Source organism: Nakamurella sp. GG22, assembly GCF_052976845.2.
In genome coordinates this window covers 1-114,262 of sequence record NZ_JBRIIO020000008.1, presented here as the reverse complement: position 1 = coordinate 114,262, position 114,262 = coordinate 1, and the positions used below count along the sequence as shown (strand labels likewise).

At 69.0% G+C, this 114,262-nt stretch carries 106 protein-coding genes and 1 pseudogene (1 of these 107 cut by a window edge); 51 read left to right on the top strand and 56 right to left on the bottom strand.

Translation table 11 applies throughout. The features are described 5' to 3' along the window. The 6 genes and pseudogenes from ACVBEQ_RS11095 to ACVBEQ_RS11070 form a co-directional block, all read left to right on the top strand. A pseudogene (locus ACVBEQ_RS11095) lies at positions 1-379 on the top strand (aldo/keto reductase); it begins 590 nt to the left of the window's first position. 97 nt (positions 380-476) lie between these two features. Continuing rightward, the gene (locus ACVBEQ_RS11090) at positions 477-1,415 is read left to right on the top strand and encodes a DNA-3-methyladenine glycosylase family protein (protein WP_447153186.1); all 939 of its coding nucleotides are present in this window, start codon (positions 477-479) and stop codon (positions 1,413-1,415) included. A gap of 111 nt (positions 1,416-1,526) precedes the next feature. Beyond that, a complete protein-coding gene (locus tag ACVBEQ_RS11085) occupies positions 1,527-2,603 on the top strand; it encodes a GNAT family N-acetyltransferase (protein WP_447153185.1) in 1,077 nt (358 codons plus the stop codon). 80 nt (positions 2,604-2,683) lie between these two features. After that, positions 2,684-3,943 (top strand): bifunctional glycosyltransferase family 2/GtrA family protein, encoded by a 1,260-nt coding sequence (locus ACVBEQ_RS11080; protein ID WP_447153184.1) that lies wholly within the window; start codon positions 2,684-2,686, stop codon positions 3,941-3,943. Between the two features lie 53 nt (positions 3,944-3,996). Next, entirely contained in the window at positions 3,997-6,192 is a 2,196-nt protein-coding gene (locus ACVBEQ_RS11075) for an ArnT family glycosyltransferase (protein WP_447153183.1), read from the top strand. A 73-nt stretch (positions 6,193-6,265) separates the two neighbouring features. Then, on the top strand, positions 6,266-7,033 hold the full coding sequence (locus ACVBEQ_RS11070; RefSeq protein WP_447153182.1) for a MerR family transcriptional regulator: 768 nt from the start codon (positions 6,266-6,268) through the stop codon (positions 7,031-7,033). 92 nt (positions 7,034-7,125) lie between these two features. On the opposite strand, the gene ACVBEQ_RS11065 is transcribed toward ACVBEQ_RS11070, so the two are convergent. The 3 genes from ACVBEQ_RS11065 to ACVBEQ_RS11055 form a co-directional block, all read right to left on the bottom strand. Then, a complete protein-coding gene (locus ACVBEQ_RS11065; protein ID WP_447153181.1) occupies positions 7,126-8,352 on the bottom strand; it encodes a polysaccharide deacetylase family protein in 1,227 nt (408 codons plus the stop codon). 210 nt (positions 8,353-8,562) lie between these two features. Continuing rightward, positions 8,563-9,447, bottom strand: coding sequence for a neutral zinc metallopeptidase (locus ACVBEQ_RS11060; RefSeq protein ID WP_447153180.1), 885 nt, complete (start codon positions 9,445-9,447; stop codon positions 8,563-8,565). 99 nt (positions 9,448-9,546) lie between these two features. Continuing rightward, positions 9,547-11,076: a long-chain-fatty-acid--CoA ligase gene (locus tag ACVBEQ_RS11055; RefSeq protein WP_447153179.1), complete on the bottom strand. Its 1,530-nt coding sequence runs from the start codon at positions 11,074-11,076 to the stop codon at positions 9,547-9,549. A gap of 228 nt (positions 11,077-11,304) precedes the next feature. Here ACVBEQ_RS11055 and ACVBEQ_RS11050 point away from each other — a divergent pair, with 228 nt between their 5' ends. Further along, positions 11,305-12,693, top strand: coding sequence for a citrate synthase (locus ACVBEQ_RS11050; protein WP_447153178.1), 1,389 nt, complete (start codon positions 11,305-11,307; stop codon positions 12,691-12,693). A gap of 33 nt (positions 12,694-12,726) precedes the next feature. Beyond that, positions 12,727-14,157 carry a cryptochrome/photolyase family protein gene (locus ACVBEQ_RS11045; RefSeq protein WP_447153177.1) on the top strand — a complete coding sequence of 477 codons (1,431 nt, stop codon included), beginning with the start codon at positions 12,727-12,729 and terminating at the stop codon, positions 14,155-14,157. 24 nt (positions 14,158-14,181) lie between these two features. Here the strand turns inward: ACVBEQ_RS11045 and ACVBEQ_RS11040 are convergent, their stop codons facing one another. From ACVBEQ_RS11040 to pdxH, 4 genes are all read right to left on the bottom strand, one after another. After that, complete coding sequence (locus tag ACVBEQ_RS11040; RefSeq protein ID WP_447153176.1) at positions 14,182-15,111, bottom strand: aldose 1-epimerase family protein; 930 nt, start codon at positions 15,109-15,111, stop codon at positions 14,182-14,184. Further along, positions 15,108-15,695 (bottom strand): hypothetical protein, encoded by a 588-nt coding sequence (locus ACVBEQ_RS11035; RefSeq protein ID WP_447153175.1) that lies wholly within the window; start codon positions 15,693-15,695, stop codon positions 15,108-15,110. Before ACVBEQ_RS11035 ends, ACVBEQ_RS11040 begins: the two co-directional genes overlap by 4 nt. A gap of 120 nt (positions 15,696-15,815) precedes the next feature. After that, the gene (locus ACVBEQ_RS11030; RefSeq protein WP_447153266.1) at positions 15,816-17,096 is read right to left on the bottom strand and encodes an MFS transporter; all 1,281 of its coding nucleotides are present in this window, start codon (positions 17,094-17,096) and stop codon (positions 15,816-15,818) included. A 58-nt stretch (positions 17,097-17,154) separates the two neighbouring features. Continuing rightward, on the bottom strand, positions 17,155-17,805 hold the full coding sequence (pdxH, locus tag ACVBEQ_RS11025) for a pyridoxamine 5'-phosphate oxidase (RefSeq protein ID WP_447153265.1): 651 nt from the start codon (positions 17,803-17,805) through the stop codon (positions 17,155-17,157). Between the two features lie 450 nt (positions 17,806-18,255). Between pdxH and ACVBEQ_RS11020 the strand changes: the two genes are divergently transcribed. The 7 genes from ACVBEQ_RS11020 (at position 18,256) to ACVBEQ_RS10990 (ending at position 26,969) form a co-directional block, all read left to right on the top strand. Next, positions 18,256-19,368, top strand: a complete 1,113-nt coding sequence (locus tag ACVBEQ_RS11020) for a citrate synthase 2 (protein WP_447153174.1) — start codon at positions 18,256-18,258, stop codon at positions 19,366-19,368. Between the two features lie 474 nt (positions 19,369-19,842). Beyond that, entirely contained in the window at positions 19,843-20,970 is a 1,128-nt protein-coding gene (gene serC / locus ACVBEQ_RS11015) for a phosphoserine transaminase (RefSeq protein WP_447153173.1), read from the top strand. Positions 20,971-21,099: 129 nt separating this feature from the next. Beyond that, positions 21,100-22,065 carry a septation protein SepH gene (gene sepH, locus ACVBEQ_RS11010; protein WP_447153172.1) on the top strand — a complete coding sequence of 322 codons (966 nt, stop codon included), beginning with the start codon at positions 21,100-21,102 and terminating at the stop codon, positions 22,063-22,065. 435 nt (positions 22,066-22,500) lie between these two features. After that, on the top strand, positions 22,501-23,619 hold the full coding sequence (gene galT / locus ACVBEQ_RS11005) for a galactose-1-phosphate uridylyltransferase (protein WP_447153171.1): 1,119 nt from the start codon (positions 22,501-22,503) through the stop codon (positions 23,617-23,619). Then, the gene (gene galE / locus ACVBEQ_RS11000; protein ID WP_447153170.1) at positions 23,616-24,602 is read left to right on the top strand and encodes a UDP-glucose 4-epimerase GalE; all 987 of its coding nucleotides are present in this window, start codon (positions 23,616-23,618) and stop codon (positions 24,600-24,602) included. Before galT ends, galE begins: the two co-directional genes overlap by 4 nt. Then, positions 24,599-25,747 carry a galactokinase gene (galK, locus tag ACVBEQ_RS10995; RefSeq protein ID WP_447153169.1) on the top strand — a complete coding sequence of 383 codons (1,149 nt, stop codon included), beginning with the start codon at positions 24,599-24,601 and terminating at the stop codon, positions 25,745-25,747. The genes galE and galK overlap by 4 nt, the downstream gene beginning before the upstream one ends. 61 nt (positions 25,748-25,808) lie before the next feature. Further along, complete coding sequence (locus ACVBEQ_RS10990) at positions 25,809-26,969, top strand: ROK family protein (protein WP_447153168.1); 1,161 nt, start codon at positions 25,809-25,811, stop codon at positions 26,967-26,969. Here the strand turns inward: ACVBEQ_RS10990 and ACVBEQ_RS10985 are convergent. Continuing rightward, a complete protein-coding gene (locus ACVBEQ_RS10985) occupies positions 26,920-28,221 on the bottom strand; it encodes a glycosyltransferase 87 family protein (protein WP_447153167.1) in 1,302 nt (433 codons plus the stop codon). The genes ACVBEQ_RS10990 and ACVBEQ_RS10985 overlap by 50 nt on opposite strands. A gap of 120 nt (positions 28,222-28,341) precedes the next feature. Beyond that, complete coding sequence (locus ACVBEQ_RS10980) at positions 28,342-28,926, bottom strand: CGNR zinc finger domain-containing protein (RefSeq protein WP_447153166.1); 585 nt, start codon at positions 28,924-28,926, stop codon at positions 28,342-28,344. Positions 28,927-29,407: 481 nt separating this feature from the next. Here ACVBEQ_RS10980 and ACVBEQ_RS10975 point away from each other — a divergent pair, with 481 nt between their 5' ends. Then, a complete protein-coding gene (locus ACVBEQ_RS10975) occupies positions 29,408-29,611 on the top strand; it encodes a hypothetical protein (RefSeq protein ID WP_447153164.1) in 204 nt (67 codons plus the stop codon). A gap of 60 nt (positions 29,612-29,671) precedes the next feature. Here ACVBEQ_RS10975 and ACVBEQ_RS10970 read toward each other — a convergent pair whose 3' ends face one another. Then, positions 29,672-30,460 carry a FadR/GntR family transcriptional regulator gene (locus ACVBEQ_RS10970; RefSeq protein ID WP_447153163.1) on the bottom strand — a complete coding sequence of 263 codons (789 nt, stop codon included), beginning with the start codon at positions 30,458-30,460 and terminating at the stop codon, positions 29,672-29,674. A gap of 154 nt (positions 30,461-30,614) precedes the next feature. Here ACVBEQ_RS10970 and ACVBEQ_RS10965 point away from each other — a divergent pair, with 154 nt between their 5' ends. Beyond that, positions 30,615-32,120, top strand: coding sequence for an amidase (locus ACVBEQ_RS10965; protein WP_447153162.1), 1,506 nt, complete (start codon positions 30,615-30,617; stop codon positions 32,118-32,120). Position 32,121: 1 nt separating this feature from the next. Further along, complete coding sequence (locus ACVBEQ_RS10960) at positions 32,122-32,883, top strand: LamB/YcsF family protein (protein ID WP_447153161.1); 762 nt, start codon at positions 32,122-32,124, stop codon at positions 32,881-32,883. 45 nt (positions 32,884-32,928) lie between these two features. On the opposite strand, the gene ACVBEQ_RS10955 is transcribed toward ACVBEQ_RS10960, so the two are convergent. Together ACVBEQ_RS10955 and ACVBEQ_RS10950 are read right to left on the bottom strand one after the other, a co-directional pair. Continuing rightward, positions 32,929-33,672: a DUF899 domain-containing protein gene (locus tag ACVBEQ_RS10955; protein ID WP_447153160.1), complete on the bottom strand. Its 744-nt coding sequence runs from the start codon at positions 33,670-33,672 to the stop codon at positions 32,929-32,931. An 84-nt stretch (positions 33,673-33,756) separates the two neighbouring features. Beyond that, positions 33,757-33,918: a VOC family protein gene (locus tag ACVBEQ_RS10950; protein WP_447153159.1), complete on the bottom strand. Its 162-nt coding sequence runs from the start codon at positions 33,916-33,918 to the stop codon at positions 33,757-33,759. A gap of 558 nt (positions 33,919-34,476) precedes the next feature. Here ACVBEQ_RS10950 and ACVBEQ_RS10945 point away from each other — a divergent pair. Continuing rightward, complete coding sequence (locus ACVBEQ_RS10945) at positions 34,477-35,157, top strand: hypothetical protein (protein ID WP_447153158.1); 681 nt, start codon at positions 34,477-34,479, stop codon at positions 35,155-35,157. A 43-nt stretch (positions 35,158-35,200) separates the two neighbouring features. Here the strand turns inward: ACVBEQ_RS10945 and ACVBEQ_RS10940 are convergent, their stop codons facing one another. From ACVBEQ_RS10940 to ACVBEQ_RS10930, 3 genes are all read right to left on the bottom strand, one after another. Continuing rightward, a complete protein-coding gene (locus ACVBEQ_RS10940) occupies positions 35,201-35,596 on the bottom strand; it encodes a VOC family protein (RefSeq protein ID WP_447153157.1) in 396 nt (131 codons plus the stop codon). A gap of 386 nt (positions 35,597-35,982) precedes the next feature. Further along, the gene (locus ACVBEQ_RS10935; protein WP_447153156.1) at positions 35,983-38,052 is read right to left on the bottom strand and encodes a beta-galactosidase; all 2,070 of its coding nucleotides are present in this window, start codon (positions 38,050-38,052) and stop codon (positions 35,983-35,985) included. Further along, positions 38,036-38,968: a phytanoyl-CoA dioxygenase family protein gene (locus ACVBEQ_RS10930; RefSeq protein WP_447153155.1), complete on the bottom strand. Its 933-nt coding sequence runs from the start codon at positions 38,966-38,968 to the stop codon at positions 38,036-38,038. Before ACVBEQ_RS10930 ends, ACVBEQ_RS10935 begins: the two co-directional genes overlap by 17 nt. 122 nt (positions 38,969-39,090) lie before the next feature. On the opposite strand from ACVBEQ_RS10930, the gene ACVBEQ_RS10925 reads away from it, so the two are divergent. Continuing rightward, on the top strand, positions 39,091-39,951 hold the full coding sequence (locus ACVBEQ_RS10925) for a helix-turn-helix domain-containing protein (RefSeq protein ID WP_447153154.1): 861 nt from the start codon (positions 39,091-39,093) through the stop codon (positions 39,949-39,951). Here the strand turns inward: ACVBEQ_RS10925 and ACVBEQ_RS10920 are convergent. The 5 genes from ACVBEQ_RS10920 to ACVBEQ_RS10900 all read right to left on the bottom strand — a co-directional run bounded on the left by ACVBEQ_RS10920 (position 39,944) and on the right by ACVBEQ_RS10900 (position 46,977). Next, positions 39,944-40,852: a carbohydrate ABC transporter permease gene (locus tag ACVBEQ_RS10920; protein WP_447153153.1), complete on the bottom strand. Its 909-nt coding sequence runs from the start codon at positions 40,850-40,852 to the stop codon at positions 39,944-39,946. The two genes, ACVBEQ_RS10925 and ACVBEQ_RS10920, sit on opposite strands and share 8 nt — an antisense overlap. Continuing rightward, a complete protein-coding gene (locus ACVBEQ_RS10915) occupies positions 40,849-41,775 on the bottom strand; it encodes a carbohydrate ABC transporter permease (RefSeq protein WP_447153152.1) in 927 nt (308 codons plus the stop codon). Before ACVBEQ_RS10915 ends, ACVBEQ_RS10920 begins: the two co-directional genes overlap by 4 nt. A gap of 144 nt (positions 41,776-41,919) precedes the next feature. Further along, on the bottom strand, positions 41,920-43,299 hold the full coding sequence (locus ACVBEQ_RS10910; protein WP_447153151.1) for an ABC transporter substrate-binding protein: 1,380 nt from the start codon (positions 43,297-43,299) through the stop codon (positions 41,920-41,922). 281 nt (positions 43,300-43,580) lie between these two features. Further along, entirely contained in the window at positions 43,581-45,728 is a 2,148-nt protein-coding gene (locus tag ACVBEQ_RS10905) for an alpha-galactosidase (protein WP_447153150.1), read from the bottom strand. Between the two features lie 301 nt (positions 45,729-46,029). Continuing rightward, positions 46,030-46,977 (bottom strand): phosphotransferase enzyme family protein, encoded by a 948-nt coding sequence (locus tag ACVBEQ_RS10900; RefSeq protein ID WP_447153149.1) that lies wholly within the window; start codon positions 46,975-46,977, stop codon positions 46,030-46,032. Positions 46,978-47,115: 138 nt separating this feature from the next. Here ACVBEQ_RS10900 and ACVBEQ_RS10895 point away from each other — a divergent pair, with 138 nt between their 5' ends. Together ACVBEQ_RS10895 and ACVBEQ_RS10890 are read left to right on the top strand one after the other, a co-directional pair. Next, the gene (locus ACVBEQ_RS10895; protein ID WP_447153148.1) at positions 47,116-49,023 is read left to right on the top strand and encodes an ABC transporter ATP-binding protein; all 1,908 of its coding nucleotides are present in this window, start codon (positions 47,116-47,118) and stop codon (positions 49,021-49,023) included. Further along, complete coding sequence (locus ACVBEQ_RS10890) at positions 49,020-50,885, top strand: ABC transporter ATP-binding protein (protein ID WP_447153147.1); 1,866 nt, start codon at positions 49,020-49,022, stop codon at positions 50,883-50,885. Before ACVBEQ_RS10895 ends, ACVBEQ_RS10890 begins: the two co-directional genes overlap by 4 nt. A gap of 65 nt (positions 50,886-50,950) precedes the next feature. Here the strand turns inward: ACVBEQ_RS10890 and ACVBEQ_RS10885 are convergent, their stop codons facing one another. After that, positions 50,951-51,844, bottom strand: a complete 894-nt coding sequence (locus ACVBEQ_RS10885) for a hypothetical protein (protein WP_447153146.1) — start codon at positions 51,842-51,844, stop codon at positions 50,951-50,953. Between the two features lie 61 nt (positions 51,845-51,905). Here ACVBEQ_RS10885 and ACVBEQ_RS10880 point away from each other — a divergent pair, with 61 nt between their 5' ends. Further along, positions 51,906-52,538: a class I SAM-dependent DNA methyltransferase gene (locus tag ACVBEQ_RS10880; RefSeq protein ID WP_447153145.1), complete on the top strand. Its 633-nt coding sequence runs from the start codon at positions 51,906-51,908 to the stop codon at positions 52,536-52,538. A 120-nt stretch (positions 52,539-52,658) separates the two neighbouring features. Here ACVBEQ_RS10880 and ACVBEQ_RS10875 read toward each other — a convergent pair whose 3' ends face one another. Continuing rightward, positions 52,659-53,234 (bottom strand): DUF2537 domain-containing protein, encoded by a 576-nt coding sequence (locus ACVBEQ_RS10875; RefSeq protein WP_447153144.1) that lies wholly within the window; start codon positions 53,232-53,234, stop codon positions 52,659-52,661. Positions 53,235-53,654: 420 nt separating this feature from the next. After that, positions 53,655-54,212 carry a hypothetical protein gene (locus ACVBEQ_RS10870; protein ID WP_447153143.1) on the bottom strand — a complete coding sequence of 186 codons (558 nt, stop codon included), beginning with the start codon at positions 54,210-54,212 and terminating at the stop codon, positions 53,655-53,657. 10 nt (positions 54,213-54,222) lie between these two features. Between ACVBEQ_RS10870 and ACVBEQ_RS10865 the strand changes: the two genes are divergently transcribed. Next, positions 54,223-54,855 carry an SH3 domain-containing protein gene (locus ACVBEQ_RS10865; RefSeq protein ID WP_447153264.1) on the top strand — a complete coding sequence of 211 codons (633 nt, stop codon included), beginning with the start codon at positions 54,223-54,225 and terminating at the stop codon, positions 54,853-54,855. On the opposite strand, the gene ACVBEQ_RS10860 is transcribed toward ACVBEQ_RS10865, so the two are convergent. Both ACVBEQ_RS10860 and ACVBEQ_RS10855 read right to left on the bottom strand, forming a co-directional pair. Continuing rightward, positions 54,852-55,664: a TrmH family RNA methyltransferase gene (locus ACVBEQ_RS10860; RefSeq protein ID WP_447153142.1), complete on the bottom strand. Its 813-nt coding sequence runs from the start codon at positions 55,662-55,664 to the stop codon at positions 54,852-54,854. The two genes, ACVBEQ_RS10865 and ACVBEQ_RS10860, sit on opposite strands and share 4 nt — an antisense overlap. A 46-nt stretch (positions 55,665-55,710) precedes the next feature. Further along, positions 55,711-56,178: a MarR family winged helix-turn-helix transcriptional regulator gene (locus ACVBEQ_RS10855; protein ID WP_447153141.1), complete on the bottom strand. Its 468-nt coding sequence runs from the start codon at positions 56,176-56,178 to the stop codon at positions 55,711-55,713. A gap of 682 nt (positions 56,179-56,860) precedes the next feature. On the opposite strand from ACVBEQ_RS10855, the gene ACVBEQ_RS10850 reads away from it, so the two are divergent. Continuing rightward, on the top strand, positions 56,861-57,277 hold the full coding sequence (locus ACVBEQ_RS10850) for a helix-turn-helix domain-containing protein (RefSeq protein WP_447153140.1): 417 nt from the start codon (positions 56,861-56,863) through the stop codon (positions 57,275-57,277). A gap of 10 nt (positions 57,278-57,287) precedes the next feature. Further along, positions 57,288-59,126, top strand: a complete 1,839-nt coding sequence (locus ACVBEQ_RS10845; protein WP_447153139.1) for a PHA/PHB synthase family protein — start codon at positions 57,288-57,290, stop codon at positions 59,124-59,126. Here the strand turns inward: ACVBEQ_RS10845 and ACVBEQ_RS10840 are convergent. After that, a complete protein-coding gene (locus ACVBEQ_RS10840) occupies positions 59,108-59,236 on the bottom strand; it encodes a hypothetical protein (protein ID WP_447153138.1) in 129 nt (42 codons plus the stop codon). The two genes, ACVBEQ_RS10845 and ACVBEQ_RS10840, sit on opposite strands and share 19 nt — an antisense overlap. A 44-nt stretch (positions 59,237-59,280) precedes the next feature. Between ACVBEQ_RS10840 and fabG the strand changes: the two genes are divergently transcribed. After that, entirely contained in the window at positions 59,281-60,027 is a 747-nt protein-coding gene (gene fabG / locus ACVBEQ_RS10835; RefSeq protein ID WP_447153137.1) for a 3-oxoacyl-ACP reductase FabG, read from the top strand. A gap of 102 nt (positions 60,028-60,129) precedes the next feature. Here fabG and ACVBEQ_RS10830 read toward each other — a convergent pair whose 3' ends face one another. Continuing rightward, positions 60,130-62,097: a 3-oxoacyl-[acyl-carrier-protein] synthase III C-terminal domain-containing protein gene (locus ACVBEQ_RS10830; RefSeq protein ID WP_447153136.1), complete on the bottom strand. Its 1,968-nt coding sequence runs from the start codon at positions 62,095-62,097 to the stop codon at positions 60,130-60,132. A gap of 269 nt (positions 62,098-62,366) precedes the next feature. Between ACVBEQ_RS10830 and ACVBEQ_RS10825 the strand changes: the two genes are divergently transcribed. Further along, positions 62,367-63,191, top strand: a complete 825-nt coding sequence (locus ACVBEQ_RS10825; RefSeq protein ID WP_447153135.1) for a beta-ketoacyl-ACP reductase — start codon at positions 62,367-62,369, stop codon at positions 63,189-63,191. A gap of 34 nt (positions 63,192-63,225) precedes the next feature. Here ACVBEQ_RS10825 and ACVBEQ_RS10820 read toward each other — a convergent pair whose 3' ends face one another. After that, the gene (locus tag ACVBEQ_RS10820; RefSeq protein WP_447153134.1) at positions 63,226-63,672 is read right to left on the bottom strand and encodes a MarR family winged helix-turn-helix transcriptional regulator; all 447 of its coding nucleotides are present in this window, start codon (positions 63,670-63,672) and stop codon (positions 63,226-63,228) included. 120 nt (positions 63,673-63,792) lie between these two features. Between ACVBEQ_RS10820 and ACVBEQ_RS10815 the strand changes: the two genes are divergently transcribed. Continuing rightward, on the top strand, positions 63,793-64,092 hold the full coding sequence (locus tag ACVBEQ_RS10815; protein ID WP_447153133.1) for a DUF2530 domain-containing protein: 300 nt from the start codon (positions 63,793-63,795) through the stop codon (positions 64,090-64,092). Between the two features lie 37 nt (positions 64,093-64,129). Here ACVBEQ_RS10815 and ACVBEQ_RS10810 read toward each other — a convergent pair whose 3' ends face one another. After that, positions 64,130-67,195 carry a sacsin N-terminal ATP-binding-like domain-containing protein gene (locus ACVBEQ_RS10810; protein ID WP_447153132.1) on the bottom strand — a complete coding sequence of 1,022 codons (3,066 nt, stop codon included), beginning with the start codon at positions 67,193-67,195 and terminating at the stop codon, positions 64,130-64,132. Positions 67,196-67,254: 59 nt separating this feature from the next. Continuing rightward, positions 67,255-68,253, bottom strand: coding sequence for a DUF3027 domain-containing protein (locus ACVBEQ_RS10805; RefSeq protein ID WP_447153131.1), 999 nt, complete (start codon positions 68,251-68,253; stop codon positions 67,255-67,257). A 93-nt stretch (positions 68,254-68,346) separates the two neighbouring features. Between ACVBEQ_RS10805 and ACVBEQ_RS10800 the strand changes: the two genes are divergently transcribed. Both ACVBEQ_RS10800 and ACVBEQ_RS10795 read left to right on the top strand, forming a co-directional pair. Beyond that, on the top strand, positions 68,347-70,488 hold the full coding sequence (locus tag ACVBEQ_RS10800; RefSeq protein ID WP_447153130.1) for an MFS transporter: 2,142 nt from the start codon (positions 68,347-68,349) through the stop codon (positions 70,486-70,488). Next, the gene (locus ACVBEQ_RS10795) at positions 70,485-71,024 is read left to right on the top strand and encodes a DUF2771 family protein (RefSeq protein ID WP_447153129.1); all 540 of its coding nucleotides are present in this window, start codon (positions 70,485-70,487) and stop codon (positions 71,022-71,024) included. Before ACVBEQ_RS10800 ends, ACVBEQ_RS10795 begins: the two co-directional genes overlap by 4 nt. 74 nt (positions 71,025-71,098) lie before the next feature. Here ACVBEQ_RS10795 and ACVBEQ_RS10790 read toward each other — a convergent pair whose 3' ends face one another. Further along, a complete protein-coding gene (locus ACVBEQ_RS10790) occupies positions 71,099-71,488 on the bottom strand; it encodes a cold-shock protein (RefSeq protein ID WP_447153128.1) in 390 nt (129 codons plus the stop codon). 233 nt (positions 71,489-71,721) lie between these two features. Here ACVBEQ_RS10790 and ACVBEQ_RS10785 point away from each other — a divergent pair, with 233 nt between their 5' ends. Further along, positions 71,722-72,123: a hypothetical protein gene (locus ACVBEQ_RS10785; RefSeq protein ID WP_447153127.1), complete on the top strand. Its 402-nt coding sequence runs from the start codon at positions 71,722-71,724 to the stop codon at positions 72,121-72,123. Next, complete coding sequence (locus ACVBEQ_RS10780) at positions 72,120-72,506, top strand: VOC family protein (RefSeq protein WP_447153126.1); 387 nt, start codon at positions 72,120-72,122, stop codon at positions 72,504-72,506. Before ACVBEQ_RS10785 ends, ACVBEQ_RS10780 begins: the two co-directional genes overlap by 4 nt. A 22-nt stretch (positions 72,507-72,528) precedes the next feature. On the opposite strand, the gene ACVBEQ_RS10775 is transcribed toward ACVBEQ_RS10780, so the two are convergent. Beyond that, positions 72,529-73,149, bottom strand: coding sequence for an HAD family hydrolase (locus tag ACVBEQ_RS10775; RefSeq protein WP_447153125.1), 621 nt, complete (start codon positions 73,147-73,149; stop codon positions 72,529-72,531). A 175-nt stretch (positions 73,150-73,324) separates the two neighbouring features. On the opposite strand from ACVBEQ_RS10775, the gene ACVBEQ_RS10770 reads away from it, so the two are divergent. Continuing rightward, on the top strand, positions 73,325-73,816 hold the full coding sequence (locus ACVBEQ_RS10770) for a VanZ family protein (RefSeq protein WP_447153124.1): 492 nt from the start codon (positions 73,325-73,327) through the stop codon (positions 73,814-73,816). Between the two features lie 30 nt (positions 73,817-73,846). Here ACVBEQ_RS10770 and ACVBEQ_RS10765 read toward each other — a convergent pair whose 3' ends face one another. Beyond that, positions 73,847-74,608, bottom strand: a complete 762-nt coding sequence (locus ACVBEQ_RS10765) for an HAD-IIA family hydrolase (protein WP_447153263.1) — start codon at positions 74,606-74,608, stop codon at positions 73,847-73,849. A 226-nt stretch (positions 74,609-74,834) separates the two neighbouring features. On the opposite strand from ACVBEQ_RS10765, the gene ACVBEQ_RS10760 reads away from it, so the two are divergent. Further along, positions 74,835-76,433 carry a GAF domain-containing sensor histidine kinase gene (locus tag ACVBEQ_RS10760; RefSeq protein ID WP_447153123.1) on the top strand — a complete coding sequence of 533 codons (1,599 nt, stop codon included), beginning with the start codon at positions 74,835-74,837 and terminating at the stop codon, positions 76,431-76,433. Positions 76,434-76,453: 20 nt separating this feature from the next. Here the strand turns inward: ACVBEQ_RS10760 and ACVBEQ_RS10755 are convergent, their stop codons facing one another. Together ACVBEQ_RS10755 and ACVBEQ_RS10750 are read right to left on the bottom strand one after the other, a co-directional pair. Further along, positions 76,454-77,110 (bottom strand): response regulator, encoded by a 657-nt coding sequence (locus tag ACVBEQ_RS10755; protein ID WP_447153262.1) that lies wholly within the window; start codon positions 77,108-77,110, stop codon positions 76,454-76,456. Between the two features lie 361 nt (positions 77,111-77,471). Continuing rightward, the gene (locus ACVBEQ_RS10750) at positions 77,472-78,044 is read right to left on the bottom strand and encodes a DoxX family membrane protein (RefSeq protein ID WP_447153122.1); all 573 of its coding nucleotides are present in this window, start codon (positions 78,042-78,044) and stop codon (positions 77,472-77,474) included. Between the two features lie 134 nt (positions 78,045-78,178). Here ACVBEQ_RS10750 and ACVBEQ_RS10745 point away from each other — a divergent pair, with 134 nt between their 5' ends. Then, positions 78,179-79,165: an LLM class F420-dependent oxidoreductase gene (locus ACVBEQ_RS10745; protein ID WP_447153261.1), complete on the top strand. Its 987-nt coding sequence runs from the start codon at positions 78,179-78,181 to the stop codon at positions 79,163-79,165. Positions 79,166-79,245: 80 nt separating this feature from the next. Here the strand turns inward: ACVBEQ_RS10745 and ACVBEQ_RS10740 are convergent, their stop codons facing one another. From ACVBEQ_RS10740 to ACVBEQ_RS10725, 4 genes are all read right to left on the bottom strand, one after another. Beyond that, complete coding sequence (locus ACVBEQ_RS10740) at positions 79,246-79,563, bottom strand: DUF202 domain-containing protein (RefSeq protein ID WP_447153121.1); 318 nt, start codon at positions 79,561-79,563, stop codon at positions 79,246-79,248. Beyond that, positions 79,560-79,970: a YidH family protein gene (locus ACVBEQ_RS10735; RefSeq protein ID WP_447153120.1), complete on the bottom strand. Its 411-nt coding sequence runs from the start codon at positions 79,968-79,970 to the stop codon at positions 79,560-79,562. The genes ACVBEQ_RS10740 and ACVBEQ_RS10735 overlap by 4 nt, the downstream gene beginning before the upstream one ends. A gap of 60 nt (positions 79,971-80,030) precedes the next feature. Then, the gene (locus ACVBEQ_RS10730) at positions 80,031-80,669 is read right to left on the bottom strand and encodes a response regulator transcription factor (protein WP_447153119.1); all 639 of its coding nucleotides are present in this window, start codon (positions 80,667-80,669) and stop codon (positions 80,031-80,033) included. Positions 80,670-80,871: 202 nt separating this feature from the next. Then, positions 80,872-81,531 carry a response regulator transcription factor gene (locus ACVBEQ_RS10725; protein ID WP_447153118.1) on the bottom strand — a complete coding sequence of 220 codons (660 nt, stop codon included), beginning with the start codon at positions 81,529-81,531 and terminating at the stop codon, positions 80,872-80,874. 430 nt (positions 81,532-81,961) lie between these two features. On the opposite strand from ACVBEQ_RS10725, the gene ACVBEQ_RS10720 reads away from it, so the two are divergent. Together ACVBEQ_RS10720 and ACVBEQ_RS10715 are read left to right on the top strand one after the other, a co-directional pair. Next, the gene (locus ACVBEQ_RS10720; RefSeq protein ID WP_447153117.1) at positions 81,962-82,468 is read left to right on the top strand and encodes a DUF1269 domain-containing protein; all 507 of its coding nucleotides are present in this window, start codon (positions 81,962-81,964) and stop codon (positions 82,466-82,468) included. Between the two features lie 8 nt (positions 82,469-82,476). Further along, positions 82,477-83,961, top strand: coding sequence for a DUF2252 domain-containing protein (locus ACVBEQ_RS10715; RefSeq protein ID WP_447153116.1), 1,485 nt, complete (start codon positions 82,477-82,479; stop codon positions 83,959-83,961). Positions 83,962-84,054: 93 nt separating this feature from the next. On the opposite strand, the gene ACVBEQ_RS10710 is transcribed toward ACVBEQ_RS10715, so the two are convergent. Next, positions 84,055-85,221 carry an XdhC family protein gene (locus ACVBEQ_RS10710; protein WP_447153115.1) on the bottom strand — a complete coding sequence of 389 codons (1,167 nt, stop codon included), beginning with the start codon at positions 85,219-85,221 and terminating at the stop codon, positions 84,055-84,057. A gap of 74 nt (positions 85,222-85,295) precedes the next feature. On the opposite strand from ACVBEQ_RS10710, the gene moaA reads away from it, so the two are divergent. From moaA to ACVBEQ_RS10690, 4 genes are all read left to right on the top strand, one after another. Then, positions 85,296-86,390, top strand: coding sequence for a GTP 3',8-cyclase MoaA (gene moaA, locus ACVBEQ_RS10705; protein WP_447153114.1), 1,095 nt, complete (start codon positions 85,296-85,298; stop codon positions 86,388-86,390). A gap of 61 nt (positions 86,391-86,451) precedes the next feature. Continuing rightward, a complete protein-coding gene (locus tag ACVBEQ_RS10700; RefSeq protein WP_447153113.1) occupies positions 86,452-86,754 on the top strand; it encodes a MoaD/ThiS family protein in 303 nt (100 codons plus the stop codon). Positions 86,755-86,939: 185 nt separating this feature from the next. Then, positions 86,940-87,905, top strand: coding sequence for a hypothetical protein (locus tag ACVBEQ_RS10695; protein ID WP_447153112.1), 966 nt, complete (start codon positions 86,940-86,942; stop codon positions 87,903-87,905). 226 nt (positions 87,906-88,131) lie between these two features. Then, on the top strand, positions 88,132-88,902 hold the full coding sequence (locus ACVBEQ_RS10690) for an HpcH/HpaI aldolase family protein (RefSeq protein ID WP_447153111.1): 771 nt from the start codon (positions 88,132-88,134) through the stop codon (positions 88,900-88,902). A 29-nt stretch (positions 88,903-88,931) separates the two neighbouring features. Here the strand turns inward: ACVBEQ_RS10690 and ACVBEQ_RS10685 are convergent, their stop codons facing one another. The 3 genes from ACVBEQ_RS10685 to ACVBEQ_RS10675 form a co-directional block, all read right to left on the bottom strand. Then, positions 88,932-89,513, bottom strand: a complete 582-nt coding sequence (locus tag ACVBEQ_RS10685; protein WP_447153110.1) for a dihydrofolate reductase family protein — start codon at positions 89,511-89,513, stop codon at positions 88,932-88,934. 63 nt (positions 89,514-89,576) lie between these two features. Beyond that, positions 89,577-91,478 carry an ABC transporter ATP-binding protein gene (locus ACVBEQ_RS10680; RefSeq protein WP_447153109.1) on the bottom strand — a complete coding sequence of 634 codons (1,902 nt, stop codon included), beginning with the start codon at positions 91,476-91,478 and terminating at the stop codon, positions 89,577-89,579. 279 nt (positions 91,479-91,757) lie between these two features. Further along, a complete protein-coding gene (locus ACVBEQ_RS10675) occupies positions 91,758-92,627 on the bottom strand; it encodes an alpha/beta fold hydrolase (protein WP_447153260.1) in 870 nt (289 codons plus the stop codon). Positions 92,628-92,881: 254 nt separating this feature from the next. Between ACVBEQ_RS10675 and ACVBEQ_RS10670 the strand changes: the two genes are divergently transcribed. Continuing rightward, entirely contained in the window at positions 92,882-93,559 is a 678-nt protein-coding gene (locus ACVBEQ_RS10670; RefSeq protein WP_447153108.1) for an ANTAR domain-containing response regulator, read from the top strand. Here ACVBEQ_RS10670 and ACVBEQ_RS10665 read toward each other — a convergent pair. The 9 genes from ACVBEQ_RS10665 to ACVBEQ_RS10625 all read right to left on the bottom strand — a co-directional run bounded on the left by ACVBEQ_RS10665 (position 93,552) and on the right by ACVBEQ_RS10625 (position 98,915). Beyond that, entirely contained in the window at positions 93,552-94,094 is a 543-nt protein-coding gene (locus tag ACVBEQ_RS10665; protein ID WP_447153107.1) for a hypothetical protein, read from the bottom strand. The genes ACVBEQ_RS10670 and ACVBEQ_RS10665 overlap by 8 nt on opposite strands. A 48-nt stretch (positions 94,095-94,142) precedes the next feature. Next, positions 94,143-94,697: a hypothetical protein gene (locus tag ACVBEQ_RS10660; protein WP_447153106.1), complete on the bottom strand. Its 555-nt coding sequence runs from the start codon at positions 94,695-94,697 to the stop codon at positions 94,143-94,145. A gap of 13 nt (positions 94,698-94,710) precedes the next feature. Continuing rightward, complete coding sequence (locus tag ACVBEQ_RS10655) at positions 94,711-95,043, bottom strand: GNAT family N-acetyltransferase (RefSeq protein WP_447153105.1); 333 nt, start codon at positions 95,041-95,043, stop codon at positions 94,711-94,713. A gap of 72 nt (positions 95,044-95,115) precedes the next feature. Then, a complete protein-coding gene (locus tag ACVBEQ_RS10650) occupies positions 95,116-95,541 on the bottom strand; it encodes a molybdenum cofactor biosynthesis protein MoaE (protein WP_447153104.1) in 426 nt (141 codons plus the stop codon). Further along, complete coding sequence (locus ACVBEQ_RS10645) at positions 95,542-96,066, bottom strand: MogA/MoaB family molybdenum cofactor biosynthesis protein (protein WP_447153259.1); 525 nt, start codon at positions 96,064-96,066, stop codon at positions 95,542-95,544. Positions 96,067-96,110: 44 nt separating this feature from the next. Further along, the gene (moaC, locus tag ACVBEQ_RS10640; protein WP_447153258.1) at positions 96,111-96,548 is read right to left on the bottom strand and encodes a cyclic pyranopterin monophosphate synthase MoaC; all 438 of its coding nucleotides are present in this window, start codon (positions 96,546-96,548) and stop codon (positions 96,111-96,113) included. A 62-nt stretch (positions 96,549-96,610) separates the two neighbouring features. Continuing rightward, positions 96,611-98,038 (bottom strand): NAD-dependent malic enzyme, encoded by a 1,428-nt coding sequence (locus ACVBEQ_RS10635; protein ID WP_447153103.1) that lies wholly within the window; start codon positions 98,036-98,038, stop codon positions 96,611-96,613. An 85-nt stretch (positions 98,039-98,123) separates the two neighbouring features. Beyond that, the gene (locus ACVBEQ_RS10630) at positions 98,124-98,678 is read right to left on the bottom strand and encodes a nucleotidyltransferase family protein (RefSeq protein ID WP_447153257.1); all 555 of its coding nucleotides are present in this window, start codon (positions 98,676-98,678) and stop codon (positions 98,124-98,126) included. 60 nt (positions 98,679-98,738) lie between these two features. Further along, on the bottom strand, positions 98,739-98,915 hold the full coding sequence (locus ACVBEQ_RS10625; protein WP_447153102.1) for a hypothetical protein: 177 nt from the start codon (positions 98,913-98,915) through the stop codon (positions 98,739-98,741). Positions 98,916-99,101: 186 nt separating this feature from the next. Between ACVBEQ_RS10625 and ACVBEQ_RS10620 the strand changes: the two genes are divergently transcribed. After that, entirely contained in the window at positions 99,102-101,393 is a 2,292-nt protein-coding gene (locus ACVBEQ_RS10620; RefSeq protein WP_447153101.1) for a helicase C-terminal domain-containing protein, read from the top strand. Continuing rightward, positions 101,390-101,740 carry an MmcQ/YjbR family DNA-binding protein gene (locus tag ACVBEQ_RS10615; RefSeq protein ID WP_447153100.1) on the top strand — a complete coding sequence of 117 codons (351 nt, stop codon included), beginning with the start codon at positions 101,390-101,392 and terminating at the stop codon, positions 101,738-101,740. The genes ACVBEQ_RS10620 and ACVBEQ_RS10615 overlap by 4 nt, the downstream gene beginning before the upstream one ends. Positions 101,741-101,777: 37 nt before the next feature. Here the strand turns inward: ACVBEQ_RS10615 and ACVBEQ_RS10610 are convergent, their stop codons facing one another. Continuing rightward, the gene (locus ACVBEQ_RS10610) at positions 101,778-102,485 is read right to left on the bottom strand and encodes an LppU/SCO3897 family protein (protein ID WP_447153099.1); all 708 of its coding nucleotides are present in this window, start codon (positions 102,483-102,485) and stop codon (positions 101,778-101,780) included. Positions 102,486-102,547: 62 nt separating this feature from the next. Here ACVBEQ_RS10610 and ACVBEQ_RS10605 point away from each other — a divergent pair, with 62 nt between their 5' ends. The 3 genes from ACVBEQ_RS10605 (at position 102,548) to ACVBEQ_RS10595 (ending at position 105,272) form a co-directional block, all read left to right on the top strand. Continuing rightward, positions 102,548-103,519 (top strand): aldo/keto reductase, encoded by a 972-nt coding sequence (locus ACVBEQ_RS10605; RefSeq protein WP_447153098.1) that lies wholly within the window; start codon positions 102,548-102,550, stop codon positions 103,517-103,519. A 144-nt stretch (positions 103,520-103,663) separates the two neighbouring features. Then, positions 103,664-104,320, top strand: coding sequence for a CPBP family intramembrane glutamic endopeptidase (locus ACVBEQ_RS10600; RefSeq protein ID WP_447153097.1), 657 nt, complete (start codon positions 103,664-103,666; stop codon positions 104,318-104,320). A 1-nt stretch (position 104,321) separates the two neighbouring features. Then, a complete protein-coding gene (locus ACVBEQ_RS10595) occupies positions 104,322-105,272 on the top strand; it encodes an alpha/beta hydrolase family protein (protein WP_447153096.1) in 951 nt (316 codons plus the stop codon). Between the two features lie 4 nt (positions 105,273-105,276). On the opposite strand, the gene ACVBEQ_RS10590 is transcribed toward ACVBEQ_RS10595, so the two are convergent. Then, entirely contained in the window at positions 105,277-107,856 is a 2,580-nt protein-coding gene (locus ACVBEQ_RS10590; RefSeq protein WP_447153095.1) for a DEAD/DEAH box helicase, read from the bottom strand. A 58-nt stretch (positions 107,857-107,914) separates the two neighbouring features. After that, positions 107,915-109,111 (bottom strand): L-2-hydroxyglutarate oxidase, encoded by a 1,197-nt coding sequence (lhgO, locus tag ACVBEQ_RS10585; protein ID WP_447153094.1) that lies wholly within the window; start codon positions 109,109-109,111, stop codon positions 107,915-107,917. Between the two features lie 138 nt (positions 109,112-109,249). Here lhgO and ACVBEQ_RS10580 point away from each other — a divergent pair, with 138 nt between their 5' ends. The 3 genes from ACVBEQ_RS10580 (at position 109,250) to ACVBEQ_RS10570 (ending at position 112,992) form a co-directional block, all read left to right on the top strand. Further along, positions 109,250-109,882, top strand: a complete 633-nt coding sequence (locus ACVBEQ_RS10580) for a Pr6Pr family membrane protein (protein ID WP_447153093.1) — start codon at positions 109,250-109,252, stop codon at positions 109,880-109,882. 4 nt (positions 109,883-109,886) lie between these two features. Beyond that, a complete protein-coding gene (locus ACVBEQ_RS10575) occupies positions 109,887-111,200 on the top strand; it encodes a CoA transferase (RefSeq protein WP_447153092.1) in 1,314 nt (437 codons plus the stop codon). A gap of 127 nt (positions 111,201-111,327) precedes the next feature. Next, positions 111,328-112,992 (top strand): DNA repair helicase XPB, encoded by a 1,665-nt coding sequence (locus tag ACVBEQ_RS10570; RefSeq protein WP_447153091.1) that lies wholly within the window; start codon positions 111,328-111,330, stop codon positions 112,990-112,992. A gap of 100 nt (positions 112,993-113,092) precedes the next feature. Here ACVBEQ_RS10570 and ACVBEQ_RS10565 read toward each other — a convergent pair whose 3' ends face one another. Next, the gene (locus tag ACVBEQ_RS10565) at positions 113,093-113,812 is read right to left on the bottom strand and encodes a PIG-L deacetylase family protein (RefSeq protein WP_447153090.1); all 720 of its coding nucleotides are present in this window, start codon (positions 113,810-113,812) and stop codon (positions 113,093-113,095) included. Between the last annotated feature and the right edge of the window lie 450 nt (positions 113,813-114,262).

The window sequence follows — 114,262 nt, the reverse complement described above, 5'->3', positions numbered from 1 at the left end:
CGACATGATCCCGCTGTGCCTCGACCAGGGGGTCGGGCTGACCCCGTACTCACCGCTGGCGAAGGGCCGGGCGGCCAGGCCGTGGGGTGAGCAAACCGCCCGGTCGTCGGCCGACGCGGTGGCCAAAGCCTTCGACCGGGACGTGGACCAGCCGGTCGTCGATGCGATCCAGAAGATCGCCGAAGCTCGAGGCGTCCCGATGGCGCAGATCGCGCTCGCGTGGGTGCTGTCAAAACCGGCGGTCTCCTGCCCGATCGTCGGCGCGACCAAACCGCATCATCTGCAGCACGCGGTGGCGGCCCTCGACGTGAACCTGAGCGAGGACGAGGTCGCCGCACTGGAACAGCCCTACGTCGCGCAGGACAACTACTGGTGGTGAAGGCGGATCGATCTGGCCGAAGCCTGACAGCCTTCAGTCGGCGCGAGCACTCGGCTGTCCGGAACGGTCACCGTCCTACCCCTGGCAAGCTGGATAGGTGACCGATGCGGAAACCCGGCCCGCGGCCGGGCCGGTCAGCACTGGGTGGAACCCGCCGTACCCGGTCGACCTGCGACGCACCCTTGCCCCGTTGCGCCGCGGCAGTGGTGATCCCACGATGCGGGTGGACGGCACCGGCGTCTGGCGGACCGGACTGACCCCGCTCGGGCCGATGACGATGCACCTCGCCGCACACGCGGGGATCCAGGCCACCGCCTGGGGCGACGGTGTGGAGTGGGCGATCTCCCAGCTCCCGTCGATGCTGGGCGACGGCGACGACTGGTCGGAACTCGATTGCAGCGGCCACCCCTTGCTGGACCGCACCCGGCGGATGGTCCCGGGACTGCACGTTCCGCGTACCGGCCTGGTGTTCGAGTCCCTCGTTCCCGCTGTCCTGGAGCAGCGGGTGGTCGGCGCGGACGCACGACAGTCGTTCCGCCAGTTGGTGTCCCGTTTCGGCTCGGTACCACCCGGGCCCGCGCCGGACGGCATGCGGGTCCCGCCGTCGGCGGCCGAATGGGGGCGGATTCCTTCCTGGGAATGGCATCTCGCGGGCGTTGACCCGGGTCGGGCGGCGACGGTCGGCGCGGCGGCCAGGGTGGCCGCCGGCCTCGAGCGGACGGTGCAGCGCGGCCGCGGCGGCCCGGCGGTGATCTCGGCGCTGCGGACGGTGCCCGGCATCGGGATCTGGACGGCCGCCGAGATCGTCCAACGCGCGCACGGCGATCCCGACACCGTCAGCGTCGGCGATTTCCACCTGTCCGCACTGGTCGGCTGGGCGTTGGCGGGCCGCCGGACGGACGACGACGGCATGCTCGAACTGCTCGAACCGTGGCGGGGTCACCGGTACCGCGTCGTTCGGTTGATCGAGGCCAGCGGCTTCCGCAAGCCGCGGTTCGGGCATCGCGCCGCCCGGGTGGATCACCGCCGTCACTGAGCCGGCACCGTGGTGCCGCACGCCGCAAATCCCGTTGCCCTACGGGTGTCACCTGCGCTGTGATCGTCGGATGCGGGCGACCGGCCCGTCCGAACTGCGGGGAGCAGCGCAATGCTGGCAACGACGTTCGACATCGAAGAGTTGACGGTGCCCGCCACCCTGGGCGAGCCGGCAGCAGCCGCTTTCATCGAGATGGTGCACGTCCGGAACGCCATCGAGACCTCGACCCTCGGCACCGATGCACTCGCCGTGACGCCCACCGAACTGCTCCCCGCCTACCGGACCGCCTTCGAGCCGAAGCGCATCTTCGTCGCGCGGGTGGACGGCCACATCGTGGGCAGGTCGGTCATCGACTGGTCGAGCGCGCCGGGCGCGGTATCTTCATGGATGGCCGCCGAGGTACTTCCCGGCTTCCGCCGGCGCGGTATCGGGTCGGCACTCTTCGAGCACGTCGAGTCGATCGCGGCGCGGTCGGGACGGCCGATCCTGCAGGTGGAGGCCCTGCACCAGCCCCTTCCCGGTGGCGACCGGGTCGCCGCCCCGACCGGCTTCGGTGACCTGTCGACCGAGGACAGCGGGGTGCGGTTCCTGCTCCGTCGCGGCTATCGGCTCGAACAGGTGGAACGGGTGAGCTTCCTTCCGCTGCCGGTCGACACGGCCCACCTGCGGCAGCTGTCCGCCGACATCACCGCGGCCGTCGGCGAGCAGTACGCGCTGCTCAGCTGGACAGGTCGGACGCCGGCCGAGCGGGTGGCCGACATGGTGACCCTGCACGCCAGGATGTCCACCGACGCACCCGCTGCCGGTCTCGTCATCGACGAGGAGAAGTGGACCCCGGAACGCCTCGAAGAACTCGAGTCCTCCGCTCGGGACAGCGGGCGCACGTTGCTGACCGTCGCCGTCGAGCATCGCGCGACGGGCCGGCTGGTCGGGTTCAGCGACCTGACGGTGCCCGAGGACCGGAGCCGACTCGCGCACCAGGGCGACACGCTGGTCCTCCATGGACACCGCGGCCACCGCCTCGGCATGCTGTTGAAGGCAGCGAACCTGTTGACGCTCAACGAGTTCGATCCACTGCCGCCGCAGATCTCGACGTTCAATGCCGAGGAGAACCGGCACATGCTGGACGTGAACGAGGCCGTCGGCTTCCGCGCGGTGGCCCACGCGGGGTGCTGGCGCAAGGGCTAGCGGCTGGTTCCCGCTGCCGCACAGGGCGGTCACAGCAACGGCCTGCGGCAGGCACAGTCCCGTGGCGCAGCGTGCTGATCATGAGCGCGCACACCCTGACCGATGGCACTTCCGGTGCATCGCCCGACGGACTCCTGCCCGGGAGCCGGCCGACAACGGTTGCCCTGGACGTAGCGATCCCCGTCCACAACGAGGAGAAGGACCTTCGCCCGGCGGTGCTGCGGCTGCACGAGTACCTGTCCGCGGAGTTGCCGTTCAGTTTCCGGATCACCATCGCCGACAACGCCTCCACCGACGGCACGGCCGCGATCGCCGATCAGCTCGCCGTCGAGATGCCCACGGTGCGCAGCATCCATCTGACCGAAAAGGGCCGGGGGCGGGCCCTCAAGCACGTCTGGACCGACTCCGACGCAGGGGTTCTCGCGTACATGGACGTCGACCTGTCCACCGATCTGGCCGCCCTGCTGCCGCTCGTCGCCCCGCTGATCAGCGGCCACTCGGATCTGGCCATCGGCACCCGACTGCATCGCGGATCCAGGGTGGTCCGCGGGCCTAAACGCGAGTTCATCTCGCGCTGCTACAACCTGATCCTGCGTGGCACACTGGCCGCCCGGTTCTCGGACGCCCAATGCGGATTCAAGGCAATCCGCGGACCTGTTGCCGCGCAACTGCTGCCGCTCGTCGAGGACACCGGGTGGTTCTTCGACACCGAACTGCTGATCCTGGCCGAACGCAGTGATCTGCGTATCCACGAGGTTCCGGTGGACTGGGTCGACGACCCTGATTCCAGGGTCGACATCGTCAGCACCGCACGGCAGGATCTGCTCGGCGTCGCGCGGGTGGCCAGGGCCCTCGCGACCGGTTCGCTGCCACTGACCCAGGTCCGGCGCCAGCTGGGCAGGGCACCCTTGGATGCCGAGACACCCGGGGTCCCAACGGGAATGACCCGGCAGGTGGTCAGATTCGCGGCCATCGGCGTGCTGAGCACGCTGGCGTACCTCGTGCTCTACCTGATGCTGCGCTCGTTCGCCGGCGCGCAGGTGGCCAACCTCCTCGCCCTGGCGTTGACGGCGATCGGCAACACCGCCGCCAACCGTCGCGTCACATTCGGCATCAGGGGCCGGGCCGGTGCCGTGCGACATCAGTTCCAGGGCTTCGGAATCTTCCTGTTGGGCCTGGCCATCACCAGCGGATCGCTTGCGCTGCTCCACCTTTCCGATCCGGACCCCGGCAGCCTGCTGGAGATCGGGGTCCTCGTCGCGGCCAACCTGGTCGCCACCACGGTGAGGTTCCTCCTGCTGCGGGGCTGGGTCTTCCGGCGCGCTGCGGTCGCCCGATGAACAGCACCCACTCCCCCGCCATGACGCCACCAGCTACCGAAGGAACGATCTCGATGAACGAAGTGCTGACCGATCCCGCCCTGCCGGCGACCGCCCCCGCCCCGGCGGCTTCCGCTGCCCCGCCGCCGATCCCGCCGGGCCCGCCGACTCCCCGGACTTCCGGCGGCGGGACGCCGACCAGCAGGTGGCGACGGATCGTGTTCGGTCCGCCGGACGAGCCCAGGTGGGCCCGACCCGCCCTGTGGGCACTGCTGGCGGGCACCGCCGTGCTCTACCTCTGGAACCTGTCGGCCTCCGGGTACGCCAACGAGTACTACGCCGCTGCCGTCAAGGCCGGTACCGAATCGTGGAAGGCCTGGCTTTTCGGCTCCCTGGACTCCGGGAATGCGATCACCGTCGACAAACCGCCCGGTTCGCTGTGGGTGATGGTGCTCTTCACCCGCGTCCTCGGCTTCTCTTCCTTCGCGATGCTGCTGCCGCAGGCCTTGATGGGCGTCGGCACGGTGGCCGTGCTGTACGCAACGGTCAAACGGTGGTCCGGGCCCGCCGCGGGACTCGTGGCCGGTGCGCTCCTGGCCCTGACACCCGTTGCAGCGCTGATGTTCCGGTTCAACAATCCGGATGCGCTGCTCGTCCTGCTGCTGACCGTGGCCGCCTACTGTGTCGTGCGGGCCATCGAGGCACCAGCCGGCCGCACAGCACTGCGCTGGCTGCTGCTGGCCGGTGCTGCCGTGGGTTTCGCCTTCCTGACAAAGATGATGCAAGGCCTGTTGGTGCTCCCGGCGTTCGGCGTCGCGTACCTGGTCGCCGGCCGTTCCGGCCTGTGGACCAGGATCTGGCATCTGCTCGCCGCGGCGGGGGCCGTGGTCGTGTCGGCCGGGTGGTACGTGGCGCTGGTCGCGATCTGGCCGGCCGACGCCCGCCCGTACATCGGGGGCAGTGAGACGAACTCGCTGTGGGAACTGGCGATCGGCTACAACGGCCTGGGCCGGATCTTCGGCAACTCGGGCGGTGGCCCTGCAGGCGGTGCTGCTCCCGGCGATGCCGTTCCCGCGGGTGCCGCAGGCGGCGCCGGAACCGTCGGCGCAATGGGCGGCAACAGCGGCTTCGGCGGGTCGACCGGCATCGGCCGGATGTTCGGCTCGGCGTTCGGCACGGAGATCTCGTGGTTGATCCCAGCGGCTCTGATCGGTCTTGTCGCCGGGCTCTGGTTCACCCGCCGGTTCCCGCGGACCGACCGCATCCGGGCGTCCCTCATCCTGTGGGGCGGGACGCTGCTGGTCACCGCCGGCGTGTTCTCGTTCATGGAGGGCACCATCCACCCCTACTACGCGGTCGCCCTGGCACCGGCGATCGCAGCAGTCGTGGCGAGCTCCGGACGGGAACTCTGGCGTGCCCGCGGCTCGGTGTTCGGCCGCGCGGTGCTGGCGGCGATGATCGCCGCCACCGGTATCTGGTCGTTCGTCCTGCTCGGTCGCGATCCGGAATGGCTGCCGTGGCTGCGCTGGCTCGTCCTGGTCGGATCCCTCATCGGTGCCGGACTGCTGGTGGCGTCGTTCGCCCGGCTTCGCCGGCTGGCCGTCATCGGACTCCTCGTCGGGTCGCTGACCGCGGTCAGCGGCACTGCCGCCTACACCGTCGGGACGGCGGCGACCCCGCACTCGGGTTCGATCCCCACATCCGGTCCGAGCGGCTCTGCGATGGGCGGCATGGGTGGCTTCGGCGGCGGCCGTGGAACCGGACAATTCCCGGGCGGCAGTGAGCTGCCCGAGGACCTCACACTGCCGAACGGTGGCCAGCTGCCGGACGGAACACAGCTGCCCTCCGGAACGCAGCTGCCCTCCGGAACCCAGTTGCCGGCCGGAACACAGTTGCCGGCCGGGATGCCGGGCGGCGGCGCGACCACCGTCAGCAGCGATCTGGTCGCCCTGCTCGAGGCCACGGACAGCCGGTGGGCGGCGGCCACCACCGGCGCGCAGTCGGCTGCCGGGCTCATCCTCGGTACCGATCGGGCGATCATGGCGATCGGCGGTTTCACCGGCAGCGACCCCTCACCCACGCTGCAGCAGTTCCAGCAGTACGTCGCCGACGGGGACATCGGCTATTTCATCAGCGGCGGATTCGGCGGCGGCCCGGGCGGACCGGGCTCGGGTTCCGGCTCGGATATCGCATCCTGGGTCGAGGCCAATTTCACCGCGACCACGGTCGGCGGGATGACGGTCTACGACCTCACTCCTGAAACGTCTTGACCCTGACGTAACGTCAGGCTGCATTCTCGTGATGTCCGGCCAACCGGTCCGGACATCCAACCAGGGAGCAGGCATGAGTTATTCGGTCGGGCAGGTCGCCGACCTGGCAGGTGTGACGGTCCGGACGTTGCACCATTACGGCCAGATCGGGCTGCTGGAGCCGGAGGATCGCAGCGGAGCCGGTTACCGGCGCTATTCCGACGGTGATCTGCAACGGCTGCAGCACATCCTGTTCTACCGCGAACTCGGCTTCTCCCTGGATGACATCGCGACCATTCTCAGCGATCCCGGCGCAGACGCGTCCGCGCATCTCGCGCGGCAGCGTGAGTTGCTCAACAACCGGATCAGCAGGCTGCAGTCGATGGTCTCGGCGGTCGAGAGAGAAATGGAGGCATTCACCATGGGTATCCAGCTGACGCCCGAAGAGAAATTCGAGATCTTCGGGCCCACCTACAGCGAGGACTACGAGAAGGAGGCGGAGCAGCGTTGGGGTGACACGGACGCCTGGGCCCAATCCCAGGCGCGGACCGCCACCTTCAGCAAGCAGCAGTGGATCGAGATCAAGCAGGCCGGTGACGACCTCAACCGCAGGTTGGCGGAGGCGATGACCTCCGGTGCAGCGGCCGACAGCGAGCAGGCCATGGCGCTGGCCGAGGAACACCGGGCATCGATCCAGAGGTTCTACGACTGCGGTTACCCGATGCACCGCGGACTGGGCGAGATGTACGTCGCCGACGAACGTTTCGCCAAGACCTACAACGACGTGGCGCCGGGGCTCGCCGGCTGGCTGCGGGATGCGATCAACGCGAACGCCGACCGGGCAGAAGCCGCACAGGGCTGACGCGATGACGCCGGGCACGGGTGATGTTCGATTCGAAGCATCACCCGTACCCGGCGGCGATCAACAACAGATACCGACCGTCAGGCGTCAGGTCAGGGCGCGACACCCGCGACCGCGGGCTGTGCCTGGAGTGCGGCCAGCACCTCGGGATCCTGCATCTCCATCCAGGCGATGACGTCCTGGTAGGTGGCGCAGTAGGTGTCCGGCTGGCCGCACTTCTCCTTCATGAAATCCATGGCCGGCGGGTTGAAGGAGTCGCCATTCCACTTGTTGAAGTGATTGGCGATCAGGACGGGCGCCCGGTTCCCGTTGTACGCCTGGTCGTACATGAAGTCGTAGGTGCTCTTGACGATGCCGCGCAATTCCGGTGCTGTCTCCGGCTCGTCCTGGCCCTGGTTGAACTTGAACCAGAAGTTGTAATCCATCGCCATCGTCGTGCTGTCGAAGCCAGGCGAGTAGACGGTGGGCATCCAGAATTCCCAGATGCCGTCGACCTTCTCCGGCCAGGCAATGCCGGAGTACGGCGCCGGCATCGACGAGTCGTAGGTCATGCCGAACTTCTTCCACGCGGGCGTCAGGACCTCCAGCGAACCGGTGAGGCACGGGGTGCGCCCGCCCTTGATCGACTCCACGGGCACCTTCAGGTCAGGCGCGTCGGTGTAGCCGTTTAGCGTCTTCCAGTCCTTCATGAACGTGAAGAACTGGTCGAGTTCGTCGGTCCAATCGGCGGTGCTCCACTGGTTGCCGCCCGGCAGGTTGTCATCGCAGAAATGGCCGTTGTAATGGGTGCCGATCTCGTGGCCCTTGGAGTACGCGAGGTTGAGATCGTTGACCTCGGTGACGATCTCTTCTTCCGGGCCGCCGTAACCGATCGAGGCCTTGCCCGGTGCGTGGCCCGGTCCGATGTAGACGCCGGCGTCCTTGGCCGGGTCACCGAGCAGGTAGATGCCGGACAGGAATCCGGTGAACCGTGAGTTGGTCGGCTCGGCGGCGGCCATGAACTCGTTCCACCGCTGGTGCGAGCCCGCACCGTCGAAGGAGAAGATGATGAACTGCGGTGCCTTGTCCCCGGGCGCCAGTTTCGTCATCGGGACATTGGTCGGCGGCCGGTCGCCGGCCGGGACATCCACCGGCGACTCCGTCGCAGCGGCGGTGTCACGGCCGAAGGTATCGGTGGGCGTGCCCGCTGCGGTCGAGGTCTGCGTCACGGTGAGTGGCGATGAGCTCGCGGCGTCGGTCTGATTGCCCTGATAGATCAGGACCCCGGTGACCACGGCCAGGACCACCACCAGTCCGGTGACCAGGTATCGGGCTCGCATGCGTTTCCTCGTTTCGTTCGTTTCGCGTCCTGCGTGCAGCCGTCAGGACGTACCGACGTCAGGACGTACCGACCGTCCCGCAGGTTGCCGACCGATGTCGGAAGTCGCCCGATCGCCAGGGTGCCAGAACCCGTACCGCAGGTCCGGCAGGTCAGCGCTGTGTCGCCGGGCGGAGATGCGTCCTCGGCGTCGGGTGGGTCTTGTCGGGTGTCAGGCCGGCTCGAAGCAGGCGGGCACGCCGCCGTTGCGGCCCTTGGTGAACCACTCGACCCGCTGGAAGGGGTCACCGTGATCGGACGCCATCGTCCAGGGCATCTGGTCGGCGAGCGTGGTCAGCGACCCGATCAGCTCCTGGTCGTCACCGGGCTCCAGTTTCAGCGTCTTGTCCGCCACGGCTCCGTACATCGCAGCGGCACCGAGGCAGTCGGCCTGCAACTCCTCGGCGGTCGCGACCAGGTTGTCCTCGAGGCGGGCCTGGATCGCGTGCCCCCACTCGTGCGCCACCACCAGGTACACCCACGAATCACCGATCAGGTCGGCGCCGTTCACCAGCAGGCTGGCGTCCCAGGCGACGTAGTCCTCCGACACGCAGTAGAACGCGTTGTACGACTCGAGCGGCTCGCCGTCACAGGTCGGCGCGTTCTCCTCGTCGGTGCCGTCGTACAGGCCCACCACCGTCGGTGGCTGGTACTCGCCGGTGTAGTAGTCGGTCCAGTGCTTGGCCCAGAAACCGTCGACGACCTGCTGTGCGGCATCCAGGTCATCTGCCAGTTCTTCGATGGTCACGCCGCTGGCGAGCGTTCCGTCGGTGCTCGCGGCGGTGTCGTCGGTCTCGGTGGCGTCGGTCTCGGTGGCCGAGGTGTCCGGAGCAGTGGAGTCCGGCCCAGTGGAGTCCGGGACCGAGACATCGGACGCGACCGGGGTATCAGTCGTGACCGGCGTGGACGTGGCCGTGCTGGACGGGGTGGTCCCGGCCGACGTAGAGGTGGCTGCGACCGCGGCGGTTCCTACCGCCGGGGTGCCGCTGACGCCTGACGCGCAGCCGCCGGCCAGCAGAAGGACAGCGGCAATGGCACACACGGTGGTTCTTCTCATGGCAAGGCCTCCCCAGACCGCTAACTGTGCGTGACCACCGCCGCGGCGTCAAGCACAAATCGGACACACTCGGCGGAGCGGCCGGTTGCGCCGGTCGGGTCAGAGTTCCTTGACCAACTGGCGCTTCAGCACCTTCCCGGACGGGCCGAGCGGCAACGCCTCGAAGAACTCGACGCGGCGGGGGTACTTGTGGCGTCCGAGCCGGTCCTTCGACCACTCGATCAGGGTCTCGGCATCCAGCTCACCACCCTCCGGTGAGCGCACCACGACCGCGCAGATCTCCTCGCCATGGTGGCTGTCCGGCACGGCGACGACCGCGACCTGAGCGACGCCGGGGTGGCCGGCCAGCACCTCCTCGACCTCGCGGGGATAGACGTTGAACCCGCCGCGGATGATGAGGTCCTTCTTGCGGTCGACGATGGACAGGAACCCGTCCTCGTCCATCACCCCGAGGTCACCCGATCGGAACCAGCCGTCCACCAGCACCGCCGCGGTCGCCTGCGGATTGTTCAGGTAGCCGGCGAAGATGTTGTGCCCGCGCAGCACCACCTCTCCCACCTCGCCCTGCGGGAGCAGCTCGATCCGGTCCTCGATCTCGGCCGCGGCGATCGCTGCGTCGGTACCCCAGACGGCCCGACCGACCGTGCCCGCCTTCCGCCCGAAGACCGGCTGGTTGAACGTCGCGACCGGTGAGGTCTCGCTCAACCCGTAACCCTCGTAGATGTCGGCGCCGAAGACCTCGGCCACCGTGTCGATGATCGCGACCGGCAGGCTGGCACCGCCGGACACGGCGATCCGCAGGACCGGCCTGCGGTCATCCTCGCGCGCCGCGGCGAGCAGGCCGATGTACATCGTGGGCACCCCCATGAACACGTTGACCTGCTCTGCCACGATCAGATCAAGGGCGGCCGCACCGTCGAACCGGGGCAGCAGCACGAGGGTGGACCCGGCGAAGAAGCCCGCGTTCATCGCACACGTCTGGCCGAAGGAATGGAAGAGCGGCAGGCAACCGAGGATGACGTCGTCCATCGTGAGCATCACCACCGAGGTGGCCGTCACGATGGCGTTCATCGTCATGTTGAGCTGGGTGAGCACCGCACCCTTGGGCGCCCCGGTGGTCCCCGATGTGTAGAGGATGACCGCTTCATCGTCCGGCTTGCGCTCGACGTAGGCGGCGATCGGCTCGACATCTGCGGCCAGCTGATCCAGCCGGGGGGCCTCCCGGCCCTCGGCGTCGTCGCCCATCACGGCCATCAGCGGCACGCCCGCCTGCTCGGCGGCCGGGATCGCCTGAGCCAGCAACGGTGCCGCGGCGATCAGCATCTTCGCCTGCGAATCGGTCAGCACGAAGCCGATCTCCCTGGCGACGAGCAGTGCGTGCACCGGGACGACGACGGCACCGAGCGACAGGATGGCGTAGTACGCGCGCGGAAAGTCCGGGACGTTCGGCATCAGCAGCGCGACCCTGTCACCTGGACCGATGCCCGCATCCCGCAGCACCCGGGCGTACCGCCGGGTCTGCTCCCAGAGCGTCGCGTACGTCGTGCGCTGCTGCCCGATCACGATGGCGTCCCGATCCGGGTGCCGTGTCGCCGATTCGGCCAGGATGGCGGCCAGGGTCAGGCTCATCGTCGATGCCTTCCGTCGGTGGTGTGCGCAGGTTACGTCGCGCCCCGGCACCTCGCAGGCTGTGCGATGGGCCACCGGCGACCCGGGCGCCGACCCTCCCGCGGCTCGAGCGGTTAGCTGGGGCCAGTAACCTCGGATGTCATCGGCGCCATTCCGCAGCCCCCGCCGGGATCTCTCCTGAGGGGCGTGCCGGCAGTCGCCGCGAGACACATGGAAGGCGAGCCCCTTATGCCCGAGGTCACCGACACCGCCGCGACGTCAGATGTTGAGACGAGCAAACCCGACGCGGTGTCCGACGGCGCTACGCCGGCCGTCACCGAACAATCGGACGAGACGCCGACCGCGTCGATGCGCTTCGGCGACCAGGAACTCGAACTCAAGGTCATCCCGGCCACCGAGGGCTCGCCGGGAATGGACATCTCCAAGCTGCTGACGACGTTCGGCGCGATCACGCTCGACCCCGGGTTCACCAACACCGGCTCGACCACGTCGGCGGTCACATACATCGACGGTGATGCAGGGATCCTGCGCTACCGCGGCTACCCGATCGAGCAGCTGGCGCAGAACTCGAACTTCCTGGAAACCAGTTATCTGCTCATCCACGGCGAACTGCCCAGCACCGACGAGCTCAGCGCCTTCGTGCAGCGGATCAGCCGGCACACCATGCTGCACGAGGACCTGAAGCGTTTCTTCGACGGCTTCCCCCGCGACGCCCACCCGATGCCGGTGCTGTCCAGTGCGGTCAGCGCGCTGTCGACCTTCTACCAGGACGCGCTCGACCCGTTCAATCCCGCTCAGGTCGAGCTCTCGACGATCCGCCTGCTCGCGAAGCTGCCGACGATCGCCGCCTACGCGTACAAGAAGTCCGTCGGCCAGCCGCTGCTGTACCCGGACAACTCGCTCGGACTGGTCGAGAATTTCCTGCGGATGTCGTTCGGGTTCCCGGCCGAGCCGTATGTGGTCAATCCCAAACTGGTCAAGGCGCTCGACCAGCTGCTCATCCTGCACGCCGATCACGAGCAGAACTGCTCGACGTCGACGGTGCGGCTGGTCGGTTCCTCGAACGCCAACCTGTTCGCCTCCGTGTCGGCCGGAATCAACGCACTCTTCGGGCCACTGCACGGCGGCGCCAACCAGGCCGTGCTGGAGATGCTGGAGAAGATGCGGAGCGAGGGCGGCGGTGTCGACTCGTTCGTCAAGCGGGTCAAGAACAAGGAACCGGGCGTCAAACTGATGGGCTTCGGCCACCGGGTCTACAAGAACTACGACCCGCGCGCCGCCCTGGTCAAGGCCACCGCCGACGAGGTACTGGCCGACCTCGGCGCCAACGACGAACTCCTCGACCTGGCCAAGCAACTCGAAGAGGTCGCCCTCTCCGACGACTACTTCATCTCCCGGAAGCTCTACCCGAACGTCGACTTCTACACCGGCCTGATCTACAAGGCGATGGGCTTCCCGACCCGGATGTTCACCGTGCTGTTCGCCCTCGGCCGGCTGCCCGGCTGGATCGCCCAGTGGCGCGAGATGATCAATGACCCGGCCACCAAGATCGGCCGGCCCCGGCAGGTCTACACCGGGTATGCGGCGCGCGACTATGTGGACCTCGGCGGACGCTGACCGACCGTCGGGGGGCGCAGGCATGATCGGAGCATGACGCCACCCACTGTGCTGTGGTTCCGCCGCGATCTGCGGTTGGCCGACCATCCCGCGCTGCTCGAGGCCCTTTCCGACACTCGTGACGTATTGGGTGTTTTCGTCGCGGACGACACTGTGCTGACGCCGTCCGGTGCACCGCGCCGGGCATTCCTGGCGGGTTGCCTGGAGACGTTGTCGGCCTCGCTGGACGGCCGGCTGCTGATCACCCACGGGCGCCCGTCCGCGGTGATACCCGAGGTCGCGGCGGCCGTCGGCGCCTCGGCCGTGCACATCTCGGCCGACTACGGGCCGTACGGCAGGCGACGCGACGCGAAGGTCGAGAAGGCGCTGGCCGAAAGGGACGTGCAGCTGGTGGCGACCGGCTCGCCCTACGCCGTGGCGCCGGGCCGGGTCCGCAAGCCCGACGGCAGCCCGTACGCGGTGTTCACCCCGTATTTCCGGGGGTGGACCGCGCACGGCTGGCGTCGCCGAGCACAGCCGGCCGGGTCGGTCGACTGGCTGGACCCGGCAGCGGCGGGCGGCGTGCCGCGGCTGACCCCGGCGGATATCGGCGCCCCGGTCGGCTCGGCCACCATGCTCCCCGAGCCGGGTGCGGCGGCGGCCCAACAGACCTGGCGGGATTTCCTGCAGCACAACGCATCCCGCGCGGATCGGCCGTCGGAGCCGACCGGGAAGTACGGCATCGACAGCTATCAGGATCAACGGGACAGGCCCGATCACCCTGGCACCAGCCGGATGTCGCCGTACCTCAAATGGGGCTGCATCCACCCACGGACGATGCTCGCCGACCTCGCCGAGCGTGGTGGGGCCGGCGCCGCCGCGTACCGGCGCGAACTCGCCTGGCGGGAGTTCTACGCCGACGTCGTGTTCCACCGGCCGGCATCGCTGTGGACCTCCATCGACCCCGTCGTCGACGTCCTGTGCGGCGACACCGGTCCGGTGGCCGACGAGCGACTGGCCGCCTGGAAGAAAGGACGCACCGGGTACCCGTACATCGACGCCGGAATGCGGCAGCTGATCGCCGAGGGCTGGGTGCACAACCGGGTACGGATGGGCGTCGCGTCGTTCCTGGTCAAGGATCTGCACCTGCCGTGGCAGCTCGGGGCGGCGTACTTCCTGGAGCACCTGGTCGACGGCGACTACGCCTCCAACAACCACGGCTGGCAATGGGTGGCCGGCTCGGGGCCGCAGGCCGCTGCTTTTTACCGGATCTTCAACCCGGTCGGACAGGGAGAGAAGTTCGACCCGAACGGCGATTACGTCCGCCGCTTCGTGCCGGAACTGCGGGACATCCCGGGAAAGGCGGTGCACAAACCCTGGGAGCTGCCTTCCGGCGCGGCTCCCGACTACCCGAAGCCGATCGTCGACCACGCCGCCGAGCGGGCGGAGACGTTGCGCCGTTGGGAGTCCCGCCCGCGGGGTTGACCTGCCGTCCCCGTCAGACGGGTGTCAGAACCCGGTCGGTCGCAGACCCCATGACGCGCTCCACGCCTCGCCCGGCTCGAGCCAGAGCAGCCCGTCACCGCTGTTGAACGCGTTGGCGGGACAGGTCATCGGTTCGATCGCAATGGCCCGGCGCGGATCCGGTGCGCCCGCGCCGGGGAAGTTCGGCGGCGAGTACACCTGTGCCCAGCCGAAGACCGCGTCGGCCCACAGCACCAGGCCGGTGCCGTCCGGCGCGGCGAGCCGGTGCTCGACCCGGCCGTCGGCAACGTCCAGGCCGGTGAGCGCCACGTCCAGGTCGAGCTCCGCGAGGCTCGCGCCGGCCCGCAGGTCGTTCGGTGTGCCGTCGACGGGCTCGAGGCCGATCGGGATGAGATGGTCGTCGGTCCGGAGGTAGCTGTCGCCGGACACCGTGATGGTGAGGTCGGTGACCGGGTGCCGTCCGACCCGGAGATAGGGATGCGCGCCCACTCCGAACGGTGCCGCGGCCGTGCCGGCGTTCGTCAGCCCGTGGGTCACCGTCAGGCCGTGATCGTCGACGGCGTACGTCACTTCGGTGTCGAGGGTGAAGGGGTATCCGTGCTGCGGGTAGATCGTGGCGCCGAGGGTGACGCTCGAGTCCTGCTGGTCCAGTGCGCGGTAGGCGGTGTTCCGCAGCAGGCCGTGACTGGCGGCGTTGTGCCCGACGTCGGTGATGTCCAACTGCTGCTGGGCACCGCGAAGCGTCCACGTTCCCCCGGCGATCCGGTTCGGCCACGGCACCAGCACGATTCCGCAGCCCATGGGTGGCAGCGAGCCGTCGTCCCAGGTTTCGGTGAACGGTACGTCGCCGACGCTGAATTCGCGAAGGACGGCTGCGACCTCGCCGACCCTCGCGGTGACCGGCCCGCTGCTGATCGCGAATTGCCGGCCGCTGACCGGCCGGGGCGCCGTCATCGGGGACTCCCGGCTGATTGGCCGGCCGCCCGGGACAGCGCCCGTCCGAACTGGAGCAGTCTTTCCATCTGGGCCAATCCCCCGTCGGTCACGGATTTGGAGAAGCGATAGGTCTCGACATGGTGCACGGCTCGGGTCTCGTTGGCAGCGGCCAGTTCGGTGATCGACCGCTCCGGCGTCTGCGTCGAGAGATAGAGGATCACCGCGTTCATCGTCCTCGATCCGTCGGGTTCCCGGCGAAACCGGTTGCGCAGCCCCTGATCAACGATCGCCGAGAGCGGGATGGTGCGGATCGACGAGGAGAACATCTGCCGTCCCGGATGGTCGTCATCGACCTCGTCGTCGCCGTGCCAGAGAACCAGCCGCTGCCCGTCGGTGACCGCGACCTCCTGCCACAGCGACTCGCCCCACGACTGCTGGGAGGCGACCCGCTCGCAGGTGAAGGCGACGACGCTTGCCGGATCGAGCACGCCGCCGAGGGCCTCGAGCGCCGCATCCGCATCCCTGACATAGGCCCTGACTGCATCGTCGAGGCGCGGGTACGGCGCCCAGTCCTGCGGCACGTGCCCTCGCTGGTCGGACATGGATCGGGCCTCCTGGTCGGCTGCGGCCTCGGCGCACCGAACAGCCCTCGCGGTGATTGTGCCGGAACCGAGCGGCGGAGGGCGCCAACCGGGTGGCTGACTGCGCCAGGCGGTGGCGGGTCACCCCGTCGGTGAGTGCACCCGGGTGTCGTATCGCCACAGCGATCGGCCCAGCAAGGCGGCCAGCAGGGTGAGCACGATCGTCGCGACCCCGCCGGCGATGACGGCGAACGAGGTCGACGTCGCATCGGCCACCACCCCATGCACCAGGTCGGCCAGGCGCGGCCCGCCGGCCACCACGACGGTGAACACACCCTGCATCCGCCCGCGCATCTGATCGGTGGCATTCACCTGCAGGATCGTCGATCGGTACACGGCGCTGACCAGGTCGGCCCAACCGCCGATGGCCAGGTACAGCACCGCGAGCCACAGCACCGAGGTGGTGCCGAACAGTGCCATCGACAGCCCCCAGATCAGGATCGCCGCGATGATCGCGATGCCCTGCCGGTAGACCCGGTGGATCCAGCCGCCGGTCAGGCCGCCTATCAGCGACCCGACCGCGAGCCCGGCATTGAGCAGTCCGAGAGCCAGGCCGCCACCGGGCGGACCGCCGAAGGTCTCCTGCGCCATCTGCGGGAACAGGGCGCGCGGCATGCCGCAGACCATCGCGATGATGTCGACGACGAACGTCATCAGCAGCAGGGGTTTGAGCCGCAGGTAGGCGATGCCGTCGAGCACCTTCGCCCGTCCCCGGTGCTCGCCCAACGGCGGGATCGGCGGCAGCTTGACGACGGCGTAGAGGATCGCCACCAGGGTGAGCGCATCGAGAAAGTAGAGCCATGGCAGCCCGACCACCGGGATCAGCAGCCCGACCAGCAGTGGGCCGACGATCACGCCCAGGCTGAACACCGTCATGCCCAGGGCGTTGGCCGCCGGCACCATGTCCGCCGGCACGATTCGCGGGATGATCGCGCTGCGGGTCGGCTGGTTGACGGCGAAGAAGCCCTGCTGGACCGCCAGCAGGATCAGCACCACCCAGACCGACTCCGCCTGTGACAACGCCGCGAGCCAGAGGCCGATGCTCGTCGCCGCGATGCCGACGGACGTGATCATCAGCAGCTTGCGGCGGTCGTAGGTGTCGGCGATGGCGCCGCCGAGCAGCCCGAAGGCCACCAGCGGGACCAGCGCGACGAGCGAGGCGATCCCGACCCAGGCCGAACTCTGGGTGATGTCGAAGATCTGCTGCTGGACGGCGACCGTGGTCAGCATCGCGCCGATGACGGTCGTCACCTGGCCGAGGAACAGCCGGCGGTAGGCCGGGATGCTCAGCGGTCGGGTGTCCGGTCCGATCCGGCGCAGCCGGGAGCGGGAATCACCGGCTGGTTCAGCAGCCGGAGCCACTCCGTCCGCAACCGGCTCGTCAGACTCCGACCCGTGCGAACCCGCCGTCACCGCACTGTCACGGAGCGAGCCGTTCGACGACCCAACCGCCGGCACCGTCGGATCGGTATCGCAGCCGGTCGTGCAGCCGGCCGACGCGGCCCTGCCAGAACTCGACAGTCTCGGGCTGGATCCGCCACCCACCCCAGAACGGCGGGAGCGGGATGTCCGCCGCGGCCGTCGACGCCGGGTCGTCCTCGTCCCCGAAGCGCTCGTACGCCTTGGCCCGCAAGTGTTCCAGCGCGGCGCGATCACGCAGCACGGTGGACTGCGGGCTGGCCCATGCCCCGATCCGCGAGCCGCGCGGCCGGGTGGCCCAGTACTGCTCCGCGGTCTCGTCGGAGACCCTGACCGCCGGTCCGCGGAAATGCACCTGCCGCTGCAGGGCGATCCACGGGAAGGTCGCCGCGGCGCGCGGATTGGCCTGCAGGTCACGGCTCTTGTCGGAGCTGAGGTTGGTGTAGAAGACGATGCCCGTCTCGTCCAGGCCCTTGCAGAGCACCGTCCTGGTGGCGACGTCCCCGGTGGGCGACGCCGTCGCCACCACCATCGCGTTCGGTTCCCGGATACCGCTGTCCACAGCCTCGGCGAGCCAGACCTTGAACTGCGAGAGCCAGTCGGGCGCCAGGTCGGACTCCGAGAGTCCGGCCAGCGAGTAGCTCTCCCGCATGGCGGCGAGATCCGGACCCGAATCCTGCCCGGCTTGGCTGACGGCCACGTGCGTTCCCTTCCACGACCCCGGTCCGCTCGCCGGTGGGCAGGGACCGGAGAAAACGCTACGCCGGGCTCAACGGTCGGTCGGCGGGACGGTGCGTCCGAGCCGGGCGGCGATCACCCGGCCGGCTCCCCCGGACGGGTGCAGGCGGTCGACTCGGAGGGTGATCTCCGCTGGTCACAGGGCCTTTCGGGTTGCTTCCACGTGATGGATAACACGCCGCTCCCGCTGGCCACCGGGTCAAAGTAAAGGCATTGTGATCTCACGGCTTGAAAGCGGGCCGGTCGTTGTACGCCTCAACCAGGCACGGCCACCCGGTCGTCCGGCCGATGTCGCTCCCTGTCGACGCCTGCGCTCGCCGGCGTTGCCCCTGCAGTCGGCACTCCTCAATGTGGAGGTACGTCAATGACGACCAACGGAACCAAGTTCGTTTCCGGCCTGGAAGGCGTCGTCGCCTTTCACACCGGCATCGCCGAGCCCGACAAGGACGGCGGCTCACTGCGGTACCGCGGCGTCGACATCGACGATCTGGTCGGCACTGTCGGCTTCGACGACGTCTGGGCGCTGCTGGTCGACGACGCGTTCGGCGCGCGACTGCCGATCGAGACGGCACCCCCTGCCTTCCTCTCCGGCGATGTCCGGGTCGACGTCCAGGCATCGCTGCCGCTGCTCGCACCCGCCCGCGGGTTCGGTCCGCTGCTCGACATCACGGACGAGCAGGCCCGCGACCACCTGGCCCAGACCACCTCGGCGGTGCTGTCCTACGCGGCGCATTCCGCCCGCGGTAACCGGCCTGCCGTCTCTGCATCCCGCCTGGCCGAGTGCTCCAGCATCGTCGAGCGGTTCATGACCACCTGGCTGGGTGATCCGAGCCCGGAGCAGGTCAAGGCCATCGACGCCTACTGGGTCTCGGCCGCCGAGCACGGGATGAACGCGTCCACCTTCACCGGTCGGGTGGTGGCCTCCACCGGCGCCGATGTGCCGGCCTGCGTCACCGGTGCGATCAGTTCGATGTCCGGGCCGCTGCACGGCGGCGCGCCCGCCCGGGTGCTGCCGATGGTGCAGGCCGTCGAAACCTCCGGCGATCCGGACGGCCTGGTCAACGGGATCCTCGACCGCAAGGAACGGCTGATGGGCTTCGGCCATCGGGTGTACCGCGCCGAGGATCCGCGCGCGAGAGTCCTGCGCCGCACCTGTCGGGAGCTCAACGCACCGCGTTACGAAGCCGCCGCCGCACTCGAGCAGGCCGCCCTGCGGATTCTGCGTGAACGCCGGCACGACCGCGCCATCGAGACCAACGTGGAGTTCTGGGCCGCGGTGATCCTGGACTTCGCCGGTGTCCCCGCGGCGATGATGCCCGCGATGTTCACCTGCGCCCGGACCGCCGGGTGGAGTGCGCACATCCTGGAACAGAAGAAGCTGGGCAAGCTGGTGCGCCCGTCCGCGATCTACACCGGGCACGAGCCCCGCAAGCCGGAGCTGGTCGACGGGTTCGACCACCTGGTCGCCGCTGTCTGAGTCACCCGCAAGCCCGGCCGGGGTCTGTGCTGACGGTCGGTTCTGCGTCCAGCGCCACACCCGCAGGGACAACCGCTGCCGCACAACGTTGCAGACCCTGCACACGTGGCACTGGATCCGGCCGAGCCCGTTCTAGATCGCTTCCGGCCGACGACCCGCTCCTGGGATGTCCTGACCGCGGGGTGTGCCGACCCAGCAGGTGCTCCCGCGTCCAGTGCCACACCCGCAGGCGCACAACGTTGCAGACCCTGCACCTGTGGCACTGGACCCGCCGGCAGCCTCCTCGCGGCGAATCGGACAGGCAAGCGTGACCAGCACCACCGATCCCGTCGCTGCCCGGACCCCGGAGCGGCTTCGGCCGTACCGGCCGCGGTGGCAAGATTGGCCCGGACCGGAGATCGGGCCGCCCGCCTGCTTCCGGCACCGCCGCGGCAATGGCCCGTGGCGTCCGCCCTGTGAGGAGAACGCGCCGTCATGGCCGATGGAACCACTCTGACCCTGCCCCCCGCGATGCTGCCCAGCGACGGCCGATTCGGTTGCGGACCGTCCAAGGTCCGCCCGGAGGCGCTCGCCGCGCTGGCCGGTTCTGGTTCGTCGGTGATGGGCACGTCGCACCGACAGGCGCCGGTGAAGACGCTGGTCAAGCGGGTCAGGGAAGGTCTCGACTCGCTCTTCGGTCTGCCCGACGGCTACCAGGTCATCCTCGGCAACGGGGGGACCACGGCGTTCTGGGATGCGGCCGCGCTCGGCCTGGTCCGGAACCGGGCCCAGCACCTCACCTTCGGGGAGTTCTCCGCGAAGTTCGCCACCGTCACCCGCAAGGCCCCGTTCCTGGCCGATCCGCAGGTGCTGTCCGCCGATCCCGGCGATGCGCCGGACGCCGAGGCGGCTGACGACGTCGACGTGTACGCCTGGGCGCACAACGAAACCTCCACCGGTGTCGCCCTGCCGGTCAGCCGGCCCGCGGGTGCCACCGACGACCAGTTGGTGCTCATCGACGCGACCTCCGGAGCGGGCGGGCTGCCGCTCGACCCGACGCAGGCCGACGTCTACTACTTCGCGCCGCAGAAGGTGTTCGGTTCGGACGGCGGCCTGTGGATCGCGCTCGCCTCGCCGGCTGCGCTGGCCCGGATCGGCGAGATCGCCGCGACCGACCGGTGGATCCCCGAGTTCCTGTCCATCGCCACCGCGCTGGACAACAGCACGAAGGATCAGACGCTCAACACACCGGCCGTGGCGACGCTGTTCCTGCTGGCCGACCAGATCGACTGGATCCTCGGGAACGGTGGCCTGGACTGGGCGACCAAGCGGACCGCCGACTCCTCGGGCCGGCTGTACGACTGGGCCGAGGGCAGCGAGTTCGCCACCCCGTTCGTCCGGCGCCCGGAACTGCGTTCGCAGGTGGTCGGCACCATCGACTTCGCCGACTCGGTGGACGCCGCCGCGGTCGCGAAGGCGTTGCGCGCCAATGGAATCGTCGACACCGAGCCCTACCGCAAGCTGGGTCGCAACCAGCTGCGGATCGGAATGTTCCCGGCGGTCGAGCCGGATGACGTGAGCGCGCTCATCAGCTGCATCGACTACGTGGTCGAGCGCCTCTGACCGGAGGTTCTGCCGGGCCGGCCGGGGTGATTCGCGAACCGCTCGGCGAGTGGCGGCGCGCCTGGACATCGGCGGCCCGGCACCGCGATAGCGTCGGGTTCGGTGTTCTGAGATCCGGGAGGAGAACCCATGCGCGCGTTGCGGGTCCTAGGGCTGGCCGAGGACGGCGAGAACCTGGTGTGCGAGGACGGCGCATCGGGTGAGCTGTTCACGCTGCCTGCCGATGAGCGGCTGCGTGCCGCCACCCGCGGCGACCTGAGCCGGCTGGGTCAGTTGGAGATCGAACTCGAGCCGCAGCTGCGGCCGCGGGAGATCCAGGCCCGCATCCGGTCAGGTAGTTCGATCGCCGAGGTCGCGGCCGCGGCGAACACCAGCATCGGGAGGATCGAGCGGTACGCCTATCCCGTCATGCTCGAGCGTTCGACGATGGCGGAGAAGGCCCGCGGTTCGTTCCCGATGATCGACGGCAACCCGGCGCGGAAGACGCTGGAGGAACTGGTGATGTCGACCCTGGGCGCACGCGGCCAGGACAGCGCCGTCACCTGGGATGCCTACCGTGACGCCGACGGGTGGGTCGTCGCCGTTCGCTGGCAGGCCGGCCGCAGCGAGAACTCCGCGGTGTGGGACATCCACGCCGGCCCACGGACCCCCACCCTGCGGGCGCGGGACGACGCCGCGCGCGACCTGATCGAACCCGAGAACCGGCCGCTGCGCACCATTCCCGAGATGCCGGGCGCGGATGTCTTCCACCGCCTACCCGACCCGGCACTGCCGATCGAGCCGCTGACCAACGCACAGGGCGCCGAGGCCCCCGGTTCAGCCGCACCGTCCCCCACCCCCCGTCGCTCTGCCGCCCCGACCGGCTCGCACCACCCGGCCGGCACCCGTCGCACGTTGGCGGATCGGGTGGAGCAGGAGACCGTGGAGCGGACCGTCCTCGACGAGCGGTCCGGCATGCCGCAACCGACGCGCAAGGAAGCCGCGCGCACCGGCACCGAGCACGCGACCGCCCGCGGACAACGCAAGGGACAGCGCCCCGTCATGCCCGGCTGGGAAGACGTGCTGCTGGGCGGCGGACAGACGCCGAACGTCTGACGCACTCCGGCTGACCTGGTTCGTGCTGGGTCGCGGCTCGACGCTCGCTGCTTTTCTGGGCGCTGTCACTGGACGCTCCCTGTTTTCTTGGTCCGTCACCCGGCGCTCACTGTCTTCTTGGGCGCTCGCATCCGGCCGCGAAGTGCCCACACCTGGGTGTCGGATCGCCCGGTCCCGGCGCTCGACCTACTCGCGGACCGTCGACAGCCACCTCAGCAGGGACTTTCTCGCCTCCGAGGTCGTTTTTCCCTGTTCAAACGACACTCGAATGAGCAAACCCTGTCAACCACCGGTCGGGGTGAGGTGCGGGATGCGCGGTGCCGCCGGTATCCAACACTTTCAAACATGATCCACCACCTTTCACGTTCGAACTTGTTGACTCCTTGAACCGGGGACGCCATACTGGAGTCACCACTTCCGACCCTCAGGAGCACTGTGACGTCGACGCCAACCCGATCCGCCGGCGGGCGGATCACCCGCACCTCGACCACGATGGCCGACGGGCGGGAACTCATCTACTTCGATGAAACCCCCGATGCCGAGAGGATTCTCGTCGACGACCGGGACCTGCCCGCGGTCGTCCCGGGATCAGAGGTGCGGTTCGACGCACTGTCCGGCGAATGGGTCGGGATCGCGGGGCACCGGCAGACCCGGATCTACCACCCGCCGGCGAATGCCTGCCCGCTCTGCCCGTCGACGCCCGAGAACGCCAGCGAGATCCCCTCCCCCGACTACGACGTCGTGGTGTTCGAGAACCGCTTCCCGTCCTTCGCCGGCGCCGGGCCCATCGCGGCCGACGGCGGGCTGTTCGACACCAGGGCGGGCAACGGCCGATGCGAGGTCGTGTGCTTCACCTCCGACCACAACACGACGCTGTCCAGCCTCCCGGTGTCCCGGATGCGGACCGTCATCGAGGCGTGGGCGGACCGGACCGCGGCGCTGTCCGCCCAGCCGGGCGTGGAGCAGGTGTTCTGTTTCGAGAACCGGGGCGTCGAGATCGGCGTCACGCTGGCGCATCCGCACGGTCAGATCTACGGCTACCCGTTCGTCACCCCGAAGACCGCCGCGGCCATCCGCTCCGCGCGCGCCTACCGGGAATCGACGGGCGGAAATCTGTTCGAGGACCTGCTGAACGGCGAACTGGCGGACGGTTCCCGCATCGTCAGCCAGAACGACTCCTGGGTGGCGTTCGTACCGTTCGCGGCCCGCTGGCCCGTCGAGGTCCACCTCTATCCGCGCCGGCAGGTCAGGGACCTTCCCGCGCTGGACGAGAAGGAGCGCGCGGACCTGGCCGAGCTCTACCTCGACGTCATCCGCCGGATGGAAGGGGTCTTCGAGGACACCCTGCCGGCCATCACCGGAGTGCACCAGGCACCCGTCCACGCAGAGCTGGAAGACTTCCGGCTGCATCTCGAGGTCTTCACCATCCGGCGGGCCGTCGGGAAGCTGAAGTACCTCGCCGGTTCGGAATCAGCGATGGGAGCATTCGTGAACGACATCACCCCGGAAACCGCCGCGGCCCGGCTGCGCGACGTGGCGACGGTGGCCCGATGAAGGCGCTGGTGGTCGGCGGCGCCGGCTACATCGGCTCGGTCGTCACCCGGCAGTTGCTGGCCGAGGGCAACGAGGTGGTCGTACTCGACGACTGCTCCACCGGACACGCCGACTCCGTGCCGCCCGAGGCGGAGCTGGTGCAGCGTGACATAGCGGAGGCCGCAACAGTTCTCAGTCGCGGCGGGTTCGATGCGGTGCTGCACTTCGCGGCCAAGTCGCTGGTCGGCGAGTCGGTCGAGAAGCCGTCGCTGTACTGGCGGACCAACGTCTGCGGAACGCGGGCACTGCTGGATGCGATCGCGGAGAACCGGGTGCCGACATTGGTCTTCTCCTCCACGGCGGCCACCTACGGCGAGCCGGACACGGTGCCGATCACCGAGGACGCCGCGACCCGGCCGACGAACACCTACGGCGCCACCAAGCTCGCCGTCGACATGATGATCACCGGCGAGTGCGCGGCCACCGATCTCGCCGCGGTGTCCCTGCGGTACTTCAACGTCTCGGGCGCCGCCTTCGGCGCCGGTGAGCGGCACGGCACCGAGACACATCTAATCCCGATCGCACTGGACGCAGTGGCCGGCCGGCGTCCGGCGCTGACCATCTACGGCGACGACTGGCCGACCCCCGACGGCACCCCCATCCGGGATTACGTCCACGTCAAGGACCTGGCCCGCGCACACGTTCTCGCACTGTCCGCGGCGACGTCGGGCGAGCACCTGATCTGCAACCTCGGAAGCGGCAGCGGATTCAGCGTGCGCGACGTGCTGGCCACCATCGAAGAGGTCACCGGTCGCCCGGTGCCCGTCTCCGTCGGCCCGCGGCGCGCCGGTGACCCGACCCGGCTGGTGGCATCCGGCGAGCGGGCCGCGCAGCGCCTCGACTGGACACCGGAACTCACCTTGGCCGACATGGTCGCGGACGCCTGGGAGTTCGCCGGCGGCGACCGGACGGGATCCGCGACGGGCATCGGCGGCGCACGATGAGCGCCGCAGACCTGTTCCGCGCCACCTTCTCCCGCGAACCCGACGCGCTGTTCTCGGCGCCCGGGCGGGTCAACCTGATCGGCGAGCACACCGACTACAGCGGCGGACTCGTGCTGCCCTTCGCCATCGACGCACGGGCCCACCTGGCCGCCGCCGCCAACCAGGACGGCACCATCCGGGTCACCTCGGCGCAACGTCCCGGCGAGGTCGTCACCGTTGCGGTGCAGGATCTCTCGCCGGATTCCGCGGTCGCGAAATCCTGGGCGGGCTACCTGTTGGGCGCCATCTGGACGCTCCGCAGGGCAGGCCATCAGATCGGCGGATTCGATCTCGCGCTGGACTCCCAGGTGCCCTCGGGTGCCGGGCTGTCGTCGTCAGCGGCCATCGAGAGCGTCACGGCGCTCACCGCGTCGGCACTGTCTGGAGTGGACCTGGACGTCATGCAGATCGCCGGCCTCGCACAAGCCGCCGAGAACGACTTCGTCGGGGTTCCGTGCGGCCCGATGGACCAGACCGCATCGTCGGCCGGCCTGAAGGGGTCGGTCCTGCTGTTCGACACCAGGGCCGGCACCGTCGAGCACATCCCGTTCGACCCCGCTGCGCACGGGCTCGAGGTGTTGGTGATCGACACCAGGGTCGCGCACTCGCTGGCCGACGGGGAGTACGGCCGCCGGCGCGAGTCGTGCGAGAAGGCCGCCGACATCCTCGGTGTCCGTTGGCTGCGTGACGTCACGATCGACGACCTGCCGGCAGCGCTGGACCGGTTGGGCGACGAGGTGCTGCAGCGCCGGGTGCGCCACGTCGTCACCGAGAACGACCGGGTTGCCAGGACCGTCGAGAAGTTGCGGGCCGACAACCTGCCGGCCATCGGCCCGCTGCTCACCGCATCGCACCGATCGCTGCGCGACGACTACGAGGTGTCCAGCGAGGAACTGGATGTCGCGGTGGAGTTGGCGCTGGCGGCCGGTGCGATCGGCGCCCGGATGACCGGCGGCGGTTTCGGCGGATCGGCGATCGCGCTGGTCCCGACCGACCGTGTCGACGCCGTGACGACGGCCGTCACAGACGCCTTCGCGGACCGCGGCTTCACCGCGCCGGTGGCGCGGTTGGTCCGTCCAGCACAGGGCGCCCGCCGGGACCAGTGACCGGCGGTTCACCGGACCGCAGAGGAGTTGCAGGCAGATCCACCCGGATATACTTTCGTGCATGCACAAAGTCGGCTCGCCGTTCCCGGCGTTGTCGCAGGCATCGCGATCGGTCCTGGTGGATCTGCTGGTGCACGGCCCGGCGTCCCGCGCCGACCTCGCCAGAAGGTCGGGACTGTCGCCGGCCAGCCTGACCAGGATCACCCGGTCGCTGGTCGACGCCCGGCTGGTGAGCGAGTCCGACACGACCTCACCGCAGCGGACCGGCCGGCCCTCCCAGCCGATGGACGTCAACGTCGACCAGGCCCATCTGATCGGCATCAAACTCTCCGCCGGGCAGCTCGACTCGGTGACCACAGATCTTCGGGGCAGGCTGCTGACCGAACGCACCGTTGCGCTGACCGGCTCCGATCCACAGACCGTGGTCGACACCATCGCCACGGTGATCGACGACGCCGCACGTGATGACGACACCATTTGCGCGGTGGGCGTCAGCCTGGCCGGGCCGGTCTCGCCGCGGGCCGAGATCATCCACACCTCACCCTTTCTCGAGTGGACCGATGTGCCGCTGGTCGCGATGATCCGCGAGCGCACCGGGCTCCCCGCGGTGGTCGAGAACGACGTCCGGGCGCTGACCGCGGCCGAGCACTGGTTCGGCGCCGCCGCCGGCTGCAGCGATTTCGTGCTCGTCACGATCGGGGTCGGCGTCGGCTGCGGCATCGTCGTGGACGACCGCCTGATCGACGGCGCGAACGGCGGAAGCGGGCAGGTCGGGCACCTGCCCGTCACACCATGGGGGGCGCTGTGCGAACGCGGACACCGGGGCTGCGTGCGGTCCTACCTGTCCTCCACCGCGATCGTCGGCGCGGTCTCCGCCGCGACCGGCCGGCAGGTCAGCTATGACGAAGTGCTGCAGATGGCCAGGGACGGTTCCCCGGTTGCCCGCACCGTCGTCGAGGAAGCCGGACAGGCGCTGGGCACCCTGATCGGCACGATTGCCACCGTGACCGCACCGGCGAAGGTCATCGTGTCCGGCGAGGGCGTCGCGCTCGCGGCGATGGCGCTCGACACCACCCGCGAGCGCGCACGCGAGGTGCAGCATTGGACGCTGCCCGACGTCCCGATCGAGATCGCGCCGTTCACGTTCACCGAGTGGGCGCGTGGGGCAGCCGTCATTGCACTGCGGAATCAACTGGACGTCGCGGTCCGGCCGGACGCCTGAGCAGGCTCCCGTCCCGCAACATCACGTCCACGAACACCAACCCGGTGGCGATGACGGCGAGGAACTCGGCGAACGAGACCAAGGGCAGCGCAACGACTGTCCGCTGCCACAGGAACGGCGCGTAGCTGAGCAGAGAGCACGCCGACACCACGGCGGCGACGACCCAGTACCGGCGCACGTAGAACGCTGTGACGATGGTCAGCACATCGGCGAGGTAGAAGTACCGCTCGTGCATCTCCGGCAGGACGAACGGTACGGCGAGCGCGAGAGTCGTTGCCAGCGCGACCATCTGCGGTCCGGACAGCGGGCGCCTGCGCAGCAGAGCGGCGGTCGCGATCGCAGCGACGACGACAGCGGCGGCGCCCAGGCCGAGATACTTCCAGACCTCAGCGTTGCCCGAGGTGACCCACTGGAAGATCGTCGGTGCGTTCTGTGTCAGGCTGCTGGTCGTCCCGGCGCCGCCCCCGACCTGTGCGAACCGCGCGCCGCCGCTGAACGCATCGACCCCGCCGCCGGATCCCCCCGAATCGACCTGATTCGGGTAGATCATCAGCAGACTGCCCCAGCCCCGGCCGGTGAGCGCCGCCGGGATCAGCAACACCAGGAAGGTCACGGGCACGGCGAGCAACGCGAGGACGCGGCGCCGGTTGACGATCAGGACGATGATCAGAACGGGCAGGAAGAAGATCGCCTGCAACTTGAACGACAGTGCGATACCGAAAAAGACGCAGGCCCACCATGGCTTGCCGCGCAGCAGGAAGTACAGGCACCCCACACAGAATGCCGCGTAGATGGAGTCACACTGGCCCCACGCCGCGCTGTTGACGACGACGGTGGGTGCGAACAGCACGGCCGCGAAGCAGGAGAGCCAGACGACCGGGCTCGGCAGGTGATGCCGGACGACCAACGCCGCGAAGGCAGCCAACACAACGTCGAAGATCACCGAGATCAGTTTGATGGCAACAATTTTGGGCAACGGCAGGTAGGTCGCGGCAGCCAGCAGGTACAGATACGGCGGGTTGTAGTTGGCGATGTCCGTGCCCACGGCGGCGAAACCACCGTTCGCTGCCAGCTCGTCGTACCAGGGTCCGACGAACGCCCGGTAGTCGCCGCTCACCTGGTCGACGAAGAGGAAGCGCAGGACGAGCGCCGCGAGCACGATCAACGCGACCGTCAGCGGCACCGCCGGTCGGATCCGCGAACGCTCCCCGGGCAGACGGCCGCTGGTGGTGCGCGCAACCAGCACGGACACCCCCTGCGCTCCTGAGAATGGTCGGCGACGGAGAATTCCGACGCCGACCTGGAGCATCGCGAGTCGAGCTGTGCGCCAACCCAGAACACCCCATGCGGCAGTTCTGCGGATGCGGGCGCTTCAGGATTGCCGCGCCGGGGCTTGCTGCCCGGCGGCCCGGTTCTTGCGCGCCACGTACGCCCGCTTCATCTTGATGTGATTGCCGCAGCCTTCCATCGAGCACCACCGCCGAACCTGGTTGCGGGACGAGTCGTAGAACGCCCACCGGCAGCTGTCCCGGTCGCAGACCTTGAGCCGGTGCCAACTGCCGTTCTCGCCGGCCTGCCGGACGGCTTCCGCCAGCTCGCCGAGCGCGTGACCGAATGGCGTGTCGACCGCGCCGACGAGCCGGAAGCCCCGATCGGTGAACGTCAGACGGACCGGAACCTCCGCGAGCGCCCGGTTCAGCGTGTCGATGGCCGCATGGTCACCGGCGTGCCCTGCATGGCCGAGCAGGACGGCACGCAAGCCTTCGCGGACGTCCACCGCCAGCGCGAGATCTGTTGCCTCCAAGGATGCGTCCACGGCCATCAGGTCGCGCTCGGCACACCACTCGCGGAGGCTTTCCGGGCTGCCGAGGGACTCGGCATCCACCTGCGGCTCGTAGGTGTTGACGAAATCGCGAATCAATCGGGCAGCCGCCGGCACCTGGTCATCCACGGTCATCGCGCCTCCTGCATCGTTTACACCAGTCTAATCGCTTGACCGGTGTACGAGCCCGTGTCATGGTTATCACACCGGTCAAAGACTGTGGCCGGTGTGATCGAGAAAGGCAACATGACAGACACCCGACTGAAGGAATCGACGCGCCTGCTGCGACGACCCGCTCGTCAGCGCGCGGTTCACACCGCGGCCAAAGATCGCCCACCACCCACAGGGACATCGACCCGCCGGCCGGCGGACGGTCCGGCGGAACCTACGGCGCCCCCGGCTGAGCGCGACAACGATGAGCAGCGCCGCGGCGGCTGGTTCGATGAATTGGTCAGGGTGTACGGCTGGGCGAAGATGCTGGGCGGCTGACTGCCCGTCGGCCTGTCGCACGCCGGCCGAAACCCTCTGGACGGGACCGTGTGTCGGTTTCGCGCCACGGAGAGCGGGTACTTCAGCGGTGACCAGCGTCGGTCAACGAATGACGGGAGCGGACGAGATGGACACAGCAGCCAACCCTCAGGACGGGGATTCGACCGATCGGCTCGCCGAGGTCGCCGATACCTGGCAATCGTCACCGTTGACCGAACCCGAAGAGGCGATGGACCCGGGGGCCAAGAGCGCGGCCGACCACGGTGACTCCGATGACAGCATCAGCGCACTCGAGCGAGAAGAGCGGCGAACCAGCCGCACCGATCACTGACGGATTGCTCGTTCGACCGCTTCAAGCCCATCTCGGTCCCGGACGGGTGGTGCGCCCGGCTCAGCGCTGCGGCGGCCCGTCCGGTGACAGGTCGGCCAACGGCAGGTCGACGGCGTCCTCCGAGGAATTGGACGCCTGAACCGACGACAGGTAGTCGACATGGGCCTCCAGGGCCGCCACCGCCCCGTCCGGATCCTGTCGTTCGATGGCCCGGTAGATGGATTCGTGCTGCTGCCAGACGGGTTCCTTCTCGAGTTTGCCCAGCAGCAGCGTGTTCGTCCGTGGGCGCACGAGATGCACTGCCGTCATGGCGAGTTCGATGATCCCGTTCTTGGCTGCAACCGCGATTGCGGTATGGAAGTCGACATCCGCGGCAAGCCACAACGCGGTGTCCATGGCCGGGTCCGCTGCCACCCTTTCGATCGGCGTCCAGATCGCGACAAGATCTGCCTCCGTCCGGTTGATCGCCGCAAGACGAACACATTCGCGTTCCAGCAGCCGGCGCGCGTGGTTCACCTCCCCCACCGACAGATCCCCGGCGCGCAGTCGCAGCACGATGAAGTCACCGATCTGGCCGGCAACCGTATCGGCCCCCGGCACGACGACGAAGGTGCCGCCCGCGGCGCCGCGGATCGAGTTGATCAGATTGTTGGCAGCGACGAGCCTGAGCGCTTCACGCACGGTGCCCCGGCTCACCCCGTAGGTCTGCGCAAGCTGCCACTCGGGTGGGAGCCGATCGCCGGGGTTCCAGACACCCGACGCGATCGCCTCCCGCAATTGGTCGGCAATCTGCGCGGCAGCACCCTTGGTGGTGAGCGCCTGCGGGACGAACGACGGTGTCACGGTCATCGCTGGATGTCTTCCCTTCGACTGCGTGAACCGTAGCAGTGCGCCCGTCAGACTCGGTCCTTCAAAGGCTTGACCTTTGAATGTTCCACCTCTTACGGTTCCCATAACACGGTGTGCAGCTGTGGTGGCGATCCGCTGAGCCAAGGGGAAAACGATGGACATCAACGGACTTGTGCTCGAGAAGGCGGACATCGCCGAGATCCAGTCCGCGCTGTTCACCGGTCGGGTCACGGTGCGGCAGATCGTGGATGGGTACCTGCACAGGATCGATGCACTCGATCAACGGGGCCCGACCCTGAACGCGATGGTCACCATCAACTCCGGTGCACAACAGGAAGCAGACGACCTCGACGCCGCCTACCGCGAGTCGGGCCGTCCGGTGGGGCCACTGCACGGCATCCCGATCGTGATCAAGGACTGCCTCGAAACCGCTGACATGCCAACGTCTTTCGGCTCGGAAATCTTCGCGGACTATCGCCCGCACAAGGACGCCACCGTCGTCAGCAAACTCCGCGAAGCCGGCGCCGTCATCCTGGGCAAGACGACGCTCCCCGACTGGGCGACATCGTGGTTCAGCTATTCCTCCCGAACCGGCCTGACCAAGAATCCGTACGACCTGCAGCGGGACCCGGGCGGTTCGAGCAGCGGGACCGGAACGGCAGTCGCGTCCGGTTACGCCACCGCCGGTCTGGGCACGGACTGCGGTGGCTCGGTGCGGCTGCCGTCGTCGTTCTGCGGACTCGTCGGAGTCCGTTCGACCCCGGGCCTGATCAGCCGCTCGGGATGCAATCCGCTGGTCAGCGTTCAGGACACCATCGGCCCGATGACCCGCTCGGTGGAGGACGCGGCCCGGCTGTTCTCCGTCATGGTGGGCTTCGACGAGACCGACGAGCTCACCTACGCGTACGGGGTGTCACGGGCACCGGCGTCCTACCTCGGCGGCCTCGTCCCCGACGCGCTGAAGGGACTCCGCATCGGGGTGCTGCGCAGCGCCTTCGGCTCCGACGACGACCCGAACGCCTCGCCGGTCAACCAGGTCATCGCCACCGCGCTGACCGAGCTGACGGCCGGCGGGGCGGAGCTGGTGGATGTCACCATCGACGACCTCACCGGATGGATCGTCCGGACCTCCATGTACACGATCAAATCGAAGTACGACATCGACCGGTGGCTGGCCGGTAAGCCCGACGCGCCCGCGAAGTCGATCGCCGACATCATCGAGTCCCGCAGGTACCACCCGAAGCTCGATCTCCTGGAAGCCCTCGCCGAAGGGCCCGACGACCCGTTGAACGACCTCGAGTTCTACAAGGCGTACACCGCCCACGAAGAATTCATGAAGCTCATCGTCAACCTCATGGAGACGAACGGGCTCAGCGCCCTGGTGTACCCCACCTGCCAGGTCATTCCGCCGACCCGCGAGGACACCGATTCGGGACTGTGGAACACGCTCAACTTCCCCACGAACACGGTGATCAGTTCGCAGACCTGGATGCCCGCCATCACGGTGCCGGCGGGCCTCACCGACTCGGGGCTGCCCGTCGGTCTGGAGATCCTAACGCGCCCCTACGACGAACCGACCATGTTCCGCGTCGCCTACGGCTTCGAGCAGGTGGCCGGACACCGGAACCAGCCGGCCAGTGCCTCCGTCGACGGTCGATGACGTGACCGCAGTCAACCCGCTCACCGTCGACATCAATTGCGACATCGGCGAGGGTTTCGGTCGTTGGCGTATGCCCAACGACAACGCGCTGATGGACATCGTCACGTCGGTGAATGTCGCGGCCGGTTTCCACGCGGGCGATCCGACGATCATGCGCGCCACCGTGAACTACGCCATCTCCAGGGGCCTGGATATCGGCGCACACGTTGCCTTGCCGGACCTGCTCGGTTTCGGGCGTCGCGAGATGTCGGTGACCCCGGCAGAGGTGCAGGACTATTGCACCTACCAGATCGGCGCAGTGGCAGCCTTTGTCACGGCGGCGGGTGGCACGCTCACCCACGTCAAGCCCCATGGCGCCCTGTATTCGATGGCCTCGCGAGATCCCGAGGTGGCCGGAGCGGTCGCGGCTGCCACCGCCGAGTTCGGCCGGGGTCTGTGCGTGTTCCTGCTGAACGACCGGTGCCGACCCGCCGTCGAGGACCAGGGCGTTGAACTGGTCACCGAAGGTTTCCCGGAATTGAACTACGCCGACGACGGGACACTCGTCCTCGAACGCGAGAAGGCGGAATGGGAACCTGCCGTGGTGGCCGGTAGAGCGGTCGACATGGTGTTGAACCATGCTGTCCGCACGGAGTCCGGTGCGTCGTTGCACGTGGATGTGCGAACCATCTGCATCCACAGCGACGCCCGGAACGCGGTGCAGGTTGCGCAGCAGGTGATCACAGACCTGACGAACAACAATGTCCTGGTAGCGCGACTGTAGTCGTCTGGCGAACCACCCGCCGGTCTCCGACAGGGTGCGACGTGCTCAGGAGGAGAAGTCGGGCCGGGCCGACCGGGCCGATTCGCTCCGACCCTTGGGTTCCTCCCATTCCTCCTGACGACCGAGTGCGGTGAGGTCGAGAAAATAATACGAACCGCCGGTGGATTCGAGCCCGCGCGCGTACTGGGAGTAGGTGTGGAAGATCCGGTCGTCCACCCGCAAAAAGCAGCTGCGGCCGGGCATGTCGAATGGTTGCGGTGACGCGAAGAAGTCGGTCCCCATCGCTTCGTATTCGGCCTTCGTGCGGTAGTTGAACTGATCGGCTCCGACCGATTCGTCCATGGTGACCCCGAAGTCGGTATTGAAGTCAGTGCCGAAAGAGGAGTACCACGGGACGTCCCAGCCCCTCTTTGCCTTCCAGGCCTGGAGTTTCTCCAGCGGTGCGCGGGACACCATCGCGTACGAAGTGTCCCGGATGTGCAGGTGTTCGAGGAAACCCTGGGAGATCTCGTCGGTACCGGCCGTGCAACTCGGGCAGCCGTCCTCCCACTCGGGGTGGAACATGAAGTGATAAATGATCAATTGGCGCCGGCCCTCGAACAGGTCGGTCAGGGTGACCGACCCGTCCGGTCCTTCGAAGCGGTACGGCTTGTCGATCTCCATCATCGGCAGCTCGCGGCGTTTGCTGCTCAGCCGGTCGCGCAGCCGGGTGAGTTCCTTCTCCCGTGCCAGCAGATCCTTGCGGGCGGACAGCCATTCGTCTCGGTTCACGATCTTCGGAAGCGTCATCGGTCTCCTCATCTCCGGCAGCCGAGGCTGCGGTCAGAAGTGGTGACCGCGGCGCGTTGCCGAAATGATCGGTGCGGCTGACGATCAGAAACTATCGCCCGTGCGCCAGCCCATCTCCTGCAGCACCAGCGAGTTCCCGTCCGGGTCGGCGAACCAGGCGTACTTGACGCCGCCGCCGACGTCCTGCACGTCACCGACCTCGACGCCCCAGCCGATGAGCTCCTCCCGGCCACTGTCGATGCCCACAGGGCGGAGGGCGATCGGGACATGGGCCCGCTTTCGCGCGCTTCCACTGAAACGCTGCGTCGTGGATCTCCCTTGGGAGTCCGTGCTCGCCGCCGGCACCAGGAACAGCGTTCCAGCCGGTCGGCCTCCGGTTGCGAGCCTGCGGTTTGGAGGCGTCAACAGTGCCATGACGCTCATGAGTTTCCGTCAGCACCGCACATGGTGACAACGTCCGGCCTACTCGAGGACACGTCGTCTGGAGCAACCGATAGAGCAGTTAGCACCCCGAACGGGTGGACTTTTGAAAAAGGGACCTTTGGCACACGCCTGCAGCGGGAGATTGAACACAAACTGAGTCGATCCGCCCAACCCGGGCCGGTGATGACCCATGGGTCCGGCGGACGCGACAGGTGAGAGCTCCGGTGCAGGATTCCATGCTTCGAATCAGAGGGGCGAATTCGCATGGAATTCCTGATAGTGCTCGCTGTAGTAGTGACCTTCGGACTGTTGGGCGCGATCCTCTTCCATCGGCGCGGAGGCGTAAAAGCACGCCAGTATAGAGCAACTCATAGTGATCTGGTGAAGTTTCACAAGCTCGCGACCAAACGCCATGATTCCGCTGTGGATTCGGCGCGAAAGACAGCGGACGCAGCGCGCTTAGCCCACGATGCAGGGATCAGGCGTACCGAAAAGGAACTGCAGGGGCTACGCAGCCCGGACGGGCACCGCTTGGGGGCTTATCGAGGAATCACGTTGTATCAACTCAGCGTGACAACCCCCCAGGGCTCGAGTTCGTTAGCTGGCGCTACCGCCGCAGTCGACACCAGCGGAAACCTCGCGGTCACGCGGCGGGGAACAGTCACGCGGGCCGTCGCGGGCGGTCTCTTATTCGGCCCGGTCGGGGCAATAGTGGGTGGCGCCGGCTTTAAAAAGAAGACCGAGCACGATTCACGTGAGCTGTACCTCATGGTCGAGACTCCCAGCTTGGTGTCGGTCGTCAAATGCCCTCCCGACCAGGGAATGCAGGCTCGGGCCTTCGCGGCGAAGATTCAGACGGCAGCTAAGCGAGCAGCCGAGCTCGAAGCGAAACGTCCTGCAATGCTGGCTGACGCGGAGCAGCGTTTAGCGGCCGCTCGCAGTGATACCAAAACAGTTGAAGCTACACTGCTTAATCTGAAGGAAGTCAAGGCTGATCCGGCCATGCTCCTGCAAATAGAGAGTACGAAGCGAGCAATTGACGTTCACTTCGAAGCACCTTGAAAAGGGGTCGCCGCTTACTGCTGGCAGCGGGCAATTGGCATATTCAAAAATTTTCGCCCGTGCGCCAGCCCATCTCCTGCAGCACCAGCGAGTTGCCATCAGGGTCGGCGAACCAGGCGTACTTGACGCCGCCGCCGACGTCCTGCACATCGCCGACCTCAACACCCCGGCCGATGAGCTCCTCCCGGGCACTGTCGATGTCGTTCACCACCAGATGCAGGCCCTTCTGCGTCCCCGGCGTCATGTCGGAGATGTCGTTCAGGCCGGTGCCGATGACGATCGAGCAGGCGGATCCCGGAGGGGTGAGCTGAACGACGCGCATCCCCTCGAACGGCCGCACGTCGACGTCGAGGGTGAACCCCACCTTGTCGGTGTAGAACGCCTTGGCCCGATCCACGTCGGTCACCGGCATCGGTACGAGCTCGAGCTTCATGTCCATGGCGATGATCCTTCCGTTGGCTGCGGCGGCTCACGACGGGGCTAAGGGCAAGACCGGATCAGCTTAGTCAACTCATCGGTTGACAACGATCGGTCTTCGTTCCGCCCCGCAGCTCTGCGTTGCTACCGGTCAGGAGGTTGCGGAATCTCCAGTGGCGCACCCTGACCATAAAGCTCGTTGTACGCGGAACCCGCTGCCCCTACCCCACGGGCCAGACGGCCCGACCGGTGCCCCCACACATGACGCAGCAGGACAGCCACCGTCGAGAGACCGGCTACGAGCACGATGGGTACCAGCACGGCGAGAGTCCCCTTCAACTGAAGGCAATGCAGTTCCCGGAAGTCGAGGCAGACTCTAGTGCGACAGTTCGCCGAGGGCCCGTCGGTTCACCGGGCCTCTCGGACCACCGCCCAACCACCGGCCGGCAGCATCAGGTCACCGTCGAGGGTTCGTTTCGTCACCAGGTCCACACCGCGGGCAGGCAGGACGACGTCGGACGTGGAGTGGTTGAGGGCGAACAACCACGATGCATTGCCGGAGCGCCGGCGCACCACGTCGACCTCTCCCGCGATGACCGCCGGGTCGTCGGCCGGGAGTGGCACCGCCGGTGCCGCACCAGACTCCCGCAGGATCCGGGCCGTCACGGCAGCCATACCGGCGGCATCCGGCTGGCAGGACAGGTACCAGAACGCCCCGTCGCCGATCCCGCGCCGGGTGAGTGCGGCGAACCCGGCGGTCGGGCCGTCGGAGTACCGCGCCAGCACGTCGGTTCCGGCGGCTGCGACGGTGTCCTCGACCCATCCGGATGCCACCGTCCCGTCGTCCCAACGCACCGTCACCCCGGGGCCCAGCGGAAAGAACTCCTCCGTCCTCACGCCGACGAGATCGCGCAACACACCGGGATATCCGCCGGTCACGACCTGGTTGTCGGTATCGGCGATGCCCGAGAAGTAGGTCACCAGGACGTGGGCTCCGCCCTCGGCCGCCGAGGCCAACCGGTTTGCGGTGTCGCCCGACAGCACGGTGACGGCGGGAACGACGATGACCCGATATCCACTGAGGTCGGCACCGACCGGGATCACATCGCAACCGGTCCCGGTGCGGCTGATCGCCCGGTGGGCCAGCATCGCGACGTCGAAATGCTGCACCGCCGCACTGGGATTGGCCTCCTGCTGACCCGCCCACGCCGAGTCCCAGTCCACCAGGACCGCCGCCGACGCCTCCACCCGCGAACCGGCGATCTCACCGAGCCTGCCCAGCAATTTCCCCAGGGCACAGACGTCCCGCCAGCGGCGTGAATCAGCTCCGGCGTGCGGAAGCATTGCGGAGTGGTACTTCTCGGCACCGATCACCGACTGCCGGAACTGGAAGAAGCAGATCGCGTCGGCCCCTCTGGCCAGGTGCGCGAGTGAGTTCCGCTCCATCTCCCCTGGCTCCTTCGCCCGGTTGATCGGCTGCCAGTTGACCGCGCTGGTCGAATGCTCCATCAGCCACCAGGGCAGGCCACCGGCCAGTCCCCTGGTCAGGTCGGCGCTGAACTCGAGATGCAGCCGGGGCGACCGCTCGCCGGTGCCCAATCCGATCAGGTAGTGATCGGTCGACACCACGTCCTGCTCGGGCGCCCACCGCGCATAGTCACACGGCCCCGGCCCCACTTCACCGGGTCCCATTCCCACGGTGAAGTTCGTCGTCACCGGGATGGCAGGCGAAATCTCGCGCAGCACAGCCTTTTCCGCCCGGTACTGGTCCAGCAGGGCATCGGAGGAGAACCGGCGCCAGTCCAGCAGCTGGCCGGGATTGCCGAACGCGGTGGTCGCCGAGGGCACGCCGATCTCGTCGAAGGACGAATAGTGCTGGCTCCAGAACGCCGTCCCCCATGATCGGTTGAGGGTCTCGACGTCGCCGTACCGGTCGGCCACCCATCGGCGGAAGTGCTCCGTGCTGACATCGCAGTAGCAGTAGGCGTTGTGATTCCCCAGCTCGTTGGAGACGTGCCACATCCGGACGGCGGGATGATCCGCGAAACGGCCCGCCAACCGCCGGACGAGATCCAGCGAATACTCGCGGAACACCGGAGAACTGGGACACCACGTCTGCCTGCTGCCGATTTCCAACCGGGTTCCGGCGGCGTCCACCGGGCGGATCTCCGGATGCAGTCTGGCCAGCCACGGCGGGGGTGACGCCGTCGCGGTCGCAAGGTCGACGGCGATCCCGTTGTCGTGCAGGAGATCCAGGATGCGGAGCAGCCAGCCGTCGTCCCAGGACGACGGTTCGGGCTGCAAGCGCGCCCAGGAAAAGACGCCGACGGTGACCACCGTGATCCCCGCCTCCCGCATCAGGGCGACATCCTGCGGCCAGATCTCCTCGGGCCATTGCTCGGGGTTGTAGTCGCCGCCGTAGGCGATTCCGGCCGTCGGCCAGCCGGGCCGGTCGGTGTGTTCAGGACGTTCCGGCACTGCACCACTCTCCTGGTGTGTGAACCTCGTGGGCGATTCGCAGTTCGGCGGCGGCATCCGCGGCAGGCAGCGGCCGCAGCGCCGGATCGATCCGCCAGTGGAACCGGTCGTCCGGCGCCGCGTGCAGCGCGTGTTCGGCCAGCGCGGCCGGGATCAGCCGCAGCCGGGCGTCCATCCATTCCGGCGTCCACGGGCCCTCGGACAGGATGTGCTCGGCCGCCCTGAACTCGAAGTAGATGGTGCGGCGCAAGGCATTCCCGATCGCGGGCGGCGATCCGTGCACGATCATGTCGTCATGCACGAGCACGTCACCGGGCTGCATCTCCACTTCGATGGCGCCGGGCAGGTCCCATCCGTGTGTCTCGGCCAGACCACAAGCGTCGGTGCGGCTGCGCTGCGAACCGGGCACCACGAACAGCGCGCCTTTGCCCCGCCGCGAGGCGTCGAGGTAGACATCGACGTTGAACAGCCGGAAGTTGCGCGGATGGACGGCGTCCTGGTGCCACGGGATCGGCGCTCCGTCCCCGGCCGACTTGAAAACCATCGACTCGTAGGTGGGGACGAAGTTGTGCCCGGCAAGACTCTCCGCGATGCCCAGCACCTCGGGGGAGCCCAACAGCTCCAATGACTCCGGTCGACCCTTGGCGTGGATGTAATCGACCCGGTACATCACCCGGCCGGACGGCCGGTCGGCGAACAGCCAATCCCCTGCGGCGCCGGGCGCGGCGCGGTGGCCCTGCTCCACCCAGTCCACCGCAGCGTCCTGCAACCGGTGGAGCAGGTCGGGGTTGATCCGGTTGCGCAGCACCAGGTATCCGTCCCGGTCGAACTGCTCGACCTGCGCGTCGGTCAGCAAGCCGGACGAGTCGGCGCCGGGTGCGATCGCGGCGCTGGAAACACTGCCGGAAATGGTCATGCTCTGTTCTCCCATCGGTGGGACGGGCGCGGGTCGCGCGGTCTGCGATGAACGCTAGACAGCCGGATGCAGGCATACTTCCGAGATGAGCCTCGTTCTTTCCTGGATCTGATTGTCCTGCCATGTCCCACACCACGACACAAGCACCACGCGGCCTGCGTGCCGTTCACCAGCAATTCGGCTTCGCCTGCGCGCTCAGCGCCGTCCCCGCGATGGCCACCGCTCATCGGCATGACGATGTGGAGGTGCTGCTGAGCATCGGCGGGGCGGTGGTGCTCGAACACGGCGGACGGCGGCGGCAGGTTCCCGACCGGTCCGTGGCGGTGTTCTGGGCCGGGATCCCGCACCGGTTGACCGACACAGAACCCGCCGCGACGGTGCGCTGGCTGACAGTGCCGCTGGTCGACGCGCTGGCGTGGTCCCTGCCGGACGTGTTCGCGGCCGATCTGCTGCGCGGCATGGTGTTTGCCGGCCCAGCGCCCGATTCGTCGGCGGACAGGATGGCGACCTGGGCCGACGAGATCGGCACCGACCGCGTGCTCACCGAAGCGGCCAGGCTGGAGGCCCGTGCGCTGCTGCTCCGGCTGAGCCGGTTCCACGGAGCATCCGCCGTCGCCGGCGACGTCTCCTTGCCACAGGGCACCGACCGGCATGCGGCCGCCATCGCCGCCCATATCTCGACCCACTTCCGGGAACCGTTGCAGCTGGCCGACATCGCCCGCGCGGTTCACCTGCATCCCAGTCGCGCCGGTGCGCTCTTCCGTCGGCACACCGGCGTCTCGATCGGTCACTACCTGGCGCAGTGCCGGGTCGCCGAGGCGCAGCGCCTGCTCATCTCCGGCGATGCGACGACCAGCGACATCGCCACCCGGGCCGGGTTCGGCTCGACCAGCAGCTTCTACGCAACGTTCCGAAGCCACTGCCACCTCGCTCCCGACGCATACCGGAGGGCCTTCACCGGGCGCGACGTGCGGGTTACTTGACACCGCCGGCGGACAGGCCGCTCTGCCAGAACCGCTGCAGGCCGAGGAAGGCAATCAGCAACGGCAGGATCGAGACCATGCTGCCGACGATGACGAACAGCCGTAATTCCGGCGCCTGGTTGATCGAGCTGTTCCAGGTGTAGAGACCCAACGTGATCGGGAACAGCCGCTCGTCGGACAGCATGACCAGGGGCAGGAAGAAGTTGTTCCAGATGACCACGAACTGGAACAGGAAGATGGTGACCAACGCGGGCTTCATCAACCGTAGCGCGATGACGAAGAAGGCGCGGAACTCGCTGGCCCCATCGAGCCTCGCCGCTTCCAGCAGCGGGTCGGGAACCGATGCAGCGGCATAGATCCGGGCGAGGTACACCCCGAACGGGCTGACCAGGCTCGGCAGGAAGACCGCCCAGTAGGTGTTGACCAGGCCGACCTCGCTGAACATCAGGAACAACGGCAGGGCAAGGGCCGTCGCGGGCACCAGGACACCGCCGAGGATCAGGTTGAAGACCAGCTCCCGGCCGCGGAAGACGTACTTGGCAAGTGCATAGCCGGCCATCACCGCGAACAGCGTGCCGAAGCCGGCACCGAGCACGGCGTAACCGATGCTGTTAATCAGCCACCGGACGTACAGCCCGTCCCGGAACGCGAAGAGGTTCGACACGTTGGAGAAGAGCTGGAACGGCTGGGCGAACCACAGGCCGTTGGTGGTGACGAGAGTCGCCTGGGACTTGCTGGAGGCGACAACGAGCCACCAGATCGGGATCAGGAAGTACAGCGCGGCCACCACCAGGCCGCCGGTGGCCAGCACCACGGACAGCGGCCGCTCCCGCGGCCCCCTTGCGTCGGTGCCCTGATTTGGCGTGCCCGCCGCCGGGATCGATGTCACGTCGCTGCTCATGCGAATGCTCGCTTCTGGGTGACCTTGAGGAAGAGGAACGACAGGGCGAATGTCGACAGGGCGAGCACCACCGAATAGGCCGCGGAAAGGTTGTAGTTCGGCACGATCGACGTCGAGTACACGACCATGTTGGGCGTGTAGTTGCTCGACACCGAACTCGTGATGGTGCGGAAGACCTGCGGCTCGTTGAACAACTGCAGCGTTCCGATGATGGAGAACACGAACGTCAGGATGATGGCGGGCATGACGATCGGGATCTTGATCGACCACGCGATGCGGAACTGACCGGCTCCGTCGGTGCGGGCCGCCTCGAAGATCTCCTGCGGAATCGCCTGCAGCGCCGAGAAGATGATCAGCATGTTGTAGCCGCAGAAGACCCAGGTGATGACGTTGGCGATGGACCAGAGCACCAACCCGGACCCGAGGAAGTCGACGTTCTCGGTGATCCCGAACGGGGACAGCGACGGCACGTACAGGAAACCCCACATGATGGCGGCAATGACACCGGGAACCGCGTACGGCGCGAAGATCGCCAATCTGAAGAACTTCTTCCCGCGCGCGACGGTGGAGTCCAGCAGCAGCGCGAACAGCAGGGCCAGGCCCAGCATGATCGGCACCTGCACGATGAACAGCAGCAACACGCGGCCGATGGACGCCCAGAATTCACCGGAGGAGAAAACCCGCTGGTACTGGTCGAACCCGCCGAAGACGGTTGTCGCCGCACCGAAGGTGCCCTTGCGCTCCGTTTTGAAAAAGGATTGGTAGAGCGCGTACAGCACCGGAATCGCATAGAAAAGGCTGAAGAGCACCACAAAGGGAGCCAGGAAGCCGACGATGGCGCCCTTGTGTTTGGTGGGTTCGCGTTTCTTCTTGACGGTGACCGGCGGGACGCTGCCCGCGGGCGCTGCAGTCGCGGTGGTCATGAGCGTCACTCTCCTCGTCGAGGGTGCCCTGATGGATGGGGTGGAAATCCGGTCCGCGCGGCGGAAGTGGGGCTTCCACTCCCGCCGCGCGACGCCCGATCGGTCCGGTAGCCGCCTTCCGTCATCGAAGGCGCCCGCCAGGTTCTACTCGACGACCGGGATCGACTGTGCCTTCATGGCGTCGATCGTCTTCGTCTGCGCTGCCGCCAGCGCATCAGCGAGCGTGCCCTGACCGTTGAGCGCTGCACCGAAACCGTCGGTCAACGAGTTGTAGGTCTCGTTCATCACCGGGCCCCAGGTGAAATTGGGGTCGACCTCGGCGGAGGCCTCGTTGAAGACCGTGAAGATCTCCTGGCCGCCGTAGAAGGCACTCGGCTCCTGCAGCGCCGGCAACTCCTGCCCCGCTGTGGTCGCCGGGTACAGCCCGCCCTCGCTGTTCAGCTCGGTCAGCGAATCGGTGTTGGTGTTGAGCCACAGCGCGAACTTCGCCGCTTCCGCGGGATACTTACTGCCCTTGAACACTGCCGTGGTGGAACCGCCCCAGTTCCCGGCGGCCTTGCCACCCGCGGTCCACTGCGGCATCTGGACCACGGCCCATTTCCCGGTGGTACTCGGTGCGTTCGATTCAACGGTCTGGTTGCCCCAGACAGCCGAGACCCAGCCCCAGAGCTCGCCGGAATCGGCCGCCTTGTTCCACTGGTCGGTGAAGTTCTTGACCGGCGAGACGAGCTTGGCGTCGATCAGACCCTGCCAGTAATTGGCGACATCGGTGGACGCCTGCGAGGTCAGTTCGACCTTCCAGCCGTCGGCTGTGTTCTCGAACCACTTTCCCTGGTTCTGCCAGACGAAGCCGGCGAACTGGTTCGGGTCGCCGCTGGAGAAGTTCGTGATGAACGCACCCTTCGCCTTGACGGCCTCGGCGGCGGTCTTGAACTCGTCCCACGTGGTGGGGACCGTGATGCCCGCCTGCTCGAAGAGGTCCTTGCGGTAGAACAGCGCCATCGGGCCGGTGTCCTGCGGGATCGCGTAGACCGCGTTCTCCTCGCCGAATGTTGCCTGTGACCAGGTCCAGTCGACGAACTGGCTCTGTGAGTCGGAAACCCCCGGGCAACCGGCGATGTTCGCGAGACCGTCCTGGATACGGAAGTTCGGGAGCCGATCGAATTCGATCTGCATCAGGTCCGGCGCATTGCCGGCCTGAATCCCGTTCGAGAAATTCTGGTAGGCACCGGCATTGCCGCTGGGGCCGGTTGCCACCTTCACCTGGATGTCGGGATTCGCGGCATTCCAGGTGGCCACGACCTTCTCGATACCGGGAATCCAGGAATAGAAGTTGAGCTCCACCTTTTCGCCGGCCGCGGCCGGCGCGCAGGTCGGGGCATCCCCGCCACCGCCGGCGGCGGACCCGTCAGTGGTAGCGGCGGAACCGGAGTCACCACTGCCGCCGCAGGCCGCCGCGAAAAGCATCACCGCTCCGGCCGTCACCGCCAACCAGCGTCGCGACATCTTTGTCGTCGCTGTCATTTGTTACTCCTTTTCTCGGGCCCGAGAGGCCGCGTCTGCCGCGCTCTCGTGCCACATCTGGTGTGCTCGACGGATGGTCGAGACTGTCGGGTGATGCTCGCCGGACTCTGATCCGGGTCGGGTCGGCCACATACGGGGTCGAGGAAGATCAGAACGTGATCAGCCGGGCCTCGGGGTCCACCAACCCGATGTCCGGCACTGCAGATTGCCCGACCGGGCGCCGGCTGCGTCGCGGATCGCGACAGGGCGCCACGGTCAACACGCTCACCGTGGTGGACTGGTCATTGCCCCTCCTCCACGGTCGCTCGCAGCAGGTGAAGGTATTCGGGGTACATCGCGGGGATCTGGATCCCCACGGTCCCCAGCACCCGGCCGGTGGCGCTGACTCCCTCGCTCCACCAGGCCGGGAGCTGTCCGGCCTCCGGATAACGGTCCGCCGGCGCAAGGGGGCTGAGCCGGTAGCGGCGGTCGGGCAGCAGCCCGGGCAGCCGAACCCTGCCGGGGGGCCAGGTGGTCGAGCGGTCGACAGCCGCGATGCCGAACAGCGCCTCGGAGCCATCGTCGGCAACCACGCCGTTGACCCAGATCGCCGGATCAGGGTGATCGGCGACGACCACGGTGCCGCTGTGCAGCAACGGCCGGAACCGCTTGTGCAGCTCGACCCACGTCCGGAGTCGGTCGAGTTCCTCGGCTGTTGCCGACGTCAGGTCCCACTCGATGCCGAGGTGACCCCAAAAGGCCGTCCCGGCACGGAAATCGAGCTGTTGCGTCCGGCGGGTCGTGTGCGCCTGGGTCGGCCCGACGTGACTGCCCATCAGCTCCGGGGGAAGCAACAACTGGGTGTACCGCTGGATCTGTTGACGTTCGAGGGCATCGTTGCAGTCGCTCGCCCACACCCGATCGGTGCGTTCGAGGATCCCCAGATCGATCCGGCCACCGCCGCCCGCACAGGTCTCGATCTCCAATCCTGGGTGTCGTTCCCGGATCTCGTCGAGCAGCCGGTACAAGGCCGCGGTGTGCGCGTGTACCCCCGGGTGCCCGTGCGGCCCGTGGCCGGCCTCGACCACCATCCGGTTGTGATCCCACTTCAGGTAGCTGATGTCGTACTCGTCGAGCAGGCTGTGCAGCCGGGACGCGATGTGTGCGTAGGCATCCGGATGGGCGAGATCGAGGACGTATTGGTTCCGGCTCGGGATGCCCGGGCGACCCCCCGCCCGGAAGATCCAATCCGGATGTGCGCGGGCGAGATCCGAATCCAGATTGATCATCTCGGGTTCCACCCACAGCCCGAACTCCATACCGAGACCGGTGACCTTGTCGATCAGCGGTCCCAGCCCGACCGGCCAAACCCGCTCGTCGACATACCAGTCGCCCAGTCCAGAGGTGTCGTCGCGTCGGTGCCTAAACCACCCGTCGTCCAGCACGAACCGCTCGGCGCCGACCTCGGCGCCGGCCTCGGCCAGCGCGGTCAGCCGGGCGAGGTCCTGGTCGAAATACACGGCCTCCCAGGTATTGATGACCACCGGGCGCGGGCGCCGCGGATAGCCGGCGCGAGCCCGCAGATGCGCATGGAACCTGCGTGCCACCCCGTTGAGCCCCTGCCCGTAGGACGCGTAGAGCCACGGCATCGTGTACGTCTGGCCGGGTTGTAGCTGCACCTCGCCGGCCAGCAGCAACTCGCCGCCGCCGAGCTGGCGTATGCCGTTGTAGCTGCGTTCGGCGTACGCGACCTGATTGCCCGACCAGCCGACGTGCACCGCCCACACCTCGCCGGCGGTGAAGCCGAAACCGGGTACGCCGGCGGCCAGCAGATACGACGCATCGAGTCCCGGCTTGCCCTTCCTCGACTCCCGCAGCAGGGTCCCCACTCTGAACGGGCCGCGCTGCGGAACCCGTTCGCGTGCATGCCGTCCGGTCAGGTCGAACAATTCGTCGGCCTCGGACGGCACCGGCAGGGCGAGGACCATGCCGCCAAGGGAGTAGACGTCCTCACCGGTGTTGGTGCAGGCCGCACGGACCCGGAGCAGGCCGTCGGGAGCGAGCTCGACCTCGATCGTCAGCCCCAGCCGCGCGACGTCGTCGACGGCGGTATAGACGCGACTGTGCGGCGCCGGTGCGGCTTCGTCGACAACCGTGAAGTGGGGCGAGAAGTCGCGGCCGGTGCGGCTACCGGTCAGACCCGGTGTGCCGACCCAACCCTCCGCGGGAGTGGGCAACAGGCTGACCCTCGCCGGAACATCGATCGCGCTGTCGCCGAGCGGGGCTCCGAGAGCTGATGCCGTCTCCAGGAGTGCGGACGCGGAGAGATCGCCGAGATCGGCACCCCAGTGCAGAACGGCCGGAAGGCCCCCGCCGGAACTGTCCAGCACCACACTCACCCCACCCGCGCGAAGGTGGGTCAGCGCGCCGTTCAGGACAGCGGTCGTCAACGCACGCACTCCTTGGTGAGCTGGCTCATAGTTGCAGTTCGGTATAAACGAGAGCCAATCATGCCTGCCCAGTACCGTCAAGTGGCGCAATCGGATCGTGATGTGACCCCCAACGGGTCAACGACTCCCCTGACGGGTGGCGCTTCTTTTAGTGTCGAACCAAAGTGCCCGCGTTGACAGGGCCGCCCGTTGACAACACCGTCAGTTGACGCGGGCTGTCGTCGAGCGCGCATGGCTCACGAGAACCTGCCGGTTCGTGGGCGGCGGTGCCGCCGGGTCGAAACTGGGCCTGGCCGCGGCCTCAGGTGATCGCGTCGAGGATCTCCAGCAACACGTGGCGGTGGTGCGGTCGGTCGACGAATTCTGCGAACGAGGCGGCACTGTCGGCGCGTTCGGGCGACCTCGGGTTCGGCTGCAGCCAGTCGCGGCAGGCCATCTCGCAGATGTGGCCCAGTTCCGCGATCAGCATCGAGAAGTTGCCAGGCCGGTCGACTCTCGCCGGACCGCCGGCACTCCGGTAGGCGTCGTACAACCGCCGTGCTCGATCGGGACTGCCCGCGGCGAACTCGAACAGGACGCAGCAGAGTTCCTGAGTCGGATCGGCGAGGCCGCTGTTGTCCCAGTCGATGACGCACAAGCCACCGGACGGGGTCGCGACAAGGTTGTCCGCCCACAGGTCGCGGTGGCAGGTCTGCAGGTTCTCGGGCGGTTCGATCCATTCCTCGAGCGCGACGAGCTCGTCCCGCATCTGGGCGAGGGAATCCGCGAATGGTGCCGTCGCCCGTCGGAGGTCCGCCACGAGCGCGTCCCACCGCTGCGCACCGACCGCTTCGCCGTACCAGGGGACGAACTCCTCACCGATCGACATCCGGACCCGGTGGATCCCGGCGATGAGTTCGCCGACCGCGACCGGGTCTGCCGCGATGTCCGGCGCCAGCAGATCGACCCACCCGTACACCCGCACCCTGGTGCCGCCCACCGCGGCGAACACCGTCCCGTCCACCGACCGGACCACCTGCGGCACGGGCACTCCGGCCTTGCCGACCGTCTCCTGGAACAGTGCGGCAGCGGCGACCTGCTCGTCAGGAACCCGTCGCACGGGTTCCTTCACGGCCCACCGGTCGCGCACGGTGTCGAGCCGCCAGACCAGCCCCTCCTTCCCCCTGGCCACCGGGCCCGCTGACAACTCGGCGCCCGCACCGAGGTCGAACCGCCGGGCGATCTCGACCGCCATTCCCGGGTTCAGCACGGGAAAATCCTAAGCGCCGTGACGGTTCTCGGTGCAGATCGACGACGGATCCGGTATTCGGACATCCGGGCGGTCAACCATGCCCGGCCGGTAAACCCGGTCGAGACTGTCGGTCCCCGGACGTAGCCTGGCCACGCCATGACGATCAGTTCCACCGCCGAGCAGGCGGGTCTCGACGACCAGTCACCCCGAACCGACGTGCCGATCCCGGATCGGACGCCGGGCGCGTCCGCGCGCGTCTCCGCGACCGGATCGCTGCGACGGCTGCTCCCGTTCGCCCGCCCCGCGTTACCGGCGTTGGCCGGCAGCACGGTCTGCGCGATGATCGCGATGCTCTGCGGGCTGCTGTTCCCGCTGGTGATCCAGCGGATCATCGACGGGCCGATCGCCGACGGCGACCTCGCCGGACTCTGGCCGCTGGCCGGCGCGCTGCTGGCGCTGGGCATCTTCGAAGCCGGCCTGTTCTGGGTGCGGCGGATGCTCTCCGCCCGGCCGACGATGCGGGTCGAGGCGACGATGCGTGTGGCGATCTACGACCACCTACAACGGCTTCCGGTGTCGTTCCACGACCACTGGCCGGCCGGACAGCTGATGTCCAGGGCAGTGTCGGATCTCTCCACCATCCGCCGGTTCATCGCGTTCGGACTGGTCTTCCTCATCGTGAACCTCACGACCTTCGTTGTGGGTGTGGTGATCCTGCTGACCCTGTCCTGGCAGCTCGGGCTGATCATCGCGGCGCTGGCGGTCCCGCTGGTCGCGCTGTGCTTCTTCTACGAGTCCCGCTACCAGGTGCTCGCCCGCCGGTCGCAGGATCAGGTCGGCGATCTCGCCACCCTGGTCGAGGAGTCGGTGCTGGGTATCAGGATCGTGAAGTCGTTCGGTCGCAGCGGATACCAGAGCGACAGGTTCCTCCGGGCTGCGCGGCAACTGCGCGGCACCGAGATCGGCAAGGCCAAGGTGATCTCCAAACTCTGGGCGGTCATCGTCGTCGTACCGGAGATCGCGTTCGGCCTCACCCTGTTCCTGGGGGTCAGGCAGGTGGCCGACGGGACACTGTCGGCCGGGACGCTGGTCGCGTTCTTCGGGGTGGCACTGGGCCTGCGGTGGCCGATCGATTCGATCGGCTGGCTGCTGGCGATGTCGAACGACGCCGCCAGCGCTTCACAGCGCTATTTCGAAGTGCTCGACGCGCCGATCACGGTGTCCTCCCCGGAGCATCCGCGGCAGATCGGGTCCCGGATCGACGGTCGGCTGACGTTCACCGATGTCAGCTTCCGGTTCCCCGACGCCGCACCCGGGTCCCCGGACCTGCTGCGCGGCGTCAACCTGGACATCAGGCCGGGCGAGACGCTCGCCCTGGTGGGTGCGACCGGCTCCGGGAAGACCGTCCTGACCTCGTTGATCAACAGGCTGTACGACGTGACCGGCGGCTCCATCACGCTGGACGGCATCGACATCCGCGAGCTCGATCTCGGATCGTTGCGCAGCCAGGTAGCGGTCGCGTTCGAGGAGCCGACGCTGTTCTCCGCCTCGGTCCGGGAGAACGTGTTGTTGGGCCGCCCCGACGGCACTGACGAGGACGTGCAGCAGGCACTGCGGGTGGCTCAGGCGGAGTTCGTCAACCAGTTGCCGTGGGGACTGGAGACCCGGATCGGTGAGCAGGGCCTGTCCCTGTCCGGCGGACAGCGGCAGCGGCTCGCGTTGGCCCGCGCCGTGGTCGGGCGGCCCGCCGTCCTGGTGCTCGACGACCCGCTCTCCGCGCTCGACATCCATACCGAGGCGCAGGTGGAGAAGGCCCTGCGGTCCGTGCTGACCGGGACGACGGCACTTGTCGTCGCGCACCGGGCGTCGACGGTGCAGTTGGCGGACCGCGTTGCGTTGCTCGAGGCTGGCCGGATCACCGCTGTCGGGACCCACTCCGAGCTGATGGCAACCGTCCAGGCCTATCAGGACCTGCTCGCGAGCCGGGAGGACGCGTTCTCGGCGTCGAACGCCATGCCCGGAACCGCTTACGCCGCAGCCGGAACCCGGAAGGGGGCGTCATGACGACGACCGGCAGCACGAACCCGGTGATACTCGATCCCGAGGCGGACGACGCCTGGCGCGGTGTCGCCGCCGAGGACACCTCGGAGACGTCGGCGGCAGTGGGCCTGAAGCTCCAGGCGCGCTCGCGCCGGCTCCTTGGATCACTGGTCCGGCCGCACCGCTGGTGGGCTCTGCTGGCCGCGACGGTCGTGGTGATCAGCGAGATCGCCTACCTCGTCGGACCGCTGCTGGTGGCGTACGGCATCGACACGGCGGTCCCCGCCCTGGTGGCCGGCGACTCCGGCCCGCTGGTCTTCGCCACCCTCGCCTACCTGGGGGCCGGCATCCTCAATGCCGGCGGGAAGGCGCTGTTCGTGCGGTTGTCGGCCAAGGTCGCGCAGGCGGTGCTGCTCGACCTCCGCGGCCGGGTCTTCGACCACTCGCAGGCGTTGAGCATCTCGTTCCACGAGAAGTACACGTCGGGCAAGGTGATCTCGCGGATGACCAGCGACCTCGACGCGCTGGGGGATCTCGCCGCAGAAGGACTCGAGGGCCTGGTGTCCGGGCTGCTGTCGGTGGTCGCGATCAGCGTCACGCTGCTGGTGCTCGATGTGGATCTGGGACTGATCGCGCTGGCCGCGTTCATCCCGATCCTGTTGGCCACCAGATGGTTCCAGAACCGGTCGAGGCGGATCTACCGGCGCACCAGGTCCGCCATCGCATCGGTGATCGTGCAGTTCACCGAGACCATGAACGGATTGCGTGCCGTCCTCTCGTTCCGCCGGGAGGACCGGAACAGGGTGATCTTCGCCGGCTTCAACGAGGAGAACGCCAGGGCGAACGGGGACGGTCTGATCGCACTCGCCCAGTACACGCCGGCGGTCCGGCTGTTCGGGAACCTGAGTCTGGTCGCCACGATGGTGGTCGGCGCGATCCAGGTGATCGACGGGACGCTCGAGGTCGGCGTGCTCGCCGCGTTCCTGCTGTACGTGCGGAGGATGTACGACCCGCTCGACGAGCTGGCGATGTTCTACAACACCTATCAGTCGGCAGCGGCCGCACTGGAGAAGATCTCCGGGCTGCTCGAAGAGGTCCCGGCCGTACCGGAACCCCGTGATCCCGTTGCCCTTCCCGCGGACCGGGACATCGCCGGCGAGGTGCGATTCGAGGCGGTGTCGTTCGCCTACACGCCGTCCGTGCCGGTTCTGCCGCGCCTGGACCTGACGATCCCGGCCGGACAGACAGTGGCGGTGGTGGGCGCGACCGGGGCCGGCAAGTCGACGATGGCGAAGCTGCTGGCCAGGTTCTACGACCCGACCGGCGGCGGGGTGCTGCTCGACGGCATCGACGTCTCCACCATCGCCACGGCCGATCTCCGGCGTGGAGTCGTGATGGTGACCCAGGAATCGTTCCTGTTCTCCGGCACCGTGGCCGACAACATCGCACTCGGGCGGCCGACGTCGACCAGGGAAGAGATCGAGGCTGCGGCCGACGCGATCGGTGCGGGCACCTTCATCAGAATGCTGCCCGAGGGCTTCGACACCGACGTGCGCAAACGCGGCGGCCGGCTGTCCGCGGGGCAGCGTCAGCTCGTCGGTTTCGCCAGAGCCTTCCTCGCCGACCCTGCAGTGCTGATCCTCGACGAGGCCACCGCGTCGCTCGACATCCCCGCCGAGCGTGCCGTGCAACAGGCGCTGCGCAGCGTGCTGCACGGTCGCACCGCAGTGATCATCGCGCACCGGCTGTCCACGGTGGCGATCGCCGACCGCGTGCTGGTGATGGAGCACGGTTCGGTGGTGGAGGACGGCAGCCCCGCCGACCTCATCGCCGGGTCAGGGGCGTATGCATCGCTGCATCATGCGTGGCGGGATTCGCTGGTCTGAGGCGCAGCGCCAGCGCCGTCTGAAACGCTGAGCTCCGTGGACTCTCCGACGGCGAAACGGGGACGTCAGCGGAAGTCGAAGGCACATTCAGGAGCCGCCGCCAGCGCCGGTAGCAGGTCCGAGCCGGTGAATACGGAGTGCACCCAGAAAGTGCATTCCCAACTCCACGCCCACAACGTGGTGGTGCCGATGCCGGCCGAGCTGAAGGGCACGTACAAGGCGGTGAGCAGGCCGGCGAAGCTCAGGTGGACCCCGTCCTGGTCGGCTGCGACCGCACTCCACGTCGGTGCCAGACCGTTGACGAGTTCGGCGGACTCGAACAGGCTGTCGTCGGACCCACCATGGGTCGCAGAGTCGCCGTACCGTGCGACCAAGGCGTGCCAGTCGGCGGCCGAATGCACCTCGTACACACGCGCATCGGCCGCAGCGTGCAGGCGACGCTGTTCGACGGGGTAGTCGACAACCCAATCGCCACAACCGCAACACAACTCCGCGTGCGCGCCGGAGCGGATGGGTGGGTCGTCGGCGACCGGCAGCTCGGTGGAGGTGATCACGGCACTGCCGGGCTTCTGGGCGTAGGTCTCCCAGTTGCTCACAGCACCGAAAGGCGCGCGAATCCGCATCGGATCCACCCCCGCGTCCTTGCGATCCGTGAGCAACAACTGACCGTCCCGGTGCAGCGGTGCGGCCCACCACGCGTTGCGCTCGTCGGCCAATACGTCGGCAATCAGCCGTTGTTGAGATCGCACCGCCTCAACGGCCTCCCGGCGCGCTGCCGCCGGCTCACCGTTGCCGCACCAGGGATTCAGCTGACAGATGGCCTGACTTGCCAACACGGCGACAGTCTGCGGGTCGGCCAGATCGTCTGGACGGAGCCCGTTCCGAGCAGCGAGAACGAACAGGGCAGCAGCGACCGGCGCCTGTGAGAACTCGTCGAGGCGTTCACCCAGCTCCGTCACCTTTGCACTCACTTCTCTCGAGCGTCGAAACTGTGTCAGTGGTGCGGTCTACCGTGCCTCCGTGACCGACCCATGGGCCCGAACCCGCACCGTGTACGACACGGTGGCAGAGAACTACGCCGAAGTCGTCCAGGTTTCCCGATTCGAGGCGCCGCTCGACCTCGCGGTCCTCGACGACTTTGCCCGGCGGACCGCCGCGCGCGGCCGCGTTCTCGACGCGGGATGCGGCCCGGGGCGCATGACCAGGTACCTGGGCGACCTCGGCGTCGATGCGGTCGGCATCGATCTCGCGCCGGGGATGATCCGCGTCGCCCGGCAACGACATCCGGATCTTCAGTTCTCGGTCGGCAGCATCGATGCGCTCGACGTCCCGAACGATTCACTCGCCGGGGTACTCGCCTGGTATTCGGTGATCCACACCTCGCCGATGCACCTGCCCGGAGTGATGGGCGAGTTCATCCGCGTCCTCGAGCCCGGCGGCTGGTTGCTGCTCGCGCAACAGAGCGGTCAGGGCGCCAGGCAGATCGCGCACGCTTACGGTCATGACGTCGATCTGACGGCGTACCTCTACACGGCTGACGACATCGCCGAGGCCATCGAAGCGGCCGGCGGCGTCGTCCACACCCGACTCACCCGCGGACCCGAGGATATCGAGAGGCACGCCCAGTCGTTCGTGCTCGCGCGCAAGCCGTAGAGCCCACCGCACCACATCGACCGGCCGCTCACGGGCCGCTCACCATCACACCGTTCGCAACTGAACCGTTCGCAACTGAACCGTTCGCAACTGAACCGTTCGCAACTGCACCGTTCGCAACTACACCGTCGGCATCGGCAGCATCATCAGCGCGGCGACCCACCCACCGACGATGCCCACCAAAGTCCCCGCCGCTATCCAGCGGAGCACCGGCAGATCCTTGGAGAGCCACATCGCCGGCGCCAGCCCTCCGGCCACCAGCACATTCACCAGCACGGCGACGATCGGCCGGTCGACGAGCCCGGCGGACAGTACCCACACCGCAACGCCGACGACGAGTGCGGAGAACACGGTGAGCGCGAGCCCTGTTGCCCACGGGGTCGGTTCGCGGCCGGCTCGCCACTCCACCACCCACGGCCAGTCCTCGCCGGCGGCCGTCCGGCCACCCTGTCGATCGGAATGTCGATCCGGCGCATCCTCGCCGCCCGCACCGTCGTCCCCTTCGGAAGCGACATCGTTGTCGTAGCCGGCGGTGGGATGATCCGTGAAGTCCTCGTCGAGGTGGTCGCCATCTGACTCGCCGCCCTCGGCCCGCGGCCGGTCCCGGACGAGGTACACCAGCCCTGCAGGGGGCCGCTCGGTATCGGGCGACCCGGCAGGTGCGTCCGTATCCGGGTCCTGCTTGTCGTGCGTCATCCGGCGATGTCGCTGCAGCGTTCGGACAGCGCGACTCCCACAGCGACGCCGCCCGGTGCGGCCACCCGGTCGACCGGAATCGGGAACCGCGACACATCTTTCACGGCATCAGTGTGCAGCACCTCTTGCGTCACGTGCCAGTAGCACCTGAACCCACCGATCCGTTGATGTCGGCCCCGCGGTCGACCTTCGATCGAGTGAAGACAGCGTGTCGGAGCGAGCGCGCTGACTACACACAGTTTCCCTCCAGCGGGATTCTTGTCGCTCGTGAGCGGCGCTTCCCACGAACGGCATAGTCCGATAGCACTCAGCGTGACATAGTTCGGACATACGCACCGGCACCTGACGTGGGCACGCCACCACGGGCCGGAGGGCCGACCGCGGTCAGCCGATGGTGCGCGGACCTGCTCCGCACCTGATTCACCAACCCGCACGAGCGGTCGGGTACTCGCGCGCCCTGGGCGTGCCCGGGGGACCGCCGGCCCCAGAGACAGAGGACCGGAGAATGAGACAGCACCCCGCGTCAGCGACCTCCCGGCCGGCCTCCCGGTGGCTGCCGATCGCGGCCGCGGTCGTGCTGATCGCCACCGGGCTGTTCTTCCTCGCCGGGGCCACCCGCTCCCCCGTCGGCGCCTCCGGGGCCACAGCGGGTCCCGCCGCGACGGACATCTCGACGACCGCGGCCGCCGGCGAGTCCATGTCCCCGATGACCGCCCAGTCGAGCACTACGTCGAGACCCGCCACACCGGGGACCACCTCTCCGAAACCCACGTCCCCGAAAACCACCTCCCCGAAAACCACGTCCCCGAAGATGACGTCCCCGACAACCAGGGCGACGGCGGACTCGGCCGCAACGACACCTGCACCGAGAACCCGCGCCCCGAAATCCCGCACACCGCAGGCCGCCGCCCCGACCACGTCAACAACCACACCCGTTGCGGCACAACCGGCACCGGCCCCAGTCGACAGTCTGCTCACCGGGCGGGTGATGCATGCGGTCGCCGACGTCAACGTCCGCGACGCTCCCGGCACCGACGGAACCACGGTGATCAGCACGCTCGACAGCGGCGCGGCCGTGACCGCCGGCGAGACAGTCGACGGATGGGTGCCGGTGAAGACCGGCGAGACGCTCGGCTGGGTCTCGGCCGACTTCCTCGCCGACGGCGACGCACCCGCCGCGGCCGACGAACCCCCCGCGCCCGAGGCGGCCGCCTCGCAAGAGAATGCTCCGGCACCGCCGCAGGCGTCCTCGGGAAACTGGATGACCGACCTCCTACCAGAGGTCGACCCGGGCGGCGCGGCGCAGTGGGAGTTCTGGAGGAACGGTGGCTGGGGCGCCACGGACGGGCACACGGTTTACATCGACCCGGATGTTCCTGCGGACAAGCGGTTCTCGGTGATGATCCACGAGTACAGCCATGTGCTGCAGGTGCAGGTCTACGGGAGCATCGACGCGTCCGCCGCGGCGATGGGCGCGATCTCCGGGATGTCCGCCACCGCTGCCAACGAGAGCACGGCCGACTGCATGGCCCTGATGCAAGGCGCGACCTGGGTGGATTACGGGTGCCAGGATTCGCTGCGCGGAGCAGCCGAGGCGGTCCTCGCGGGGCACCGCCCCTAACCGACGCGACCTCCCCCGTCGGGCAGCGCGGCAAAGGCGATCGCGGCGGCGGTGGCGACGTTCAACGAGTCGACGCCGTTCGCCATCGGAATGCGCACCCGGACGTCGGCCGCTCGCATCGCGGCCTCCGTCAGACCTGGGCCCTCTGCACCGACCAGCACCGCGACGCGCTCGTGCCATGTCATCGCCCCGATCGCCACCTCGCCGGAGGGTGTCAGAGCCACCACCTGAAAACCATTGTCCCGCAGGATGTTCACTCCTTCGACCGGCCAGGGCAGCTGCGCGAACGGAACGCCCAGCACCGTGCCCATCGAGACCCGGACACTGCGCCGGTACAGGGGATCGGAACACCCGTCGGCCAGCAGGACGGCGCCGACCCCGAGCGCGGCAGCGTTCCGGAAGAGCGCTCCGAGATTCTCGTGATCGCCCACACCTTCCAGGACCGCCAACGACCGGGCTCCGGCGATCAGCTCGGCCGCGGGCGGGAACGGCACCCGGTCGGCGGTCGCCAGGACTCCCCGATTCAAGTGGAACCCGACAACGTCGGCCATCAACTCGGGTGACGCCACATAGAACGGAGCGGTAGCGCCGGCCAGGTCGGCGGCCAGTTCCGCAGACCGACGGGCAACACCGAGCAGCGCCCGCACGGGATAGCGGGACGCGAGCAGCCTGCGGACGACGACCACACCCTCGGCGATGACCAGGCCACGACCGCCCGGTCTGTCCGGCCGGCGGTCTGCGTGGGTCAGGTCCCGGAAATCGTCCAGTCGCGGGTCGGCCGGATCGGAGATCTCGACAACGGCGCTCACCACGCCGTCCGGTCGGCAGAGGGCATCGGCGCCCCCCGCTGCGGCGTCACGACGCCTCCCGCGATCCGCCCATCTGCCGTCGGACCTTCGCCCCGATGGATTGCAGCGCGGCCAGTTCGTCGTCATCGAGCAGATCGATGAGGCATGAACGGACCGTGGCGACATGGCCGGGCGCCATCTCGCGCAGCTGGGTCACACCGAGCTCGGTCAGGTCGGCGAAATAGCCGCGCTGATCCTCGTCAACCCTGATCCGCCGGACCCAGCCCCTGGCCACCAACCGATCGACGGTTCTGGTGATCGCACTGCGGGTCGCCAGAGCATGATCGGCCAGCTCACTCATCCGCAGCCGCCGCTCGGGCGCCTCCGACAGGTGCACCAAGACCTCGAAGTCCGTCAGCGACGCATGGGAGTCGTTCTGCAACTGGCGATCAAGTGCCGGGAGCAGCAGTCGGTAGGTGTCCAGCCATCCGCGCCACGCCGCCTGCTCGCGCTCGTCGAGCCAGCCGCTGCTCACTGCGCGCCCGTCAACCGGCCGGATCTGTCGATATCCATGCACAGATCGAACAGCACGCCGTCGCAATCGGCACGCAGAAAACCCGGTTCGGGAAAGAAGTTCCCGCACGGCAACGGCCAGAGGGGATGAGACGGAGGGCTGGGCGTCGAATCGGACACCGCCGAGGCGGACATCGAAAGGGCCGAAAGTCCCCCGAACGCCCGATCTCAAACATGAAAACTACTGAGCGGCAACATCTCTGAGCAGCTGCCGGCCGACGAGCACCGAGACCGATACAACGCCCGACCGCGTTACTGTGACGCTGATCACAGGATCGAGCCAAACTTAGCACGTTAGCTGAGGTGCTGCTAACTTTCGATCACGGGCGTTCACCGCAGAGCGCCTCCCGACCTCAGAGAAGAGGATCCGGCATGAGCACCGCCACCGTCCCGCGAGGGGCAGCTCTCGATGCTGCCGGCCAGGCGCCGGCCAGCACCGTCGCGCCCGACCCGGGCGATCGGTACGGCCCGGTCGATCCCCGCTGAGTCCGCAGGTGATCACGGTGGCCATGACCCCGCCGCCACGCACCGAAACCCGCATCATCGGCCGCGTCGTTCGAGAGCTCCGAACCCCACGGCCGCGCAGCAGCATCCTCCCGGCCGGCCGGCCGGATTCCGAGAGCGCCACGCATAGGCTGGTTTTCATGAACAGAGGATGGTCTGAATCGTTGTCGCTCGGGGAGATGATTCGTCGGCAGCGGGAGATGGCTGCACTGCCGATGCGTCAACTGGCCGCAATGTCCGGCATCTCCAACCCCTACCTCTCGCAGATCGAACGTGGTCTGCGGGATCCGTCGGATCAAGTACTGAACGCCATCGCCGACGCACTGCAACTGTCGGCGGAATCGCTGCGGCCCGCGCAGCCGGCACCCGACCCGGACGCTGCACCCTCCGCAGTGGAGACCGCTATCCGGGCCGACCCGAACCTGACAGCACAACAACGCAAGGCCCTCGAGGAGTCGTACCTGGCTTTCCGCGAGGTCACCATCGAACGACGCCGAGTGAAGGGCCGCCGAAATGGTGGCGCCCCCGCCGACGTCTCCCCCGCCAACGAGGACTGAGGAGATCGTCTTGACCACGAAGAAGAGTGCTGCCGGTAGCAGCGCCGCCGACAGCACAGCTGCCGGCAACACCGCCGAGGATCTGCTGCCGCCGCAGCTGAAGCCGGCTGACACATCCGCCTGGGATGAGGTCGACCGCCGCGTTCGTGGTCGGATCGCCGAGGTACTGAGCCAGGCCGAGGAGCATTACTCCTCGACGCCGCTGGGCAAGCTCGACTCGATGGACGCCATCCCGGCATTCACCCGGACCGCTCTTGCGATGGCCTCCGAGCCCACGCTCGCCCTGCAGATCGGCACCAACTACGCCACCGGCATGATGCGCGCGATGCTGGCCGCCGGGGCACGCACGACCGGCGCGAAGGTGGACGGTCCGGTCAAGGAGGGCAAGGACAAGCGGTTCGCCGACAAGACGTGGTCGGACAACGCGGGATTCTGGCTGCTCCGCCAGGAGTACCTGCTGTGGGAGCAGGCGCTGCAGGAACTGGTGGCGAAGGCGAAGGTCGACGATCAGACCCGCCTCAAGGTCGGCTTCCTCACCCAGGCGATGGTGGACGCGCTCGCACCGACCAACGCGTTCCTGGCCAACCCGGACGCCATGCGCAAGGCCGTGGAGACCGGCGGCCAGTCCGTCGCCAAGGGTGTTCAGAACCTGCTGCACGACCTGGCCACGAACGGCGGTCAGCCGCAGCAGTTCGCCGAGGGCGTGTACGAGGTCGGCAAGAACATGGCCGCCTCGCCGGGCAAGGTGGTGTTCCGCAACGACCTGATGGAGCTCATCCAGTACGAGCCCACCACGGAGAAGGTGCACGAGATCCCGCTGCTGTTCAGCCCGCCGTGGATCAACAAGTACTACATCATGGATCTCTCGCCGGGCCGGAGCCTCGTGCAGTGGGCCGTCGACCACGGCCACACGGTGTTCCTGATCAGCTACCGCAACCCCGACGAGACCATGCGCTCCGTGCACATGGACGACTATCTGCTGTCCGGGCCGATCACGGCGCTGAACGTCATCCGGGACATCACCGGCCAGGAGAAGGTCAACCTGCTCGGGCTCTGCCTCGGCGGCACCCTGACCATGATCACGCTCGCCTACCTCGACGCCATCGGCGACGAGCGGATCAATTCGGCGGCGTTCCTGAACACCCTGACGGACTTCAGCGAGCCCGGCGCCCTCGGCGTCTTCACCGACGAGGGAACGGTGGCGAAGCTGGAGGTCTCCATGAAGAAGACCGGCTTCCTGCCGGCCGAGAACATGGCGAAGACCTTCAACCTCCTGCGTGGCAACGACCTGATCTGGAACTACGTCGTCAACAACTGGATGAAGGGCGAGGACCCGCCGGCCTTCGACCTGCTGTCCTGGAACGCCGACTCCACCCGGATGCCTGCCGAGATGCACTCGTTCTACCTGCGTACCTGCTACCTCGAGAACAGGCTCGCGAAGGGCGAACTCGAGATCGCGGGCCAGAAGCTCAACATGCACCAGGTCGATCAGGACCTGTACTTCCTGGCCGCCGAGCAGGACCACATCGCTCCGTGGCGCAGTTCGTACATCGGTGCCAGACTGCCCGCGGGCAAGGTGCGGTTCGTTTTGTCCAATTCCGGCCACATTGCCGGAATTGTCAATCCGCCGCATCCCAAGTCGAAGCACTTCGTCGGCGCCTCTGACGACCTGCCGGAGAACCCGGACAAGTGGTTGGAGACGGCGACTTCCCACCCGGAGACGTGGTGGGAGGACTGGGCGCGCTGGATGGAGCCGCGTTCAGGAGCGCTCGTCGAACCGCCGCCCGTCGGCAGCGAGACGAACCCGGTCCTGGGCGAGGCGCCCGGAACCTACGTGTTCGGCAAGTGACTCCGCTCGGCCCGCCGGTTCGCCGGCGGGCCGTGCGCCTGCACCACCCCCAGCTCCACGAGCAGTACCAGCAGCACCGTCACCAGCACCGTGAACAGCAGCACTCCCACCAGCACCACCCACCCCGCTACCGCAGAAAAGTCGAGGTCCCATCGTGTCGGAGTACACCGTCAGCAAGGCAATCGTCACCGGAGCCGCCCAAGGCATCGGCGCCGCCATCGCCCAACGGCTGTCCAGCGAGGGGCTGACCGTCAGCGTCCTCGACGTCAACGCCGCCGGAGCCAAGGAAACCGCCGAGAAGATCCAGGCAGAGACCGGAAACCCGGTCTACGGCATCGCCTGTGACGTCTCCAGCCGGCCGAGCCTGCACGGCGCCTGGGCCGAGGCCGTGGAGAAGATGGGCGGCCTGGACACCTACGTCGGCAACGCCGGCATCACCCGGGACAAGATGTTCCACAAGCTGACCGACGACGACTGGGACAAGGTCATCGCCATCAACCTGACCGGCACCTACGAGGGCATCAAGGCGTCCGCCCCGTACCTGCGGGTACCCGGCCCGGGCCGCATCGTCCTGATCTCCTCGCTGGTGGCCAAGATGGGCAACCTCGGCCAGATGAACTACATCGCCTCCAAGGCTGCCGTCGTCGGACTCGTGCGCTCGGGCGCCACCGAACTGGCCCGCTTCGGCACCACTGTCAACGGCATCCGCCCCGGCTTCATCGAGACCCCGATGACCGCCGCGATGACCGACGAGGCGAAGAAGGCCCTCACCCGCAACCCGCTGGGCCGGGCCGGCCAGCCGGAGGACATCGCCGGCGCCGTCGCGTTCCTGTGCTCGGAGGACGCTTCCTTCATCACCGGCGCCATCCTCGACGTCAATGGCGGCGAGATCTTCGCCTGACCCCGGGTGCACCACCGCCCCACCAGGGCGGCCCCACAGTCCGATGCCCGCCCGGTTCACCAGAACCGGGCGGGCATTGTCATGGACGGTGTTGTCGAATGCTCAGCTGAAGGCGGTGGCGATGCCTTCCGAACCGGTCTCCCGGCTGTCCTGGTGATCGTCGTCGGCCACCTTCTCGTGCCGCTTGCTCTCACTGACCACCACGGCCGGGTCGATGGTCATGACCGTGTAGCCGCCAACCGAGCCGGCCCCGAACCCGGGCGCGAAGATCTTGGTCGGCCGGTCGATCTTGCCGTCCTGCACGGCGTCAGCGATCGCGATCGGGATGCTCGCCGACGACGTGTTTCCGGCTTTCTCGATGTCGAAGTAGATGAGATCGGCGGACAGGCCAGCCTTTTCGGCCAGCCCGATCACCATCGTCTTGTTCGCCTGGTGCGGGACGACCAGTTCGACACTGTCCCAGGCGTTGGCCTTCTGGCCCAGCGGATCGGGCTGCGCACCGAGCTCGGTGATCATCTGCTCGAGGTACCGGCCGGCGAGCGCCTTCACCTCCGGGCCGAACACCGTGATGTTGTTGTCGAACGCCGCGTTGGGCCAGATGATCGAGTTCACCTGGCTGACCGGTCCACTGGCGTAGGTGTTCATCAGGTCGATGTCGGTGTCCTCGCCCTCTGCGGCGGGTGCGATGACGAATGCCGCGGCCCCGTCCCCGAAGATCATCCGTGAGGGTCGCACGGTGCCGATCTTGTCGGAGAACTTCTCCCCGCAGACGACCAGGACCGGCCGTTCGACCTCCTGCAGCAATCTGATGGCCTCGGAGAGGCCGTACGGCAGACCCGCGCACGCAGCGACGATGTCGGCGGACATGTGCGTCTGGAACATGCCCAGCTGGCCGGACAGCCAGGTCGCCATCGAGGGCATCGACCGGTGGTTGGTACACGAGCAGAAGATGACAGCACCGATCTCCTCGGGCTCGCGGCCCGACCGTTCGAGCGCGGCGATGGCGGCGTCCAGCGCCAGCTCGTCAAGGCCGCGTTCGCTGTACATCCGGGTCTCGATGCCGGTCTTCTGGCTGATCTCCTCGGCCGTCATCGGCGACCAGCAGTAGGCCGAGTTGCGGATGAGATCGTCGTTGGAGCAGAGGATCTCGCCGCGCACGACGGCCAGCGACTCGATCTTCGGCAAGACCTTGAACTGCTTGCGGACGTCGATCGCCGGGTACGGCCGGATGGGCTGCTTGGTGACGACCTCCGGCGCGAAGGAGGCGACCCGGGTCCCTGTCGACGGTCGCGGTGCGCCCTCCGTGACCTTGTGCAGGAACCTGCTGACCTCGCTCGACTTCGGCTTCATCAGCACGACCACGTCGTCGTCCTTGAGATCCTTGATGGCCGTGAGCTGCACGTCCGCCCGATCCCATGGGTACTGGTTGTGCAGCACCATCGCCCAGCGGTGCAGCGCTTCCAGCTCCGCGACATCCTCCTGCACATCGACGATGTCGGAGAAGGAGTAGGTCGGGTAGTCGGGGTCGTAGGTGTGCAGCTGGAAGGTCAACTGGCTGGGATCCGCGAGCGCATCCGCAACCGTGGGCCGGATGGCCTCCAGCGCGCTCGCATGGTGCTTGCGGTTGCCGAAGACGTCGAACAGCATCGCCCAGATGCGGTCCTCGGTCTCGGGGTCGGTGCCCGGAGGCAGCTCCTGGTAGGCGCGCTGCACGGCACCGACCTTGGTCTCCTTGTCCAGCCAGGGCGTGACGAACGGCAGGTACAGGTCCTTGCGGGTCCGCGGGACGTCGCGCCACCTGGTCGGCACCTTGTCGTACATGGTCATCGCGAAGCGATTGACCCAGAAGAGGTTCAGCGCGACATCGCGCATCAGGTGCACCCGATCGGCGTAGCGCCCCTGCTCGATCCGCACTCCGATCTCGGTCCCCGACGGGGCCTTCGTCTCGAAGTCACGGCGGACGACCTGATCCAGCTGCTCCTCTGTCTCGATCACCGAGAAGTCGAGGTCCGGCGTGAAGTTCGACGGAAAGACCAACTTGCCGTGGCTGTTGAGGACAAACGGCTGCATAGGGACTCCTTTGTCGGTCATGGACGGCAGGACCGGTCACGCCGGAGCCCGCCCGGGGCCCCGGATGACCTGATGAGTGACCCATCCTCCCGCACTCCGATACCGGCCGCAGCAGCGCCCCGCACATTGCCCGACACCGCGGTGGCGAGCAGCAGATGTGACCCCCGCCACGCCGCCGGACACAGTTGGGGCACAATCGGCGCGACGCGTCGCCGCGGTCCGCGCGCGCGATCACCCCGGTCGGACGACCACTCACCCCGGAGGACGCCATGACGACAGCAGACCTCGACCGCGCCGGTACCGCCGGTTTCGGCAGCAAGCTCAACGGGCGCGTCGCGCTGGTGACGGGCGGCAGCCGCGGCATCGGCGCCGCGATCAGCCGGAGCCTGGCGAACCAGGGAGCGACGGTGGCCGCCGGCTACGGCCGTGACAAGGAGCATGCGGAGCGATTTCTCGCCGAGATCCAGGCCGAGGGGGTCAAGGGCTCGATCCATCAGGGCAACATCGGCAAGGCGGACGACTGCCGCAGGGTCATCTCCGAGGTCATCGCCGAACACGGCCGGTTGGACATCCTGATCAACAACGCCGGGATCACCGCCGACAAGACGGTGCTCAACATGGACGACGCCGACTGGGAGAAGGTCCTCGCCGTCAATCTGTCGGGTGCCTTCTACCTGTCGCAGGCCGCACTGCGGCACATGGCGGAGCGCGGGACCGGTCGGATCGTCAACGTCAGCTCGATCATCGGCGAGACCGGCAACATCGGGCAGGCCAACTACGCGGCGTCCAAGTCGGGGCTCTTCGGGCTGACCAAGACCCTCGCGAAGGAGGCCGCGTTCATGCTGCAGAAGACCGGCAAGCTCGAGGAGAACATGGTCGGGATCACCGTGAACACGGTGACGCCCGGTTTTGTCGCGACGGACATGGTGGACACGATCCCGGAGAAGGTGATCAAGCGGATCACCGATCAGATCCCGGTGCGGCGGTTCGCCCGTCCGGAAGAGATCGCCAGGGTGGTGCACTTCCTCGCCGCGGACGCGTCCGGCTACATCACCGGGCAGGTCTGGGGTGTCAACGGCGGCATGGACATGTGAAGCCGGCGGTCAGCGGTCACCTCGAAGTCGGACGTCAGCCTGCGTGCTCGGCCGGCTCCTGGTAGGCGGCGAGCTGATCGATCAGCACCGTCGCCTTGCCGAGCAGATCCCGGTCCTCCTGCGGAAGGTCGGCGAGCTGCTGCTCGAGCCACAGCTCGCGGGCCCGTACGTACTCGTCCATCCGGTGTGCGCCCAACGGGGTGATCTGGACCAGCACCTGCCGTCCGTCGCGCGGATTCTCCAAACGCTGCACCAGGTTCAGCGCTTCGAGCCCGGTCAGTACCCGGGTGATCGAGGGCGGCCGCACCTTTTCCTTGGCCGCCAGATCCCCTGCGGTGAGCGGGCCATCGCGCCAGATGACCGTCAGTGCGGAGAGCTGGGTCAGCGTTAGTCCATCGGTGGGCGTCTGTTGGCGCAACCGGCGGGTAAGGCGATGCACAGCGATACGGAGTTCACTGGCGAGGGGGGCGACGTCGGACACGAATACAGGTTATCTCATGCGGCACTAAACGACTGAACAGGATTTAACGGACAGCCGCCCAGAGTTGTTCCGTGGTCGCTCGGGCCCGATCGGCCGTTGCTCCCCCGCTACGCTGATCAGGTGGAAACGCCCCGTTCGACCCCCGAATCGGCGGCTTATGTCCCACCCGACCTTCCGCCCGTCCGGACCGGACTCTGGCACATCGCCGTGCCGGGAACAGTGATCTGGTTCGTCGCGACCATCGTGCTGTTGTTCTTCATTCCGTCCCTGCAGGCCAATGACGCCTTGATCTGGCTGTGGACCTGCATGGCCGGGTTCACCCTCGGCATGGTCGGGCTGTGCGTCTACGCACTCCAGCGGCGGGCGGCCAGACTCGGCAGGCGGAGCGCCAACCAGATGGCGCTGGACGAGAAAATCTGACCGAACCGGTACCCGTCGCAGCCGTCAGCTGCAGACGTCAGTCGAAGCTGCTCTCGGCGATTCCCACCTCGTCGCCCGCGGCCGCCGCCGCCGCGAGGTGCCGGCGCGGCCAACAACCGGCCGCCCAGGCGACCGCCCGTCCTACTCCCTCGGCCGAGCCGTCGGTGAGGATGCCGCTCCCGGACACACCGCCACCCCACCACCGCACCGGCACGGGCGGCGCACCATCGACGGCCACCTGCAACGCCGGGCGCACCGTGACATCGACCGCTCTCGGATCAAGACCCAGCGCGACCGCGGCCACTCGAACACGATCCGTTGCTCCGTCACCCTCCTGCGGCGGGCCGTTTGCCGAGGACACCACCACCTCGCGGGTGGAGGCCAGCGGGAGGTCCAACACCCTGGCGACCTGTTCCGGATCAGCACCTCCCGGAACGAGGTCGGCCGGCGCGAGAACCTGTGCGAGCCATGGAGCGTCGAGCACGAACGCGTCGGCAGCATCCGCGACGTCGCCGGTCAGCGTGCGGACCCCGGACGGCAGGTCGACATCGTCGTAGGACGACAGGGCGGCCACCACCGCCGCGGTCACGGCGGCCACCCGGCCTGCCGGAACCTGCCGGGTCGGGTCGGCCAGCCTGTCCAGCAGATCCTCCGGGTCGTCGGCGGCGGCATCCGCGAGCCCGGCCCGGACGCCGATTGCCCGCGCCAGCTGATCGTCGAGATCCAGCGGCAGCACATCGAACAGACCGTCGAGGTCGTGCGCGGTCCGCAGCCGCCAGGAGGTGGGGCGCCGATCGCCGATCCAGGCGTGCCGGGCCAGCCACCACCCGGAGTAGGAACCGGGGAGCAGCAGGCAGGCCCGTGCCTCACGATCGGATGCGATGAGCCGCAGGGCCTCGGGCCATCTGTCGTCGTCGATTAGGTCGAGATCGGCCAGGCCCGTCACCGACGGGGTGTCGGCGTCCCTGCCGGGCCCGCCGAGCCACTCGTCAAGGTCGGGCAGCGCCGGACGGTCCGCCGCGGACGCGTCGGTGACGGTGACAACCGCGAAACCCGAACGCACTCCCGCGGCCACCAGCACCCACTCCGGATAACGCTCGAGCCACTCGGCCCCGATGAGGGGCCGGTCGGCATCGTCGGCCAGGACGGTCGCCAGCGGCGCGCCGGGCAGCAACAATTCGGCCGCCGGCCACGGTTGATCGTCGGCATCGGTGAGCACCAGCTCGCCGGTCAGGACGGCACCTGGGGTGTCTGCGCCGGCGACGGCCTCGGCCCGGTCCGAGCGCCCCTGATCCGAGCGGGACGCCCGGCCGCCGGCCGCGATCAGGTCCAGCACCACCCGGGCCAGCTCACGGAGGTCGTCCGGATCCGGATCGGCATCATCGAGATCGGCCAGCATGCCGTCCAGCGCGCCGGTGAGCGCCGGATCGCCCAGCAGCGTGTCCGGGCCGGCGGGCCGTGCTCCCAGCCGTTCCAGGTACGGGTGGGCGGCCGCCGGTTCGATGATCCGCAGACCCGTGACGACACGGCCGGCCCTGCGGGCGAGTTCGGCGTCGATGCGGCTCCCCGCCGCGGCATCGTCCTCGGCCGGAAGGAGGCAGCCGCGGGCACCGAGGGCCCGCCGACCACCGATGAGCGGGATGGGGATGTCTGCCAGGTCCTCCGTCAGCGGAGCACGTTCGGCGGTGGCGACCGCCTCGTAGACCTGCCACCAGAACTCCGGGTCGCGATCGATGACGGCGATCGCCGCACTGGCCTGCGACCAGCTCAGCATCTGCGCCCCCAGCCCGCGCAACACCGCTTTCGCCGCGCGCGGCTGCGGTGGGAGAAGGCCCGGGATCGCCTGCCCGAACAGCGCGGTGCCGTCAGCCCCGAGCCCGGGTAGCCAGCAGGCGTCCGCGGGCGTGACGAGGTCACCGGCCGCGGTCAGCAGCAGCGGGGTCGACTGCACCCGATGGCCGATCGCCTCGCGCAACGCGGCGTCGACCGGGCCTGCCGGGAACCCCGTGCCGGGCAACAGTTTCCAGCGGTCCGGTGGGTCGGCGCCGGCCACCAGTTCCAGGTAGAGATCGGCGGCTTCGTCCAGCAGGTGTTCGCGCAGCGGGCCGGCCGCGAGCCGGCGGCGGGTGTCGTCCACCGGGAAGGTGCCGATCAGCCTGGCCGGCAGGGTGAGCGGTTCGTCGGTGGGGGTCGGTGCGCCGATGGTCAGCGGGACCGCGTCGGTCCGCAGGCCCTCGGCAAGAAGAGCATCGAGGCCGACAACGTCGCCGTCGCCGTCGCCGTCGGACACCGGCAGCGCCCAGGTGATCCGCCACTGGGTGCGGCTGCGTTCCTCGATCGGCCGGTCCGTGAGCAGGGCGGCGGGAATGCGACCGGAACGCTCCGCCGTGCGGTACCGCGTCCGGGAACGGCCGTCGTCCAGCACGGTGAAACCGGCTTCGTCGATCCCGGTGTGGACGACGCGATCGGGCAGGTCGATCTCGGAGAGGCCGGTCAACGCCCAGAAGAGGTCCTCGGCCGCCGCCGGATCCGCCAGGAACCGCCGCACGTCGGCCAGCGCGGAGTCCCGCAGCGGCAGCCGGACCTCGGTGGTGTACCCGTCGGGCGGGCCCGGCTCGTCCGGATCGACGGGCCACGGCAAGCGGAGCACGGGCACGGCACCGGACCGCAACACCACCTCCCGGTCCAGCGACGGACTGCCGAGGTCGGCGATCGCGACCCTGGTGGCAGCACCGTCGAAACGCACCCCGCCGCTGCTCGAGACGACCCGGGGCGCCGCACTCCAGGAGAGCACAGCAGTGAAGCCGACGCCGAAATGGCCGACGGAGTCGTGGGTCTCGCGTTTGGCGGAGGCGCGGAGACTGGCCAGGCCGGCGACGCCCTGCGCGGTGAGCGGTGCCCCGGTGTTGGCCACCCGCAGTTCACCGTCCGCCAGCCGGATCCGGATGCGGGCGGGCACACCGAGTTCGGCCGCGGCATCGACGGCGTTGGACCCGAGTTCGACCAGCACCCGTCCGGCGTACCCGCCGACCGCGAGGGCCTCCTCGGCGTTGGCGTCCTCCCGGAACCGCGCGGGGGATGCCGACCATGCGTCGAGCACCACCCTGCGCAGCTCCGTGAGCCCGAAGACATCGGACTCCGGACGGTGAGCTCCCGGCGCGGTCAGGAGAGCGGACCGGCTTCGGTCGACGGATCCGACTCCGGCTCCCGGTCCTGTGCACCCCAGCGCACGTCCACCTCGGCGAACATGTCGGAATCCGTGTCGCCCGCCGGAACGGCGACCGGCTCCGGATCGCGTTCGGGCCGCCGCGACCTCGGATGGACCTCGAGGGTCAGCTCGTCGATCACCGTGTCGGTCGCGGCCGAGATCATCGGGGCGTCGATCACCGTCTGTGAGTGCGCCCCACAGCCGAACCCGGCATCGACCACCCGGCCGTCAGCCGGCGAGAACTCGTTGGTGCACGCACCGAACGCGGTGCCCAGCAGCCCGGCCAGCGGCACGTAGAAACCACAGCTGACGCAGTTCGCCGGCGCCGCCAGCGCCACCGGATCGTCGGGCCCGAAGCTGCCCTCGTGCCAGCGCTCCGCCGCGTCGTCCCTGCCCTCGCGGCTCAGCACCCGCTCGCGTCCGAACCCGAACTCGTACGCGACCTCCTTGACGGCCGGATCGTCGGAGTCGACATAGCCGGGCACCAGACGGATGTCGTCAGCGGGGGTGGGCAGCAGATCGCCCGGGCCGACGTCGCCCGGCCGGATCCGACGCTCCCACGGCACCCACGGCGGCGCCAGCAGCGCCTGCTGGCCGGGCAGCAGAACCACCTCGCTGACGGTGGGCCGGTCGGCGTCGACAACGGCCAGCGTGACCGACCAGTACCAGCCGCGGTACCCCTTGTCCGTCGCACTGAAAGCGGTGCTGACAGCGACATCGTCGTCGACCACCGCGCCGAGGTACTCGCCGACCAGGTCTGCGGATCCGGCTTCCTCGACAGCGGCGTCCCGGGCCGCCGCGAGCAGCTGATCGGTCAACTCCACCGCCGTCGGACGGTCCTGCACGGCCGGGTCGTCGGGCAGCTGGAACTGCTGGTCGACAGCCGCCGGCCCGGCTGTTGGGTCGTCACGACCGATCTGGGAGGGGTCGGCCGCACCGGTAGGAGAACTCACAGACCTCATGATGCCGCACGGGTGGCCGGTGCACGCCGCACCGGGCGGTCAACGGGTGATCCCAAGCCGTATCCGGTGGGGCAGGATGAGTGCGTGGATCCTTCCGTTCCTCCCTACGACGACGCCGGTGGCCCGCAGTGGCCGCCGCGCGACGCTGCAGGTGGAGCGCGACGCCAAGATCCGGGCGCCGATCAGCAGCGAAATATCGATCGACCCGGTACCGGTCGACTCGGTGACGAGCAGCCGACATCTCAGTTGCCGCGGCGGCCGGATGCCGCACGTTTCCCGTACCCGGCGCCGCAGCCGCCCGGCGGCGGCGTCGCCGATGACGAGCAGCCGACCGACCCCAACTTCGACGTCAGCAGCCTTCGCGCTGGGCAACCGCCGCACCACCAGCCCCCGTACCAGCCGGACCAGCCCGAGTACCGGCCACAGCCGCGCGGCAGCCACCTCCCGCCGTACAGCGAGCCGTTCCGCAAGCAGCCGCCGCCCGGACCGCCCGCAGCGCAGGGCACGGCCGCTCCGGACACGGCCGCTCCGAAAGATGCGGCCGTCGATCCTGCTGCCGGTGCACCGACCACACCGCGGACCGGCCCGCGCAAGCTGACGGTGACCAGGGTCGCCGCCTTCCGCAGCCGCGAGCTGACAACCCGTGGGGTGCAGATCTTCCAGCGCGCCGCGGCGGCGGACGGGGCGGACCGGTCAGGGCTGACCAACCTCACCTACGCCGTGATGGGCAACTACGCCGTCGACGCGGCGCTGGCAGTCGCGCTGGCCAACACCCTGTTCTTCGCGGCCGCCACCGCGGAGTCGACCAGCAAGGTGCTGCTCTACCTGCTGATCACCGTCGCCCCGTTCGCGGTGATCGCGCCGCTGATCGGCCCGGCACTGGACAAGCTGCAGCACGGTAGGCGGATCGCGCTCGCGGCATCGAGTTTCGCCCGCGCGCTGCTGGCCGTGGTGATGGCCCTGAACTTCGACTCGTGGGTGCTGTACCCGTGCGCTCTCGGGATGCTGGTGCTGTCCAAATCGTTCAGCGTCCTTAAGGCCGCGATCACCCCGCGGGTACTGCCGCCGGACATCACGCTGGTCAAGACCAACTCCCGGCTCACGGTGTTCGGGCTGATCGCGGGCGGCGTCGCGGGTGCGGTCGCCGCCGCGCTGTCCTGGGCGTTCGGCTCCACCGGGGCGCTGATCTTCACCGCGCTGCTGAGCATCGTCGGCGGCTGGCTGTGCCTCCGGATCCCGTCCTGGGTGGAATCCACTGCGGGCGAGATCCCGGTCGACGGCGTCGGCCCGAAGGCGAAACGAGCCTTCCCGCTGTCCGTCACCACGACGCTGTGGGCGAACGGCACGATACGCGTCGAGACAGGCTTCCTGGCACTGTTCATCGCCTTCGTCATCAAGAGCGAGTACACCGAGTCGAGCGGATTCACCCAGCTGCTGCTGCTCGGCGTGGTCGGCGCCGCGGCGGGCATCGGCGGCTTCGTCGGCAACGGGCTGGGCGCCCGGCTGACGCTCAACAAGCCGGAGAACGTGTCGATCCTGTCGCTCTCGGCCACGGTCGTCGCCACGCTGACCGCAGTGCTGATCCCCGGTCTCACCACCGCGGCGCTGGTCGGCCTGGTCGGATCCACGGCGTCGTCACTGGCCAAGGTCTGCCTCGACTCGGTGATCCAGCACGAACTGCCGGAGGCCAGCCGCGCCTCCGCCTTCGGGCTCAGCGAGACGGTGCTGCAGCTGTCGTGGGTGTTCGGTGGCGTGGTCGGTCTGTTGATCGGCGGTGTCTGGTCGTTCGGTCACGACAGCGTGTACTCGATAGGTTTCGCCGTCATCACCGTGGTGCTGCTGATCGGCCTGACGCAGAGCTGGCTCGTCCGGTCCGGCAAGTCGTTGTTCCCGTGGCTGGACTACTCGCGGCTGACCAGGCACTTCCGCCGCAGCGGCAAGCAGGGTGCCGCGGCCCGGGACGCCGGTCAGCCGCTCGGCACTCCGCCGACCACGCAGGCTCCCTGGCAGGGCCCGCCGGCCGGCTACCAGACCGGACCCGGGTGGCCGCCGCCCGGCCAGCAACCGCCCCCGACCCAGCAGTGGGCAGGCCCGCCGCCGCAGTCCAACAGCCCGTGGGCACCCGGACCGCCGACCAGATACATCCCGCCACCGGCCGGCGCACCGCCTGCCGGTCCACCGCCGGCGCGGGACGCCGGCGCCCGCCGGAAATGGAACAAATCGTGACGCCAACCCCGACCGCCGCCGCGACGACCCGACGGCGGTGGCCGCGCGTCATTGCAGTCGTCGCGTGCTGCGTGGTGCTGGCCGCGTGTGAGGCAGCGAAGCCGGACGTCACGTTCTACGGCAACCGGACTGCCGTCGAGACCGGTCCGACCCGCTGGTGCGAGGTCGACGCCGCGGCCCAGTCGATCAGCTGTATCGACACCCCGGAAGCCGAGACGGCGCGCCTCGGCCTGCGGCCGGGACAACCCGTGCAGATCAATGTCCCAGGGGCGGTGGGCGACAACCCATGGGGCGTCTATTTCCGCTACCGCAACGCCGCGGGCGAACTGGCGGACGGCCGCACCGAGATCTTCACCAACGGTGAACTCGCTTACACGTTGCGCCCGTTCACCGAAGAGGACCAGCTGGTCTACGTCGAGGTGCAGACCGGCTATGTCCTGATGGGCGGCGAGCAGAGCGGGATCGACTTCGCGGTGACCCGCAGCTGGCTGCTGCTGATCGACCCGGAAGAGCGGAGCGATCAGACCGCCGAGTGACGCCAGGTCAGGCGTCAGGACGGATCAGGCGTCAGAACTTGTCAGGCGTTGGCCCGGGTCCTCGGTGGTCAGGCTCAGGCGTCGAGCTCGTTGGCGACGGCGCGCAGCACGGCAGCGATCCGGCCACCCAGCGCACGGTCCGGGTAGCGGCCGCGGCGCAGCTCCGGCAGTGCCTTTGACTCGAGCAGTTTGATCATGTCGTCGACCAGGCCGTGCAGCTCCTCGGCGGGCCGCCGGTTGGCCGCGACCATCGACGGCGGAGCGTCCAGCACCTTGACCTGCAGTGCCTGCGGACCGCGGCGGCCGTCGGCGACACCGAACTCGACCTTCTGACCCGGCTTGAGGGTTGCCACACCGGACGGCAGCGCGGAGGACCGCACATGCACGTCGTCGCCGCCGCCGTCCTGGGAGATGAACCCAAAACCCTTGTCAGCGTCGTACCACTTGATCTTGCCGCTGGGCACCCAACTCACCTGTCCTGATCACTGGCGGGGAATTCCGCCGAAATGCGGGCGACCAAGAGTTTCGGGCCGGCGCACCGATCCTCAGTTTAGCCGCGCGCCGCGCGGCTCCGTGCCATCCGGAACCCCACCTGGCGCCCATCCTGCCGCCACAGTGAGATTGCCGACGGACAGGGTGAGGATCCCGACCCCTGCAGACGGCGCCTTCGTCGACCGATCGAACTACTCTCGGGACCGTGCCAGAAACTGCCGAACCGGTGCCGTCGCCCGGTACCGCCGACCGCGGCCCGAGAGCGGGCCGCACCCCGACCGGTCCGATTGCGGTGGGAGCAGTGCTGTTCGTCATCGGGCTGCTGGCCATCGGCGTGATCATGGTGCTGTTCGCGACCGGCTCGCACGATCTGCCGCTGTGGCTGAACCTCACCGCGATGCTCGCCCCGGTCGGATTCGGGATCGGGTTGTTCGGCATCTTCATGGAGGCCCGGTCGGGTCGGGTGGCCCGGGCAGAGCGCGCCGCAAGCAGGGCCGAGCGGGCCGCGAGCAGGGCAGAGCCGGACGCGAGCCGGGCAGCGCGGGTGGAAGCACCCCGGCGGACACCGAGGGAAACAGTCGAACCGGAGGCGGGGCAATCGGTATGAGCATCTTCGGCAGGTCGAACGGACGGCCGGGTGTGGTCCAGGTCGCGCAGCACGTCACGGACCTGGAACGGGCGACCGCCTTCTACACCGACGTGCTGGGCATGCCGCTCATCGCCCGGTTCGGGCCGCTGGTCTTCCTCGACCTGGGCGGGACCCGGCTGCTGCTCGAGGAGGCCGCCCCGCCGGCGATGATCTACCTGCAGGTCGACGATCTGCCGCACCGCCTCGACACGCTCCGGGCGGCGGGGGTCGAGGTGGTCAGCGAGCCGCACGAGATCTTCGTCGACACCGAGGGCGTCTTCGGCGGCAGCTGGAAGACCGAGACCCAGGCCTTCATCCGCGATTCCGAGGGCAACCTGGTCGGGCTGGTCGCCCACAGCTGAGCGGCCCCGTCATCAACCGTCGTCAGTGGACGGTGGCGACCAGGTAGGACTCGAGCCACTGCGGAAACTGCGTCAGGTCGGCCAGGACGACGTCGGCACCGGCCGCTTCCAGATCCTCGGCGCTGATCGGTCCGGTGGCCACCCCGACCGCGAGCGCATCGGCAGCCCTCGCTCCCGCGATGTCCCCGAGGTGATCGCCGACGAACACCTCGGCACCCATCGCCTGCAGCGCGGACGCCTTGGCTGTGCTCCAGAGGTCGCCGACCACAGCTGACACCTCGATCCCCAGCGCTTCCAGATGGGCGGTGGCGTTGGCTCCGTACTTCGCCGTCACCACCACCGCGCGGCCACCCCGACGGGTGACGGCGGCGACCGCCTCGACCGCGCCCGGCAACGCGACCGTGCGCGGGATGACCAGGCTCGGCGTGAGCTCGCGGTATCGCCCGACGAGACGCGCGATGGTCGGCTCGTCGAGGTGGTAACGACTCAGTTCCTGGGCCAGCGGCGGGCCGAGCCGCGTGACGAAAGCGTGGCCGTCCAATGGGATTCCGGACTCCGCGGCCAACACGTCGAAGACCTCGATCATCCCCGCCCTGGGGTCGATCAAGGTCATGTCGAGGTCGAAGCCGACGGTGAAACTCACTCAGCGAGAGTAAGGCGCCGACACCGGATGGCCACTCCCCGGAGCCTGCCTGAGGCCGGACAGTGATCGAGATGTTACGGATGGGGTGACGGCGGTCACCGCAACGGCACACCCGACCGGGTGAGAGCTGTCGTTTCGTCCGTTTCGCTTCCGACCGGCCACCTACGATGGGCCGATGCCCGAGTCCCCCGCCAGCGGCGAGCCGGCGCTGCGCCGACTGCGGGTCGTCTCGGCCGGGTTGCTGATCGCGTTCTGCGTGGCGGTCGCCGTCATCACCTTCTGGCCCGGTCCGCCCGATCCCGACGGACAGCGGGCCCTGAAGGTGTTCCTGCTCCGGGCCCACAGGAACGGGCTGCCGCTCTGGATCACCTTCGGCAAGATCGAGTTCGGCGCCAACATCGTCATGTTCCTGCCGATCGGATTCTTCGGCGCACTCGCGCTGCCACGGCTCCGCTGGATCATCGTCCCCGCCGCTCTGCTGGCATCGGTGGCGATCGAGGCGGTGCAGTCCACCCGGATACCCGAGCGGTTCGGCACCCCGCGCGACGTCATCGCCAACGGACTGGGCGCACTGGGCGGATATCTGCTCGCGGTCCTGGTACTCCGGCTCCTGCGGCGGCGGAGCCGGCGGAAGGCAGCCGTCGCCCCGGTCCTGCCGGTGCGCTGACGCTCGTCCGCCGCGGCCGTCCGGACCTTCTCAGCGCTCGCCGAACGGGTCATCGGTCCGGCCGATCAGGTCCGCAATCGAGTTGATCACCAGGCTGGGGCGGAACGGGTACTGCTCAACGGAGGCGCGTGTCGAGATGCCGGTGAGCACCAGGATGGTGGCCAGGCCGGCCTCCAGTCCGGCGATGACGTCGGTGTCCATCCGGTCGCCGATCATCAGCGTCGACTCCGAATGCGCTCCCATCGCGCGCAGTGCCGAGCGCATCATCAACGGGTTGGGCTTGCCGACGAAGTACGGCTGCCTGCCGGTCGCCTTCTCGATCAGTGCCGCGACGGCGCCGGCAGCGGGCAGCAGCCCGGCTCTGCTGGGCCCCGTCGCGTCCGGGTTGGTGCTGACGAACCGGGCGCCGGCATCGATGAGCCGGATCGCGGTGGTGATCGCCTCGAACGAGTAGGTCCGGGTGTCCCCGAGCACCACGTAGTCCGGGTTCCGGTCGGTCAGCACGTAGCCCGCCTCGTGCATGGCGGTGGTCAGTCCGACCTCGCCGATGACGAACGCACTGCCGCCCGGGCGCTGGGAGTCGAGGAACTTCGCGGTGGCGAGGGCGGAGGTCCAGATGCGGTCCTCGGGGATGTCCAGGCCCGTCGCCAGCAGCCGCGCCCGCAGGTCGCGGCGGGTGTAGATCGGATTGTTGGTGACCACCACGAAGTTCGCCCCCCGTGTGGTCAGTTCGGCGATGAACTCGTCCGCGCCCGGGATGATGTGCTCCTCGTGCACGAGGACGCCGTCCATGTCCATCAGGAACGACCACGCCGGCGGCGGGACGGAGGGAGCCTGCAGCGAGGGTGGAGAGGTTTCGGGGGTCTCGGTCACCCGCACATGATCGCCTGTCCGGCCTGGCGTGGACACCCGAGGTCGGCCCCAACGCCGCCCCGACGGGCGGTTTCCTCTCGTCAAGCCCTGCCGGACCCCGCCCGGTTACCATCCGGCTGGGGCTCCGATGCGGTGGAAAGGTGACGTGGTCCAGACAGTGGTCAAGGTGGCGACGCCGTCACTGCGCGCCGTGCTCGAAGCGGTCGGGTCGATCGCCGCGGACCTCGACGTCCACGAGACCCTGCAGCGGATCGTCGACGCCGCCTCGCTGCTGTCCAACGCCCGGTACGGCGCCCTGGGTGTGCTCGACGAGCGGACCGGCGGCGACCGGCTCCGCGAGTTCGTCACCCACGGGCTGGACAGCGAGCAGCGCGCCCGGATCGGCCCGCTGCCCACCGGACACGGCATTCTCGGTGTGCTGATCGATCATCCCGAACCGCTGCGCATCGACAACCTGGACGGTCATCCGTTGGCCGCCGGGTTCCCGCCCGGGCACCCGGTCATGACGTCGTTCCTCGGCACCCCGATCCGGATCGGGGATCGGGTCTTCGGGAATCTGTACCTCGCCGAACGCATCGGCGGCGGTCCCTTCACCGAGCAGGACACCGAACTCGTGGTCGCGTTCGCGACAGCGGCTGGCGTCGTCATCGAGAACGCCAGGCTGTACGAGGATCAGTCGCACCGGCGCCGCTGGCTGGAGGCGGCCGCGGCGGTCACCACCCAACTACTGGGGAAATCCGGTACCGAGCACCCTCCGGACGTGATCGTCGAACACGCCCTCGCCGCCGGAGACGCCGACGGCGCCGTGCTGCTGTTGATGCCGGCAGTCGGTCGATCCCTGCGCGTCGCCGGTGCGGCCGGCTCGATGATCGATCCGTCGAAGGGTGTGCCGGCGAACGGCGCGGCACCGGCCGGCCGCACCACCGCGGAGACCGTGCTGTCGACCGGGACATCCGTGTCCCCGATCCCGGCCGGCGACCTGCTGGTCCGGCTGGGAGCCACGGAGCGGGTGGCCGCTGTGCTGTGGCTGCGCTGGGCGCCGGATCGTCTCGACCGGGTACCGGAGAGCATCGTCGAATGCGCCGAGCGGTTCGCCGAGCAGGTCGCACTCGCGCTGGAGGTCGCGCTCGCCGAGGGCGACCGCGCGCGGCTGGCGGTCTTCGAGGACCGCGACCGGATTGGCAGGGACCTGCACGACCTGGTCATCCAGCGGCTGTTCGCCGTCGGTCTGACGCTGGAGAACACCACCAGATTGACCGGTGACGGCCGGGTCAACGATCGGATCAGCAGTGCGGTCGACCAGCTCGACGAGACGATCAAGGACATCCGCCGGACGATCTACGAGCTCGGCAATCCGCAGCGCAGTGCCGACCTGCGGGACGACATCGACGCCACGGTCTCGGACATGTTGCCCGCCTTGGGTTTTCATCCGAAGGTGCGGACCATGGGCGCGGTACACAGCGGCGTCTCCGATGACATCCGGCCGCATCTGCTCGCGGTCCTGCGGGAATCGCTGTCGAACGTCGGGCGCCATGCGGGTGCGTCGTCGGCGACGGTCACTCTCGAGGTGACCGACGAGGTGGTGCTGACGGTGGTCGACGACGGGCGCGGTATTGGCGACGTGACCCCCGGCAACGGGCTGCCCAACATGAGTGCGCGGGCGGCGGAACTCGGCGGCTCCTGCGACCTGTTCCCCGGAGTCGAACGCGGGACCCGCCTGGTGTGGCGGGTCCCGGTCGTCTGACTTCGTTGTTGCCTGAGGGTCTACTGACCGTCGGGCAGGTGACGGGCGGCGAACAGCGCCGCCTGGGTCCGGCGTTGCAGGCCCAGTTTGGCCAGCAGGCTGGAAACATAGTTCTTGACGGTCTTCTCGGCCAGGAACATGGTCTCGGCGATCTGCCGGTTGGTCATGCCCTCCCCGATCAGCGACAGCACACGCCGTTCCTGATCGGTCAGCGGCGCGAGTGCCGGATCGAGTTCCGGTCCCCTGCGGACCCGTTCCAGGACCCTGGCGGTGACGGCTGGATCGAGCAGCGACTGGCCGGCGGCAACCCGGCGTACGGAGTCGATGAGGTCCGAGCCTCTGATCTGCTTGAGGACATACCCCGCGGCGCCCGCCATGATCGCCGCGAACAGCGCTTCGTCATCGTCGAACGAGGTGAGGATCAGCGCGGCGATACTGGGGTCCCTGGAGCGGATCTCCCGGCACACGTCGATGCCCGACCCGTCCGGCAGTCGGCCGTCGAGAACAGCCACCTGGGGGCGCAGCGCGAGGATCTGTGCCTGCGCGTGCGCGACCGACCCCGACTCGCCGATGACCTCGATGTCGCCGTCGCTCTCCAGTAGGTCCTTGAGTCCCAACCGGACGATCTCGTGATCGTCGAGCAGATAAACGGTGATCTTGTCGCTCTGCTCAACCATCCCGATACTCACCCTTTCATCGTCATGCGCCGGCCTCGAGCCAACCCAGTGGCTGCGGGCCTGAGGTCCTGGGACCTAGGTCCTGATGTGACGTCCGATCACCCGATCGTTGCACGAACGCGGTGGGCACCGCTTCCACCAACAAAGTGTGCGCCCACCACAGCCGGCACCGTGCAACGGCGAAACTCCCGCCGGTGTGGCGTGTCGCCACCCTGGTGCGGGAGTTTCGTCGACCTCAACCCTGAGGTCATATAGCGGCAAGATCAACCGTGGAAGACCGGTGGATCGGCCCGCGCGCAGATGGTGCGACTGCAGGTGCTGAAGTCGTCCTGCTGGGCAGCGCTATTCGATCAACAACCGATCAACGCAGCCAGGCGTGGTCGCCGGTGACCTTCGCCCACCAGTCACCAAGGCCGAAGAACCGGCCGGCACCGATGACGGCGAGGACGACCAACACAATCGCGTAGACGAGATGGTCATCCAGGAACGGATTGGTCGAACGAGTCGGTTCACCAGCCGACGTGAACTGGGCCATCGGCCATGACGCCGCCCACATGAACACGAGCAACAGTGAGCCGGCGGCTGCTGCGAGCCGGAGGGCTACGCCGAGGATCAGCGCGAGGCCGATGGCAAAGAGCCCGGCCATGAAGAGGAGGTTCGCCCACCAGGCCCCGGCAAAGCTGTGGAAGGCGGACTCGAACGGACCGACGTCGACACCCGACAGGAAGCCTTTGGTGGGCGATCCGCCGCTGATCCAGGACTTGTCGCTTGCTGTGGAGTAGCCCAACCCGAAAAGCTTGTCGAGGAAGGGCCACATGAAGACGAATCCCATGGCGAGCCGCAGGGCCGCGATGGCGACGCCGCCGAGACGACCGACAGATACCGTGCTGACCCCTGAAGTGGCCGTGGTGGGCGCGAGGGTGGGGGTGGACATTTGGTGCTCCTGACTGTGACAGAAGTAATCCGACACGTTCATCGTTTCTGTAACAACGCGTACGGACACGGGCCGAAGGTCCCGACCCCACGGGACCTGCTCCATGAATCTGCGACTACTTTGACCGGATGACGATGAAATTCGGGGTCTTCATCCCGCAGGGCTGGCGCATGGATCTGGTCGGGATCGAACCCGCCGAGCAGTGGCCCACGATGTCCCGGCTCGCGCAGCGCGCCGACGAAGGACCGTGGGAATCGCTCTGGGTCTACGACCACTTCCACACCGTGCCGGTGCCATCGGACGAGGCCACCCACGAGGCCTGGACACTGATGGCCGCATTTGCCGCAAGCACCCGCCGCATCCGGCTGGGTCAGATGTGCACGTGCATGGCGTACCGCAACCCCGCCTATCTGGCGAAGGTGGCAGCGACGACCGACATCATCTCCGGCGGCCGGGTGGAAATGGGTATCGGTGCCGGCTGGTACGAGCACGAGTGGCGGGCCTACGGCTACGGCTTCCCACCGGCCCGCGAGCGGCTGCGCGCACTCGACGAGGGCGTGCAGATCATGCACCAGGCGTGGACCACCGGCTCGGCCACGTTGCAGGGCAAGATGTATCAGGTCGATGGAGCCATCGTCCGGCCGCTCCCGCTGCAGCCGGGCGGCATCCCGTTCTGGATCGCCGGCGGTGGCGAGAAGGTGACACTGCGGATCGCCGCGCAGTTCGCGCAGTACACGAATTTCGACGGAACGCTGGAGGGTTTCCAGCACAAATCAGAGGTGCTGGCCGGCCACTGTGAGCGCCTCGGCCGCGACTTCGGCGCGATCACCCGGTCGTCCAACTACAACATCGCGATCGGCCGTGACGAGAAGGAGGTCGCCGATCGGCTCGACTGGCTGCGCGACAAACTGACCAGGATCGCCGGTCCGGAGAAGGCCGAAGCCGAGCTGCGCGCATACGTGGGACTGCCCGGTGTCGGCACTCCGGAGCAGATCGTGGAGAAATTGTCCGCCCTGAAGGCAAAGGGAATGACGTACGCGATCACGAATTTCCCGGAGCTGGCGTACGACACTTCCGGTTTCGAATTGTTCGAGAAAGAGGTCATTCCGGCGCTGCAATGACCGACTGTCTGTTCCCTCACACTTGGCTGTTTTCATGGCGAATTGTCCGGTCGGGCAGCCGGTTGATCACCGCAGGTTGATCACCGCAGGTTGATGAAGGCGACGATGGCGCCGAGCAGGGCCAGTGCCACGACGGCCGTCGTCAGCGCCGCCAGCAAACGCCAGGAGTCGGCCGGATCGCCGCGCAGGAAACGCCGGCTCGGGAAGGCCAGCGCCAGCACGGTGATCACCAGGCCGAGGCCGACTGCCGCGACCGCGATCGGGATGACCCCGAGCCGCACGGAGCTGTGCACCGTCAGGAAACAGCCGACCACCACCCCGAGTCCGGATCGCTGCCAGGCGAGTGCGGTCCGTTCCGGGGCGGCTCCGTACGGCGGCTCGCTCGGCGGGGAGGTCACGCCTGTCCCAGCGCGAAACCGACGATCACCAGCGCGGCGACGACCACCGCGCCGACCAGCCACGGCAACACCCGGGGCGCGGGCAACGGGTCGCCCTGTCGCATCGCCCGCTCGTTGCTGCGCCAGGAGAGCACGGCATTGACGGCGGTCCCCGCGCCGATCAGACAGGACAGCACCGCGGCGATGTCCACCCAGGAGGGCAGCGTCGTCACGGCGGAAACAGAGGTCAGCGCGATGCCGCCGGCGACGAACGCCAGGCCGGTGCGCACCCAGGCCAGCGCGGTCCGCTCGTTGGCCATCGAGAAACGCGGGTCCGGGTCGCTGCCCACGCCGTACACGCTGCGCGGCCGGCGGCGATCGCCTCCGGCGCGCTCACCCGCCTCGGGCACCTCGGGGCCGTCCGTCACCCGGTCAGCGTAGGACCGGCCGCGGCATCGGTTCGATTCGTACCGGCTCGATCGGTGCGGTCAGGCGACCAGGTCGTTGCGCAGGCCAAGAGCGACGGCGTGCGCCCGGTCGTGGGCGCCCAGCTTCTGGAACAGTCTGCGGGCGTGCGTCTTCACCGTGTCCTCGGACAGGAAGAGCTTCCGGCCGATCTCGCCGTTCGAGTACCCGTGCGTCATTCCGCGCAGGATCTGCAGTTCTCGCTCGGTGAGCCGGGCGGTGACCTTGGCGGTCTCGTTCATCGGCGTCATCCGGCCGAAGGTGGAGGCCCGCTGCCGGGCCGGGGACGACACCGGGTTGTTCGCGTCCCAGAGCAGGAACCCGCGCGCTCCGTGGCTGATCGCGGACGCCAGCGGCCTCGTGTCGTCTATCGATCCGTAGACGATCACCGATGCCGCCGGGTAGCGGTCGAGCAACTGGTTGACGGCCTCGACGCCCCGGACCTTGCCGTGGCTGATTCCGATCAGCACCAGGCCGGCCGGATGCGCGGCGTACTGCGCCAGCAACTCCGTCCCGTCGGCCGAGCAGTCGATGTCGGTGACGCTGGGCATCGCGCCCGTCACCACCCTGGTCAACGCCGCACGTGCGGTCGGTCGTTCGTCGCAGATCGAGACTCTTTGCACCGCAACCCAGGTCGAGACCGGGTCCAACAGATTTGTCACGAGATCCCCCATCCATGATGGAACTGCCAGCTGTCACCACCGCCGACCCATCGGTCCTGGAAGGATCGGGTCCGGCTCCCCGATTACATACGGTACAGGATCAACTACAGATAGCGACGGGACTTAAGTCCCTTTTCCCAGCCGCCAATCGCGGCCGACGCATGGTCGAGGCCGGGTCGACCGGGCCACTCGTGCCCGGCAGCTAGGACCGCTCGCCCCACTGGGTCCGCTCGTTGGCGATCGCCACGGCCTCCAGCCGGGAGTGCGCCCCCAGCTTGTTCATGATCGACTGGATGTGATTGCGCGCGGTGGCCGGCGCAACGAACAGCGCCTCCGCGAGTTCGGCGGTGCTCTTACCCGCAACGAGCAATCCCAGAACCTCGCGCTCACGGCTGGTGAGGCCGTCGCTGACCCGCTGGCCCCGTTGGCCCAGTCTCGGCAGCAGCCTGCGCAGGACGTCGGGGGTGATCACCGCTTCATCGTTGGCGGCCGCCCGGACGGCACTGACCAGGCTCGCTGCGCGCTTTCCCTTGGTGATGACTCCGGCCGCTCCCGCCTCGATAGCGTTGGCCAGCACGTCGTCGCTGTCCACCGCGGTGACCATCAGCACCTTCGTCCGCGGACTCACCGCAAGCATCTCCGGGAGGATCGTCGTACCGAGGCCGTCGGGCAGGCGCTGGTCGAGCAGCAGCACCACCGGCCGGTGCCGGGCGACCGAGGCCACTCCGGCGGCGCAGGTTCCGGCGACGTCCACCACGCTGATGTCGTCCATCGCATCCAGCGCCGCGGCGATGCTGTCGGCGACCAGCAGGTGGTCATCGACGATCACCACGGTGATCGGCGGCCGGTCGGGTTCCGTCATCGCCGATCCCCCGGATCGGGCTCGCATACGGAGTCGTTCACGAATCGTCACCTCGGGCGGGTACGGGTGCGAGACAGTAACGCATTGTGCACCGGCGACTACTCTACGCGAACGATATCGTTTCGCCCGATACTTTCCCCCGACGGGCCGACGCCGGTCGCCGGCGACCGCGGGCAGATGGTCTGCGGCGCAACGAAAGCCGGGCCACTGCGGCCGCCGGCTTCAACCGGCGTTATCACCCGGACGGGGTGGAACGAGCCGTGCGAACGAGCCGATCTCATCCGTAACGGAGCAGTCGGACAATGCGGTCGTTGTGATTCAATCGTCAGGCACGGCACACGGGCCGCCGTGCCTGCCCACCCGCGCTGATCGACGTGAAGATTCCTCGCCGGCGCAGGTCCGGCTCCCCGCCCGGCACAGGAGGAATTGCATGTCTGAACTCATCGTCATCGGCTACGACGACCACGAGAAGGCGACCGCCGCCTACAACGAGGTCATGGCGCTGCAAGGCGATTTCGTCGTCGACCTTCGAGGCCTGGCCATCGTCACGGTCGACGCGGAGGGCAAGAGCCACGTCGAGACCCCGCAGAAGATCGTCGGGATGAGCGCCGCCTCCGGTGCGCTCTGGGGCATGTTGATCGGCCTGCTGTTCTTCGTGCCGTTCGTCGGCATGGCCCTCGGCGGCCTGATGGGCGCCCTGTTCGGCAAGCTCGGCAAGACCGGCGTGAACGAGGAGTTCCGCTCGCAGGTCCAGTCCCTGCTCGAGCCGGGCAAGGCTGCCGTCGTGATCATGGCCGCCAAGATCACCGAGGACAAGTTCGCCGATCGGATGAAGCCGTACGGCGGGACCCTGCTGAAGACCTCGCTGTCCGACGAGGACGAGAAGGAACTGGCCCACGAACTCGGCGCCACCGGGGCGGCGGCACCGCAGGCCTGATCGCCCGCATGGCGCCTTCCCGGACGACCGAACCCGCGTCCCCCGTGATCCGGCCGGGACCTCCGGCGACCGCCGGATACGCCCGCCGGGTCCGGGCGGAACGGGCCACCCACGACGAGCGGGCGGCCGCCGGGAAGGCGCTGCGGCACGTCGTGCCGCTGTCCGCACACGCCGAGACGACGCGCGGCGCTCGACCCGATCCGCTGGCGGTGCTGGAGGCCCAGGCGGCGGCGAGAGTGCCGCAACTCGTCCCGATCCGGTACGGACGGATGTTGGCCAGCCCGTTCACTTTCTTCCGCGGCGCGGCGGCCGTGATGGCGGCCGACCTGGGCTCCACGCCGCACTCTGGGCTGATGGTGCAACTCTGCGGAGACGCGCACCTGAGCAATTTCGGCTTCTACTCCACGCCCGAGCGCAACCAGGCCTTCGACATCAACGACTTCGACGAGACCTATCCGGGACCGTTCGAGTGGGACGTCAAACGGCTGGCCGCGAGTGTCGCGGTCGCGTCCCTGGTGAGTGGCTTCTCGCCCAAGAAGGCGTCGGCCGCGGCGCTGGCATCGGCCGCGGAATACCGGCAGGAGATCCGCCGGCTGGCCCCGCTGGGCAACCTGGAGGTGTGGTACTCGCACCAGGACATCCCGGCCCTGCTGAAGGACATCAAGCAACGGGTCGGATCCGCCGCCCAGCGGCACCTCAACGCGGGCCTGACCAAGGCCAGGTACCGGGACAGCAACGACGCGCTGCGCAAGCTCTGCGTCACCGTCGACGGGCAGGTGCAGTTCAGGAACGACCCGCCGTTGATCATCCCTGGCGAGGAACTGCTGGCCGCCTGGGGCGAGGACGTCGAACGCTGGTACGGGCAGATCCGGTCGATGATCGCCGACTACCGCGAAGGCCTCCAGTCGGACCGCCGGCACCTGCTCGATCAGTACGCGTTCGTCCAGCTCGGCTTCAAGGTGGTCGGTGTCGGCAGCGTCGGAACACGCGCCTACATCGTCCTGATGGACGGGGCCGGACCGGGCGACCCGCTGATCCTGCAGGCCAAGGAGGCGTCCCGGTCGGTGCTGGCCGACCACGTGACGCCCGCGACGGACTACCCCAACCAGGGTGAGCGAGTGGTGCACGGCCAGCGACTGACCCAGATGACGAGCGACATCTTCCTCGGCTCGCAGCGGGTGCACGGCATCGACGGCCAGGACCGGGACTTCTACATCCGGCAGTTGCGGGACGGCAAGGGCTCGGTGGTGGTCGAACAGCTCGACCCGGCGACGATGGCGTTCTACGGCGGGCTGTGCGGCAAGACGCTCGCCCGGGCACATGCCAGGTCAGGCGACCGGGTCGCGATCGCCGCGTACCTCGGCCGGTCGGACGCCTTCGACCGCGCGATCGCCGACTACGCCATGCACTACGCGGAACTGAACGAACGCGACCACGCCGAGCTCCGGCTGGCCGCCGACGACGGCCGGATCATCGCCCGCGAGGGCATCTGACGCCCGGCTGTGTCAGCGGGCGGCTCTGTCTGCGGGCGGCTCTGTCTGCGGGCGGCTCTGTCAGCGGGCGGCTCTGTCAGCGGGCCGGCTGTGTCAACGTTCCGAGGGGGCGCCGATCGGATCCGTGGAGGCCTGTGCGATTGGCAGCCGGTGGATTGCCCCGGAGGTTTCCGTCAGCGGCCGTCCGGCACCGTCCCAGCGGCGGGCGATGATCTCTGCCGCGATCGAGATCGCAGTCTCCTCAGGGGTTCTCGCACCCAGATCGAGTCCGATCGGTGATGACAGGCGGCTCAGCTCGACGTCGGTCAGCCCGGCCTCGCGGAGCCGGTCGATGCGGTCGAGGTGGGTCTTGCGCGATCCCATCGCGCCGACGTAGGCCACCGGCAGCCGCAGGGCGTCGGTCAGCACGGGCACGTCGAACTTGGGGTCGTGGGTCAACACGCAGATGACGGTTCGGCCGTCGAGCGCGCCGGCTTCGACCTGAGCCCGGAGGTACCGGTGCGGCCAGTCGACGATCACCTCGTCGGCCTCCGGGAACCGCTTGCCGGTGGCGAACACCGGGCGGGCGTCGCAGACCGTCACCCGATACCCGAGGAAGCTGCCCACCCGGGCGACGGCCGCCGCGAAATCGATGGCCCCGAAAACGAGCATCCGCGGCGCGGGGGCGAAACACGAGACGAAAACCGACAGGCCCTCGCCGCGGCGTTGGCCGTCCGGTCCGTAGGTCAGCGTCGCGGTCCGGCCGGTGGCGAGCAGGCCGCGGACGTCATCGCGGAGGGCGTCGTCGATCCGGGTGCTGCCCAGCGTCCCGGCGGAGTCGGCGGTCCAGACGACGAGGTGCCGGCCGATTTGATCGGGTCGGCCGGCGGTGATGGTCGCCAGCGCGACCGGTTCGCCGGCGAGGACGGACGCCGCCAGCACGCCGAACTCCGGAAAGCTCCGCTGCGACAACGCCTCGACGAAGATGTCGATGATGCCGCCACAGGTCAGGCCGACGGTGAAGGCGTCGTCATCGGTGATGCCGTACCGCTGCAGGACCGGCCCGTCGCGTTCTCCGGTGAGAATCGAGGTCGCCAGTTCGTACACGGCCCCCTCCACGCACCCACCGGAGACGGAGCCGACGGCGGTGCCGTCCGGACCGACCAGCATCGCCGCCCCGGCCGGTCGCGGGGCGGACCGGAAGGTGCCGGTCACCGTGCCGACGCCGACCGTCTCGCCGGCTTCCCACCAGCGCAGCAGTTCCGCAACGACCTCACGCACGGCGACCTCCCGCTCGGCATTTCTTCCACTATGACCCATTCGCTGCTGCCATCGTGCGCGGCTACTCTGAGTCGATGACTCCTGTCGCGCTCGGTATCCCCGTGGTGGGAGCGTCGACACCCGGATCGCCGTCCGTTCCCGGCAGTGCACTCGCGACGTCCGCCGCCCGCGGCGACTCCCCCCATCTGATCGATCCGTACGGCCGCCGGGCGCGGGACCTGCGGGTCTCGCTGACCGATCGTTGCAACCTTCGCTGCACGTACTGCATGCCGGCCGAGGGGTTGAACTGGCTGCCCGGCGACGACTTGCTGTCCGACGACGAACTCGTCCGGATCATCGATGTGGCGGTCCGCACCCTTGGCATCGAGGAGATCCGGTTCACCGGCGGAGAACCGTTGCTGCGCAGGGGCATTGTCGAGCTGATCGACCGCGTCGGCCGGCTCACGCCGAGGCCGGAGATGTCGCTGACCACGAACGGCATCGGCTTCGCCCGCCGGGCCGCCGACTTCGTCGCGGCCGGGCTGGACCGGATCAACATCTCGCTCGACTCACTGGACCGGGACACGTTCACCCGGTTGACCCGACGCGACCGTCTGCAGGACGTTCTCGATGCGCTGGCGGCGGCGGTCGACGCCGGCCTCGCCCCGGTCAAGATCAACACCGTGCTGATGCGCGGGGTCAACGATCACGAGGCTCCGGCACTGCTGCGATTCAGCCTCGACCACGGCTACCACCTCCGGTTCATCGAGCAGATGCCGCTGGACGCCGGGCATTCCTGGACCAGGGAACGGATGGTGACGGCGGACGAGATCCAGGCCTCGCTGTCCGGGCACTTCGACCTGACGCCGCACCCCGGTGCCCGGCTGGGGGCGCCCGCCGAACTCTTCGAGGTGGACGGCGGGCCTGCCACGGTCGGCATCATCGCCTCGGTGACCCGACCGTTCTGCGGCGACTGCGACCGCACCCGGCTGACCGCGGACGGCCAGGTCCGCACCTGCCTGTTCTCGCGGAGCGAGACCGACCTACGGGCGCTCGTTCGCGGCGGAGGCCGCGACGAGGACATCGCCGCGGTCTGGCGCACCGCAACCTGGGGGAAGCTGCCGGGTCATGGCATCAACGACCCGTCCTTCCTGCAGCCGGACCGGCCGATGAGCGCGATCGGTGGCTGACAGGCGGGGGCCGATCGAGTCGCCACTTCCGGGCCCTTCAAACGCGGCGAAGGACCCGGAAGTGGCGACTCGACGCGGATCCAGCCCGGGCGTCGTCCAGGTGACGGTGCGCTACTTCGCCGCCGCCCGTGCCGCCGCCGGGGTGCCGGAGGAACGGCTGACGATCCCGCTGCCGACCGGCACCGAGCGGTCCTGCACGGTGGCGTCGGTGCTCGCCGCGGCGACCGAACGCCATGGCCCGCCGCTCGCGCGGGTCCTCGAACGGTGCAGTTTCCTGCTGGACGAGGTGGCTGTCCACACTGCAGCGACAGCTGTCCGTGACGGGCAGGCGCTCGATGTGCTGCCGCCCTTTGCCGGCGGCTGATCCGCTGCCGACGCAGCCGGCCGGCCACGATCGGATTCGGTGACAGCCGGTGATCGGCGGCCGGTGAGCGTGTCCGCTACCGATGCCCTTGCGTCGGGGATACCGTTTGCTTGCTGGCGCGCGCTCCTGCGTCCTTCGCAGGCTGTGCACGTCATGACCGTTCGTTCGCGACCAGGAGGTCCGCAGTGTCCCAGCCCCCTCCCGGAGGTTCACCTCCGGACGAATCACCCGACGCCGGGGGCCCATCCGGCTCCTCCGGCCCCGGCGACCAGAGCGGCTCCGCACCGCCCCCGCCGGGCGGTTACCCACCCCCGAACCAGCCCCCGCCCGGTTACCAGCCGCCGCCCGGTTACCAGCCTCCGCCGGGCTACCAGCAGGCACCGCCGCCGCCCGGCTACCAGCAGGGTCCACCGCCCGGGTACCAGCAAGGACCGCCGCCCGGCTACCAGCAGGGACCCCCGCCCGGTGCGCAGCAGCAGGGACCGCCGCCGGGCTATCAGGGTCCACCGCCCGGGTACCAGCCACCGCCCGGGCAGGGCGCCTATCCGCCGCCTCCCGGCTACGGCCCGCCGCCGGGAGCACCACCCGGCTACGGCCCACCCGCCGGCTCCCAGGGCGCATACGGTCCGCCCGGCGGCCCCGGCTACCCGCCGGCCGGTGGCATGGCCAAGCCGTCGTTCGACGCCTCCAAGGTGACGATCGCCGGCTGGGGCGTGCTCGGCGCGTCACTGCTGACGCTGATCGCGAGCTTCTTCAGCTTCTGGTCGGTCAAGTACACCGGCATCGGGATCGCATCGGTCGGCCTGAACGGATGGTCGCTCTGGTGGTGGATCCCGGTGCTGCTGGCCATCGCGGTGGGCGTCGTCTACGCACTGCAGCTCTTCGGGGTGCTGAAGCCCGGCCAGGTGCGGCCGGAGTGGCTCGCCTACGGCGCGGCGGCCTCGTTCGTGCTGATGATCCTGGTGCTGCTGCAGACGTTCTTCTACGGGGGCGGCTACTCCGACGCGTTCGGTGACATCGGCATCTCCTACGGCCCGTCGTTCGGGGTGTTCTTCGCCCTGATCACCACGGCGGCGCTGACGTACTTCACCGCTCTCGCGGCGCAGGGTGCCGGCGCCAAGCTTCCGTTCAAGGTGCCCGGTCCCGCCTGATCGAGCCCGACAGGCGATTGACCTCAACCGGTGGCCGCGATCTGAAAGGGATCGCGGCCACCGGTGTCTCACCCGCGAGAATTCCGGTCGCAGCGAGGATGTCGGGGTCTGCCAGGAACGCACCGACCACGGACCACCACTGCCCCATGTGGTCAGCTCAAGGCAAGCGTCTGGGATCGTTGGTGCGACCACCCGGCCACCTGTACCGCGAAGGAGCACGACATCCGTGACCGCTGAGCACATCTCCGCATTCGCCCGGAGGGTCCGCGACCGGCAGCCGGTCTTCGGCTACTGGGTCGTGCTGGACGCACCTGTCGCCACCGAGCGGGTCGCGCGGCTGGGCTACGACTACGTCGTGCTGGACGGCCAGCACGGGCTGCTCGGCTACTCCGGCATCCTGCACGGCCTGACCGCCATCGATGCCGGCGCAACGTCCGTCGGGTTGGTCCGGGTGGAGGCGAACAACCCGACCCCGATCGGCCGCGCGCTGGATGCCGGCGCCGGCGGGGTCATCGTTCCGCTGATCGACACCGCGGCCGACGCCGCCGCAGCGGTCGGCGCGGCGCGGTACCCACCGACCGGCCGACGTTCGTTCGGACCGACCCGGGCGGCGCTGCGGATCGGACCGGCACCCGCGCATGCCGACGCGGCCGTGCTGGTGTTCGCGATGATCGAGACCGCTGCCGGCCTGCGGAACGTGGCCGAGATCTGCGCCATGCCGGGCCTGGACGGCGTGTACATCGGCCCCTCGGATCTGCGGCTCGCGCTCGGTGGTCGGACGCCGAAGGACCCTGCACTGGACGACGAGTTCGAGGCTGCGCTCGGCCGGATCCGGGAGGCGGCCGCGGAGGCCGGAGTCGCCGCGGGCATCCACACCTTCGACGGCCGGACGGCTGCGCGACGGCTGTCCGAGGGCTTCACCTTCGCGACGGTCGCCGCCGACCTGGAACATCTGGTGGGCATCGCGGCGACCCACCTCGCCGACGCCCGCGGCTGACTTGGTCCACCCGTACCCGCTCAGATCGGTCAGCGGCGCACCGGAAAGCGCAGGTGGAGCACCCGGTTTCCCTGAATCACCACGTCGGGATCCGCCAACAGGTGCTGGGCGTCGACCGACCCGAAATAGCGTTTGCCGGACCCGAACACGACCGGAACGATGTCCATTCGCACCTCGTCGACCAGCCCCGCGGCAAGCACCTGGCCACCGACGTCGCCCGCGGCGACCTCGACGATGCGGTCACCCGCAAGCTCCTGCGCCCTGGCCACGGCCGCCCCGACGCCTTCGACGAAGTGAAACGGCGCCTCGGGGTCCCAACCCTCGGGCGCCGGCCGGTGCGTCACGACGACCACGTGGTCGATCCCGCTCGGCGGCGTGCCGTCCCAGCCGTCCGTCATGTCGAAGACGCGGCGACCGGCGATCGTCACCGCGATCTGGTCCCAGTACGGCCGGATGTAGTCGTAGGAGGTCCGCGACACCTTCAGCACGCCGCTCTCGTCCAACGGAACGTCACCGCTGGTCAACCAGTCGAACAGCGGTCCGGGCTGGTCGCTTTCGTCCGCGACGAAGCCGTCCACCGACACCGAGCCGTACATGACCACCGTGCCCACGAGGCTCTCCTTTGCTGGGTGCCGCCAAATTAGCGCGTCGCGAGCCGGGGGTCCGCTCGGAGATCAATCGGCCGCAACGGCCCCGACGATCGCCGGGGCCGTGGCCTGCCGCTCGAACTGGGTGCGATAGAGCTCGGAGTACAGCCCGCCTTCGGCCATCAGTGCGTCGTGGTCGCCGGACTGGACCACCCGGCCGTTCTCCACCACCAGGATCTGGTCGGCACTGCGAATGGTGGACAACCGGTGCGCGATGACGAGCGAGGTCCGGCCCTCGAGCGCGGCGGCCAGCGCGCGCTGCACCGCGACCTCGGACTCGCTGTCCAGGTGCGCCGTCGCCTCGTCGAGGATGACGATCGCCGGTGCCTTCAACAGCACCCTGGCGATGGCGATGCGCTGCTTCTCGCCCCCGGAGAGCCGGTGCCCACGGTCGCCGACGACGGTGTCGAGGCCCTGCGGCATGGAGGCCACCAGGTCCCAGATCTGCGCCGCCCGCAGGGCCTCGATGATCTGCTGCTCGTCGGCGTCCGGCCGGGCGTACAGCAGGTTGCCCCTGATGGTGTCGTGGAACAGGTGCGCGTCCTGCGCGACGACCCCGATGGCATCACGCAGGGACTGCAACGTCAGGTCGCGGACGTCCACGCCGCCGATCCGCACCGACCCGGAGTCGACGTCGTACACCCGCGGAACCAGTTGCGAGATGGTGGTCTTGCCTGCACCGGACGGCCCGACGAGTGCTACCAACTGGCCCGGTTCTGCACGGAAATCGACGCCGTGCAGGACCGGGTGCCGGGGGGTGGTGTCCGGGATCGCCAGGTCCTCCAGAGATGCCAGCGACACCTCCTCGGCGCCGGGATAGGCGAAGTGCACGTCGTCGAACTCGATGGACTGCCGGCCCGCCGGCAACGGCTGCGCGTCGGGCTTCTCGGTGATCAGCGGCTTCAGGTCGAGCACCTCGAAGACCCGTTCGAACGACACCAGCGCGCTCATCACGTCGACCCGGACGTTGGACAGCGCCGTCAGCGGCCCGTACAGCCTGGACAGCAGCAGCGCCAGCGAGACCACCGCACCGGGCTCCAGCGAGCCGTTGATCGCGAGCGTGCCGCCGAGCCCGTAGGTGAGCGCCTGGGCCAGCGCGGCGACCAGGCCCAGCGCGACGATGAACACCCGCCCGTACATCGCGGTCGTCACGCCGATGTCGCGGACCCGTCCCGCCCGGTCGCTGAACGACGCCGCCTCGACCTCGGGCCGGCCGAACAGCGTGACCAGCAGCGCACCGGAGACGTTGAACCGCTCTGTGGTGGTTGTGTTCATCGAGGCGTTGAGGCCGTAACTCTCCCTGGTCAGCGCCTGCAGCTTCCGGCCGAACCAGCGGGCCGGCAGCACGAAGATCGGCAGCAGGATCAGCGACAGCACCGTGACCTGCCAGGACAGGGTGAACATCACCACCGAGGTCAGGATGAGCCCGATGACGTTGGCGACGATGCCGGACAGGGTCGAGGTGAACGCCTGCTGCGCGCCGATCACGTCGTTGTTCAGCCTGCTGACCAGCGCGCCGGTTTGCGTGCGGGTGAAGAAGGCCAGCGACATCTGCTGCACGTGCTGGAAGACCTGGGTGCGCATGTCGAAGATCAGGCCCTCGCCGATGCGCGAGGAGTACCACCGGGTCCCCAGCGACAGCAGGGCGTCCAGCACCGCAAGGCCGGCGATCACCCCGGCGATGATCAGCACCATCCGCACGGTGCCGCCGAGGCTGATCTCGTTGATCACCTGACCGGCCAGCAGCGGTGTCGCGACGCCGATCACCGAGGACACGATGGTGAGCAGCAGGAAGACCGCCAGCTCCTTGCGGTACGGCCGGGCGAACGACGCGACCCTGCGCAGGGTGCCCGGCGCGAGTTTCTTCTCCAGTACCGAACGGTCCTGGTGCATCATCCGCCGGGCGCCCATCCCGCCTGCTGCCGTCATCGGCACACCTCCTGGTGGTCAGACTGCTCAACCCGCAGGTTGCCACCTGACTTCCCGGAGCGGGCAGGTTCGGCGCCGATTCCGCCAGCGGTGAACGCGGTCGGCGCCGCCCAACTCCGGTGTTCCGCTGCCTCGCCTACGCCCCGGCCCCGCGTTGATCATGGCAAAACTCGCACCTTTGGCCCCCGACACGCCGCAAACGACGGGAGTTTCGTCATGATCAACAGCCACTGAGGGGCCACTGGGGTGGTGGTGGTCACGGGGTGGGAGGCGGGCCGGTCAGTCCTGCCGTGCGAAGAACCGGGCCAGCCGATCGGCCAGCTCGTCCGGAGCGTCCTCGGCCATGTGATGCCCGCTCTCGATCGGGCCGCCGGTCAACCGGTCGGCCCAGGGCCGCCAGATCCCGAGGACGTCGCCGTAGAGGTCCTCCAGGTCGTCCCGGGTCGACCACAGCACCATCGTCGGGCAGCCGATCGTCCGGCCCGCCGCGCGATCGTCGTCGTCGGCGGCGCGATCGACACCGAGTCCCGCGCGGTAGTCCTCCAGCATCGCCCGGATGGTGGCGGGATCGGAGATGGCGGCGGCGAAGTCGGCGTGGTTCTCCGCCCCCATCCGGGCCGGGTCGCCGCCGTACCACCTCTCCGGGTCCGCGAGGATGGCCCGCTCCGGCTTGTCCGGCTGGGCGAAGAAGAACCAGTGCCACCACGCCGTCGCGAAGCGCGCGTCGGCCCGCCGCAGGGCCTCGCCGATCGGGACGCAGTCCAGCAGGGCGAGAGCCGTCACCGCCGACGGGTGATCCAGCGCCAGCCGCATCGCCACGTAGCTGCCACGGTCGTGGCCGGCGAGCGCGAACCGCGGATGACCGAGAGTGCGCATCAGGGCAACGATGTCGGCCGCCATCGCACGTTTCGAGTACGGGGCGTGGTTCTCCGTCGTCGGTGGTTTCGACGATCGCCCGTACCCGCGCAGGTCCGGGCAGACGACTGTGAATCCCGCCGCCACCAGCAGCGGCGCGACCGCGTACCAGGTGGTGTGCGTCCGTGGATGGCCGTGCAACAGCACGACCGGCGGACCGGCGCCGCCGACCCGCACCCGCAGGTCGACATCTGCGCCGACCGCGACCGTGCTCAAGGCGAACCCGTCGAAGATCGTCATCTGCCGGAAACATGGGGGGTGACGGACATCCCGAAATGTTAGGCCGGTGCTGCCTGCAGCCGGAACACGCTGTTGCATAACGACTTCCGGAGGGACTCGGACGGGTTGTGTGCTACGCCGCAAGGATGGATCGGCTGCTGCCGCGGTGATTCGCCAAGTAGGCGTGTGACAATGGCTGTATCGATTCAGCCAGCATGGCGGATCGTTCGGACCAGCGGTCCGACACCTGACCAGGGGGATGTGAAGACATGAGCGGCGTGCGAACGGCACAGCGGACCGCGGTCGCCGAACGGACCGCCCGACGGCGGGTGCTGATCGCCGAGGACGAGCCGCTCATCCGGATGGATCTCGCCGAGATGTTGACCGAGGAAGGTTTCGACGTCGTCGGCCAGACCGGGGACGGAGACGAGGCGGTCGCCCTCGCCGGCGAGCTGCGGCCGGACGTGGTGATCCTGGACGTGAAGATGCCCCGGACCGACGGCATCACGGCCGCCGCCGGAATTGCCGAACGGTGTCCGGCACCCGTCGTGATGCTCAGTGCCTTCACCGACGCCGAACTGGTCGGCAAGGCCGTGCAGGTCGGCGCGATGGCCTACGTGAGCAAGCCGTTCACCGCCGCGTCGCTGCTGCCCGCACTCGAGGTGGCCATCGCGCGGCATGCGGACGCCGCCAAGCTGCGCGCCGACGTCGCGGACGCCTCGCAGCGCCTGCACTCGCGCAAGGTGATCGACCGGGCCAAGGGGCTGCTGATGAGCCAGCAACGGATGACCGAGCCGCAGGCGTTCCGCTGGCTGCAGCGCACGGCGATGGACCGCAGGGTGTCGATGTTGCTGGTCGCGACCGCGGTCATCGAGAACGCGGCCAGCGCCGGCGCATCGCCCACCACCGCGACTGCGGCGCCCGCCACCGCCGGCGTGCTCAGCTGAAGACGAGCCCGTCGCCGTCGGTCGCCAGGATCCCGGCGGCGATCAGCCGGTCCAGGGCAGCGCCTTCCGGCACCGCACCCGCCGGGGCCCGCTCACTGCCGGTCTCGATCATCTGACGGGCGATCCCGCATGCGACGGTGAGGTCGCCGTCGGCGATCGATCCGAGTCGTTGACGAACGGCGAAAAGCCGTGCCGGGTCGGCGGGCTGCAGGGTCGCGAGGATGAAAATGGTTGCGGCGTCGAGTATTCCGAGGTCGTACCGGACCGCGCGGATCCGCGGGCCCTCGTGCGGGCGGGCCAGCCACTCCCCGAAGTCCGGCGTGCCGGGTTGGGGTGGCTCCGGCGGCGTCGACACATCGATCCGGGGTTCCGCCAGCCCGAGCAGCCGGATCATGCTCGCCCTGCCGGCCACGTCGTGCTGTTGCAGCACGATGGCGATCGCCAGTGACAGCACCCGATCCTCGTCCAGATTCGAGACCAGCGACCAGTAGTCGAACATCCGGACCGGCCGGTCGTCGTCATCGGAGGCGTTCACGGCGGCACCACCCTCACGACGGCACCACCTTGACGACGGCACCGGACGTCAGCTGTTCAGGCCGAGCTGACCAGCACTGCTCTTGACGAAGCCCTTGTCGACGACCGTCGCGAGCAGTCGTCGGTTGTGCTCTGGCCCTTTGTCGTCCGGCAGACGCCGGAGCAACTCGTCCTGATCGACCCACTGCACGTCCTTCTCCCGCAACAGCCGGCCCAGTGCCGCGACCACCTCGAGTTCCTCGTCGGTGATCTTCCGCAGGCTGCCCTGCAGGGCGACGATCGCCGCGATGCCCAGACCCGCAGGCGTGGTGAGGCTGAACAGCAGGGCCGCGGTCAGCAGGCTGATCTGGAACCAGGACTTCTTGAGATGCCTGACGTTGACGTCGATGTCGGTCCCGGGCACGACATAAGCACCGGATGCGCCGGGCGGCACGCCCTCGTGCGGTTCCAGTCCGAGCGCCCGCAGGATCAGCACCGCCTCGGTCGCCGAGCGGCCGTCCAGGAGTTCGGTGATCGCCGCGGAGAGCGCTCGATCGTGCCGGATCTCCGACACCGCAAAGGCTTCGCGGAAGGCTGCCAGCCGCGCCTCGTCGTCACTCGGCATCCGCGTGCGCCGGTCAGGCCGGCAGGTCGAACCGAGCCCTGGCGTCGGCCGGCACGAGGTCGAGATATTCGGTGTGCCGGGAGATGTACCGGCGGACGAACGGACACTGCGGCAGCACGGCGATGCCCCGTGAGCGCATCTCTTCCAGAGTCTGCTTGATCAGCACTGAGCCGAGTCCACGGCCCTCGTACGCCGGGTCGATCTCGGTATGGGTGAACGTGTAGCGATCCCCGGACGCCCGGTACACGGTGAATCCCGCTGTCTTCCCGTCGACCAGGATCTCGAACCTGTTCTGGGCGGCCACCTCTCGAACGGTGAGCTCGGCTTCGTGGGTCGATTCCGTCATCGGCTCTGCGCCTCTCGTGGGTGGGTTCTGTCTGGTCCGTGGGGTCTGTCCGGTCTGCGCCCGATCCTGCCATCACGCCGACCCGACCCATTCATCCGACCCGTCGTCGAAGACCTGGCGCTTCCACACCGGCAGCCGCCGCTTCACCTCGTCGACCAGATCACTGCAGGCCTCGAACGCCTCCCTGCGGTGGGCGGCGGACACGGCCGCCGCCAGCGCGACGTCGCCCACTCGCAGCAGACCGACCCGGTGTGACACGGCGAGGGCCACGACACCGTCCCGGGCGGCGATCTCGGCCGCGACCTCGTCCACCACCGCCGCGGCGGTCGGGTGCCCGTGGTACTCGAGTTCGGCCACCTGCCGGCCGCCGTCGTGGTTGCGGACGACGCCGGAGAAGCTCACCGTCGCCCCGGCGGCGGGGTCGTCGACGGCACTGAGATGCGCCGCCAGGTCGAGCACGCTCTCGGTGACCTGGCTGAGCGCCACCCGCCCCGCCATTCAGAGCCCGCCGGTCGCGTGATCGCCGGTCGCGTGGTCGCCGGTCGCGTGGTCGCCGGTCGCGTGGTCGCCGGTCGCGTGGTCGCCGCCGCGGAGCTGGCTCATCGCGTGATCGACGACTCGCCCCAACACGGTCAGCCCGTCCCGGACACCACCGGTGGAACCGGGCAGGTTCACCACCAGGGTCCGGCCGGCCACCCCCGCCAGCCCGCGGGACAGGACTGCGGTCGGCACCGCGTCGCTGCCCTCGGCACGAATCGCAGCGGCCAGCCCGGGGATCTCCCGGTCCAGGATCTCCGAGGTCGCCTCGGGGGTGCGGTCGGTCGGTGAGATCCCCGTTCCGCCGGAGGTGATCACCAGGTCGGCGCCCACCGCGGACCGCAATGCAGCGGTGACCTCCGGACCGTCCGGCACCACCGTCGGGTCGTCGACGCGAAAACCTCTGTCCCGCAACCATTGCACGATGACCGGTCCGGTGCGGTCGGAGTAGACGCCGGTCGCCGCGCGGGTCGACGCGATGATCACCACGGCGGTCCGTTCCGCACCCGCCGGGGCGGCTTCCGGCGCCGTCATCGGTCCTCCGGTCTGGTCCAGCTGCCGGTCTTGCCGCCGTCCTTGCGCTCCACCCGAACCGCGTCGAGCACGGCGGCGGGGTCGACCGCCTTGATCATGTCGTGCAGGGTGAGCCCGGCGACCGCGACCGCCGTCAGGGCCTCCATCTCCACCCCGGTCCGGTCGGTGGTCCGCACGGTGGCGGAGATCCGGATCTCGGAGGTCCCGGTCTCCAGGTCGATCACCACCCCGGAGAGCGCGATCGGGTGGCACAGCGGTACCAGGTCGGGGGTCCTCTTGGCGCCCATGATGCCGGCGATCCGGGCGGTGGCCAGCGCGTCGCCCTTCGGGAGTGCGCCGTCAGCCAGCAGGGCCAGCACCTCGGGCGTCGTGCGAAGTACACCAGTCGCGATGGCCGACCTGACCGACGGCTCTTTCTCCGACACGTCGACCATTCGGGCCGCGCCGGTGGCGTCGACGTGCGTCAGGGCGGCGCCACCCGCGACCACACCGTCGGTCACGGCAGGACCGATTCCTTCGCACCGCCGGCGGGATGCGCCCGCGCGGTCCGCGACGCGTCCACCACAGCCCGCGCGACGGCCTTGGCGACGTTCTCGTCGAACACGCTCGGCACGATGTAGGACGCGTTCAGCTGGTCGTGCGACACCACATCGGCGATCGCCGCGGCGGCCGCCAGGAGCATGGCATCGGTGATCTCGGTCGCCTGCGCGTCGAGCAGGCCGCGGAACACACCGGGGAAGGCCAGCACGTTGTTGATCTGATTCGGGAAGTCCGACCGGCCGGTCGCGACGACGGACGCGTGCGCCTGGGCCTCCAGCGGATCGATCTCCGGGTCGGGGTTCGCCAGCGCGAAGACGACGGCGCCGGCGTTCATCTTCGCCACGTCGGACCCGTCGATCACGTTCGGCGCCGATACCCCGATGAAGACGTCGGCACCGGCAATGGCGTCGTGGATCGTCCCGGTGAGGTTGGCCTTGTTGGTGCGGTCGGCCACCGCTGACAGGTTGGGGTCCATCCCTTCCCGGCCCCGGTGCACGATGCCGGCGATGTCGCAGGCGATGATGTCGGCCGGGCTCTGCAGCAGCAACAACCTGATGATGGCGTTGCCCGCGGCACCGACCCCGGAAACCACGATCCGGCAGTCGGCGATGTCCTTGTGCACCACCCGCAGTGCATTGCGAAGGGCCGCGACGACGACGATGGCGGTGCCGTGCTGGTCGTCGTGGAACACCGGGATGTCCAGGAGATCCCTGAGCCGGGCCTCGATCTCGAAGCACCGCGGGGCGGCGATGTCCTCCAAGTTGATGCCGCCGTAGACCGGCGCGATCAGCTGGACGGTGCGGATGATCTCCTCGGTGTCGGTGGTGTCCAGGCACACCGGCCAGGCGTCCACGCCGGCGAACTTCTTGAACAGCGCCGCCTTACCCTCCATCACCGGCAGCGCCGCCGCGGGACCGATGTTGCCCAGGCCCAGCACCGCGGTGCCGTCGGTGACGACCGCGACGGTGTTCCGCTTGATGGTCAGCCGCCGCGCGTCGGCCGGGTTCTTGGCGATCGCCTCGCAGACCCGGGCGACGCCGGGTGTGTACGCGCGGGACAGGTCGTCGCGGTTGCGCAGCGGGACTTTCGACGTCACCTCGATCTTGCCGCCGATGTGCACCAGGAACGTCCGGTCGGAGACCTTGCGGACCTCCACACCCGGCAGCAGGTTGACGCAGTCCGTCAGCTCGTCCGCGTGCTCCTGCGACTGGGCGTTCGCCGACAGGTCGACCACCATCCGGTCGGCCGTGGACTCGACGACGTCGAAACCGGTGATCACCCCGCCCGCACGGCCCACCGCCGTCGTGAGGTCGCCGGCCGCCGACGCCGACGGCGGCGCCGCGATCCGCATGGTGATCGAGTAACCGGGACCTGGCACAGCCATCTTCAGGACTCCTTGGTCGGTGGGCTGCCGGACCGCGCGGGCCCGGTGTGCCGGAATCGTAGACCGCTGCGGGCGGACCGACAGATCACCCTGGAGGCAGGTCGACGTCCTCCCCGGACCCGACGTCGGAGCATTCGATCAGCCGCGGCGCGGTGTCCCGGAAGTAGTCGCGGGCACCGGCGTCCCCGGCGGCCGAGGCGATGACCCCCGGCCAGTGGTCGCGGCCGAGCAGCACCGGGTGCCCGGGCACCCCGCCGTAGGAGGCACGCAGCAGCGCGCTCCTGGCGCTCGCCGATGACCCCGCGGCGAGCACCAGTCGCTCGGTCACCGCCACGCCGACGCCGGGTAGGTCGACCAGCAGCACCACCACCGCATCGCAGTCGGGTTGCATCGCGAGCAGACCACAACGGAGGCTCGAGCCCATGCCCTCCGCGTGGCCGGCGTTGTCGATGACCAGCACACCCGGCGGGAGCAGGGCGGCGACCTCCTCGCCGGCGGCGCCGACGACGACGAGCCGGACCTCGCAGCAGCGCAGCGCGGCGAGGGCCCGCAGTACGGAGGGCCCGGAGCCGGTGTCCACCAACGCCTTCGGTTGCCCGTACCGCCGCCCGGACCCGGCCGCGAGTAGTAGTCCTGCGATCCGCGCAGGCTCCGGCGCGGTCAGCGCGCCGCCGCCTGTGACAGGCGGGCGGGTACGCCGCTAGCGGTTGATGATCGTGGTCGGATGAACGTAGGGCACCGACTTCAGTGGGAACTCGATCTCGCCGAACGGCGACAGCGCGCCCTGGACATCGGTGCTCAGCTCGGTCACCGGGTGCTCTCCGTCCGGCGTTTCCGGCCAGGTGGGATCGACGCCTTTGCTGCGCTCGGCGGCCACGGTTTTCCTCCTCGCGATCACGGCAGGACCGTCGGCCCGGGCCGTGGTGTTCGCCCGGCGCTGCCGGGTGACGGGGCGGGATGTCCTCCCCGGTGATCATTCTGGCCCATCGGGCCTGATCCGCTCAACAGCAGCCCGCGACGTCGGCGGCATCCGGCCCCGCCGCGAGTCACTACGGTTGAAGCGATGCCTTCGACCCTGGACTGGTTGCGTGCGCGGGATGACGCCGCCCTCGCGGCGTTGCTGCGCGCGAGGCCGGACCTGACGGTGCCCGCTCCCGGTGACCTCACGGTGCTGGCGGGGCGGCTGAACACCGGGCCGTCGGTGTGGCGGGCGATGGAATCGCTCAACCAGTTCCACATCCAGGTCCTGCAGGCGCTGGCCGTGCTGGGCGCCGACCGGCACGCCGTCCCGCGGGCCGATATGGCCGAACTGCTGGGGGGCGGGGTTCCGCCCGATGCCCTCGCGGCCGCCCTCGATACGCTCGAGAGGCTCGCCCTGGTCCGCGGCTCGGCCACCATCCAGATGCCGTCCGCCGTGCTGGCGGTACTCGGGCCGTATCCCGCGGGCTTGGGTTCGCCCGGCGGGCGGACCGTCGCCGAGGCGGAGGCGGCGCTGGCCGGGATCGACCCGACCGCCCGCGGCATCCTCGACCGGCTGGCCAGCGGCGTGCCGCGCGGCACCACGGACTCGCGGTCCTCGATCGCCGCCAAGGTCAAGGCGCTGATCGCTGCTGGACTGCTCCGCAGGGTCGACCCGGAGACCGTCGAGCTGCCCCGGGAGGTCGGGCTCGCGCTCCGCGGGGACGAACCGCTGGGTCCGATCCACGTCACGCCGCCCGCGGACACCGTTCGCGACCACGGCGTTCGCACCGTCGACGGCACCGGCGGCGGACAGGCGCTGGCCACCGTCGACCGGCTCGGGAGGCTGCTCGAGGCGATCGGGCAGAACCCGCCGCCCGCCCTGAAATCGGGTGGCCTCGGCATCCGGGAGTTGCGCCGACTGGCGAAGGCGATGGGAACCGACGAGGCGATCACCGCGATGGACGTCGAAGTCCTCGCCGCGGCAGGGTTGATCGCCGCCGCGGATTCCCGGGGGCGGATGGCCGAGTCGTGGACCCCGACGTCGGAGACCGACGAGTTCCTCGAAGGACCCGACGAGGCGGCGTGGGCGCAGATCACCGCGGTCTGGCTGGACCTGCGGCGCAACCCGTCCCGGGTGGGCAGCCGGGATGCCTCGGACAAGGTGCTGAACGCATTGTCGCCCGAGCTGTCCTGGATCCGCGGGCCGGCCGAGCGGCGGTTCGTCCTGGGCGCACTCGCCGAGTTGCCGCCGGGCTCCGGGCTCGATGCCGATGCGCTGTCGGCCAGGCTCGGCTGGCGGTCGCCGCTGCGTCCGGCCGACCAGCGCGACGCCGTGCTGCGGTCGACCATCGCCGAGGCGACCGCGCTGGGTGTGGTCGCGTTCACCGCGCTGACCACCGCGGGTCGCGAGTTGCTGGCCGGGTCGGTCGCCGGCGCCGAGGCCGCCCTGGAGGCCGCGTTGCCCGCGCCGGTCGACAACGTCATGGTGCAGGCGGATCTGACGGTGGTGGCCCCGGGACGGCTGGTCCCACCGCTGGCCGCGCGGCTCAACCAGGTCGCCGACGTCGAATCGGCGGGCAGCGCGACGGTCTACCGGGTGACCCCGCAGTCGATCAGGCGGGCGCTCGACGCCGGTGCCTCGACCGCGGAGCTGCACGAGCTGTTCGCCACCCACTCGGTGACCGGGGTCCCGCAGGCTCTGAGCTACCTGATCGACGATGTCGGCCGCCGGTACGGGGTCTTGAGGATGGGCAACGCGAGCACGTACCTGCGCAGCGACGATCCGGCGCTGATCGACCAGGCCGTGGTCGAGGCGTCATCGCTGGGCATCCCGTTGCGCAAACTCGCGCCGACGGTGGCGATCTCGACCGTCGGCATGCAGGAACTGATGACACAGCTGCGGACCGGCGGCTTGGTGCCGGCCGCCGAGGACTCCAGCGGCGCCGTTCTCGATCTGCGCTCGCGGCCGCACCGGACCAAGCAGCCGGCTCGCCAGTACCAGCACTGGCGGGAGCCGCCGCAGCTGACCGACGAGCAACTCGACTCGCTGATCACCCGGATGCGCAGCGCCGACCGCACCGGCGCGCTGTACTCGCACGGTGACGTGCAGCCGGCCGGCGACACCCTCGCCGTGCTCCGGGAAGCGGTCGACAACCGGACACCGCTGTGGATCGGCTATGTCGACGCTGATGGCGGCACCACGCACCGGATGATCGAACCCGTCGCGATGTCCAGCGGCGCGGTCGTCGCCTTCGACCGGCTCCGCGGGGCGGTCCGCACCTTCGTGCTGCACCGGATCACCGGGGTGCGCCGGGTGACCGACGAGGAGGACGGTGGCATTGCCTCCTCGACCACGTCCGAGGAGGACGACGTCACGTCCAGGCCGACACCATGAGCCGCGCCGACCTGCTGGCGTACTGCCTGACGCGGCCGGGGGCGTGGGTGGACGAGCCGTGGGAAGGCGATCAGGTGGTGAAGGTCGCGGACAAGATCTTCGCCTTCCTCGGACCGCCCGACGGCGCCACCATCGGGCTCAAATGCGGCCGGTCGGCGGAGGACGCGCGGGAGTGGCGGGACCAGTATCCGGATGAGGTCACGGTGTCGGCCTACATCGGCCGGTACGGATGGAACACCTTCGTCATCGGGTCTGCCATCGCGGACGACGAGCTCCGGGAGGCCATCGACACGTCGTACGCGGATGTGGTTGGCCGGCTGCCGCGGTCCAAACGCCCGTCTTCCTAGTGCGCCGGCTCCCTGGTGCATCGGTCCCGACTGCCGCTCACGGCAGCCCGAGGCAGAGCACCTCCGGGGTCGTCACGTGCACCAGCGAGGAGATCGTGCCGGTCGGGCAGCCGCGTGGGTCGACGGTGCCGCCGAGGATGGCGATCACCCGGAACAGGCCGGTCGGGGTGCTGCTCGAGCCGGGTGTCCGGCAGGCAGCCTTCCCGACGCTGTCCGCGCGACCGGCGTACAGGCATTCACCGACGACGGCCCGGTAGTTCAGGCAGAGCACCACCCTGTCCCTGGTCACCAGGGTGAGATCGGACGACACTGTCCCGCACCGGGCCGACTCGGTGGAGTCGGGAAACGTTGCCGCCACAACGAACTCGACGTCGCCGGCCGCACAATCGACGACCACGACGGCCCGGCCGGCGCTGGAGGTGAGGCAGCTCCCGGGTGCGAGGGCTCCCGACGTCTGGCCCGGTGCCTGGCCCGGATCGGTCCAGAGCAGCACGGCGACCAGCACGGCAGCGGCCACCGCGACGGCGAGCCAGCCGAACACCGACCGCCGGGACGGCCGCCGGTGCGGCGGGCCCGGATCGTCGGAGCCGAAGTCGAAGTCCCCGAAGACGGCGGACGGTTGGTCCAGCCGCCGGGGCGGGTAGCCGCGCGCCGCGCCGCCGACCATCCCGATGTGTTCGGCAGGGACGCCGCCGGGACCGATCTGCACCGCCCGCCAGCGCGGCTGCTGCTCCGGCCCGGTCATCGATCAAGGGTGCCACGCCGCCGGGTGCGGGGCCGCTGCCGGGCGGCCGTACCCTGCTGCCCATGACTGATCCGACACTGCGACGGCTGGGCCGTTCCGGGCTTGCGGTTTCTCCCGCCGGGCTCGGCTGCAACAACCTGGGACGCGCCCAGACCGCCACCGAAACCCTCGACGGCGCAAGGGCTGTCGTCGATGCCGCACTCGACGCGGGCATCACCCTGTTCGACGTCGCGGACATTTACGGCAATCCGCCCGGGCGCAGCGAGGAACTGCTCGGGGCGGCCCTTGGCAGGCGGCGACAGGACGTCGTCGTGGCCACCAAGTTCGGGATGGACATGCAGGGCGCGAACGGACCGGACTTCGGTGCGCGAGGGTCGCGGCGCTACATCCGTACCGCCGTCGAGGCTTCGCTCCGGCGCCTTGGCACCGACTGGATCGACCTCTACCAGTTCCATCAGCCAGACCCGCAGACGCCGATCGAGGAGACGCTGGCCGCGCTGGACGAACTGGTCAGCGACGGCAAGGTGCGCTACGTCGGGCACTCCAACTTCGCCGGCTGGCAGCTGGCCGACGCCCAATGGGTCGCCCGCACCGAGCACCGAACCCCGTTCATCTCGGCACAGAACGAGTACTCGCTGCTGCGCCGGGAGATCGAACGCGACCTGGTGCCCGCCGCGGAGGAGTTCGGGATCGGCATCCTGCCGTTCTTCCCGCTGGCGAACGGCCTGCTGACCGGCAAGTACACCCGGTCCGACGCACCCGCCGGCAGCAGGCTCCGCGAGATCAAGCCGCAACTGCTGGAGTCCGCGCCGTGGGAGGCGCTGGAGCGACTGCAGAAGTTCGCCGACGAGCGCGGAGTCGGCATGCTGGAGGTCGCGTTCGGCTGGCTGCTCGGCCAGCCGCAGGTCTCCTCGGTGATCGCCGGCGCCACCGCGCCGGAGCAGGTGCGGGCCAATGCTGCGGCGGCCACCGCGTTCCGGCCGACGGCGGAGGATCGCGCGGAGATCGACGGCATCTTCCCGCCGCCGGCCTGACGGCCTTTTCGGGCGGTCTATTCCGGGCGCCGGTCTTTTCGGGCGGCGGGTTCTCGGGCGGTGGTCTTTTCAGGCGGCGGCGGCTCCCGCGGTCCTATCCTCAGCGCGGGTCGGCATTGTCGTCAGCGCCCGAGGAGGTCGGTGATGTCCGTGCGGGACGCCGTCCGCCGCGTGGCGGCGCTGGCGGTACCCATCGTCGTCCCGCTGGGCATGTCCGCGGTGTTCCGCGAGACCACCCGCCGTTTCGGCGAACGCAGAGGCATCCAAGCGGGTTTCGCCGTCTACTGGGCGACCTGCTGGGGAGCCGCGTTCGCCATCGGTGGCCCCCGTGGCATCACAGCGGCCTTCCGGCCGGCAACGCCCGCGCTGCCCGGCCGGGGCATCCTGGCCGCCGCGCTCCTGGCCGTCCCGCCCGTCGGCGCGGTTGCCACCGAATTGCTGCCGCAGGTGCGGCAGGCCGGACCGCGCGCCCTCGCCACCTCGATCGGACTGGCGATCACCAATGCACTGGCCGAGGAGGCGCTCTGGCGTGCCCTGCCGGTGGTGATGTTCCCGCGTCAGCGGATTCTCGGATGGCTCTGGCCCGCAGCCGGTTTCGCCGCCTGGCACCTCGCACCCTTGCGCGCGTCCGGGGCTGCAGCGGGCAGACAGGCCGCACTGCTGGTCGGCGCCGGGCTGATCGGAACCGGCTCCGGGTGGGTTGCCCACCGGACGGGTTCGGTGGCGGCCGGGGTGATCCCCCACATCGTGACCGATGCCTGCGGCGTCAGGTCGGCCCGGCGCACCTGGCTCGGGGGCTGACATGGGACGAGTGCCGGCGGGCCACCGTGCTGCTCTGCTCGGCGTCGCGCTGTTGGGACTGCTGACGGCAGGCTGCTCACAACCCACGCCTCCGGATGTGTCCACCTCGGCTGCCATCAGCCCATCAGCCCCGTCCGCCCGGGTGTCCACGTCCCCCGCCGCATCGGCTCGGGCGTCCACGTCCCCCGCCGCCCCTTCCCCGGCCGCCGGGTCCCCCGCCACCTCCTGCACCGACGACCAGCCCGGCCGGTACACCACCGAACTGTTCGACGCGGCGCCGGTTGACACGGTCAGCTACGCCCCCGGCCTGCTGGCGGACGTCTACGCACCGGCCGACGACCCGGCGGCCTGCAAGATCGGGGTCGCCTGGGTGCACGGTGGCGGGTTCACCCAGTTCGACCGCACCGGTGACGCCGAACGCGAGTGGGGAAACGCGCTCGCGCGGCGCGGCTTCGTCGCGGCCTCCATCGACTACCGGCTGGGCGGCGGGGCACCGTTCGCGCTGGACGGCGCCACCGACCCGGAACGCAATGCGGTGGTCGAGAACGCCATCGCCGACGCGCAGAGCGCAGTGGACTGGCTCCGCGGTTCGGGCACCGAGTGGGGTGTTGACCCTGCTCGGGTGGCCATCGGCGGGTCGTCAGCGGGCGCGATGACGGCACTCGGCGCGGCACTGACGGCGACCGACCCGCCGTGCGCGGTGATCTCCGTTTCCGGTGACCTCCGACCGGAATGGGTTGCCGCGCAGCCTGTACCGGTCCTGTTCATCCACGGGAACGCCGACGACGTCGTGCCCTACAGCTCCTCAGCGGCCGGTGTTGCCGTGCTGCAGTCGGCCGGCGGGACCGCCGAACTGGTGACCATCGACGGTGCCGGCCACGAGATCACCGGGCCACCGCGGCCGGAGATGGTGGACGCGGCGGCACGCTGGTTGGCCCAGAGCTGCGGCTGAAGCTTCAGCCGGTCAGCGGCCCGACGTCGACGATGCTGAGCACCGGTTCGCCCGCCTCATCGGAGGCGGCGAGGTCGATGTCCGCGGACATGCCCCAGTCCCGGTCGCCCGCCGGATCGTCGAAGATCTGCCGGACCGACCATGTGTCGTCCGACCGATTGATGATCACCAGCGCCGACGAGCGTGCGGTCGCGCCGATGCCGAGGTCGTCGTACTCGTCCCAGTAGGCGTCCATGGCGTCCTCCCAGCGGTCCGCCCGCCAGCCGTCGGTGCCGTGCAGCTCGCCCAGCTCGGTGTAGTGCCGGAGCGACACCAGTTCGACCCGGCGGAACATCGCGTTGCGCACCATCACGCTGAAGCCGCGCTGGTTGGCGGTGACGCCGCGGGCGGCGATCGGCGGGCGGACCTCCCCGCCGGCACCGACGACGCCGAGTTCGTCGAGGTCCGGATGGGCGAGGGCTTCCCACTCGTCGAGCAGGCTGGAATCGACGCCGCGGACGAGTTCGCCGAGCCAGGAGGTGATGTCGGTCAGTTCATCGGTTCTGGCGCTGGTCGGAACCGTCCGGCGGAGCGCCCGGTACGCGTCGGCGAAGTACCGCAGCACGACACCCTCCGAGCGGGTCAGCCCGTAGAAGGCGACGTATTCGGAGAACGTCATCGCCCGCTCGTACATGTCCCGGACAACCGACTTGGGTTCCGGCTGGTACTCGGCCACCCACGGAGCGCCCTTGCGGTAGGCCTCGTAGGCGACCTCGATCAGGTCGGCCAGCGGCTTCGGGTAGTCGACGTCCTCGAGCAGCGCCATCCGGTCCTCGTACTCGATGCCGTCCGCCTTCATCGCGGCGACGGCCTCGCCGCGCGCCTTGAACCGCTGTGCGCTGAGCACCGGTCGCGGCCCTTCGAGGGTGGCTTCGATCAGCGACACCGCGTCCAGCGGGTAGCTGTCGGCGTCCCGGTCCAGGATGTCCAGCGCCGCCAGTGCCAGCGGCGACAGCGGCTGATCGAGGGCGAAGTCGAGCTGCAGGTCCATCGTCAACCGGTACCGGCGGCCCGTCTCGTCCGGTTCGTCGAGCCGCTCGACAATGCCGGCGTCCAGCAGTGCTCGACCGATGGCGATGGCGCGCAACGCATGTCGCAACTGACGGCTGCGTGGTTCGTGACTGCCCTCGATCAGCCGTCGCATCGAGCTGAACGCGTCACCGGGGCGGGAGACGACGCCGAGCACCATCGCGTGCGACACCCGGAAGTGCGACGTCAGCGGCTCGGGTTCGGCGGCGACCAGCTTCTCGAACGTCGTCTCCGACCAGCTGACGAAACCCTCGGGCGGCTTGCGGCGCACCACCTTCCGCTTCTTCGCGGCGTCGTCACCGGCCTTGGCGACAGCCCGCTCGTTCTCGATGACGTGTTCCGGCGCCAGTACGACGACGTCACCGGCGACATCGAACCCGGCCCGCCCGGCGCGGCCGGCGATCTGATGGAACTCCCGCGCGGACAGCTGCCGGGTGCGACGGCCGTCGTACTTGCTCAACGCCGTGAGCAACACGGTGCGGATGGGCACGTTGATGCCGACGCCGAGGGTGTCGGTGCCGCAGATCACCTTGAGAAGTCCTGATTGGGCGAGCTTCTCGACGAGCCGCCGGTACTTGGGAAGCATGCCGGCGTGGTGCACGCCGATGCCGTGCCGGACCAGCCGGGACAGCGTACGGCCGAACCCGGGCGAGAACCGGAAATCGGCGATCACCTCGGCGATCTGATCGCGCTCAGCCCTGGTGGCGACGGTCAGGCTGGACAGCGCCTGCGCCCGTTCCAGCGCCGCCGCCTGGGTGAAGTGCACGATGTACACCGGTGCCCGGTTGGTCGCCAACAGATCCTGCAGGGTCTCCGTCAGCGGCACCAGGGTGTACGAGAAGTGCAGCGGCACAGGGCGTTGCACGTTCGCGATGACGGCGGTCGGCCGCCCGGTGCGCTCGGTCAGGTCGTCGGCGAAGAACCGCATGTCGCCGAGGGTGGCCGACATCAGGACGAACTGTGCGCGGTTCAGTTCCAGCAGCGGCACCTGCCAGGCCCAGCCGCGCTGCGGGTCGCCGTAGTAGTGGAACTCGTCCATCACCACGACGCCGACGTCGGAATCCGCCCCGCCGCGGAGCGCTATCCCGGCGAGGATCTCCGCGGTGCAGCAGATGATCGGGGCGGCGGCGTTGACGGCGGAGTCGCCGGTGATCATCCCGACCGCGGAGGCGCCGAAGATGTCGACCAGGTCGAAGAACTTCTCCGACACCAGGGCCTTGATCGGGGCGGTGTAGTACGAGCGCCGGCCGGTGGCCAGCCCGGTGAACAGGGCCGCGGTGGCGATCAGACTCTTCCCGGAGCCGGTGGGGGTGCCGACGATGACGTTGGCGTCACCGACGATCTCCAGCAGCGATTCCTCCTGGTGCGGGTACAGCGGCAGGCCGCGGTCGGCCGCCCAGGCGGAGAAGATGTCGAACAGTTCGCCGGCGTCGGCCTCGTGCTCGACCCCGCCGCCGAGTGCGGCGTCCCAGACACTCTCGCCGTCGGCGGTGGGCAGCAGGTCGGCAAGAGTCACCGGTCCAGCTTGTCACGACCGGGGCGGCCGGCGGCACGGGTCGTGGTCGGACCTGCGCTCAGCTCGGCACGCCCTCCAGCACCTGGCGGGTGATGTGTTCGGCAATTGCCAGCGACGACGTCGCGGCCGGTGAGGGCGCGTTCCGGACCAGGGTCATCCGGGGCCGGCGGGTGATCCAGAAGTCGTCGACCAGCTGGCCGTCGTTCTTGATCGCCTGTGCCCGCACGCCGGCCGGTGCCGGCTCGAGGTCGGACAGCGCCAGCGCGGGCAGGTACTTGCGGGCCTGCGCCAGGAAGTAGCGCTTGCTGACCGAGCCGACCATCTCCTTGGCGCCGGTCCGCCAATGGGTCTTGGCGAGCTTGCGGAAGGCCGGGGTCCGCAGCACGGCAGCCAGGTCGGAGGCCGAGACGTCGGTCCGCTGGTAGCCCTCGAGCGCGAGGGCCAGCACGGCGTTCGGTCCGATGTCGACGGTGCCGTCGATCCGGCGGGTCAGGTGGATACCGAGGAACGGGTACCGCGGATCGGGAACCGGGTAGACCAACCCCTTCACCAGATGCGCGTGCTCCTGCGCGATCCGGTAGTACTCGCCGCGGAACGGGATGATCGCCGGTTCCGGATCGTCACCGGTCAGCACCGCGAGCCTGGCGGACTGCAGGCCGCCGCAGATCACCACCTCGTCGGCGACGATCTCGCCGGAACCGGTGAGCACGACCACGCCGTGCTCTTCCTGCCGGAACCCGGTGACCGGTGTCGAGGTCCTGACCGCACCGCCCCGCGCGACGAGGTCGTCGGCGATCGCCTGCGTCACGGCAACGAAGTCGACGATGGCCGTCGACGGGGAGTACAGCGCCCGGACACCCTGGACATACGGTTCGATGTCGGTGATCTCGCTGGCGCCGATCATCCGAACGTCGTCGACCCCGTTCGCCAGGGCACGTCGTTTGACCTCGTCCAGCCGGTCGGCCTCGTCGGCATCGAGCGCGACGACCAGCTTGCCGATGTTCTGGTAGGGAATGCCCTTGTCGGCGCAGAACTCCTTCAGCAGGCCCGATCCACGGCGGCAGAGCTCGGCCTTCAGGGATCCGGGCGGATAGTAGATCCCGGCATGGATGACGCCGCTGTTGTGGCCGGTCTGGTGCCCGGCAACCATCGGCTCCTTGTCGACGACGGTGATCTCGGCGTCCGGGCGGTCGATCGCGAGCTGGCGGGCGGTGGCGACACCAACGATGCCCGCGCCGACGACGACAATTCTCATGCCGGCACCTGCTTTCGTCGCATTTTGGCAAGTTACCGGACGGTGCCGTTGACGTGCGCGTTCGTGTGACAGGCCGCACGATGGGCGCAGGTCCCGACGTACCGGGTCGCGGGACGAATGCTGGGAAGGACGACGCCGATGAACGCCCCTGCGCTCCGCGGCGATCCAGCAGCGCCGGAGAGAATGTCGGTGACGGCGGTGCTTTCGCGCAGTGTGCTGGCCGGGCTGGCGTGGTGGGGACTGCTCGCGGCGCTCGGCGGCGATCTCGGTCAACTCCGCTACTTCTCCCAGGTCACCACTGCGACCGTCGCGCTGGCCGCGACCGCTTCGGTATTGACCTGGGGCGTCACGGCGCCGGGGTGGCGGCGGGCGCTTGCCTGGTGCCGCGGCGCCTCGACGACGTACGCCATCGTCACGGCGGTGATCTACCAGGTGCTGCTCAGCGGCAATCTGGAGGCGACCTCGAGTCTGCTGGAACATGCGATCGTGCCGATCCTCGCCGTCGTCGATTGGGTGGTGTTCGGGCCGGAACGGATGCGCCAGGCGTGGTGGACAGCGTTGAGCTGGCTGATCCTGCCGATCGGCTACCTGGGCGTGTACTACAACGTCCGTGACCGCAACGGGAAACCGCTCTACCCGTTCCTGGACCCCGCGGCCGGCAACTTCTGGACGTGGGTCGGAATCATGATCGCGGTCTTTCTGGCGGTGGGCTATCTCGTTTGGCTGGTAGGTCGCGCGCGTCGCCGGCCGCCCTTGACCGCCGGCGGCTGACGCGTTGGGTCGCGTTCCCGTCGAGATCACCGGGCCAGCGGTCGTTCTCCCGTCCCGCTACGACGTCACCACGCTGGCCTCCGACGCGGTGGCGTCCGCCACCCTGGCGGCGGCACAGCTGTTGGCCGCCCGGACCGGCGAGCGGGTTCGTCACGTGCAGGTCGACCGGGTCGCGGCATGTGCTGCCTTCCTCGGTGAACGGCTGTTCCGCCCCGACGGCTGGCGGTTGCCGCCGGCCTGGGACCCGATTGCCGGGGACTATCGCACCGCCGACGGGTGGATCCGGCTGCACACCAACTACTCGCACCACCGCGCGGCGGTGCTGCGTGCGCTGCGGCTGCCTGACGACGGGACGTCTCGAGAAACCGCTGCCGATGCAGCCCGGCGGCGTGGCGGCGAGGAACTCGAGGCAGCGGTCGTTGCTCACGGCGGCGCGGCTGCGGTGCTGCACAGCACGGCTGTCTGGTCGGCGTCTACGCCCGGTCGGGCCGCCCGGCGGGACCGGCTCACGGTTGAACTCGCCCCAGCGGCCCCCATCGCCCTCCCCGCTGCCGAGTTGCCGTTGAGCGGCATTCGGGTGCTGGACCTGACCAGGGTGATCGCCGGACCGGTGTGCACCCGGTTCCTCGCGGCGTACGGAGCCGAGGTGCTGCGGATCGATCCACCGGGGTTCGAGGAAGTTCCTGCGCTGCTGCCGGAGGTCACCCCGGGCAAGCGCTGTGCTGCGGTGGATCTGCGCACCGGTTCCGGCCGCGACCGATTCCTGGCGTTGGTACGTCAGGCACACGTGGTCGTCAGCGGACTGCGTGACGGCGCGCTGGCCGGCCTCGGCCTTGGGCTGCTCGAGCTGCGGGCGCAGAACCCGTCGCTGATCACCGCGCGGCTGAACGCGTACGGCTTCGACGGGCCGTGGCGGGGCCGTCGTGGGTTCGACAGTCTGGTCCAGATGAGCTGCGGTATCGCCTACCTCGATGCAGGGTGGGAGCCGTCACCGCTGCCCGCGCAGGCCCTGGACCACGCCACCGGTTACCTGTTGGCCGCTGCCGTCTGCCGGGCCGTCACACATCTGGTGCGCACCGGGATCCCGTCCGACATCCGCACGTCGCTGGTCGCGACGGCCAATGTCCTGATGGACCTTCCTGTGCCCGTCGGTGACGCACCCGTGGATCCGGGGTGGCCGGACGAGGTGTTCGAAAACGTGCGGACGTGGTGGGGTCCGGCCCTCCGGGTACGGGTGCCCGGCAGCATCGAGGGCGTCATCCCGTCCTGGTCCGTCGAGGCGGGCCCGCTCGGCCGGCACCAGCCGGCGTTCGAGTGATTCCCGTGCGCTGTCCGGTGGGATCCCGCCCGCTCCGGAGTGGAGGACACTGGAGAGGTTGCCCCGCGCACCAGCGGGGCATCAGCGCGTAGTGCGCTGGCAAGCTGCAACCGCGAAGGACCAGCCCGTGACCGACGGCCCGCTGATCGTGCAATCCGACAAGACGCTGCTGCTGGAGATCGGACACCCCGACGCCCCGGCCGCGCGCGCCAACATCGCACCGTTCGCCGAACTCGAGCGGTCGCCCGAACACGTGCACACCTACCGGATCACCCCACTCGCGCTGTGGAACGCCCGCGCCGCGGGCCACGACGCAGAACAGGTCGTCGACGCGCTGGTCCGCTGGTCGCGTTTCCCCGTCCCGCAGGCGCTGCTGGTCGATGTCGTCGACACCATGGGCCGCTACGGGCGGCTGATCCTGCAGACCCACCCGGCGCACGGGCTGATCATGGTGTCGCGCGACCGGGCCGTGCTCGAAGAGATCATGCGACACAAGAAGATCGCACCGATGCTGGGCACCCGGATCGACCCGGACACGGTCGTCGTGCACCCGTCGCAGCGCGGCCATCTCAAGCAGGCTCTGCTCAAGGTCGGCTGGCCCGCTGACGACGAGGCCGGCTACGTCGACGGCGAAGCACACGACATCCAGCTGGATACGGCGAACTGGCATCTACGGCCGTACCAGGAGCAGGCGGTCGAGGGCTTTTGGGCCGGTGGCTCAGGGGTTGTCGTGCTGCCCTGTGGCGCCGGTAAGACACTGGTCGGGGCGGCCGCCATGGCGAAAGCCGGTGCGACGACGCTGATCCTGGTGACCAACACGGTGTCCGGCCGGCAGTGGCGTCGCGAGCTGCTCGCCCGCACCTCGCTGACCGAGGAGGAGATCGGCGAGTACTCCGGCGAGCGCAAAGAGATCCGGCCCGTCACCATCGCGACCTACCAGGTGATGACGCGCAAATCGGGGGGCGTCTACAAGCACCTAGATGTGTTCGACTCGCACGACTGGGGCCTGGTGATCTACGACGAGGTCCACCTGCTGCCCGCCCCGGTGTTCCGGATGACCGCCGACCTGCAGTCCCGCCGCCGGCTCGGGCTGACCGCGACGCTGGTCCGCGAGGACGGGCGGGAAGGCGACGTCTTCTCGCTGATCGGACCCAAGCGGTACGACGCACCGTGGAAGGACATCGAGTCACAGGGCTGGATCGCGCCGGCCGAGTGCACCGAGGTGCGGGTGACGCTGACCGACGCCGAGCGCCTCGGGTACGCCACCGCGGAACCCGAGGAGCGGTACAAGATCGCCTCCACCGCGCGGACCAAGATCCCCGTCGTCCGCTCGATCCTCGACCGTCACCCTGGTGAGCCGACGCTGGTGATCGGCGCCTACCTGGAGCAACTCGAGGAACTCGGCGAGGAACTGCAGGCGCCGATCATCCAAGGGTCCACGCGCAATGCCGAGCGGGAGCGGCTCTACGACGCCTTCCGGCACGGTGAGGTGTCCGTGCTGGTGGTGTCCAAGGTCGCGAACTTCTCGATCGACCTCCCCGACGCGACGGTCGCCATCCAGGTGTCGGGCACGTTCGGTTCCCGTCAGGAGGAAGCGCAGCGGCTGGGCCGGATCCTGCGACCCAAGGACGACGGGCGGCAGGCGCACTTCTACTCGATCGTCGCCCGGGACACGCTGGACACCGACTATGCGGCGCACCGTCAGCGGTTCCTGGCCGAGCAGGGCTACGCCTACCGCATCGTCGACGCCGACGATCTGCTGGGACCGGCGGTTCCGGGGACGGCCGAGTAGGTCGACCAGCTCGCGTCCCAGCTGGGGGTCCACCAGAGGAGCGGCCGCTCGAGTGCTGTTCGGGTCACCTACTTGCTCGAGCTGGGTTTCTCGGGCTCGGCTAGCTCAGCAGTTCGTAGCTGACGGCAAGGCGGCCGCCGAACCGCTCGCCGGCCGTTGCGGCGAACCCGCGCAGCATGTCGTCGGGGTCGGGAGCGGCTCCGCCGAGGCCGTCCAGATAACGTTGGTGAGCCCGCAGTGATGCCACGCCGCGCTCGATGGAGCCGGTGACGTCGACGGCGTGGGTGGGCCTGGTGGACATTCCGATTGCGGTGTAGCGCACCTTCCACGGTTCCAGACCCTCGTCGAGCAGATCCCGGAACACCCAGCGGTTACCGGCATCTCGTGCGGCGTCGACGGCCGCCAGGCCCACGGCGCGATGGTCGGCCTGATCGAACCCGCCCCATAGTGGTCGCGGCTCCGGGTTGGTGGTCACCACCAGATCAGGTGTGAAGCGCCGAATCGCGGCGGCGAGCGCACGGCGCAGCGGCAGGCCGTACTCGACGACCCCGTCCTGGAATCCGAGGAACTGCACGTCATCGACGCCCACCTCCGCGGCGCCGGCGCGCTCCTCCGCTTCTCGGATCGGCGCGCATGCCTCGGGATTCAGCGAGTCGATGCCGGCCTCGCCGGAGGTGACCAACACGTAGGCGACCGACTTGCCCGCGGCGGTCCACGCGGCGACGGCGCTGGCAGTGCCGTACTCGAGGTCGTCGGGGTGGGCGGCGATGCACAGCGCGCGGGACCAGTCGTCGGGGAAGGGCTGCAGGGAGTCGGTCACCGCAGCAGTCTGCCCGCTGGGCGGGCGGGTCGGGGATGGGCCTGCTGTATTTGCGCCTTGGTTTGCCTTGTTCTTGCCTGACTGGGTCCGCCGAGTGGGTCCGCCGACTAGCGTCCGCCGACCGGGTCCGCCGAGTGCTCGGCCCGGCTCGCCCGCCGGGGGAGGGGTCACGCCGACGCCGGGTTCATCTATGCCGCCTCTTCACTCCGGGGGTGAAGTGCGCTCCTCGCCAGCAGCAGCTGCCAGGCCTGATGATGCTCGCAGACCGGCGAATGTCAGAGCCCGAGATCTACCGAGCCATGATTGATCTCGCTATTGCGTACATACCGCCCATGACCTATGATTAGTACACACGTTCGAACGGTGGTGATGGTCATGAGCGACAAGCCGACAGCGGCTGGGCGGTGGGCCGGGCACGCCACCGGCCCCGCCGGACCGGCGTCGTTGGCC

Coding starts and splice junctions, on each gene's coding strand:
- ACVBEQ_RS10755 (WP_447153262.1), bottom strand. CDS start 77,110: ATGGTTGAGCAGAGCGACAAGATCACCGTTTATCTGCTCGACGATCAC.
- lhgO (WP_447153094.1), bottom strand. CDS start 109,111: ATGAGAATTGTCGTCGTCGGCGCGGGCATCGTTGGTGTCGCCACCGCC.
- ACVBEQ_RS11045 (WP_447153177.1), top strand. CDS start 12,727: ATGACGCCACCCACTGTGCTGTGGTTCCGCCGCGATCTGCGGTTGGCC.
- ACVBEQ_RS10990 (WP_447153168.1), top strand. CDS start 25,809: ATGCACAAAGTCGGCTCGCCGTTCCCGGCGTTGTCGCAGGCATCGCGA.
- ACVBEQ_RS10850 (WP_447153140.1), top strand. CDS start 56,861: ATGAACAGAGGATGGTCTGAATCGTTGTCGCTCGGGGAGATGATTCGT.
- ACVBEQ_RS10830 (WP_447153136.1), bottom strand. CDS start 62,097: ATGCAGCCGTTTGTCCTCAACAGCCACGGCAAGTTGGTCTTTCCGTCG.
- ACVBEQ_RS10655 (WP_447153105.1), bottom strand. CDS start 95,043: ATGACGGAATCGACCCACGAAGCCGAGCTCACCGTTCGAGAGGTGGCC.
- ACVBEQ_RS10975 (WP_447153164.1), top strand. CDS start 29,408: ATGGACACAGCAGCCAACCCTCAGGACGGGGATTCGACCGATCGGCTC.
- ACVBEQ_RS11075 (WP_447153183.1), top strand. CDS start 3,997: ATGAACGAAGTGCTGACCGATCCCGCCCTGCCGGCGACCGCCCCCGCC.
- ACVBEQ_RS10720 (WP_447153117.1), top strand. CDS start 81,962: ATGTCTGAACTCATCGTCATCGGCTACGACGACCACGAGAAGGCGACC.
- ACVBEQ_RS10770 (WP_447153124.1), top strand. CDS start 73,325: ATGCCCGAGTCCCCCGCCAGCGGCGAGCCGGCGCTGCGCCGACTGCGG.
- ACVBEQ_RS10930 (WP_447153155.1), bottom strand. CDS start 38,968: ATGACCATTTCCGGCAGTGTTTCCAGCGCCGCGATCGCACCCGGCGCC.
- ACVBEQ_RS10660 (WP_447153106.1), bottom strand. CDS start 94,697: ATGCCGAGTGACGACGAGGCGCGGCTGGCAGCCTTCCGCGAAGCCTTT.
- ACVBEQ_RS10650 (WP_447153104.1), bottom strand. CDS start 95,541: ATGGCGGGGCGGGTGGCGCTCAGCCAGGTCACCGAGAGCGTGCTCGAC.
- ACVBEQ_RS10940 (WP_447153157.1), bottom strand. CDS start 35,596: ATGGACATGAAGCTCGAGCTCGTACCGATGCCGGTGACCGACGTGGAT.
- ACVBEQ_RS10780 (WP_447153126.1), top strand. CDS start 72,120: ATGAGCATCTTCGGCAGGTCGAACGGACGGCCGGGTGTGGTCCAGGTC.
- ACVBEQ_RS10745 (WP_447153261.1), top strand. CDS start 78,179: ATGAAATTCGGGGTCTTCATCCCGCAGGGCTGGCGCATGGATCTGGTC.
- ACVBEQ_RS10750 (WP_447153122.1), bottom strand. CDS start 78,044: ATGTCCACCCCCACCCTCGCGCCCACCACGGCCACTTCAGGGGTCAGC.
- sepH (WP_447153172.1), top strand. CDS start 21,100: ATGCGCGCGTTGCGGGTCCTAGGGCTGGCCGAGGACGGCGAGAACCTG.
- moaA (WP_447153114.1), top strand. CDS start 85,296: ATGACTCCTGTCGCGCTCGGTATCCCCGTGGTGGGAGCGTCGACACCC.
- ACVBEQ_RS11055 (WP_447153179.1), bottom strand. CDS start 11,076: ATGAGCCTGACCCTGGCCGCCATCCTGGCCGAATCGGCGACACGGCAC.
- ACVBEQ_RS10865 (WP_447153264.1), top strand. CDS start 54,223: ATGCATGCGGTCGCCGACGTCAACGTCCGCGACGCTCCCGGCACCGAC.
- ACVBEQ_RS10915 (WP_447153152.1), bottom strand. CDS start 41,775: ATGACCACCGCGACTGCAGCGCCCGCGGGCAGCGTCCCGCCGGTCACC.
- ACVBEQ_RS10825 (WP_447153135.1), top strand. CDS start 62,367: ATGACGACAGCAGACCTCGACCGCGCCGGTACCGCCGGTTTCGGCAGC.
- ACVBEQ_RS10600 (WP_447153097.1), top strand. CDS start 103,664: ATGTCCGTGCGGGACGCCGTCCGCCGCGTGGCGGCGCTGGCGGTACCC.
- ACVBEQ_RS10765 (WP_447153263.1), bottom strand. CDS start 74,608: ATGGACGGCGTCCTCGTGCACGAGGAGCACATCATCCCGGGCGCGGAC.
- ACVBEQ_RS11060 (WP_447153180.1), bottom strand. CDS start 9,447: ATGAGAAGAACCACCGTGTGTGCCATTGCCGCTGTCCTTCTGCTGGCC.
- ACVBEQ_RS10610 (WP_447153099.1), bottom strand. CDS start 102,485: ATGACCGGGCCGGAGCAGCAGCCGCGCTGGCGGGCGGTGCAGATCGGT.
- moaC (WP_447153258.1), bottom strand. CDS start 96,548: ATGGTCGACGTGTCGGAGAAAGAGCCGTCGGTCAGGTCGGCCATCGCG.
- ACVBEQ_RS10980 (WP_447153166.1), bottom strand. CDS start 28,926: ATGACCGTGGATGACCAGGTGCCGGCGGCTGCCCGATTGATTCGCGAT.
- ACVBEQ_RS10715 (WP_447153116.1), top strand. CDS start 82,477: ATGGCGCCTTCCCGGACGACCGAACCCGCGTCCCCCGTGATCCGGCCG.
- pdxH (WP_447153265.1), bottom strand. CDS start 17,805: ATGCGGGAGAGCTACTCGCTGGCCGGACTCTCGGAGTCCGACCTGGCG.
- ACVBEQ_RS10725 (WP_447153118.1), bottom strand. CDS start 81,531: ATGACGGAACCCGACCGGCCGCCGATCACCGTGGTGATCGTCGATGAC.
- ACVBEQ_RS10595 (WP_447153096.1), top strand. CDS start 104,322: ATGGGACGAGTGCCGGCGGGCCACCGTGCTGCTCTGCTCGGCGTCGCG.
- ACVBEQ_RS10670 (WP_447153108.1), top strand. CDS start 92,882: ATGAGCGGCGTGCGAACGGCACAGCGGACCGCGGTCGCCGAACGGACC.
- ACVBEQ_RS10955 (WP_447153160.1), bottom strand. CDS start 33,672: ATGACGCTTCCGAAGATCGTGAACCGAGACGAATGGCTGTCCGCCCGC.
- ACVBEQ_RS11040 (WP_447153176.1), bottom strand. CDS start 15,111: ATGACGGCGCCCCGGCCGGTCAGCGGCCGGCAATTCGCGATCAGCAGC.
- galK (WP_447153169.1), top strand. CDS start 24,599: ATGAGCGCCGCAGACCTGTTCCGCGCCACCTTCTCCCGCGAACCCGAC.
- ACVBEQ_RS10925 (WP_447153154.1), top strand. CDS start 39,091: ATGTCCCACACCACGACACAAGCACCACGCGGCCTGCGTGCCGTTCAC.
- ACVBEQ_RS10615 (WP_447153100.1), top strand. CDS start 101,390: ATGAGCCGCGCCGACCTGCTGGCGTACTGCCTGACGCGGCCGGGGGCG.
- ACVBEQ_RS11050 (WP_447153178.1), top strand. CDS start 11,305: ATGCCCGAGGTCACCGACACCGCCGCGACGTCAGATGTTGAGACGAGC.
- galE (WP_447153170.1), top strand. CDS start 23,616: ATGAAGGCGCTGGTGGTCGGCGGCGCCGGCTACATCGGCTCGGTCGTC.
- ACVBEQ_RS10605 (WP_447153098.1), top strand. CDS start 102,548: ATGACTGATCCGACACTGCGACGGCTGGGCCGTTCCGGGCTTGCGGTT.
- ACVBEQ_RS11080 (WP_447153184.1), top strand. CDS start 2,684: ATGAGCGCGCACACCCTGACCGATGGCACTTCCGGTGCATCGCCCGAC.
- ACVBEQ_RS11035 (WP_447153175.1), bottom strand. CDS start 15,695: ATGTCCGACCAGCGAGGGCACGTGCCGCAGGACTGGGCGCCGTACCCG.
- ACVBEQ_RS10895 (WP_447153148.1), top strand. CDS start 47,116: ATGACGATCAGTTCCACCGCCGAGCAGGCGGGTCTCGACGACCAGTCA.
- ACVBEQ_RS10875 (WP_447153144.1), bottom strand. CDS start 53,234: ATGACGCACGACAAGCAGGACCCGGATACGGACGCACCTGCCGGGTCG.
- ACVBEQ_RS10635 (WP_447153103.1), bottom strand. CDS start 98,038: ATGGCTGTGCCAGGTCCCGGTTACTCGATCACCATGCGGATCGCGGCG.
- serC (WP_447153173.1), top strand. CDS start 19,843: ATGGCCGATGGAACCACTCTGACCCTGCCCCCCGCGATGCTGCCCAGC.
- ACVBEQ_RS10910 (WP_447153151.1), bottom strand. CDS start 43,299: ATGACAGCGACGACAAAGATGTCGCGACGCTGGTTGGCGGTGACGGCC.
- ACVBEQ_RS10920 (WP_447153153.1), bottom strand. CDS start 40,852: ATGAGCAGCGACGTGACATCGATCCCGGCGGCGGGCACGCCAAATCAG.
- ACVBEQ_RS10620 (WP_447153101.1), top strand. CDS start 99,102: ATGCCTTCGACCCTGGACTGGTTGCGTGCGCGGGATGACGCCGCCCTC.
- ACVBEQ_RS10890 (WP_447153147.1), top strand. CDS start 49,020: ATGACGACGACCGGCAGCACGAACCCGGTGATACTCGATCCCGAGGCG.
- ACVBEQ_RS11085 (WP_447153185.1), top strand. CDS start 1,527: ATGCTGGCAACGACGTTCGACATCGAAGAGTTGACGGTGCCCGCCACC.
- ACVBEQ_RS10680 (WP_447153109.1), bottom strand. CDS start 91,478: ATGACGGCAGCAGGCGGGATGGGCGCCCGGCGGATGATGCACCAGGAC.
- ACVBEQ_RS11065 (WP_447153181.1), bottom strand. CDS start 8,352: ATGCGAGCCCGATACCTGGTCACCGGACTGGTGGTGGTCCTGGCCGTG.
- ACVBEQ_RS10580 (WP_447153093.1), top strand. CDS start 109,250: ATGAACGCCCCTGCGCTCCGCGGCGATCCAGCAGCGCCGGAGAGAATG.
- ACVBEQ_RS11020 (WP_447153174.1), top strand. CDS start 18,256: ATGACGACCAACGGAACCAAGTTCGTTTCCGGCCTGGAAGGCGTCGTC.
- ACVBEQ_RS10970 (WP_447153163.1), bottom strand. CDS start 30,460: ATGACCGTGACACCGTCGTTCGTCCCGCAGGCGCTCACCACCAAGGGT.
- ACVBEQ_RS10965 (WP_447153162.1), top strand. CDS start 30,615: ATGGACATCAACGGACTTGTGCTCGAGAAGGCGGACATCGCCGAGATC.
- ACVBEQ_RS11070 (WP_447153182.1), top strand. CDS start 6,266: ATGAGTTATTCGGTCGGGCAGGTCGCCGACCTGGCAGGTGTGACGGTC.